Here is a 115041-nt window from a genome sequence, read left to right on the forward strand (position 1 = left end):
TCGTTCATGATCGTCGCCCTTCGCTTACTGTCCGAGGACCGGCGCGGCTGCGGTCTGTCGCGCTTGCTGGGGCTGTTGGGGTGGATCGAACGGCCGAACCTGTTCCCGGTTCTGCTCTCCGTTCTGTTCCCGGGCGGGGCTGTCGCGCTCGACGGTCTGCGCCTGGTGGCGGGGTGTGCGGTCGACGTCGTAGCGGGTGCGGGCGGTGTCGTGGCCGATCTTCTTGGCGACGAATTCCTCGCCTTCGATCTGCTGGCCCTCGCGTTCGTAGGAGTAGTCGTGGGTGTAGCCCTCGGCGACGAACTGGTCGCCCTTGGTGAACCGCTCGTAGGCGCGTTCCGCGGTCGCCCGATACAGGACGAGGTTCCCGAAGGAGGGCTCGAGCTTGGTGAACTCGCCGTTCTCCTCGCGCCGGTAGTTCTCCTGTCCGAAGCGGGCGTAGAACCGGGCCTCGCCACGCTCGGTGTAGGTCAGCTGCGGGTCGGTGGCGATGAATCCCGACAAGGACTGCTGGGTGCGAATTGTATCGCCCCGGGTCTGTTAGAGGCTCGCAAGTGCCGCGTCGGCGGTCGCCGGCACGGTCTGGTGGCGATGGTAGTTCTCCTCGAGCTCGACGGGCGGGATCATGCCGATCTCGCCGTGCAGGCGGCGGTGATTGAACCAGTCGATGTACTCCGCGGTCGCGATCTCGAGCTCGTCGATGTTCTTCCAGGGCCCGTGGTTGCGGACCAGCTCCGCCTTGAAGAGCGAGTTGAAGGCCTCGGCCAGGGCGTTGTCATAGGAGTCGCCGGTCGAACCGACCGAGGCCACTGCCCCAGCCTCGGCGAGGCGCTGGGTGTAGCGGACGGCGACGTACTGGACCCCCTTGTCGCTGTGGTGCGTGAGCCCGGAGACGTCCTGGCCTGCGTACTCACGGGTCCAGATCCCCATCTCCAGCGCGTCCAGGGCGAGGTCGGTCCGCAGGGACTGCGACAGCTGCCAGCCGACCACACGGCGGGAGAACACATCGATGACGAACGCGGCATACACCCAGCCCGCGAACGTGCGGCAATACGTGATGTCCGCGACCCACAGCTGATTCGGCCTCGTCGCAGTGAAGTCGCGTTCGACCAGGTCAGCGCGAGTGTCTGGGCCGTCGCCGGGGCGTGTGGTGCGTGGGCCTTTCTCTCGGCTGATGCCGCGCAGCCCGTCGGCTCTCATCAGTCGTTCCACGGTGCAGCGCGCGACCGCGATGCCTTCCCGGCGCAGCTGAGCGTGGAGCTTCTTCGCGCCGTAGACCCCGAAGTTCTTCGCGTGCACGCGCCGGATATAGACCAGCAGTTCCTTGTCCCGGATCGCTCGCTTCGAGGGCGGGCGGGTCTTGAACGCGTAGTAGGTGCTCGGCGCGATCTGGGTGCCCGCTGCGGTGAGCGTGCGGCAGATCGGCCAGGCGCCGAACTCGTGCTTGTGCTGGTCGATGAACGTCACGATCATCGCGGTGGGCGGTCGAGCTCCGCTGCGAAAAAAGCCGAGGCCGACTTCAGAATCGCGTTCGCCCGGCGCAGCTCGCGCACTTCCTTCTCCAGCTCAGCGAGCCGCTCGGCGTCGCTGGTCGTGGTCCCGAGTCGGTGGCCCTCGTCGATCTCGGCCTGCACGACCCAGTTCCTCAACGTTTCGGGCTTGATCCCGAGCTGCTCGCCCACACGGCGGAACGTTCCCGACCTCGTCGCTGGATCCCGTCGCGCGTCCACGGCCATCCTCGTGGCCCTCTCCCGAAGTTCATCGGGGTACTTCCTCGGTGCTGCCATGCTCCTCATCCTCCCGTGGGATCAGAGCCTCCACCAGACCCGGGGCGATTCAAGAGCTCCCACATGTGACCGAAGTACCCGATGTTCGCTAGCCGTGGCCGCAGTTGCCGGAACATCTCCACGACATACTGAGGCCGCGGTCGCGCGGTGGCCGCGAGATGCGGACCGGGCCGGACGATCAGCCCAGCCACGGCCGCGCCGGCGATGCCGAGCGCTGCCGCGATCGACAACACCTGTTGCCAGGCCGGGTGCCCCAGGGCTCCGATGAAGTGTGGAAGTGCCGACCCAACGGTGAGTGCTCCGATGAGGGTGCGGACAGCCAGCCCTCTCGACGCCGCCGGAAACCACGACGCCATCAGCTTGATCCCCACTGGATACACGCCGGCCAGGAAGCACCCGGTCGCAATGCGGAGTGACGCGGTGGCGATGAAGCCGTCGGCGAGCACAGGGATCGCGATGGTGCTGGCGGCTGCCCCGACAGCAGAACCCGCCATGAGCCGGTGTGGGGGTACGCGGTCGGCGAGGTTCACGAACGCAGATGCGACGGCGCCTGCGACGAATCCGACTTGCACGGTCGAGGTCAGCCAGCTCGCCTCCCAGCTCCCGAGGTCCCACGTGCGCCTCAGGTCGGGCAGGACGGCCGACGCGGAGAACCACAAAGACATCGTCAGGACGAGTGTCAGGGCGATCGCACCGAGCTGAACCGTTCGCGCGCGCGACATTCCGACCCGTTCTGTCAGACCAAGCCGTCGGCCGTGCCGCTCGCAGGCGTCTCCGGGGTGGCGGGGGGAGGAGTCGGCATTATCGGGGCGTTGAGGTCTCGAGCGGAGCGGCGGCGGGCCAGTCGAGATCCACGTCGAGCGCTTCGTTGATGTAGTTGGTGAAGGTGCTCAGTACGACGTTGGCGATGATCTCGACGATTTCTTCGTCGCTCACTCCTGCCGTGCGTGCGTTCAGCAGTGCTGCCTCGTCGACATGGCCGCGCTGCCGCGCGACATCCACGGCCAGGCCGAGGATCGCTGCTTCCCGGGGATCCTGGCTCGTTCCGCGACGAGCCGCATCGATCTCCGTGGGGGAGAGCTTGGTGACGCGTCCCGCGATCGACACGTGTGCCGATCGACAGTACTGGCAGTCGTTGAACTCGGCGATCGCCAAGCTGATGCGCTCGCGCGTCGCCGCCTTCAGCGCACCCTTCGCGAGGGCCGTCGACATGGCCAGATAGGCCTTCAGAGTGCTCGGGCTGTTCGCCATCGCCTTTGCCGTGTTCGGGACGCCGCCCATCACCGACTTCGTCGCCGTGAGTTGCTCGGCTGCCGGGCCGGCCGCGGTTGCCTGGTCCACCAGGGCGATACGTGACATGTGCATGTCTCCTTTGATCAAACAGACAGGTCTGTCCGATCACGCTAGCCGTTCGTCCGCCGTTTGTCGAACAGATCTGTCTGTCCGATACTGGGAAGATGAAGACTCGCAACACGTCTGCGCCGGTGGATCGTCTGCTCGCCACCGCCGATGAGCTCTTCTATGCCGAGGGGATCCGATCCGTGGGGATCGACCGGATCCTCGCCGAGAGCAAGGTGGCTAAGTCCACGCTGTACGCACACTTCCGTACCAAGGAAGATCTCGTCGCCGCCTACCTGCGCCGCCGCGGCAGCACCGCGCAGGCCCGCGTTATTCAGGCGGTCGACCGTCACTCGAAGCAACCGCCCTCAACGCGCGTTCTGGCGGCGTTCGATGTCTTCGCCGAGTTGTTCGCCGAACCCGGATATCGCGGTTGCCCCTTCGCCAACGCGTCCGCGGAGTACCCCCACGATGCCCTCGTCCAGGGAGCCATCGCGGACGACCGGCGATGGCTCCCGGCACTGTTCGCCGACATTCTGCAGGAGGCAACCTCAGAGGAAACGTCCCACGCGCTCGCGCGAGCCTTGGTCCAACTCTACGACGGTGCTGTCGCCGCAGCGCACCTTGACCGCCGGACCGACAGCGCGGCAACCGCACGAGCGACCGCACGGACGCTGCTCGCTGCCCACGCCATTCCCTAGTGCGCGGCGGTATGCGCCGGGTCCTCGTCCTCGTCGAGGCCAAAGACGCTCGCCGGCAGGCTCAGGGCCCAAGTGTTCATGGCCTCGAGGACGGGACGGAGATCCTGTCCAACTGGGGTGAGTTCGTAGACGACCCGGGGTGGGATCTCGGGGTAGGCGGTCCGGGTGACCAAGCCGTGCTTCTCGAACGTCCGCAGTCGGCTGGTCAGGGTGTGGGCGCTGATGCGGGGGAGTGCCTCCGCCAGCTCGTTGAACCGATGGGGGCCCTTGAGGAGCTCTCGCACGATCAGCGTCGCCCACGGGCCGTCGAGCAGGGACAGAAAGCGCGCTACGCCGCACTCCTGTAGGTCACAGTGGTCGAATCTCACAGCTTCAGACTACTCCATTACTGCACTTGATGTAACCAGTGCATGGTGTGCAGTAATGGAGACATGGCATACATCATCCATGGCGCCACTGGTGCTCAAGGCTCTCCCGTTCTGTCCGCTCTCACCGCCGCCGGGCACGCAGCGGTCGCCGCCGTCCGCGATGTGTCGAAGGTCGATGGTGAGGCGATCGCCATCGACAACTCGTCGGCGGACTCCCTCGCTGCCGCGTACGAGGGGGCAGAGGGCATGTTCGTGCATCTCCCGCTCGGCCGGCCCCAAGACCAGGTCGCCTACGCGCAGGCGATCGGCCAGGCTATTCGCCGCACCAAGCCGCCTCGCGTGGTGTTCTCCACGAGCGGCTACACGGCCGACATGTCCGGCCACGGCCAGAACGCGCCGGACGTGCTCATCCGCGAGCTGGCCGAGTCCGGCGTCTCCTACGCGGTGGTCGAACCGCGCCTGTACCTCGAGAACCTTCTTCTCCCTGTCACGCTCGAGCCCGTACGAAGCGAGGGAGCCCTGCGGTACCCGATCCGTGCCGACTATGTGACCTCTTGGAGCTCTCATCTCGACGTCGCCGACGTGGTCGTCCGGCTGCTGACCGATCACACGGTCACGGGAGTTGTCTCGATCGGCGCGCTTCCCGGCCTGGTCGGGGAGGATCTTGCTGCCGGATTCTCCCGCTACCTCGGCGAGACCGTCCGCTTTGAATCGATCACCCCGGCACAGTACGGCGAGCTCATCACCCCGCTGTTCGGTGAAGGGGCCGCAGCTCCCGTGGTGGCCTCCTATGAGCACCGCCGTAAGCAGCCGGGTGAGGTCATTCCCGAGGAACGCTCCGCGCAGACACTGCTCGGCCTCGCGCCCCGCAGTGTCGAGCAGTGGCTGCGAGATCTCGGAATCTGACGTCTCGTTGACAAGACGGCTCCACGGCGGCGGGCCTGCCGTGGAGCCGTTGCGGCGAAGAGCGACCATTACTGCAGTTGACGTAATCGCTGTGTCGTATGCACTAATGGTGTAGTGACCCCTGACACACCTGACTTCGCCAACCGCACAACCGCTCCGCTGCCCACCTACGCGCCGATCCCGCAGGACGCATTCGGGCCGGCCCTGAACGCCCAGGGCTACCACGTCGCCCACATCGACGGCGCCCTCCACTGGGTCACCGACGGCGGCTACCAGGCCATGTTCCTGGCCACCCGCGACGGGGTCGTGCTGGTGGATGCGCCGCCGAGCATCGGGCACAACCTGCACCGTGCGATCGCAGACGTCACCGCGCGCACCGGCACCCCAGGCACCGTGACACACCTGGTGTACTCACATGCTCACGCAGATCACATCGCTGCTGCCGGACTGTTCGGGGAGGATGTGGTCCGCATCGGACACGTCGAGACAGCTCGCCTGTTGCGCGAATACGTCGACGCCGACCGGCCGATCCCGACGGTCACCTTCTCGGACCGGTACACCCTCGAGGTCGGCGGTGAACGCCTCGAACTCGCCTACCACGGGCCGAATCACACGCCCGACAACATCTTCATTCACGTCCCTGACTACGACACGCTCTACGTGGTCGACGTGCTCTACCCGGGCTGGGCTCCGTTCCAGAACCTCGCGCTGTCGCAGGACATCCCGAGCTGGATCGATACAGGACGCCGCATCCTCGACTATGAGTGGACGCGATTCCTCGGCGGTCACGTGGGTCGCATCGGGACCCGCGACGACGCGCAACTGCATGTGGCCTATCTTGAGGACCTTGTCGCCGAAGCGACCACGGTTCTCCACGAGATGGACGCCACGCCGTACTTCCAGGCCTATGGCGCAGCAGGCAACGCCGGGGCCATCATGAAGCACTACTGGGCCGACGCCGCACGAGCAGCTGCAGCACCCGTCGTCGAGCGCTACCGCGACCGGCTGGCCGCCGTCGACGTATGCACGGAGGACAACGCGTTCACCGTCATCTCCTCCCTCATCCACGACCACAACATCACGGGACCCGCCTTCGGTATCCACACCTAGCCCGACGAGGCAACGCCACCGGACTGGCCGAACTAGCCCCGCACGCGCCGCAGCCGAAGCGCATCACACCCGGCCAAGCCGGCATCGAGTGCCGGCATCAGTGCTTCCCGCAGCGGCCGGATGGCGCGGGACACCGTCAGCTTCGGAGGCCATCCGCCGGAGCGGACCGACGCCCGTTCGCGGCGAGGAGCGAAACCAGGTAGCGTCCGGTGACGCTCTCGTCGGATGCCGCGGCGTCCTCCGGTGTTCCGGTGGCGACGATGCGTCCTCCTCGTGTTCCTCCGCCGGGGCCGAGATCGATAACGTGGTCGGCGTTGGCGATCATGTCGAGGTCGTGCTCGATGACGATGATCGTCGCCCCGCGGGCGCGGAGCCGCTCCAGCACCTGGAGAAGCACCCGGGTGTCGAGGGGGTGGAGGCCGACGCTGGGTTCGTCGAGGACGAACAGGGTCTGTGACTGGTCCCGGCCGAGCTCGGTGGCGAGCTTGAGGCGCTGCGCTTCCCCTCCGGACAGGGCGGGAGTGTCCTCGCCGAGGGTCAGGTACCCGAGCCCCAGGTCGATGAGGGTCTGTAGCTTGCGTCGCACCTTCCCCAGGTCCCCGACCTCGGCGATCGCCTGGCGGACTGTCAGCCCGAGGAGATCGGGGAGGGAGATCCGATCGTCGTCGGGGGTGGGACGGGTGATGGCGTGGCCTGCGGGGGAGTACCGGGTGCCGTGGCAGTCGGGGCAGGGGATGTCCACATCGGGCAGGAATTGCACGTCGAGGACGACCTGACCCGTGCCCTCGCAGCGGACACACCGCAGGGAGCCGGTGTTGTAGGAGAAGTCCGCGGCGGTCAGGCCGCGTGAGCGTGCGTCGTCGGTGGCCGCCCAGGCGCGGCGCAGGTCATCGAGCACACCGCTGTACGTCGCGACCGTGGACCGCACATTGGTGCCGATCGGTGTCGCGTCGACGACATCCACCCGGGTGATCCCTGCCGTCTCGAGCGCTGTGACGTGGCTTGGGTGGTGGCCCGTGCCTGCGGTCGCGCGCAGGGCGGGGACGAGGCTGTCGAGGACGAGGGTGGTCTTCCCCGATCCGGACATGCCGGTGACGGCGGTGAGGCATCCGACGGGGATGCGCGCGTGGAGGGCGTGGACGGTGTGGATCGGTGCGGTCGTGATCTCGATCGCGCCCCGCGCGAACGCCTCGGATTCCGCGATGCGCTCGCGCACGATCGCTGGCTCGCGTCCGTCGAGGAACCCGCCGATCAGCGACTCGGGGTGCTGGGCGATGTCGGCCACGGTGCCGGTGGCGAGGACGGTGCCGCCCTCGGCGCCGGAGCCGGGCCCGATCTCGATCATCCAGTCCGCTTCCCGCAGCACCTGCACGTCGTGGTCGACCAGGACGACGGAGTTCCCGTCGGTGAGCAGATCGCGCATGACGCCGATGAGTCCGTCGACGTTCGCGGGGTGCAGCCCGATCGACGGCTCGTCGAGAACGTACAGCACCCCGGTGGTCTGGTTGCGCACGGCGCGGGCGAGCTGTACGCGCTGGCGTTCCCCGGTGGACAGGGTGGAGCTGGCGCGGTCGAGGGCGAGATAGCCCAGCCCGAGCTGGACGAGGCGCTGGGCCATCTCGGTGAACTGCCCGGTGATCATGCGCGCCATCGGGTGCATCTCGACCGGGAGGGTGTCGGGAACGGTGGCGACCCAGTCGATGGCCTCATCCAGGGTCTTCGCGGTGGCTGCGGCGAGGTCGATGCCGGCGACCCGGGTGCCCCGAGCCTTCTCCGACAGGCGCGTGCCGCGGCAGGCGGGGCAGGTCTGGGCGGTGATGAACCGGTTGACCCGCGCGAGCCCTTTCTCGGTGGTGGCCTTGTCCATCGCCTCCTGGACGGCGAGGCGCGCGTTGCGGAAGGTGAAGTTGAGCTCGAAGATCTTGCCGTTCTTCGTCGGGACCGTGATGTGGCCCTTCTCTTCCGGCCCGTGCAGCACGATGTCGCGTTCGGCGTCGGTGAGCTCGGCGAAGGCCACGTCGGTGCGCACGCCGAACTCGGCGACGACCTGGGGCATCACCGTCAGGCCGAACATCTTCCACGGCGCGACCGCGCCCTGCTCGATCGTCAAGGTCGGGTCGGGGATGAGCGTGCCGTCATCGATCTCACGCACGGTCCCGGTGCCGGAACAGGTCTCGCAGGCGCCGTCGGAGTTGAACGCGAGCACCTCGGCGCCCGGCGGGTAGAACACCGCCCCGCATGCCGGGCACGCCAGGTCGAGGTTCGCCGCGACGTCGATCGTCGGATCCAGGCGGTGACCGTTCGGACACAGGTGGGAGCCGAGCCGGGAGAACATCACCCGCAGCACGTTGAGCAGCTCGGTGGACGTCCCGAACGTCGACCGCACCCCGGGCACTGCGGGGCGCTGCCGCAGCGCGAGCGCCGCCGGAACATGCCGGACCGAGTCGACAGCCGCCCGGGTCGCGTGCGACATGCGGCGGCGCGTGTAGGTCGACAGGGCCTCGATGTAGCGCCGCGACCCCTCCGCATACAGCACGCCCATCGCCAGGGACGACTTCCCCGAACCGGACACGCCGGCGATCGCGACGAGCCGCTGCAAGGGCACCTCGACATCGACGTTCTTCAGGTTGTGCACCCGCGCACCCTGCACATGGATCGCGCCCGGGGCGACCGGCGATCCCGGGATGATCGGGGACTCGAGTGTGCTGTGGTCGATGCTCATGTACTCCTCCACGCCGCAGGACGCCACTTTCCGTTCCCCGGCAGTCGCTTCCCCGGCAATGATGTCAGGCGGTCAGCTGCTCGGTGCCGAACGCCCCGGCGCGCAGCAGCTTCAATCCTGTGGCCATGCGGTCCAGCTCGGCGCCGCCGAGAACCGCGCCGAAACGCCGCTCGAGCTCGTCCTCGAACACCGGTGCCGCGAGGCCCAGCTTCTCCTTCCCTGTGCTGGTGAGGACGAGGAGCGCGGAGCGGCGATCGTGCGGGTTGGGCTTGCGGCGGCAGTAGCCCGCCTTCTCGATCCGGTCGACCACCTTGCTGGTGCCGCCCACGGTGATCACGAACTCCGTCGCGATGTCCTGCACGCGCAGGCCGGGCCGGTGGTCGAGCAGCTGCATGATCTCGAACCACGTCAGCTGCAGGTCGCAGTCCCGGCGCAGGCGCGCATCCACCGCGGCCCACAGCTCGGTCTCGAACCGCACCAGATCGTGATACAGCCGCTTCAGGTCCGTCATCGGTCACCTCATCCGGGAGCTCCAGCCCCGACGGCCGCGCCACCCATTCGTATTCCATGGAAGAATCTGTAGTCGATGCATCCTATCCGATCAGGAGGAGACCACTCATGAACACCACCCCGACGATCGACGTCCCCGTCCAGGTCCTCAGCGGACCGACCGTGCTCATCGAGTACGCCGGCCTGCGGATCCTGACCGACCCGACCTTCGACGAGCCGGGCGAGTACCCGGTGATGCCGGGCTACGCGATGACCAAGACCAGCGGCTCCCCGCTCGGCACGGACGAGGTCGGCCGGATCGACGCCGTCCTGCTCTCCCACGACGAGCACGACGACAACCTCGACCGCTCCGGGCGCGCGTTCCTGCCCCGCGTGCCGGTCGTGTTCACCACCATCAGCGGCGCCGGCCGCCTCGGGGGCAACGCGAAGGGCCTGGCGTTCTGGGACGAGGCCACCCTCACCGCGCCCGACGGCACCGTCGTGACCGTCACCGGTCTCCCGGCGCGCCACGGCCCGGAAGGCAGTGAACCGGTCTCCGGCGACGTGGTCGGCTTCCTGCTGACCGCGCCGGGACACCCCAGCGTGTACGTCAGCGGGGACAACGCGTCGCTGGACTACGTCCAGCAGATCGCGGACCGGTGCGCCCCGATCGACACGGCGATCCTGTTCATCGGCGGGGTACGTCACAAGCCGATGCTCGACGCCCAGCTCGTGACGATCGACAACACCCAGGCCACCTGGATCGCCCGCGCCCTCCAGGCCCGCCGGGTCATCCCGGCGCACTTCGAAGGCTGGGCCCACTTCCAGGGCACCCGCGAGGACCTCACCCGCACCTTCGAAGAAGCAGGCCTCGCCGACCGCCTCACCTACGCCTGACCAGCTGGAGGCCCGAAAGGACCGCGCGACGGCCGGAGGCGGAACCGACCGCTTCCGATCGCCGCTGGCGGTGAATGTGTCCGCCACCTCGGGCCTCTCCTCTGCTTCGTCGAAAAGGGACCTCACATGCTCGCCTACGCCATCACCGGAGCCAGCGGACAGTTCGCGCCGCTGGTCATCGACCACCTCCTCGCCCGCGGTGTCCCACCCGAACGCGTCGTCGCGCTCGCCCGCACCTCCGAGCGGGCGACCGTCCCCGACGGCATCGCAGTGCGGCAGGCCGACTACGACCGGCCGGAGACCCTCGCCGCCGCACTGCAGGACGTGGACCGGCTGCTCCTGGTCTCGGGCAGCGAGATCGGCAGGCGCATCCCGCAGCACACCGCCGTCGTCGACGCAGCGCGCGAACAGGGGATCGCGCATCTGTTCTACCTCTCGCTGCTGCGGGCAGACACCACGCCGCTGGTGATCGCACCCGAGCACAAGGCCACCGAGTCCGTGATCACCGAGTCCGGCCTGCCAGCGACGTTCCTGCGCAACGGCTGGTACACCGAGAACCTGACGTCCGCGGCACCCGGCTACCTTGCCGCTGGCATCATCCACCACGCCGCGGGGGAGGGGCGCATCGCTGCCGCGACCCGGAACGACCTGGCCGAGGCGGCAGCCGCCGCAATGCTCACAGACCAGCCGGAGAGCGTCTACGAGCTCGCCGGCTCCGCGTTCACCTACGCGGGTCTCGCCGCCGCGATCACGGACGTCACCGGCACCCGGGTCACCGCATAGGCACACGCGTCCGACGACCTGGTCGCGGTGCTGACGGCGGCAGGGATGCCGGAGGAGATTGCCGGGTTCCTCGCCGCGGTCGATGCCGGGATCGCAGCCGGAGCGCTGGACGGCGAGCCGGGCGTGCTCGAGAGCCTGATCGGCCGGCCCGCGACACCGCTCGTCGACGTGCTCCGCGCCGATCCTCAGGTCACCGCCGGGCACTGAGGGTGGACATGTATCGGATGTTCGTCCGCCCGGAGGGTCCGGCCGGGCACGCCGGAGCGGAGTTGATGGCCCGAACCGGCGTGGCCATGGCCGACGAGGCCGTCGCGACGCTGGATCCCGCCTCCGACGGGCAGGTCCTGGAGATCGGCTTCGGACCAGGCCTCGCACTGCAGCGTCTGGCCGCCGTGGTCAGTGCCGGACACGTCACCGGCGTGGACCCCTCCACGGTGATGCACCGGCACGCCCGGGAGCGGAACCGGGCCGCGATCGAGGCAGGCCGGATGACGCTCGTGCACGGGACGGCAGCGCAGCTTCCGGTCCGCGCGGAATCGGTGGACGCAGTCCTGGCGATCGACAACCTGCACTTCTGGCCCGATATCTCTCACGGGCTGGGAGAGGTTGTCCGTGTGCTGCGCCCAGGCGGCCGGTTCGTGTGCGCGTTCACGCCGCCCTCGGGCGGCCCACCGCACCGGCTGGGACGCATGGCAGGAGAAGCGGGTCTCATCGTCGTGTCGGAGAAACACGCCTACAGCGGATACCTCCTCACGGCTACCGCGCCCTCGCCACGGCTTGCCGGGTGATGTCCGGATCCGAGGGGATCACGTCATTGCCGACATGACGTCGCGCGGCGAGGCTGGAGATATGCAGCGGGAGCGTCTGGTCGTCATCGTCGTCTATGACGGTGTGCAGATGCTCGATGTCGTCGGTCCGGCGGAGGTCTTTGCGACCGCAGCCCGGCACCTCGTGGACGGTGGTGGCTACCGCGTAAGGATCGTCTCCGGCGACGGGCAGTCGGTGCGGTCGGACTCCGGTCTGCGACTCGACGTCGATGGGCCCCTTGCCGAGCAGGTCGATCCCGTGGACACCGTGCTGGTCGCAGGAGGTCGGGGGTGTCACGTCGCAGCGGAATCCGCCGAGCTGCTCGCCGCGCTCGACGATGTCGGGCGGTGTGCGCGGCGTCGCGGGTCGGTGTGCACTGGTGCCTTCGTCATCGCCGCCGCCGGGTGGCTCACCGGACGGGCCGCGACGACGCATTGGATGGCCGGCGGGCGACTCGCCCGGGAACACCCCGACGTCCGCGTCAGCCCGGACCGGATCTTCATCCAGGATGGGGACGTGTTCACCTCGGGCGGGGCGAGCGCCGGTATGGACCTCGCCCTCGCCCTCGTCGAAGCCGACCACGACGCGGCCCTCGCCCGCGGGGTCGCCCGCGAGCTGGTGCTCTTCCTGCAGCGTCCCGGCAGCCAGTCGCAGTTCTCCGCACGCATGGAGCACGCAATCCCCGCCAAGTCGCCGCTGCGCACCGTCATCGATGAGGTCGTCGCGGACCCTGCCGCCGATCATCGACTTTCGGTCATGGCTGAGCGGGCACGGATCTCCGAGCGGCACCTCGGACGTCTCTTCGCCGAGCAAATGCACACCACTCCGGGCAGGTTTGTCGAGCGCGTCCGTGTCGATTTCGCCTGTGGACACTTGGAGCAGACCGACCTGGGCCACGCGGCGATCGCCGCGCGCAGCGGCTTCGGCAACGAGGAGACCATGCGCCGGGCCTTCGCCCGCGTCCTCGATCTCTCCCCAGCGGAGTACCGCCGCCGCTTCCAGACCACCCGCCGGATCCCGGCACAACATCAGGAGAAGAGATAGATGCAGATCGCACTCGTGCTCTACCCGGGCTTCACCGCCCTGGACGTCATCGGCCCCTACGAGGTATTCAACCTCATGCCCGACACGGAGATGGTGTTCGTCAGCAACACCGCCGGACCCGTGGTCGCCGACAGCGGCGTCCTCTCGGTGATCGCCACGCACTCCTTCGCCGACGTGCCTGACCCGGACCTCGTGCTCGTCCCGGGCGGCTCGACCGGCACCGGTCCCGCGATGGAGGACCCGGAACTCACCGGCTGGCTCCGGCAGGTCAACGAGACGACCAGCTGGACCACCTCCGTGTGCGGGGGAGCGATGGTCCTCGGCGCCGCAGGCATCCTCGACGGACGACCCGCGACCACCCACTGGACCGCGCAGGACATGCTGAAGAACTTCGGCGCCCAGTCCCGCCCGCACGACCGGATCGTGCGTGACGGGAAGATCGCGACCGCAGCCGGGGTCTCCTCCGGAATCGACTTCGCGCTCTGGCTCGCCGGAGAGCTCCATGGTCGGGAGACCGCGGAGATGATCCAGCTCGCCATCGAATACGACCCCCAGCCGCCGTTCGACGCCGGCCACCCCAGCAAGGTCTCCGAGGACCTGCGCCAGCGCACCCTGACCGCTATGGTCCCCGACTCGGCACCCCGACTCGAGGGCACCGGCACCGCAGCGGGGTGAGGCGACGGCGGGCCGATCCTGATCACCTCACCAGGACCGGCCCGCCGAGCCCCCGATGCCGGGTTCGCCGACGCAGATGTCGAAGCGCCGCCCGTGCGACGAGAGTCAGGCGTGCGTGGGGGCGTCGCCGTAGGTCTCGCGACCCTGCACGGCGGAAGAGCCGAGGTCGCTCTTGGGCAGGGCGGCTGACGTGCCCAGCGCTTTCGTCCAGGCTTCGGTGGTGGCGACGGCGGCGAAGTTGGAGTGCAGCAGCGCCATCAGCGTCTCGTGGACCTGCTGCCCCGAGGCGCTGCCGGCCTCGTTCGCGAGGTGGATCGCACCGGTCGCGTCGGAGAGCACCTCGACCGCGATGCCGAGCGGTTCGGCGGCGGCCGCGGAGCCGATGACGCAGTTATTGGTCATGTAACCCACCAGCGTGACGGTGTCGACCTCCTTCTCACGCAGCCACTCCACGAGGGAGTCGTCGGCGAAGACGCTGGCGACGTTCTTCACCGAGCGCTTCCACTCCGGGCGGACCCGCTCGGCGATCTGCGGGTGCAGCTGCCAGCCCTCGGACCCCTGAGCGAAGACGGGGGCACCCTCGGGGAACTTGTGCTGGACCACGGCGACGGGTAGGCCCTGCGAGGCGGCGGTGTCGATCACCTCGGTGATGCGGGCGAGGGAGTCCTCGCGCGGGGGGAACTGCACGGGCAGCAACCCGGTGAAGTACTCGTTCTGGACGTCGATCACGATCACGGCGCGACGCGGTGCGGACATGGTGTACTCCTCAGTCGGTGAGCGGGGCGACGGCGCGAATCGGCCGTCTCTACCATCGTCGCCACGACGCGTCCGACACGGTGAGTGGCGGAAGCGACCATCTTCGATGAGAATCAGACACGTGAAGATCGCGGTCCACGCCTTCGCCGGCATCTCCCTGTTCCACCTCGCCGCCCCGCTGCTGGTGTTCGGCGAGGTCGCACGCCAGGGCTTGGGGGAGGGGTGGGAACCGGTCGTGTGGAGCGAAAGCGGGGCGGCGATACGGACCGCTGAGGGGCAACGGATCGAGGTGCCCGCCGGGCCAGAAGCGGTCCGAGATGTGGAGATCGCGGTGTTCCCCTCCTGGCACGCCGACCTCTCGGCACCGGGCGACGAGCTGCTGGAGGTGGTGCGGGATGCGCACGAGCGCGGTGCGATGGTCGTGGGCCTGTGCCTGGGGGCGTTCCCCGTCGTCGCGAGCGGCGTGCTCGGCGAGCGCGCTGCCGTGACACACTGGGCCGCCGCCGACGCCTTGGCGGCGCGCCATCCGGGCGTGCCCGTGGATGCCTCGGCGCTGTACATCGACCACGGTGACGTCCTCACCTCGGCCGGCACCGCCTCGGGGCTGGACGCCTGTCTGCACATCGTCCGCGATCGGCTCGGAGCCGCTGCCGCTACGCAGATCGCCCGGCACATCGTCATCGCGCCCCACCGGGAGGGCGGGCAGGCGCAATACATCCGCCAGCCGCTCCCTCCCGTCCCGGAGGAGGATGCCCTGTCGGCGACGAGCCGGTGGGCCCTCGAGCACCTCGACCGCCCGCTGGGGGTCGACGACCTCGCCGCCCACGCACGCATGAGCCCGCGCCATTTCGCGCGCCGCTTCCACGCGGCCACCGGCGCCACGCCGGCCGCGTGGCTGCGGGCGCGCAGGCTCGATGCCGCCAGGACGCTGCTCGAGCAGAGCGAGCTGAGCATCGCCGAGGTCGCCCGAGCGGTCGGCTTCGCCAGCCCCGTCACCTTCCGGCAGCGCTTCACCGCCGCCTACGCCACCACACCGACCTCTTACAGGAAGCGCTTCGCGCAGGGCGCCGGCGGGACCCAGGCGGGCGTGATCTGAGGCGTACAGTCGCTCACGCCCGCCCGTGCTGCCCGCCCTTGCTACGTGCATACGACCGGGCGGCGCGCACCCGGTCGCCGCACCGTGTGCTGCACCACTGTCGCCGTCCGTGCGTGCGCAAGTAGAAGCGGTCGCAGGGGGCGGCGCCACACAGAGCGAGCCGGCCGGCCTCTGGGCCCGTGAGCAGGTCCGCCGCGTCCTCGGCGATCTGCGCCATGGCATGCTCGACCAGTTGCGTGAGCGGGTGGATCGGCACACGGTGAAGGCCGCGATCCACCGTGTGATGCAGCATGCGGGCGCTGGGGGCCGCGACCAGGGCGCTGTTGATGTTCTCGAGGGCTTCTCGCGGGGGAACCTCCCCGGCGACCTGTGCGTGCATGACGGCGCGAAGATCCTCGCGCAGCCCGGCAAGCCGACTCTGGCAGTACGCCAGCAATGCCGTCGTCTCCGGGGCCAGATCCTGGTCGATGAGCCATTGCGTGGCCGCTTCGGGGCTGTCGAGCTCGTCCACCCGTTCGCCGGAGCCGAGCGTGACGACCGTGTCCGCGAGGGCCAGGCTCATGTGATCGGAGGTCCCCGGCGCGGGGGGAAGAGGCGCGGCAGTCATGGCCTCATGTTATCAATCGGGAGTTTCCGTGAGGATCTGCTACCGTCGATCTCACGCATAATCGTTCAAGTACACGTGAGATACGAGGTTGGCCTCCATGACTGCCCATACCGCTTTCGGATCCGCTCCTTTCGCCCTGTCTGTCCTCGACAACGCGTTCACGGGCGTCGGTCAGACCGCCCATGACGCGCTGCAGGAGGTCGTCACGCTCGCGCAGCGGGCCGAACGCCGCGGCTACCGGCGATTCTGGATGTCCGAGCACCACGCCATGCCGGCTGCATCGACGTCTGCCCCGCAGATGATGCTCGCCGCCCTCACCCGCGAAACCGAGCGGATCCGCCTCGGTGCCGGGGGAGTGATGCTCCCCAACCACGCGCCGCTGCTCATCGCCGAGCAGTTCGGCATGCTCGAGGCTCTGGCACCGGGTCGGATCGATCTCGGCCTCGGCCGGGCACCCGGCACGGACGCCGCGACCGCCGCGGCGCTGCGCCGGCATCACGCGGCCAACGATGAGTTCCCGCAGCAGGTCGACGAGCTCATCGGGTTCCTCTCCGACGACTTCCCGGACGGGCACCCCTACCGACATGTTCACGCGGTCCCCGGTCCATGGCAGGCTGCGCAGAACCGTGTTCCATTCCCGTCTGTCGGGCCCGACCTGTGGATCCTCGGCTCATCCCCGCACTCCGCGCAGCTCGCGGCGCGGCTCGGGCGCCCGTACGCCTTCGCCCTCCAGTTCGGTGATGCGGACATCACCACAGCCCTCCGCCTGTATCGGGAGAACTTCCGGCCCTCGGTGGCACTCGCGGAGCCCTATGTGCTGGTCAGCGTGAGTGCCGCGGCGCATGACGACGCCGAGGAGGCGCGTCGACAGGCGACCTCGTCTGCCATGGCGATGTTGCGCATGTTCACCCGGCAGCCTTTCGCGCTTCTGCCTCCCGAGGAGGTCGCGCAGTACTCGCCGACACCGCAGGAACGGCAGGTGCTCGAGGCGTACACCAACAACGTTCTTCACGGCACAGGAGTGGAGGTGGGAGCGGCGCTGGAACGTCTGCACGCCGCGACGGCCGCCGATGAACTGATGCTCGTGGTCACAGGCCACTCCCGCGAGATCCAGGCTCGCACCGTCGACCTCGTCGCCGACCATTTCGCTGCCGGCTCGGAATGACCGGCGCCGTCGTCCTGTGCTGCCCTTCGCGCGCGCGGGCAACTGCTGCCTCTGTCGCCGAGTCGGGCGCCACAGCCCACAGATACCCCCGGGGGTATATGATAAAGGCATGACGACACGACAGATCACGAAGGACACCCTGGAGGAGACGATCGCGGGGGAGGGGGTCGTGCTGCTGGACTTCTGGGCGGCATGGTGCGGCCCGTGCCGCATGTTCGCCCCCGTGTTCGAGAAGGCCTCCGAGCAGCATCCCGACATCGTGTTCGGGAAAATCGACACCGAGGCGGAGCAGGAGCTCGCCGCGATGTTCCAGATCACCTCGATCCCCACCCTCGCGGCGTTCCGGGACGGCATCATGGTGTTCTCGCAGCCCGGCGCCCTGCCCGCCAGCGGCCTGGACCAGCTGATCGATGCAGTCCGGGGCCTGGACATGGACGAGGTGCGTACCAAGCTCGCCGAGCAGACTCCGAGCGAGACCGCGCGATGAGGCTCGTGATCGTCGGCGGGGTCGCCGGAGGCATGAGTGCCGCCGCCCGAGCCCGCCGCCTCGACGAGACCGCAGAGATCATCGTCCTGGACCGCGGGGAGCACGTCTCCTTCGCCAACTGCGGCCTGCCGTACTACGTGGGCGGAGAGATCACCGACCCGGGGGCGCTGCTGGTGCAGACGCCCGAGCGACTGCGCTCCTCGTTGAACCTCGACGTGCGCACCCGGCACGTCATGATCGGCATCGACACCGATGTTCGCGAGCTGACCGTGCGCACCCCGGTCGGAGTGGAGCAGATCGGGTACGACGCGCTCGTGCTCTCACCCGGTGCAGCCGCGGTCCGCCCCGACGTGCCCGGCATCGACTCGCCACGAGTGCGCACCCTGCGCACCGTGGACGACGCCCTGGCGCTGCGCGGCCGCGTCACCGGCGGGGCGGCGCGCGCGATCGTGATCGGTGCCGGGTTCATCGGCGTCGAGGCCGCCGAGGCCCTCGCCCAGCAGGGCATCGCGACCACGCTCGTGCAGCGCTCCGCCCAGGTGCTTCCCCCGCTGGAGGCCGAGCACGCCTGGCCGGTCACGCGGGAGCTCCAGCGTCTCGGCATCGACGTGCGCACGGGCACCACCGTCCAGCGGATCGAACCCGGTATGGATGAGGACACGCTCACCCTGTCGGACGGCACGACGATCACGGCGGGACTGATCGTGCTCGCCGCCGGCGTCCGGCCGGACACCGAGGTGTTCGAGCAGGCGGGCATCACCTGCGAGAACGGCGCGATCGTCACCGACGAGCACGGCCGCACCAGCGCCCCGCGCGTGTGGGCGGTCGGCGACGCGACCGTGAGCACCGACCCGATCACCGGCGCCCGCCGCCCGGTGACGCTCGCCGGACCCGCCAACCGGGCCGGGCGCCTGATCGCCGACGACATCCTGCGCCCCGAGACCGCCCGCCCGCTGCCGCGGCCGCTGGGCACCGCGATCATCCGCGTCGGCGATCTCACTGCCGCGCTGACCGGCGCGAACCGCGGCGAGCTCGATCATGCCGGGATCCCCGCGCACACACTGCACCTGCACCCCAATCAGCACGCCGGCTACTTCCCGGGCGCCGCGCAGGTGCACCTCACCGTGCACGTGCACGCCGGTGACGGGCGCATCCTCGGCGCCCAGGCGCATGGCACGGACGGGGTCGACAAGCGCATCGACGTGCTCGCCACCGCGATCCGCGCCGGCATGCGCGTGGACGACCTCATCGACCTCGACCTCGCCTATGCGCCCCCGTACGGGCAGGCCAAGGATCCGATCAACCTCGCCGGGATGCTCGGCGAGAACGTCCTGACCGGCACCCTTGCCCTGTGGGATGCCCGCGATCTCGAGGGGGTGCGGGAGCGGTCGCTGATCCTCGACGTCCGCACCGACGCCGAGGTCGCCACGGGCGTGCTCCCCGGAGCCCTTCACATGCCACATATCGAGCTGCGGGACCGCCTCGACGAGGTCCGTGACGCCGCCGCTGGCCGTCCGGTGCGGGTGATGTGTGCGTCGGGGGTGCGTTCCGCGATCGCTCACCGGGTCCTGGCGCAGTCCGGGTTCGACTCCGCATCGCTGTCCGGTGGGGTGCTCACCCTCCGCGCCGCCCTCGGGCCGGACGCGGACACGGTCCTCGTCGCGCCGGGAGTGATGCAGCATGCGTGAGCGCACACCCCGCCGGATCGTCTGCGCGACCGGGCCCGGCGAACGCCTCGCCCGCGGCGTCGTCGCTCTGCTGACCGGGGCGTTCGCCGTCTCGATGTTCCCGCCCGGCCCGATCCCCGCGATCGCCGCGGCTGCGGTCGCGGCAGGCGTCGCGTTCATGGCGGTCACCGGCTGGTGTCCCAGCACGCCGACCGCGTTCCGGGCAGGTCACGCGGAGACGCCCGACCTGCCCGTCCCCGACGCCCGCGACATTGCGGGCGCCACCGCCCCGATCACCCAGGAGACACCGCAATGACGACACCCGAGCCGGAAGCCCAGCGCAAGGTCCTCAACCGGCTGCGCCGCGCCCGCGGACAACTCGACGGCGTCATCGCCGCCGTCGAGAACGGCGCCTCCTGCCGCGACGTCGTCACCCAGCTCGCCGCCGTCACCCACGCCCTCAACCGGGCCGGCTTCCTCGTCGTCTCCACCGCGATGGAGGACTGCCTGGCAGGCCCCGACACGGGCGAATCCCGCGACGGCCTCACCGCCGACGACCTCGAGAAGCTCTTCCTCACCCTCGCCTGAACACCACCAGACCTCTCACCCACGCCGAAGGAGAGACACTCATGTGCCGAGCCGTCACCTGCCGCACCTGAGGAAAGACCACCTGGGCCGGATGCGGTCAACACGTCGACCAGGTCATGGCCGGGGTGCGACCCGCCGACCGCTGCCCAGGCCACGAGAAGGAGCCGTCATCCGGGTTCTTCTCACGTCTTTTCGGACGCTGAGGCCAAGCGGGGGCCTGGAGGAAGATTCCTCCAGGCCCCCGACGGCTGCGCCGTGGGGCCCGGTCGAGGCGTCCGGCCTATACCAGGGTCCCGGCCTGGTCTTCGCCGCACCCCCGGAGAGATACATGGGCGAGGCCGGACCACGGGCCGCGCTCGACCCGGGCGGGCACCGCCGCCATAGCGTCCTCCGAAGCAGACGCTCAAGGAGTTCCTATCATCGGCGAGTACCACGGCACCGTCCTACCGGCCCAACAGGGCGCTCTCATCGCCCGCGACACCACTACGGCACAAGAGTTGTGGCGTATCGAACTGGCCAAGCACGGCTGGACCGCATCGACAGTCAGCGCTGCCCTGCACGCGACGCCGGCCGACGGGCTCGCCCTCCTCTCCACCTCAGATACCACCGGTGTGCTCATCGATCTCGGAGCGGGCATTGTGGTCAGCGAGACCGCGCAGGATGAGGCGGTGGACTCCAGCGCCGGGATACTGGTGATCTTCGACGAGGCCGGGCTGTATGCCTACGACCCCGACGACCAGCCGTTGTGGTCGCTGTCGGTCGAAGATCAGATCAGTATCGAGGCGCTCGGCGGTGTCGTCCTCCACCTCAGAGAGGACGGGTCGATCCGGGTCCACAACGTCCTCACCGGTGAATCGCCCCGGGTCTGGTGGAGGCTCTGATCCCACGGGAGGATGAGGAGCATGGCAGCACCGAGGAAGTACCCCGATGAACTTCGGGAGAGGGCCACGAGGATGGCCGTGGACGCGCGACGGGATCCAGCGACGAGGTCGGGAACGTTCCGCCGTGTGGGCGAGCAGCTCGGGATCAAGCCCGAAACGTTGAGGAACTGGGTCGTGCAGGCCGAGATCGACGAGGGCCACCGACTCGGGACCACGACCAGCGACGCCGAGCGGCTCGCTGAGCTGGAGAAGGAAGTGCGCGAGCTGCGCCGGGCGAACGCGATTCTGAAGTCGGCCTCGGCTTTTTTCGCAGCGGAGCTCGACCGCCCACCGCGATGATCGTGACGTTCATCGACCAGCACAAGCACGAGTTCGGCGCCTGGCCGATCTGCCGCACGCTCACCGCAGCGGGCACCCAGATCGCGCCGAGCACCTACTACGCGTTCAAGACCCGCCCGCCCTCGAAGCGAGCGATCCGGGACAAGGAACTGCTGGTCTATATCCGGCGCGTGCACGCGAAGAACTTCGGGGTCTACGGCGCGAAGAAGCTCCACGCTCAGCTGCGCCGGGAAGGCATCGCGGTCGCGCGCTGCACCGTGGAACGACTGATGAGAGCCGACGGGCTGCGCGGCATCAGCCGAGAGAAAGGCCCACGCACCACGACTCCGGGCGACGGCCCAGACACTCGCGCTGACCTGGTCAAACGCGACTTCACCGCGACGGCCCCGAACCAGTTATGGGTCGCGGACATCACGTATTGCCGCACGTTCGCGGGCTGGGTGTATGCCGCGTTCGTCATCGATGTGTTCTCCCGCCGTGTGGTCGGCTGGCAGCTGTCGCAGTCCCTGCGGACCGACCTCGCCCTGGACGCGCTGGAGATGGGGATCTGGACCCGTGAGTACGCAGGCCAGGACGTCTCCGGGCTCACGCACCACAGCGACAAGGGGGTCCAGTACGTCGCCGTCCGCTACACCCAGCGCCTCGCCGAGGCTGGGGCAGTGGCCTCGGTCGGTTCGACCGGCGATTCGTATGACAACGCCCTGGCCGAGGCCTTCAACTCGCTCTTCAAGGCGGAGCTGGTCCGCAACCACGGGCCCTGGAAGAACATCGACGAGCTCGAGATCGCGACCGCGGAGTACATCGACTGGTTCAATCACCGCCGCCTGCACGGCGAGATCGGCATGATCCCGCCCGTCGAGCTCGAGGAGAACTACCATCGCCACCAGACCGTGCCGGCGACCGCCGACGCGGCACTTGCGAGCCTCTAACAGACCCGGGGCGATGCAATCTTGGACTCGATCACCACCATTGGGGCTGGGCCGTCGCTGTTGTAGTGCGCCTCGCCGAGCACGACGCCGACGTCGCACTGGAGGTAGCGGTTGCCAACCGAGGCGGAATGATCGAGGGCTTGAGTAACAACACGTCTAGCCCTTTCGGCAACCTCGGCGCATGGGTCGAGGTCTGTGATCGTCTTGACCCCGCCCTGATCGACTCGCTCATCGCAGAACTCCCCAAAGGCGCCGTGTCGAAGTGGGACCGAGCCATCAGACGTCCACAGCGCTACGGGCACTGGCGCCGCGACCAGATCGCCCCCCTGGTATTTCGTGCCACCCGAGCCCGTGGACACGTCCAATCCGAGGCCGAAGCCCTGCTACGCCGCTTCCCGGCGCTCGCACGACTTCGGCCTCAGGACACGACTGTTGACTAGCGCCCATGCGTATCGCGCAGCACCGCCCCGGCACGCAGAAGGTGATTCCGCACAGTCCCAGCCGAGAACCCGAGACATGACCCCACGCGATCGAGTGATTCACCCGACTCGTACCTGCGGACCATCTCCCGGACCTCCATGTCCGACGGCGTTGCACGCCGCAAGCGCACCCCCGCGTTCGCAGCAGCGATGCCAGTCGCTCCCGTCCAAGTCCGAGTTCCTTCGCAATCTCTCGTAACGTGGCACCCGCCGCATAGCGTGCCTCTGCTCGAACCAGCATCTCCTCACTCACGCGAGGGAGCTTCCGGGCGCGCGGCTCGAGGGGACGAGGCTGGGGCCGACGGCCGCGGATCGACCAATGCATCGAGCCCATGCGAACCAGCGACGGGGTAAGTTTCGACAAGCTTCCCGCTAGGTCCACCGAGTATCCCCCCTGGTCACATGGCCAGGGGGGATTTCTGTACCCCCGCGGAGGAGGTCGCCGCGGTGCGGGAGGGCCCGCCGCCGCACGGACCTGGCCGCCGACTCGCTACGATCGCTCCATGACCGCTGCCCGCGAGCCGGCCCGATGACCCGCAGCATCGTCCTCGTTCACGCCGTCCGCTCCTCCCGCACCATGTGGAAGGGGCAGCGCCGCCGACTCCGCGAGCAGGGCTTCGAGGTGATCGCCCCGGACCTGCCCGGGCACGGCCGCCGTCGCGGGGAGCCGTTCACCCTCGAGAAGGCGCTCGCCACGATCGACGAGGCCGTCGACGCCTGCGCGGAGCCGCCGCTGCTGGTGGGGCTCTCGCTGGGCGGCTACCTCACCCTGCACTGGGCCGGCACCCGGCCCGGTCGCCTGGCGGCCGTGGTCGCGGCGGACTGCACGCTGGTGCCGGGACCGGCCTCCGCCCGCCTGTACGGGCTGTGGCTGACGATGAAGGACTGGCTGCCGGGGGACTCCGACGCCCGGGTGGCGCGCTCCTTCGCCCGGCGCCACACCCGCAAGGCCGCGAAGCGCTACTACGGCGGCGGGCGGGCCCACGGCGTGGTGCGTTCCGTGGTGCGTCTCATCGGCGGGCTGGACCTGCTCGCGGACGTCGCCGCGATCGACGTGCCGCTCACCTTCGTCAACGGCGAGCACGACCCGTTCCGCCGCCACGAGCAGCAGTTCCTGGACGCGGCGCGCGACGGCGAGCTGGTGATCCTCCACGACGCCGGGCACATCGCGAACCTGTCGCGCCCCAAGAGGTTCGCGAAGATCCTGCGGCGCTGCGCGCGGGACTCGGCGAGGGTCTGAGAGCGCCCGTCGTCGGCCCGCATACCGGCCGACGGCACGACGGGTCGTAGGCTGGGACCATGCACTCCACCACCCTGCGCGTGGGCTTCGTGCCCGGCGTCGAGCCCGACCGCTTCCTGCGCCGCTGGAAGTCCGGCCGGCGCGATGCCTGGCTGGAGCTCGTCCCCACCCCGCTCTCGCGCCAGCACGAGGCGCTGAGCTCCGGCGAGGTCGACATGTGCTTCGTGCGCCTGCCGCTCGAGGACCCGGCGCTGCACCTGGTGCCGCTGTGGGAGGAGCGCGCCGCGATCGTGGTGAGCACCGACAACGTGCTCAGCCTGCTCGACGAGGTGGGCCCCGAGGACCTCGCCGAGGAGCCGGAGATCCCCGCCGCTCACGCCGACGACGCCGCCGAGCGGATCGGCGTGGTCGCCACCGGCATCGGCTACACCCGGGTGCCGCTGTCGCTGGCCCGGCTCCACCATCGCAAGGACGCCGTGGCCCGGCCGCTGCGCGAGGGCGAGCCCACCCGCATCGCCCTGGCCTGGCCGCGCGCCGCCGACGACCCGTTGCGCCAGGAGTTCGTGGGAGTGGTGCGCGGCCGCACCGCCCGCTCCAGCCGTTGAGCCGGGCGGCCCGCCGCGCACGCGGCACCCAGAACACACCACCTGCGACCGCACCACCTGAGAAGACATCACCCGAAGGAGCCCGAGCATGACCGAGCAGCCCCGCATGAACGTGGAGAGCTTCAACCTCGACCACCGCACCGTCGCCGCGCCCTACCTGCGCATCGCAGATCGCAAGGAGCTGCCCGGCGGCGACGTGCTCACCAAGTTCGACGTGCGCTTCACCCAGCCCAACATCGCCCACCTCGACTCGGAGACGGTGCACTCCCTCGAGCACCTGATGGCCGAGCACATGCGCAACCACTCGGGCGACGTCCTGGACGTCTCCCCGATGGGCTGCCGCACCGGCTTCTACGTGCTGCTGGTGGGCGACCACACCGCCCAGGCCTTCGCCCCGATCCTCGAGGCGACGCTGCGGGACCTGCTCGCCGCCACCGAGGTGCCGGCCGCGAACGAGATCCAGTGCGGCTGGGGCGCGCACCACACGCTCGAGGGCGCCCAGGCCGCGGCCCGCACCTTCCTCGAGCGGCGCGCGGAGTGGGAGACCGTCAGCGCCGCCTGAGCTCCTCGTGCACCGCCGCCATCAGGCGGGCGGTGCGCGGGTCGGTCGCGATGTCGTCGAGCGCCACCGGCACCTCCGCGGGGTCCGCGAGCGGGATCCGCCAGTTGGGGTACTCCTCGTCGGTGCCCGGCTGGTTCTGGATCCGCCGCTCGCCCACACAGTCCACCAGCGAGACGCCCAGCAGCAGCGACGGGGTGCGCGCCAAATGCCGGTGCAGCGCGATCACCGTCTCCTCGAGGCCGGCGCCCTCGGCGAGCAGCCCCTCGGCCCGCAGCAGGTCCAGCACCTGCTCGCGCCCGGCGGCGTCGGCCGAGAGCTCCTCCTCCAGCGGCCGCTCCAGCAGCCCCAGGCGGTGCCGCAGGGCGACGTGGTCCCCGGCGAGGTATCCGGTGGTGGGCGGCAGATCGTGCGTGTTCACCGAGGACATGCACAGGGTGCGGTAGTCCTCGGCGGGCAGCGGGCGCCCCGCCCCGTCGGCCTCGAACCACAGGATCGAGGTGCCCAGGATCCCGCGCTCCACCAGGTGATCCCGCACCCACGGCTCGAAGGTGCCGAGGTCCTCGCCCACCACCAGGGTGCCGGAGCGCTGCGCCTCCAGGGCCAGGATCCCGATCATCGCCTCGTGGTCGTAGGCGACGTAGGCGCCGTCGGCGGCCTCGTGCCCCTCGGGCACCCACCACAGCCGGAACAGCCCCAGCACGTGGTCGATCCGCAGGGCGCCGGCGTGCCGCATGAGCGTGCGCAGCATGTCGCGCCACGGCCGGTAGGACGCCTCCCGCAGGCGCTCGGGATGCCACGGCGGCTGGTGCCAGTTCTGTCCCTGCTGGTTGTACTGGTCCGCGGGCGCGCCCACGGCCGCCCCGGAGGCCAGCACCTCCTGCAGCCGCCAGGAGTCCGCCCCCACCTGCTCCACCCCCACGGCGAGGTCGTGCATGACCCCGATCCGCATGCCCGCCTCGCGCGCCGCGGACTGCGCGGCGCGCAGCTGCTCGTCCAGCAGCCACTGCACCCACACGTGGACGTCGATCCGCGCGGTCAGCTCCCGACGGGCCCGGTCCAGCACCTCCTCGTCGAGATGCTGCAGGAGCGGCTCGTCCTCGGTGCCGCGCACCTGCTCCGCGATCGCGCACCACAGGGCGAAGTCCTCCAGCCCCTGCCCCTCCCGGGCGCGGTAGGCGTCCAGCAGCGCGCGGCGGCCGGCCGTGAGCGGCACCGCGGCGAGCTCCTCGAGCGCCGCGAGCTTCGCCGCCAGCACCTCGTCCCGCTCCAGCCGGTCCGCGCGGCCGTTCCACCCCGCGACGCTCTCGCGCAGCAGCGCGATCCGCTGCCGGGCGTGCTCCGGGAGGGCGCCGAACTCGGGCACGTCCTCGACCCTCAGGTACAGCGCGCTGGTGAAGCGGCGGGTCACGGGGAGGTACGGCGAGGGCTCGACCGGGGGCGTCGGGTACGAGGCGTGCAGCGGGTTGATCAGCAGGAAGTCCGCGCCGTGGCGGGCCCCGGCGATCGCGGCGAGATCGCGCAGATCGGCGAGGTCGCCCACGCCCCAGGAACGCTCCGAGCGCACCGAGTACAGCTGCGCCTGCAGGCCGACGGCGCGCCGGGCGGCGAACTCCTCGTGGACGGTGAGCCGGGCCGGCGTCACCACCAGGTCGGCCTCGACGGCGCCCTCCGACGTCTCCGCCACCAGGCGGTGCCATCCCAGCGGCAGGCCGGCCGGGAGGTGGAAGCGGGCCCGGCCGCGCAGGCGGCCGTCGAGGTCGAACGGGGGAGTGTGGTCCTCGCCCTGGTCGAGGTCGCGGCGGCCGCCGTCCTCGAGCCGTAGGTGCAGGCGCACCGCGGTGCCGTGCTCCACGTGCACCGGCACGCTGGTCGCGAGATCCTCGCGCATCACCGTCACCGGCGGCAGCGTGCGGCGCCACGGGGCGCGCTCCCGCTCGTGCCGCACCGCGGCGATGTCGGCGTCGGAGTCCACCGGCGCGCCGAGCGCGGCGAGGACCGCGTGGAGGGTGCCGTCGGCGACGTCCTTCTGCTGCCCGTCCCATCCCCAGTACCGGGTGCTGACCCCGAGATCGCGGGCGAGAGCGCGGAGCGCGGAGGAGGCGTCTGCCGAGTCTGGGGACATGCGGCAATCGTAGCCGGGCGGCCCCCGTGCGAGAACGTCCGCTCAGGTCCAGGACGGCAGCCACATCCGGTAGCGCCACTGCTCCAGATCGATCACCTGCCCCGTCCAGATCGGCCAGAAGAACGCCGAGACCAGCACGATCAGCACCAGCAGCGAGCCGACGAACAGCCCGCCGGCCAGGCGGCGCTCCCGATCGCTGCGCTTCCCGCCGATCACCAGGGCCATCACATAGGCGAGGCACAGCATCAGCCAGGGCGCGAAGGCCACCGTGTAGAAGGTGAAGATGGTCCGCTCCGTGTACATCAGCCAGGGCACGTACCCGGCGAGGATCCCCGACAGCGCCGCCCAGGCGCGGCCGTCGCGCCGCAGCACCGCCACCGCCAGAGTCACCAGCAGGGCGAGGGTGCCCAGCCACCAGATCAGCGGATTGCCGACGGAGAGGATGTGCGAGGCGCACTTGGCGACCTCGCACCCCTGCTCCCCGTACTCGTAGGAGCGGTAGTAGAAGTTGGTGGGCCGCAGCTGCAGCAGCCAGCCCCAGGGGTTCGCGGCATAGGGATGCTCCGCATCGAGGCCCACGTGGAACTCGTAGGCCTGCACGTGGTACAGCCACAGCGAGATCAGGGAGTCGATCGCCCCGTGGCCGGTGGCGACGCCCTTCTCCACCGCCAGATGCCGGTTGTACCCCACCTGGGAGGAGAACCAGCCCGCCCAGGACGCGAGATAGGTGAGCAGCGCCGTGCCCACCATCGCGAAGAAGGCCGGGATCGCATCCCGCACCAGACCGCCCAGCAGCCAGCCCCGCTCCCCGGCGGTGCGCCGCGCCCACCAGTCCCACAGCACCGTCATGATCCCGAAGACGGCCAGGAAGTACAGCCCCGACCACTTCACCGCGCACGCCATGCCCAGCAGCACACCCGCCAGCAGCCGCCACGGGCGCAGGCCGCCCGAGACCCCCAGGGGCGCGGGGGCGAGGGAGGCGGTGTGGAGCTGAGCGCTCGCCACCGCGAGCCGCTCCCGGAAGCGGTCGCGGTCGATCAGCAGCGCCCCGAACGCTGCGAGCGCGAAGAGCATCAGGAACGGATCCAGCAGGCTGGTGCGGGAGTGCACCAGGGTCACCCCGTCGATCGCGAGCAGCAGCCCCGCGATGAGGCCGGCGGTGGTGGAGCGGAACAGGCGCCTGCCGATCCGCGCCAGCAGCAGCGCGGCGACCGCTCCCAGCACCGCGGAGGAGATCCGCCACCCCCAGGCGGTGTCCGCCCCCAGCAGCGTCATCCCCGTCCCGATCACCCACTTCCCCAGCGGCGGATGGACCACGTAGGCGCCCTCGGGGTCGTAGGAGTCCACGTCCCCGGCCTCGAAGGCGGCGTCCGGCTCCTCCGGCCAGGACATCTCCACGCCCTCCTGGGTGAGGGTGTAGCCGTCCTTGACGTAGTAGGTCTCGTCGAAGATCAGCTCGTCGATCGTGCCCAGGCCCCACAGCCGCAGCACCAGCGCGAGGCCGAACAGGGACATCGCGCCCGCCCAGGCGAGACGGGAGAGAGGCAGATCGGGGACGTGCAGCCGTCGGCGGTACGCGGCGAGCACCGCACGGGGTTCGTCGTCGACGTCGACGACGGCGCGATGGGCGCGGTCGCTCGCTTCCTCCTCCGTGGGCACGCGCACATGCTAGGTCATCGGCGGAGGCGGGACCGGAGCCGGCGGGTGCGGGACCGGGACGGGGCGGGTGCCGCGCCGACGGTGACGGAGCATGCGCGCGGCTAGCATGGCGGGATGCTCGAGCCCGGAGTCCTCACTCTCGCCGCCACCCCGATCGGGAACCCGCTGGACGCCTCCGTGCGCCTGATGCGCGCCCTCGGCGAGGCGGACCTCCTCGCCGCCGAGGACACCCGGCGTCTCGCCCGCCTGGTCCGCGAGCTCGAGGTGACCACCACCGGGCGGATCCTCTCGTACCACGAGCACAACGAGGCCGAGCGCACCGAGACCCTGCTCGAGGCGCTCGCCGCCGGGCAGCGCGTCCTGATCGTCACCGACGCCGGTATGCCGGTGGTCTCTGATCCCGGGTTCCGCGCGGTGCGGGCGGCCACGGAGGCCGGGCACCCGGTCACCGTGCTGCCGGGACCCTCCGCCGTGCTGACGGCGCTGGCCGCCTCCGGCATCGCGCCGGACCGCTTCACCTTCGAGGGGTTCCCGCCGCGCCGGGAGGGCCGCCGCGCGAGCGCCCTGGCGCCGCTGGCCGAGGAGCAGCGCACGATGGTGTTCTTCGAGTCGCCGCGCCGCACCGCCGCGACGCTGGCCGCGATGGCGGAGGCCTTCGGGGTCGCCCGGCGTGCCGCCGTGGCGCGGGAGCTGACCAAGACCCACGAGGAGGTGCGCCGCGGCACCCTCGCCGAGCTCACCGCCTGGGCCGAGGCGGAGGAGGTGCTGGGCGAGGTGGTGATCGTGGTGGCCGGAGCGGAGCCCGTCGCGGCCCGCGCCGAGGACCTCGTGGGGGAGGTGCTGGAGCGCGTCGAGGCGGGGGAGAGGCTCAAGGCCGCGGCGAAGGACGTCGCCCGCGCGCACGAGGGCGTGGGAGCGAGCGAGCTCTACGATCTCGCGCTGCAGCAGCGCTGAGCGGGCCTCGCGCCGGTGCGGCGCGGAGCGGGGCGCCGTCCCCGCGCACGACGACGCCCCCGGCACCAGGTGCCGGGGGCGTCGGAGCGCTGTGCGAGCGGGCGCGGCCCGCGTCGCTCAGTCCTCGATCTGCAGGAGACCGCGCTGGTAGGCCTTGGCCAGACGACGCGGCACGGAGGCGGTGCGGCCGCGGACCGTCACCTGCACGAGGTCGGCGTTGTTGGCCTTCCACTGCGAGCGGCGGGAGTGCGTGCGCGCACGGGACATCTTGAACTTGGGCACTGCCATGGGACGCTCCTTGACGGTCCGGAGGATGAACGAGCGTTGGCATCCGCCCGAGCAGCGACCCGGACCCGGTCCTGCGGGATCGGGGCGCTCGGGTGCACGAATGGACGCGCAACGACGCCCTATCCTGCCACATCTCGCCGTCTCCCGCCTCCCTGCAGGTGGTGAGCTAGCACACCGCGCGGCGTCGGGCGGTGGGCGCGGAGGCTGCGTGGCGGAGGTGGGAGGCGGTGCCGCCGCGGTCACGGCACGGTCCCGGTCCGCCCGGACGGTCCGGCGCGCCCGTCGGCCCTCCTACGATGGTCGCATGCCGTCACCGCACGAGACCCCCACCGGCCCTGCCGCGCCCGCGCCGGTGCGCGACCGCGAGGCCATCGACCCGCGCGGCGCGAAGCGCGACCGCTCCTGGCCGCCCGCGCCCGCGCCCCTGCCCGCCCCGGTGATCGACAACCACTGCCACCTCGACTTCGCCGACGGCGACGAGCAGCTCACCGTGCACGACCACGTGCAGCGAGCGGCCGCCGCGGGCATCGACGGCCAGATCACCATCGGCTCGGACCTCGAGGCGGTGCGATGGACCGCCGCCCTGCTGGCCTCCGAGGACTGCCCGCCCTCGCTGCGCGGCGGCGTCGCCGTGCACCCCAACGAGGCGGCGCTGCACGCCCGCGGGAAGGACCACGAGGGGCGGGAGCTGGTGAGCCTGGAAGACGCGATCGCCGAGGTCTCCGCGCTGCTGCGCGGCCCCCGCATGGCGGTGGTGGGGGAGACTGGCCTGGACTGGTTCCGCACCTCGCGCAAGGACGAGCAGGCCCGCACCGCGCAGATCGAGTCGTTCCGGGCGCACATCGCGCTGGCGAAGGAGCTCGGCCTGCCGCTGCAGATCCACGACCGCGACGCGCACCGCGACGTGCTCGAGGTGCTCGAGGCGGACGGCGCCCCGGAGCGCACCGTCTTCCACTGCTTCTCCGGGGACGCGGAGTTCGCCCGCGCCTGTGCGGACCGCGGCTGGTACCTCTCCTTCGCCGGCACCGTCACCTTCAAGAACGCCGTCGCTCTGCGGGAGGCGCTCGCCGAAGTGGGACTCAAGCGGGTGATGGTGGAGACCGACGCGCCGTTCCTCACCCCGGTGCCGTACAGGGGCAGGCCCAACTCCTCCTACCTGATCCCGCTCACGATGGCGACGATCGCGGAGGTGACCGGCACCTCCCTGGAGCAGGCCTGCCGCACGATCCGCCGCACCACGGTGGACGTGTACGACTGGCCCGAGGGCGCGGCCGCATGACCGCCTACGGCGCCGGGATGCTGCTCACCGCACGGGACATCCGCGAGCTCTCCGAGGCCGCGGGCATCCGGCCCTCCAAGCAGCGCGGGCAGAACTTCGTGGTGGATCCCAACACGGTGCGCACGATCGTGGCCCGGGCCGGCGTGGAGGCCGGGCAGCCGGTGCTGGAGGTCGGCCCCGGCCTCGGCTCGCTCACCCTGGGCCTGCTCGAGGCAGGGGCGGACGTGGCCGCAGTGGAGCTGGACCGGGGCCTCGCCGAGCTGCTGCCGCTCACCCTCCGCGCCCGCGGCGTGGAGGAAGACCGCTTCCGCCTCGTGCACGCCGATGCGCTCCACGTCGCCGAGCTGCCCGCGCTGCCGCGCTCCGGGACGCCGACGATGCTGGTCGCGAACCTTCCCTACAACGTGGCCACCCCGATCCTGCTCACGATCCTGGAGCGCTTCGAGGAGATCCGCTCCGCCGTGGTGATGGTGCAGTCCGAGGTGGTGGACCGCCTCACGGCCGGCCCCGGCTCGCGCACCTACGGCGGGCCCAGCGTGAAAGCGGCCTGGTACGGGCGGGCCGTGCACGCCGGCAAGATCTCCCGTCACATCTTCTGGCCGGTCCCGAACGTCGACTCCGCGCTGGTCGAGCTGGTGCGCCACGAGGAGCCGCTGGGCACCGCGGCGGAGCGCGAGGAAGTCTTCGCGGTGATCGACGCCGCCTTCGCCCAGCGGCGCAAGACCCTGCGCGCCGCGCTCGCCGGCTGGGCCGGGAGCGCCGCCCGCGCCGAGCAGGTGCTGCGTGCCGCGGGGGTGGAGCCCGGAGCCCGCGGGGAGACCCTCGAGATCGAGTCCTTCCGGGCGATCGCCCGGGCGCGGGGAGAGGTCGGCTGATGGCGGCCGGTCTGCAGCGGGTGGTGGTGCGCGCCCCGGGGAAGGTCAACCTGTCCCTGCGCGTCGGCGCCGTGGACCACCGCGGCTACCACGCACTCGCCACCGTCTTCCAGGCCGTGGATCTGTACGAGACGCTCACCGCGGTGCGGGCCGATGAGCTGAGCCTGGCGATGGACTCCGAGGTGCCCGGCGCGGTGCCTCTGGATGCCACCAACCTCGCGCTGCGCGCCGCGGAGCTCCTGCGCGCGGAGGCGGGCGTGGGAGACGGCGCCGCCCTGCACATCCACAAGCAGGTGCCGGTGGCTGGGGGGATGGCGGGCGGCTCGGCCGACGCCGCCGCCGCGCTCGTCGCGCTGGATCGGCTGTGGGGCCTGGACCTGGGATCCGAGCGCCTGCGACAGCTCGGGGCACGGCTGGGGGCCGACGTCCCCTTCGCCATGCTCGGGCACACGGCGCTGGGTCTGGGCAACGGCGCCGAGCTCACCACCGTGCTGACCCACGGAGACTGGACGTGGCTGCTCGCCGTCCCCGGCGGGCATCTGTCCACGCCGGAGGTGTTCCGGCGCTTCGACGAGATCGCCGAGGCGACCGGACGGACGCCGGCCCGGCAGCCCTCGGTCGATGAGCGGCAGCTCCAGGCGCTCAGCAGCGGGAACCTCGACCTGCTGGCCGACACGATGCAGAACGACCTCCAGGCGGCTGCGTTCGCCCTGCACCCCGGGCTGGAGCCCGTGGTGGAGGCGGCGGAGCGACTCGGCGCGCCGGCCGCCGTGGTGAGCGGCTCCGGGCCGACGATCGCGGTGCTCGTGGAGGACGAGGCGCAGGCACGGTCGATCGCGGCCGGTCTGATGGGGGCGTCGCTGGTAGAATCCTGCCTGGTGGCGCGCGGCTCCGCACCCGGAGCGAGCGTGCTCGAGGCGGAGTAGCCGACGCCACGGACCGGCGGTGGGCCGGTGAGATGGGTCCGCCGCGGTGCGGGACGGGCGGTCCGCTCGGTTCATCCACAATGCGTGGAACGAGTGGAACCGGGCGGTGATCCTGGTTACGTTGGTCGCTCACTGGCCCTTCCCAGGAGATTCACACGATGGTGTCACCTCGAGCCGGTGCTCTGACGCTCGCCGCCCTTCTCGCTCTCGGTCTCACCTCGTGCGGTGATGGCTCTCAGCCGGTGACCACGCCGCCTCCCACGATCGACATCGAACAGCCCAGCGACGGCGGGGGCGCGAGTGATGGTGGCGACGGGAGCGACGGCTCCGATGCGAGTGACGGCGGGGGAGAGGGCGGCTCGAACGCCGCAGCACAGATCCCGGCCCCGGACCCGGCGGACTACGCCGGGATGGACGAGGAGACGCCCGAGGGGGGGCGGAGCAGGCGTTTAGGTACTACTGGGCGGTTCTGGTGTGGGCGCATCAGACTGGTGAGATGTCTGCGCTTCGCGAACTGTATTCCGCTCAATGCATCCACTGTGCTGAGTTTGTTGAGGAGATCGAGGAGCTCTCTCGCTCGGACGACCTCTGGGGGCCGTCGAGATTGAAAGCCACTCATTAGACACTCACAAAGACAGCATGTCGTTTGATGAGATGGTCCGGTTCGAATTTACGTTGTGGGATGGTGTCGAGACTTCAGGTGGCAGTGGTGAGGATCCTGTGACGTATCGATCGACGGGCGGAATGATCTGGTCGGATGGTGCATGACAGGTGGACGAGCTGTCGATTCTGGATGTCGAGGATATCTAGTGAGCAGGGCATTGAGACTCGGGGCAATCGCAGCAATTACATGCGGCGGTCTTGCCCTCTCTGGCACTGCATTGGCGGCGCCACAGATAGGTGGCAAATGCGATGGGGAAAACGAGACCTGTAGAACCACCTCCTCGGATGACCGGACTCTCGTTGATTATTGGGAGCCCACAAGGAGTCGCCCAAGTGGAACCGTCGTCAACTATCCGCCACCCCCTCGCTACATTACTAGCCTGGTGAGAACGAGGGAGGATCTTGCCGGGTGTGATGAGAGTGCGTCAGGACTAGTCTGCGGCGCGGATCGCGATACCTGTGAGTCCAATGGGTATCAGGTCCTTGTCCACGATGTTGACGTGGCGCGGCAGGTGGCGCTGGGCGGCGATGCCGGTGCGCCAGAAGGCGGGGTCAACTTCCGTGTCGATCAGCTGGACACGAAGACCAGCGAGACGAAAGAGCTTGGGTATACATGCGGAGTGCCCGGGGAGGAGGCTCTTTCGCCTGTCGCGGCGCCCGAAGTGATCACTGTGATGCAGTCTGACTTCGCCGAACTTCCGGTGGCTCCGTTACAGGCCAATGCCGGTCCCGCAAGGGGGTGGGTCCCGGTGAACATGGAGGTCGTGCTTTACGTCAGCGCTGACGAGCAGATCGTCGAGGCGACGCTGCTGGACACTCCCGTGAGCATTCGTGCGATCCCTGTCGAGTATCACTGGGATCTGGGTGATGGCAACACGATCAGCACGGACAAATCCGGAGATTCGTACCCCAGCTTGGAGGTCGCGGGAATGTACCGGTATGAGGGCTGGTATGACGTGATGCTCACGACCACCTTCATCGGGCAGTTCTCGGTCGATGGAGGTGCGTGGCAGGACATCGACGGTTCTATCGAGGTGGTATCCGATCCGGTGGAGATCTTCTCCAAGTCGCTCGAGTCCAGACTTGTCGATGCTGATACGCCCGTCGACGAGGAAGAAGATCCGTGGGTGCCTCAGTGCACGGGGGAGACCGAAGATCCGCTCGATCCCGAGGCGAGCCACCGCGAGATCTGATCATCGCCGGCGCCATGTGATGCAACACTTTGTCGTGTCGCCCGGCTGTGGCGTTCTAGGGGCGGCTGCGTCAGACCGACCCGAGCCGAGGGGTATGGCACAAGGCCCATCTTCTACGCGCAACGCCGACTTCTCCTCCACACCACGACGTTATCCACAATTCGAACCTACTTGCGAGTACTGGCGACCAAAGCCTTCAGTTCGTCGAACTACTGTGCGAAAATGGTGCGCATGGACGACGAACTGCACGGCACGGATGGCGAAGGGACCGGAGGCGGGAACGCCTCCGGTCAGCGTCCGTCCGCGCGTGCAGGATCCTCGAGGTCCGCCTCCACCCCTGATGCCGAGGCGAATACTCGTGTGGGTCGGGGTCTTGCACCGGAGCAGTCCCTCATAGCCGGCGAGGAAGTGCTCCGGATCGGCGACGTCGATGTGACCGCCGCTCGCGCCGCTCTCGCGCAGCTCGGTGCCGCCGGATCGCCGGAGCTGGAGAACTTCACCCCGTCGGAGACGATCGCACTCCTCTCCCGCCTGCAGGAGCTCACCGGTGCAGTCGCTGCCGTGCAGGCGCGAGCGCTCGTCCACCTGGAAGCTGCGGTCAAGGAGGACAGCATCCGCCAGGGGGAGGCACCTCGGCGGGCGCACAAGATCGCCCGCTCCGAGGCGTCCATGGCGATGAAGCAGTCGAAGTCCTGCACCGGACAGTCGATGGCCTCCTGCCGTCGGCTCGTGCACTCCATGCCCGGGCTGCTCGGCGCCCTCGCCCACGGGCGCACCGTCGCGGCGTCGATGCACCAGGTGGGCCGCACGATGAGTCCGGCGACGCCCGAGCAGCGCGCGCTGGTCGACGAGATCCTCACCGCCCATCTGTCCCACCTCGAAGGATGCGGCCCCCAGGAGTGGGGGAGCGAGGCGGAACGCGTGCTGCACGCTCTCGATCCGGAGGGCGCTGCCGAGCGCCACCGGCTCGCGAAGAAGGAGCGCAGCGTCACCGTGCGCCGCGGCGAGCACGGGATGTGCACGCTCACCGCACGCCTCACCGGCCTGGACGGTGCTCGTATCCGCAAAGGGCTCTCGATCGCCGCGGAGAAGGCACGGGCACACGGCGATCGGCGCGGCCACCAGCAGATCATGGCTGATCTGTTCGCCGACGCACTCATCGGGCGGGGCGAGGGCATCGACCCCTCCACGCTCGAGGTCGGGGTGATCATCACCGATCGCTCGCTGCTCGTCCCGGGCCACGCCGATGCCGCCACCGTCGAGGGGTACGGCGCCGTGCCCTACGAGCACATCCGTGAGGTGATGGAAGAGTCTCTTCGCTCCGCGGAGGAGGACCCCGAGCTCGCCATCACCCTACGACGCCTCTTCACCGACGAGCAGGACGGCCAGCTCATCGCCGCCGAGTCCCGTGCCCGGGCATTCCCGCCGGCCCTCGCCCGCTTCCTCCGCATCGCCCACCAGACCTGCCGCGCACCGTACTGCGACGCCGCCATCCGTCAGAACGACCACATCACCCCCTGGGCGGACGGCGGTGCCACCTCCCTGTACAACGGGAACGGCCTCTGCGCCGCGGACAACCAGAAAGAGGAGTCTGGCGAGAGCACCAGAATCGTGCGGGACGAGGACGGGAATCGTCGCACCGTCGAGTGGACCAGCCGCTACGGGCAGAAGGCGCGACGGCGGGGCATCAACCTCGACCCCCTCGGCACTGGGGCACGACTGCTCGACCAGGAACGCCGACGTCAACGGGGCGCAGCCCACGAGGCCGACCGAGGCATCGAGAACGGCACGGACGAGAACGCACCCGCCCCGCCAGGATCAGACGACAGGCCGTCTACTCCGGCACCGCCGCGACCTGCCGCGCCCGCGCCGGAGGGACCGATAGCACCGGAGCCACCAGAGGCGCATGCCTCCGACACGATCGAGGAGCGCCCGTCGGCTCACGACGCATCGGCCGAGCGGGGAGGTGCGACCGCTCATCCCGAGACCGCGAGCATGGAACGTGCCGTCGCGGCGACCATCCCCGGGATCCTCGCGCCCCCGGCCCGGCACGAGACCGGCGGTAGGTCAAGCCGCGAGCGGTGCCGGCCATGGTGGATGCGCGCCGACATGGTGGTGGTCCGGCCGATGGCACCGGCTCGCGGGTGAGGACACAGTCGCTGTCGCCGCCTGACGCCACCGCACTACGGCCCGGGCCGCGCCGGACTCAGCCCGGCCCTGCTCACCCCAGCAGTTCGGACAGCTCCAGCCAGCGCTCCTCGAGACTCTCGATCTCGCCCTCGACCTCCCGCAGCTCTGCCGTGATCTCGGCCAGCCCCACGTAGTCCGACTGATCGTGCTCGGCGAGCTTCGTGTGCAGCGCTCCCGTCTGCCGCTCGAGCTTCTGCATGCGCCGCTCCACCGCGCCGAGCTCCTTCTGCGCCGCATGGGACTCCGCCCCGGTCAGCGCGGGGCCGCCGTCGGCCGACGACTCCGCGCCGCCCGCGCCGGTCGCCGACGCAGCCCCCGCACCCGCGGAGGTCGCGCCCGCGGCCCCGGACGGAGACCCCGCACCCGCGGAGCGGGACCCGGAGCCCGCGCCCCCGCGGCCACCACCGGTGCCGCCGACGTCTCCACCGCCGGAGCCGCGCCCGGCACCGTCGGCGCGCAGCGCCAGGTACTGCTCCACACCGCCGGGCACGTGCCGCACAGTCCCGTCGAGCACCGCGTACTGGATGTCGGTGACCCGTTCCAGCAGGTAGCGGTCGTGGGAGACCACCAGCAGCGGGCCGGGCCAGGTGTCCAGCAGATCCTCCATCGCCGCGAGCATGTCCGTGTCCATGTCGTTCGTCGGCTCGTCCAGCACCAGCACGTTCGGCTCGTCCAGCAGCGTCAGCAGCAGGTCCAGCCGACGCTGCTGACCGCCGGAGAGCGCGCCCACCCGCACCTTCTGATGCGCCGTGGTGAACCCGAGCCGCTCCAGCAGCTGCCCCGGCGTGACTTCGTCCTTCCCGGCGCGGAACGTGGTGCGGTAGCGACCCACCACGTCGCTCACCCGCGACTCCAGGTGCTCCTGCAGACCCTCGAGACGCTGCGTCACCTGCCGCACCGTCACCGTCTTGCCCTTCTTCACGCGGCCCGCCTGCGGCTCCAGATCTCCGGTGATCAGGCCCAGCAGCGTCGACTTCCCCGCCCCGTTCGGGCCCAGGATCCCGATCCTGTCCGCCGGGCCGATGTGCACGGTGACGTCCCGCAGCACGGTGGTGTCGCCGTAGCCGGCCTCCACGTCGAGCACGTCGATCACGTCCCGGCCCAGGCGGGAGGTGGCCAGCTGCGTCAGCGCCACCGAGTCGCGCACCGGCGGCTCGCCCGCGATCAGCTCGTTCGCGGCATCGATCCGGAACTTCGGCTTCGAGGTGCGGGCCGGGGCGCCGCGTCGCAGCCACGCCAGCTCCTTGCGCATCAAGTTCTGCCGCTTCGCCTCGACCGCCGCCGCCTGCCGGTCGCGCTCCACCCGCTGCAGCACGTACGCGGCGTAGCCGCCCTCGAACGGCTCCACGAGCCCGTCGTGCACCTCCCACATGCGGGTGCACACCGCGTCGAGGAACCAGCGGTCGTGGGTGATGACCACCAGGCCGCCGTCCTTCGCGCCCCAGCGCCGGCGCAGGTGCTCGGCGAGCCAAGCGATGCCCTCGACGTCGAGATGGTTCGTCGGCTCGTCCAGCAGCAGCACGTCCCAGTCGCCCACCAGCAGCTCCGCCAGGTGCACGCGCCGCAGCTGGCCGCCGGAGAGATCCGTGAGCGGCGACTCCAGGTCGATGCCGTCCAGCAGGCCCGAGAGCACGTCCCGGATCCGCGGGTCGGAGGCCCACTCGAACTCGGGCCGGTCGCCCACCACGCGCAGGCGCACCGTGGTCTCCGCCGTCGCCTCGTCCTGCTGCTTCAGCACGCCCACCCGCACGCCGCCGCGCACCGTGACACGGCCGTCGTCCGGCTCCTGCAGGCGGGCCAGCAGCCGCAGCAGCGTCGACTTGCCGTCGCCGTTGCGCCCCACCACGCCGATGCGGTCGCCCTCATCGATGCCGACGGTGACGCTGTCGAGCAGCACGCGATCGGGGAGCGCGACGTGGAGGGACTGGGTGCCGAGCAGATGTGCCATGCGAAGTGGACCTCAGAAGACGGGAACAGGGGGGGAGGACGAGAAGGGGACGGTGGGGGCGGGAGCGGCAGGGGCGGGAGTGGTGGGAACGAGGGACGGGGCGGGAGCGGAGGGCGACGTGCCACCGCGGACGGGCCGAACCGCGGGTCGAGCCGCGGGCGGAGCGCCGACGCGGGGACGGCCGCACGAGGAGCGAACGTCGGCGCCGCCCGGCCGCGCCGTGCGCCGACGGGTCACCGTTGGGGCGGTTCCTCCGCCTCGAAGGTGAGCAGCAGGGTGCGCAGCGCGTCGGCGAGGGCATTGCGGTCCATCGGGGGCAGGGGCTCCAGCAGCTCCCGTTCGGCCTCCAGCAGGGTCTCCATCGCGGCGTCCACCCGGGCCACCCCGTCGGGGCGCAGCCGCACCTCGACCGCGCGGCCGTCGCGCGGGCTGCGGTTCTTGCTCACCAGTCCGCGCGCCACCAGCTTGTCGATCCTCGTGGTCATCGTGCCGCTGGTCACGAGCGTCTCCCGCATCAGCGCCCCGGGGGAGAGGGCGTCGTCCCCGCTGCGGCGCAGCGCCGAGAGCATGTCGAACTCCCAGCCCTCGAGCCCGGCGTCGGCGAAGGCCTCGCGCCGGGCGCTCTCGAGGAACCGGGCCATCCGCGAGATGCGCGAGAACACCGACAGCGGCGCGACGTCCAGGTCGGCGCGGGCGCGGCGCCAGCCGTGGACGATGCGATCGACCTCGTCGAGGCGCGGGGCGGCGTCGTCCGGTGTGGTGGGCATGGGTCGAGTCTAGGTGCAGGCCCCTGCTCATCGTGCGCGCGCGCTGTTGCCCGACGTGCGCGGGTTCCCGCTCGGCGTGCGCCGGCTCCCGCTCGCCGTGCGCAACCCCGCGCCCGTCGCCTGCGGCCCGTTCTCAGCCGCCGGTGCTCTCGCGCAGGGCAGGCTTCTTCTCCAGCGCGCCGAGGCCGAACCAGGAGAGGTTCACCATCCGTGCGGCCACGACCTCCTTCGCGGGCTTGCGCGTCTCGAGCCACCACTGACCGGTGTACGCCACCATCCCCACCAGCATCTGGGCGTACAGCGCCGCATCCTTCGGCGGGTAGCGGTGCAGCCGCAGCTGGGTGGCGAGGATCTCCTCGACCCGCCGTGCCACGTCGGTGAGCAGGGAGGAGAAGGTGCCGATCGAGTGGCTGACGGGGGAGTCCCGCACCAGGATCCGGAAGCCGTCCTCGTTCTCGTCGATGTAGGAGAGGAACGCCAGCGCCGCCCGCTCCATGAGCACCCGGGGATGGGCACGCTGCTCCTCGAGGGACGTCTCGAGCGCGGCCAGCAGGGTGGAGACCTCGCGGTCCACCACCACCGCGTACAGGCCCTCCTTGCCGCCGAAGTGCTCGTAGACGACGGGCTTGGAGACCTTCGCGCGTGCCGCGATCTCCTCGACCGTGGTCATGTCGAAGCCCTTCTCCGCGAACAGGCGCCGGCCCACGGTCAGCAGCTGCTCGCGCCGCTCCTTCCCGGACATGCGCGTGGATCGACCGCGAGGGGCTTCCGTCTCCGCCATGTCGGGAGTCTCCCACACCGGCGCTCCCGGGTGACCGGCGGGTCACCGTCCCGCGGCGCGGGGCACCGGGCCGCGGGGGAGCCGAGGGTGCGGGGCCGACCGCGGGGGAGCGTCCCGCGGCCGACGGGACGGTCCGCAGGGCACTGTCCAGTGACGATAGGATCGGCGCGCGCCCGCGGCGCCGCCGACCCTGCCGTCGCCTCCGAGCGCACGGCCGTCGACCGGCCGGGCGGGCGCGGTCCGCCATGGTGTAATCGGCAACACCTCAGATTTTGGTTCTGAAGTTTCAGGTTCGAGTCCTGATGGCGGAACGCCCGTGGGACGCTCGGTCGTGCACGGGCCAGTCCCCCGGACGGACGCGGCCGCGCCGCACGCCCAACCGTCGACGATCCCGAGGAGCCCCAGACGTGGGAATCGATGAGACCACCGCCCCCGCCGCCGTGATCGTCCTGGCCGCCGGTGCCGGGACGCGCATGAAGTCCCGCAGACCGAAGGTCCTCCACGAGATCGGCGGGCGCTCCCTGCTCGTGCACGCGGTGACGGCCGCGGAGGGCACCGGCCCCTCCGAGCTGGTGGTGGTGCTGCGTCACGAGCGCGAGAGGGTCGCCGAGCACCTTGCCGAGCACGCCGCCGAGGTCACCGTCGCCGATCAGGACGAGATCCCCGGCACCGGGCGCGCCGTGCAGTGCGGCCTCGAGAAGGTCGCCGCGAACGAGGGCACGGTGCTGGTCACCTACGGCGACGTGCCGCTGCTGGACCCCGCGACGCTGCGCGAGCTGGTCTCCTCCCACGAGGGCGCCGGCGCCGCTGTCACCGTGCTCAGCGCCCGCGTGCCCGACCCCACCGGCTACGGCCGCATCCTGCGCAGCGAGGACGGCAGCGAGGTGCTCGGCATCGTCGAGCACAAGGACGCCGACGAGACACAGCGCGGCATCGACGAGATCAACTCCGGCATCTACGCCTTCGACCTCGCGGTGCTCCGCGACGCCCTCGGGCGCCTCACCACCGACAACGCGCAGGGCGAGATGTACCTCACCGACGTGCTCGGCATCGCGCGGGCGGACGGCCGCTCCGTCCGTGCCGTGGTCACCGAGGACGTGATGATGGTCGAGGGCGTCAACGACCGCGTGCAGCTCGCCCAGCTCGGCGCCGAGATGAACCGCCGCATCCTCGAGCGGCACATGCGCGCCGGCGTCACCGTCGTGGACCCCTCGACCACGTGGATCGACGCGGACGTCACCATCGCGCAGGACGCCGTGATCCTCCCCGGCGTGCAGCTCCACGGCGCGACCGACATCGGCGCGGAGGCCGTGATCGGCCCGGACACCACCCTGCGGGACACCGAGGTGGGCGCCGGGGCCGAGGTGGTCCGCTCCCACGCCCTGCTGGCCGTGGTGGGCGCCGGGGCGACCGTGGGCCCGTTCTCCTACCTCCGAGCCGGCACGGACCTCGGGGCGCGCGGCAAGATCGGCGGCTTCGTGGAGACCAAGAACGCACGCCTCGGCGAGGGTGCGAAGGTGCCCCACCTCAGCTACGTGGGCGATGCCGAGATCGGCGAGGGCACCAACATCGGCGCCGGCACCATCGTCGCGAACTACGACGGGGTCGAGAAGCACCGCACCACCGTGGGGCGGCACGTGCGCGTCGGCTCCGACAACGTGCTGGTGGCGCCGGTCACCATCGGGGACGGCGCCGCCACCGGCGCCGGCACCACGGTGCGCCGGGACGTGCCCGCCGGAGCGCTCGGGGTCAACGCCGTCTCGCAGCGGAACATGGAAGGATGGACCCTGCGACGCCGTGCGGGGACGCCGGCCGAGGCCGCCGCGCGCGCGGCCCTTGGCGCCGACGAGGACCCCGCGACCAGCACGCCTGCAGGAACTGCCGCCGACGAGCACAAGGAGCACGAGCAGCGATGAGCGGAATCGTCACCACCGGGGAGAAGCGCCTGGTCCTCGCATCGGGGAGGTCGCACCCGGTCCTCGCCCAGGAGGTCGCGGCCGAGCTCGGCGTCGAGGTCCTGCCGATGGACGCCTGGGACTTCGCCAACGGCGAGATCTACGTGCGCTACGGCGAGTCCGTGCGCGGCACGGACGTGTTCGTGCTCCAGTCGCACCCGGCGCCCATCAACACCTGGGTGATGGAGCACCTCATCATGATCGACGCGCTCAAGCGCGCCTCCGCCAAGCGCATCACCGCGATCGCTCCGAGCTTCCCCTACGCGCGGCAGGACAAGAAGCACCGCGGCCGCGAGCCGATCTCGGCCCGCCTGATGGCGGACCTGTACGAGACCGCCGGCGCGGACCGCATGATCTCCGTGGACCTGCACGCCCCCCAGGTGCAGGGCTATTTCGACCGGCCCGTCGACCACCTGATGGCGCTGCCCATCCTGGCGGACTACATCCAGAACCAGTACGGCCATGAGGACATCGCCGTGGTCTCCCCGGACGCCGGCCGGATCCGCGTGGCCGAGCAGTGGGCGAAGAAGCTCGGCGGCGTGAACCTCGCCTTCATCCACAAGTCCCGCGATCCCAAGCGGCCCAACCAGGCCGTCGCCAAGCGTGTGATCGGCGACGTCGCGGGGAAGACCTGCATCCTGGTGGACGACATGATCGACACCGCCGGCACCATCGTGCAGGCGGCGGATGCCCTCGTCGCCAACGGCGCGGACTCGGTGGTCATCGCGACCACCCACCCGATCCTCTCGGACCCGGCCACGGAGCGGCTCAAGGCCAGCGCCGTGCGCGAGGTGGTGTGCACCAACACCCTCCCGGTCCCGCCGGAGAAGCAGTTCGACCGCCTCACCCAGCTCTCCATCGCGCCGCTGCTGGCCCGTGCGATCCGGGCCGTCTTCGACGACGGGTCCGTGACCAGCATCTTCGACGGCGAGGTCTGAGCCGGCCCCGCACCGTCGCAGGCCTGCGTCCTCACCGGGCGGCCGACGCGGAGCGACCCCGCACCCTCTCGGGTGCGGGGTCGCTCTCTCGTGCGGGGAGGACCGGTCAGATCAGGAAGCGGTTGCCCTTGACCAGCCGGCTCCACGGCCGGCCGAGGCCCACGTGGTTGCCGGCGGCGAGGCCCGCCATCGCGATCACCACCACGGCCATCAGCAGGTGGGTGTCGTAGAGCGGGTTGGTGGACATCGGGAACGCGGCCAGGTACATGAGCACGTACATCGCCGCCGCGGAGACGGCCGCTGCGCGGGTGCCGATCCCGAGCATGAACGCCACGCCCACGCCGAGCAGGCCCAGCATGAACAGCACGTCCGTGAGCGGGTTGATGGAGAGGAAGAACTCCCAGGCCGGGGCGAAGGGGTTCCCGCCCTCGATGGAGCCGCCGAGGAAGCCGGTGGTGGGGGAGCCGCCGTTCAGCCATGCGCGCTCCGTCGGGGTGGCGAAGCCGAGGCCGAAGGTCTTGTCGAGGAACGCCCACAGGAAGGTGAAGCCCACCATCACCCGGACGATCCCGAGAACGGTGAACCCCCAGCCCTGCGCGGCGGTGCCGGCGGCGGAGCTTTCCGCCGCGGCGGCGGTGGTGGTGACGGGGGTGGAGGAGGCGGCAGCAGTCACGGCGAGTGCCTTTCAGAGGGTCCGAGGGGACTCTCGGACGGGTTGTTGTGACATGAACAGAATAGGGGTCCCGAGGGCCTGTCCAGCGGGGACCAAGGTCACTGAATCTGCGCTCTGACCTGCAGGGACGTAGGTCCCGACGGGAGTGAGCTCCGGTCTTTCGCGGGCCGGTCGTCGGAAGGGCGGCGGGCGGACCATGGGCGGACCGCGTGCGGGGCAGCGCGCGTGCGGGGCCGGATCCGCGCGCCCCGGGACGGGGACCCGTGCCGGGCCGGCGGATGCCGCCGTGCGGCGCCCCTCACCTGTAGGGCGCCCCGTCGGCGGGTGCGTGCTAGTCTCACCGGGTCACTTCGGCGAGGGAGCGGGCCCAGGCCCCTCCGTGATCGACGCGGTGCGGAAGCTCGGGAGCGTGCGCTCCCCGTGCCCCGTGGCGTCGCTCATCGTCGAGCACACCGCATCCACGAGGAGCACACCATGGCTGACAAGCTGAACGTCGAGCTGCGCGAGGACTTCGGCAAGGGCGCGTCCCGCCGTCTCCGCGCCGAGAACCGCATCCCCGCCGTCCTGTACGGACACGGCGAGGCCCCCCTCCACCTCTCCCTGCCCGGGCACGAGACCGCGCTGGCGGCCCGTAACCCCAACGCCCTGCTCGAGCTGCAGCTCGCCGACGGCAGCTCGCACCTGGCCCTGATCAAGGAGATCCAGCGCCACCCGCTCAAGCGCTCCCTGAACCACCTCGACCTGATCATCGTCCGCAAGGGCGAGAAGGTCGAGGTCGACATCCCCGTCGTCATCGACGGCGAGCCCGTCTCCCCGGCGATCGCCATGGTCGATCTCCAGGCCCTCACCCTCTCGGTGGACGCGCTGCACGTCCCGGAGCAGATCGAGATCTCCGTCGAGGGCGCCGAGGACGGCTACCAGCTGTTCGCCGGCGACGTGACCCTCCCGAAGGACGCCGAGCTCGTCACCGACGCCGAGATCCTGGTGGTCTCCGTGAGCATCCCGCGCGTCGAGGAGGAGCCGGAGGACGAGGCCGCCGAGGGCGAGGAGTCCGAGAGCGAGTCCGCCGAGGAGTCCGCCGAGCAGGAGTGATCCCCGGGGGCGGAGCGGTCGGCGCCACGGCGCCCCCGCTCCCGCTCCGTTGCTCACATCCCACGGTCCGGGGCGTCGCGCGGTGCGCGGCGCCCCGGTACTGTGTCCGAGGTCGTGCGGTCCGGCCACGCCCTCCCGGGAGGGTTGCGCACCGTTCGGCACACCGCCGCGCCGCCGCCCGGCACCGGCGCGGCGCCCGGCAGCAGCGAGGAGCAGCACCCATGACCGCGAGCGGACCCCGCCTCGGCCCCCATCTGGTGGTGGGGCTCGGCAATCCCGGCCCGAAGTACGCCGCCACCCGCCACAACGTGGGCCACATGGTGCTCGACCACATCGCCGACGCCGCCGGGGCCCGCTTCGCCGCCGCGCGTCGCGCCCAGGCCGTGGTGGTCGAGGGGCGGCTGGGCCTGCCCGGCGCCGATCAGCGCGTGATCCTGGCCAAGACCACCACCTACATGAACGTCTCGGGCGGCCCGGTGAAGGCGCTCGCGGCCTACTACGACATCCCGCCCGAGCGGATCGTGGCGGTGCACGACGAGGTGGACATCCCCTTCGACACGGTGCGCCTCAAGCTCGGTGGCGGCGAGGGCGGGCACAACGGCCTGCGCGACATCACCAAGGCGCTCGGCACCAAGGACTACCTGCGGGTGCGGGTGGGCGTGGGCCGGCCCCCCGGCGGCCGTGACACCGCCGATCACGTGCTCGCCCCGTTCAGCACCGCCGAGCGGCGCGCGCTCGACCTCCTCGTCGCCGATGCCGCCGACGCCGTGGAGTCCCTCGTCCTCGAGGGCCTCACGGCCGCCCAGCAGCGTTTCCACTCCCGAGAGACCCGATGACCGCACAGAGCGCAGCCCCTCGCCCCACCACCGCCACGGCGCCGCTGGCGCCGCTGCTGGACCAGCTCGCCGCCGGGCGCGACCTCACCGCGGCCCGTGCCCTGGTCGACGAGGGGGCGCAGAGCGGGGAGGGCGGCAGCATCGTCGCGGCGACGGGGCTGTTCCCCTTCCTCGTCGCGGACCTCGCCCGTCGCGCCACCCCCGAGCAGCCCCTCGTGGTGGTCACCGCCACCACCCGCGCCGCGGAGGATCTCCGTGCGGCGCTGTCCGCGCTCGTGGGCACCGCGCACGTGGCCGAGCTGCCCGCCTGGGAGACGCTCCCGCACGAGCGGCTCTCGCCCCGCGCGGACACCGTCGCCAAGCGCCTGTCCACCCTGCGCCGCATCGCGCATCCGGAGACCGAGGATCCGGTGCACGTGGTGCTGATGCCCGTGCGGTCCCTGCTGCAGCCGATCGCGACAGGCCTGGGCGACCTGCGCCCCGTGCGCGCCGCGGTGGGGGAGACCTACCCGCTCGAGGATCTCGAGCGCGACCTCGTCGATGCGGCCTACGTGCGCGTGGACATGGTGGAGAAGCGCGGCGAGTTCGCGGTGCGCGGCGGCATCCTCGACGTCTTCCCGCCCACGGAGCCGCACCCCGTGCGCGTGGACCTGTTCGGCGACGAGGTGGACGACGTCCGCTACTTCTCCGTCGCCGATCAGCGCTCCCTCGACCCCGCCCCGCGGGGCCTGGACGCCCCGCCGTGCCGCGAGATCCTGCTCACGCCCGAGGTGCGCGAGCGGGCCCGCGCCCGCGCCGAGGAGCTGCCCGGCGTGCGCGACCTGCTGCTGCGGATCGCCGATGGGATCGCCGCCGACGGCATGGAGTCCCTCAGCCCGGTGCTGGTGGACGGTATGGAGCAGGTGGCCGACGTGCTGCCCGCCGGCGCCCGCTTCCTGGTGCTGGACCCCGAGAAGGCCCGCGCCCGGGCCGACGAGCTGGTCGCCACCACGGACGAGTTCCTCGCCGCCGCGTGGTCCAGCGCCGCCGCCGGCGGCGGTCTCCCGATCGACGTCGGCGCCGCCAGCTTCGTGCCGCTGTCCGAGGCCAAGGGGCACGCCCGCGAGGGCGGCCGCGCCTGGTTCACCCTGGCCGCCTTCGGCCTGGACACCGACGTGGACCTCACCACCTCCTCCACCACCCACCCCGGCTACTCCGGCAAGCCCGGGGACGCCGCCAGGGACCTCGAGCGCCGCCGCACCGAGGGATGGTCCGTGCTCGCCACCATGGTGGGCCCCGGCGGCGCCCGCCACGTCGCCGAGACCCTCCGCGAGGAGGGCCTGCCCGCCGTGTACGGCCCCGACCTCGCGGAGCCGATCGGCCCCGGCGAGGCCGTGGTCACCGTCGGCCCCTTCGCCGAGGGCCTGATCGTCGAGGACCTGAGGCTGGTCCTCGCCGCGGAGCGCGACCTCACCGGCAAGTCCGGGGCCCGTCGCGGCGAGGAGCGGAAGATGCCCTCCCGCCGCCGCAACGTGGTGGACCCGCTGCAGCTGCGCCCGGGCGACCACGTCGTCCACTCCCACCACGGCGTGGGCCGCTTCGTGGAGATGACCAGCCGCGCCGTGGGCACCGGCGCCAAGCGCACCACCCGCGAGTACCTCGTCATCGAGTACGCCCCCTCGAAGAAGGGACAGCCGGGGGACCGCCTCTACGTGCCCAGCGATCAGCTGGACCAGGTCACCAAGTACGTCGGCGGCGAGGAGCCCAGCGTCAACCGCATGGGCGGCGCCGACTGGGCGAAGACCAAGTCCCGGGCCCGCAAGGCGATCCGGGAGATCGCCGACGAGCTGGTGCGCCTGTACTCGGCGCGGCAGTCCGCGCCGGGGCGCGCCTTCGGCCCGGACACCCCTTGGCAGCGGGAGCTCGAGGACGCCTTCGAGTTCGTCGAGACCCCGGACCAGCTCTCCACCATCGACGATGTCAAGGCGGACATGGAGAAGTCCGTCCCGATGGACCGTCTGATCCTCGGCGACGTGGGCTACGGCAAGACCGAGATCGCGGTGCGCGCCGCGTTCAAGGCCGTGCAGGACGGCACCCAGGTGGCCGTGCTCGCCCCCACCACGCTGCTCGCCCAGCAGCACCTCGACACCTTCTCCGAGCGCTTCACCGGCTTCCCGGTCACGGTGAAGGGGCTGTCCCGCTTCCAGAGCCCGGCGGAGTCCACCGCCACGATCAAGGGCCTCGCGGACGGCTCCGTGGACGTGGTGATCGGCACCCACCGCCTGCTCACCGGCAACGTGCGCTTCAAGGAGCTCGGGCTGCTGATCGTCGACGAGGAGCAGCGCTTCGGCGTCGAGCACAAGGAGACCCTCAAGGCCCTGCGCACGAACGTGGACGTGCTGTCGATGTCCGCCACCCCGATCCCGCGCACCCTCGAGATGGCGGTGACCGGCATCCGGGAGATGTCGATCCTCGCCACCCCGCCGGAGGAGCGCCACCCGGTGCTCACCTACGTCGGGGCCCAGGAGGACAAGCAGGTCACCGCCGCGATCCGGCGCGAGCTGCTGCGCGAGGGGCAGGTGTTCTACATCCACAACCGGGTGGAGGACATCGACCGGGTCGCCGCGCACCTGCGCGAGCTGGTGCCCGATGCGCGCGTGGCCGTCGCCCACGGCAAGATGAACGAGCACCAGCTCGAGCGGGTGATCGTGGACTTCTGGGAGCGGGACTTCGACGTGCTGGTGTGCACCACCATCGTCGAGACCGGCCTGGACATCGCCAACGCCAACACCCTGATCGTCGAGAACGCGGACAGGTTCGGCCTCTCCCAGCTGCACCAGCTGCGCGGCCGCGTGGGCCGCTCCAGCGAGCGCGCCTACGCCTACTTCCTCTACAACGCGTCCAAGCCGCTCACCGAGCTCGCGCACGACCGGCTCACCACCCTCGCCACCAACACGGACCTCGGCGCCGGCATGCAAGTGGCCATGAAGGACCTCGAGATCCGCGGCGCCGGCAACCTGCTGGGCGGGGAGCAGTCCGGGCACATCGCCGGGGTGGGCTTCGACCTCTACGTGCGGATGGTGGGGGAGGCCGTGGCGGCCTTCCGCGGCGAGTCCACCGCGCCGGAGAAGGAGATCCGGGTGGAGCTGCCGCTGGACGCCCACGTCCCGCACGACTACATCGGCTCCGAACGGCTGCGCCTGGAGGCGTACTCGAAGCTCTCCGCGGTGCGCGAGGCCTCCGAGATCGCGCAGATCCGGGCCGAGCTCGCGGACCGCTACGGCGCCCCGCCGGCGCCGGTGGAGGTGCTGCTGGACGTGGCCCGCTTCCGCTTGGACGCCCGCGCGGCCGGGGTCGACGAGGTGCAGGCCCAGGGCAAGATGATCCGCTTCGCGCACGTGGAGGTGCCGGACTCCGCCGCGATGCGGATGAAGCGACTGTACCCGGGCACGGTGCTCAAGCCCGCCACCCGCCAGGTGCTGGTGCCCCGGCCGATGACCTCCCGCTTCGGCGGCACCGAGCTGCGCGACCACGACCTGCTGGAGTGGGCGCGCGAGGTGCTGCGCGTGCTGGTCCCCGCCGCGGCGGAGCAGATCTCCGCGCCCACGGTGGAGGGCTCGGCGCAGTAGGGTCGGCGCGTGAGCGACTCCACCGACGCGCCGAAGCCCGCGCGAGAGCCTGCGCCGAAGCCCGAGCCCGCCGGTGCCCCGCGCGGCGCCGCCCTGGTGCGCGCCGTCGAGGTGATGGAGGCGCTGCGGGGCCCCGACGGGGACGCCTGGACCCACCAGCAGACCCACGCCTCGCTCGCCCGTTACCTCCTCGAGGAGACCCACGAGGTGCTCGAGGTGATCGACGACCCCGCCGGGCACGGTCCCGGAGCCCTCGCCGACGAGCTCGGCGACCTGCTCTTCCAGATCCTGTTCCACGCCCGGGTGGGCCAGGAGCAGGAGCCCGCGTGGGACGTCGACGACGTGGCCCTCGCTTTCGTCGCCAAGATGGAGCGCCGCAACCCGCACGTCTTCGCCGAGCGTGCCGAGGAGGCGCTCGAGGACCCGTCGGACGTCGAGCAGATCATCGCCCAGTGGCACGCCGTCAAGGCCGCCGAGCGCGCCGCGGCCGGCGCCCGCGAGAAGGGTTGGCTGGAGGGGATCCCCGCCGCGCTGCCCGCGCTGCAGAGGGCCGCCAAGGCCGTGCACCGCGCCCGCTCCGCGGGCCGGCTCGCCGAGCTGCTGGAGGCGGCCGACGGGGCCTGCGGCGACGAGGACGCCGAGGACTGGGGCGGTGATGTGGGCCGCGCGCTGCTGGACCTCGTGGTCGCCGCGGAGTCCCGCGACGTGGACCCCGAGTCCGCGCTGCGCGCCCTGCTGGCGAGGACCGGGAGCCGACTGGGGCCCGCGGCACGGGGCGGGGAGGATCCCGAGGCGGGGACCGGGGACCGCACCGCAGGGGCCACCGCCTAGACTGGCCCGCGGACGGTCAGCGCCGACCGGACGATTCGAACTTCATCACCGAAGGAAGGAACAGCCCATGGCAGCTCTGATCGATGCCGTTCACGCCCGCGAGATCCTCGATTCCCGCGGCAACCCCACCGTCGAGGTGGAGATCCTGCTCAGCGACGACACGGTCGCCCGCGCCGCCGTGCCCTCCGGCGCCTCCACCGGCCAGTTCGAGGCCGTCGAGCGCCGCGACGGCGACAAGGGCCGCTACCTCGGCAAGGGCGTGCTCGACGCGGTCAACGCCGTGGTCGCGGACATCCAGCCGGCGATCCTGGGCATGGACGTCCAGGAGCAGCGCGCGATCGACGCCGCGATGATCGCGCTCGACGGCACCGCCAACAAGGGGACCGTGGGCGCCAACGCGATCCTCGGCGTCTCCCTGGCCGTGGCCCGCGCCGCCGCGGACTCCGCGGGCGTGCCGCTCTACCAGTACGTCGGCGGCCCGAACGCCCACGTCCTGCCCGTGCCGATGATGAACATCCTCAACGGCGGCTCGCACGCGGACTCCAACGTCGACATCCAGGAGTTCATGATCGCCCCGATCGGCGCGGAGACCTTCTCCGAGGCGATGCGCGTGGGCGCCGAGGTGTACCACGCGCTGAAGGCCGTGCTCAAGGAGCGGGGTCTGGCCACCGGACTCGGCGACGAGGGCGGCTTCGCCCCGAACCTCGAGTCCAACCGCGCCGCGCTGGACCTGATCGTCGAGGCCATCGGCCGCGCCGGCTTCGAGGCCGGGAAGGACGTCGCGCTCGCCCTCGACGTCGCCGCCTCCGAGTTCTTCGAGAACGGCGCCTACACCTTCGAGGGGGCGCAGAAGACCGCCGCCGAGATGGTCGACTACTACGCCGAGCTGGTCGACGCCTACCCGCTGGTCTCCATCGAGGACCCGCTGGATGAGGAGGACTGGGACGGCTGGAAGGCCATCACCGAGCGTCTCGGCGCGAAGACCCAGCTGGTGGGCGACGACCTGTTCGTCACCAACCCCGAGCGCCTGGGCCGCGGCATCGCCGAGGGCGCGGGCAACGCGCTGCTGGTGAAGGTCAACCAGATCGGCTCGCTCTCCGAGACCCTCGACGCCGTGGATCTCGCGCACCGCGCGGGCTTCAAGGCCATGATGTCCCACCGCTCCGGCGAGACCGAGGACACCACCATCGCGGATCTGTCCGTGGCCACCAACTGCGGCCAGATCAAGTCCGGCGCCCCGGCCCGCGGCGAGCGCGTGGCGAAGTACAACCAGCTGCTGCGCATCGAGGAGGAGCTGGGGGAGGCCGCCCGCTACGCGGGCGCGTCGGCGTTCCCCCGCTACGCCTCCTGACTCCGCCCAGCGGGAGGCGGTAACCTCCTGGCATGAGCAGCAGACGACCGGGCGCCCCGCGATCGACGAGGCGCCCGGTCCCTGCGTCCGGGGGGCGGCGCACCGGGGGCCGCGGCAGCTCCGGGCCCGGCGCCACGACGCGATCGGGCCCCGCCTCCGGCTCCCGCACGCGCCGCCCGGCGCCCGCGTCCCGCCCTGCCGCGCCGGCCCCGGCCGAGGCCGAGGAGGACGGTCCCGGCATCACCATCACCCGGCGCACCCTCGCACTGGTCGCCCTGGTGGTCGTGGCCCTCGCCGCGCTGGTGCCGACGGTGAACACCTACGTGGCCCAGCGGCAGCAGCTCTCCGAGCTGCGCACCCAGGTGGCCCAGCAGGAGGCGGAGGTCGAGGACCTCCGCGCCCAGGTGGCCCGCTGGGAGGATCCGAGCTACGTGGCCGCCCGGGCCCGCGAGCGCCTGCTGTTCGCGATGCCCGGCGAGACCCAGTACCGGCTCACCGACACCTCCGGGCGGGACGTCCCCCTCACCGAGGCCCAGCAGGCCGCGGAGGAGGCGAAGGAGGGGGAGTGGTTCTCCGTGCTCTGGGAGAGCGTGGAGGGCTCCAGCCGGCTCACCCCCGAGGACATCCCCGACGAGGTCGGCTCCACCGACGAGGACGTCCCCGAGCAGGACCCCGCCGACGACACCGATGACGAGGACACCGATCAGTGACCACACCTGCCCCGCCGTCCCGCGCCGAGACGCCCCTCGCGCCGCTGCCCCACGAGAGCTCCGCCACCGCGGAGGACCTCGAGGTGATGCGCGCGCAGCTGGGCCGTGACATGCGCGGGGTGGTCTCCATCGCCCGGCGCTGCGGCTGCGGCCGACCGGCCGTGGTGCGCACCGCCCCGCGTCTCGAGGACGGCACCCCGTTTCCCACCTCGCTCTACCTCACCCTGCCCTGGCTCACCCTGGAGCTCTCCCGCGTGGAGGGCACCGGGCGGATGGCCGAGCTCACCGAGCGCATCGCGCAGGAGCCGGAGCTCGCCGCCGCGTACCGACGCGCGCACGAGCGCTACCTGGCCCGTCGGGCGGAGATCGGCGAGGCCGAGGAGGTCGCGCACGTCAGCGCCGGCGGCATGCCCACCCGCGTCAAGTGCCTCCACGCCCTGGCCGGCCAGGCCCTCGCCGAGGGGCCGGGCGTCAACCCGATCGCCGACGAGGTGCTGGCGGGCATCGAGGGGGCGGCGCCGGAGCTGGTGTGCCGCTGCGAGGAGACGGAGGAGGAGCGATGAGCGCGCCCGTCGCCGCGATCGACTGCGGCACCAACTCGATCCGCCTGCTCATCGCCCGCCGCGACGAGGCCACCGGAGCGCTGGTGGATCTCGAGCGCCGGCTGGAGATGGTGCGCCTGGGCCTGGGGGTGGATCGCACCGGCCGCTTCGATCCCGTCGCCGTCGAGCGCACCCTGGAGGCCGCCCGCCGCTACCGCGAGCTGATCGTGCACCACGGCGTGCGCACCCAGGACATCCGGTTCGTGGCCACCTCCGCGACCCGCGACGCCTCCAACCGCGACGAGTTCATCGAGGGGATCGAGCAGATCCTCGGCGTGCGGCCCGAGGTGATCACCGGGCAGGAGGAGGCGGCGCTCTCCTTCCGCGGCGCGGTGAGCACGATCGGGGACCTCCCGGAGGGGCCGAGCCTGGTGGTGGACATCGGCGGCGGCTCCACCGAGCTGGTGCTCGGCGTGGGCTCCCCGAGCCACCGCATCAGCCTGGACATGGGCTCGGTGCGGATGACCGAGCGGCACCTGCACACCGATCCGCCTCGTGTGGACGAGATCGCGGCGGCCGTGGCGGACATCGACCACCACCTCGACCGCGCCGAGCAGGAAGTGCCGCTGGGCCGTGCCGCCTCGCTCGTCGGCGTCGCCGGGACGGTGACCACGGTCACCGCCGTGGCGGCCGGGATCGAGGATTATCGTCCCGACGTCACCCACGGGGCCCGGCTGAGCGTGCCCGAGGTGCAGGAGGTCTGCGCCGCGCTGCTGCGCGAGTCCCACGCGCAGCGCTCCCGCCATGCCGTCATCCATCCAGGTCGGATCGACGTGATCGGCGCCGGCGCGCTGATCTGGTCGCGCATCGTCGAGCGCGTCTCCCGCCTGTCCGGGATCGACGCCACCCGCACCAGCGAGCACGACATCCTCGACGGCCTCGCCCTGGACCTGCTCGACCGGGTGCCCTGACCACAGCATTCCCAGTCACTGGGCACTTTTGTGTCCTCGGCGCGACGGACCTATTCTGTGGGCATGACCAATACTTTCGGCGGCAAGCCCCACGTCCTCATCCTGGGAGGCGGATCCGTCGGTCTGACGACCGCCTCCGAGCTGCGCAAGACTCTCGGTGCGGAGGTCTCGATCACCGTCGTCGACCCGCGGCCGTACATGACCTACGCCCCGTTCCTGCCCGAGGTCGGGGCGGGCAGCATCGATCCGCGCAACGTGCTCGCGCCGCTGCGGAAGATCCTGCCGGGGGCGAAGGTCGTCACCGGTTCCGTCTCCGCGATCCGCAGCGCGGAGAACACCGTGGTGGTGGACCTCGAGGACGACGAGAAGCTCGAGATCGCCTACGACTACCTCGTGGTCGGCCTGGGCGCCGTGCCGCGACTGCTGCCGATCCCCGGCCTGGCGGAGAACGCGATCGGCTTCAAGCAGGTCGAGGAGGCCACGGCCGTGCGCGACCGCATCCTCGCGAACCTCGGCGAGGCCGCGACCACCAAGGATCCGGCCGCCCGCAAGCGGCTGCTCACCTTCACCTTCATCGGCGGCGGCTTCGCCGGCGGCGAGGCGGTCTCCGAGGCCGAGGACATGGTGCGCGACGCGCTGCGCTACTACCCCGACCTGCACTCCTCGGACATCCGCTTCGTGCTGGTGGACGGCGCGCCGTTCATCTTCCCCGAGCTCACCGAGGACCAGCGCGCCTACGTGCTGAACCAGCTGCGGGAGCGCGGCATCGAGGTCAAGCTCGAGACCTTCCTCAACTCCGCCGAGAACGGCGTCATCAAGACCAGCGACGGCGACGAGTTCGAGACCGACCTGCTGGTGTGGAACGCCGGCGTCAAGCCCGCTCCGGTGCTCGCCGACGAGGAGTCCTCCGACCTCCCCGTGGTCACCGAGCGCGGCCCGCTGATGGGCAAGCTCGAGGCGCTGCCGGACCTGCGCGTCAACGGCGTCGACGGCCCGTTCGACAACGTCTTCGCGGCCGGCGACTGCGCCGCCGTGCCGGATCTCGCCTCCGGCGAGGGCAAGTTCTGCCCGCCCAACGCCCAGCACGCGGTGCGTCAGGCGAAGCGTCTGGCCGACAACATCGCGCGGTCCGTCCAGGGCCGTCCGCTGGTGGACTACTACCACAAGAACCTCGGCGTGATGGCGACCCTGGGCATGTACAAGGGTGTGGGCCGTCTGCAGCTGGGCGAGAAGGAGATCGACGTGCGCGGCCTCCCGGCCTGGGCCATGGCCCGTGCGTACCACGTCTACGCGATGCCCACCCTGGGTCGGAAGGCCTCCGTCCTCGCCGGCTGGGCGACCACCCTGCTCTCCCGCCGCGACATCATCGGCATCCCGCAGACGGAGACCCCGCGCGCGGCGTTCGAGTACGCCGCGAACGCCGGCAAGAAGAAGTGAGTCGGCGGGGACGTCGCTCGCGCTGACGTCCCCTCCTGCTCCGCGCACGAACGCCGCCGCACTCCGGTGCGGCGGCGTTCGTGCGTCCGGGGTCACGTGGACAGCCTGTGCCCCCGCGCCCGATGAGCGGGTATGCTCGTTCCAGCGCCATATCGCGCAGTTTCCAGCATCAGCAGCATTCACGCGCAGCACCCCGCAGCATCCCGCCGCAGCGGCCGACAGCATCGGCCGCGTGGGCGGCGCTCACCGGGGACCGCCGCCGACGGGCACCTCGGTGGCGGTGGGCGCGTCTCGGGACGGAAGGACGGGACGGGATGGAGATCCACATCGTGGAGGACGGCGCGACGGGCGCGGAGGTCGTCGCGGACCAGTTCGCGCGGACCCTGCGCGAGGCGGGTCCTCGCGGGGCGGTGCTCGGCCTGGCCACCGGCTCCTCGCCGGTCCCGGCCTACACCGAGCTGATCCGTCGCCACCGGGAGGAGGGGCTCTCCTTCGCCGGCAGCAGGGCGTTCCTGCTCGACGAGTACGTGGGCCTGCCGGCCGGGCACCCGCAGAGCTACCACCACTTCATCCGCGAGAACTTCACCTCCCACGTGGACATCGACGACGCCGCCGTGGTCTCCCCGGACGGCACCGCCGCGGATCCCGTCGCAGAGGCCGCCTCCTACGATCGCCGGCTCGTGGAGGCCGGGGGAGTGGATCTGCAGATCCTCGGGATCGGCTCCAACGGGCACATCGCCTTCAACGAGCCCGGCAGCTCGCTCGCCTCCCGCACCCGGGTGGTGGGGCTCACCCGCTCCACCATCGAGGACAACTCCCGCTACTTCGCCAGCGCGGCGGACGTCCCGGTGCGGGCGCTGAGCCAGGGACTGGGCACCATCCTCGAGGCACGCAGGATCGTGCTCACCGCCACCGGCGCGCAGAAGGCGGAGGCGGTGGCGCAGCTCGCGGAGGGCGCGATCAGCGCGCGGTGGCCTGCGACCGTCCTGCAGCTCCACCCCGACGTAGTGGTGGTGGTCGACGAGGCGGCCGCCTCCCGGCTCGAGCTCGCCGAGTACTACCGCTACTCCCGGCGCCTCGAGACCGAGAACCCGCTCACGCCCGTGGCCTGAACCCCCGGCGCGCGACCGGCCCTGCGGCGCGCGCCGGATACGATCTGTCCATGCAGCAGGCAGATCCCTCGACCCCGGCCGCTCCCGCGGCATCCGCCGCGCCCCGCAGCCGGCTCGACCGCTGGTTCGGCATCACCGAGCGCGGCTCCACGGTGGGCCGCGAACTCCGCGGCGGCATGGTCACGTTCTTCTCGATGTGCTACATCGTGGTGCTGAACCCGTTGATCATCGGGACCGTCCCGGACTCCACCGGCATGTACCTGGGCGGCGGCACCGAGCCGAACCTGCCCGCGGTCGCGGCGGGCACCGCGCTCGTCGCGGGCCTGCTGAGCATCCTCATGGGGACCTGGGCGAAGTTCCCGCTCGCGCTGGCGGCGGGCCTGGGCCTGAACGCGTACCTCGCTTACTCGGTGGTCCCGCTGCCCGGCATGACCTGGGGCGGCGCGATGGGCATGGTGCTGCTGGAGGGCGTGGTGATCCTCGTGCTCGTGCTCACCGGCTTCCGCAAGGCGGTGTTCGACGCCGTCCCGGCCTTCCTCAAGACCGCCATCGCCGTGGGCATCGGCCTGTTCATCGCCTTCCTCGGGCTGTTCAACGCGAAGTTCGTGACCACCGCGGCGGGCACCCCGGTGCAACTGGGCAACGACGGCTCCCTCACCGGATGGCCCACGTTCGTCTTCGTCGCCGGCCTGCTCACCATGTTCGTGCTCTGGATCCGGAAGGTCCCCGGCGCGATCCTCCTCGCGATCCTGGGCGCGACCGGGCTCGCACTGCTGATCGAGCGCGTGCTGCACCTGGGCGCGTTCGAGGCCCCGAGCGGGGACGCTCCGGGCAACCCCGACGGCTGGGCGATGAACGTCCCGGCGATCACCGAGTTCCCGGTGCAGATGCCGGACTTCGCCACGCTGTTCACCGTCGACCCCCTCGGCGGGATCACCGCCGCCGGAGTGGTGGGGGCGACCGTGATCGTCTTCTCCCTGCTGCTGGCGGACTTCTTCGACACCATGGGCACGATGGTGGGCGTGGCCAGCGGCGCCGGACTGGTCGAGGAGGACGGCGACATCCCGCACTCCCAGCGCATCCTGGTGGTCGACTCGGTCGCAGCGATCGCCGGCGGCGTGGGCGGCGTCTCCTCGAACACCAGTTTCGTGGAGTCCACCTCCGGCGTCGCCGAGGGCGCGCGCACGGGCCTCGCCTCCGTGGTGGTGGGCATGCTGTTCCTCGCCTCGACGTTCCTCTCCCCGCTGGTGGCGATGGTGCCCTACGAGGCCGCCACCCCGGCGCTGGTGATGGTGGGCTTCCTGATGATGACCCAGGTGAGGGATATCGACTTCACCGATGTCGAGATCGCGGTGCCCTCCTTCCTCACCATCATCCTGATGCCCTTCGCGTACTCGATCACGGTGGGCATGGGCGCGGGCTTCGTGATGTACGTGCTGATCCGGATGGTGCGCGGCAAGGCGCGTGAGGTGCACTGGCTGATGTATCTCATCGCCCTGCTGTTCGTCGTCTACTTCCTGCGCGGCGCGATCGAGGGCCTGCTGCTGTGAGCGACGCGGGGGCCGGATCGTCCGGAGCCGAGGAGAGGACCGGCGGAGCCGAGGTGGGGACGGGCGGGGACGCGGGTCAGGACTCCGCGGAGCTCGCGGCGGATCTGCAGCGCGTGCTGCTCGTCTCCACGCGCATCCTGCGCTCCCAGGTCGAGTCCGGGGAGATCTCCGTCTCCCAGTTCTCGGTGCTCGCGTACCTCGAGCGCAACGGGGAGTCCACCCCCGGCGCCCTCGCCGAGTTCGACCACGTGAGCCCCCCGGTGATGACGCGCCTGCTGGGCCGGTTGGAGCAGGCCGGCCTGGTGCGGCGAGGTGCGCATCCGGCCGACGGCCGCCAGGTGCTGGTGAGCCTCACCGAGGAGGGACGACGTCAGGTCGTCGCCGGGCGCGAGCGGCGCCATGCCTGGCTGCGCGAGCGGATCGAGAGCGCCTCCGAGGCGCAGCAGGCGGCGCTGCGGGAGGGCACCCGCGCGCTGCGCGAGATCCTCCTGCCTCCCCGGGACTGAGCGTCCCGGGCCGGCCGCCCACACGGCGCGACTCGACGCACAGGGGCACCCTCGCAGCATGACGGCCGGATCCCGCAGGATCCGGCCGTCGCGCCGCGCCGGGGGAGCGCGGATCAGGCCCCGGCAGTGCTGTCCAGCACGTGGTCGAGCACCGCGATCAACGCGGCGACGTCCTCCTCGCCGACGGCGGGGAAGGTCGCGATGCGCAGCTGATTGCGGCCCAGCTTGCGGTACGGCTCGATGTCCACCACACCGTGCGCGCGCAGCACGGAGGTGATCGCGGCGGCGTCGATCGACTCGTCGACGTCCAGAGTGGTCACCACCTGCGAGCGGGCGGACGGCTCCGCGACGAACGGCGTGATCTCCTCGCGGCGCGCCGCCCAGTCCTGGAGCATGCCGCTGGTGGTGCGGGTGCGCTGGTCCGCCCAGGCCAGCCCCCCGTGGCCCAGGATCCACTCGATCTGCTCGGCGAGCAGCACCAGCGTGGCGACGGCCGGGGTGTTGAGGGTCTGGTCCTTGCGCGAGTTGTCGATGGCGCTGGTGAGCGAGAGGAACGAGGGGATCCAGCGGGAGCCGTCCTGCGCCAGGCGCTCGGCCCGCTCGATCGCCGCGGGGGAGAGCACGCTCAGCCACAGGCCGCCGTCCGAGGCGAACGCCTTCTGCGGTGCGAAGTAGTACGCGTCCGCCTGGGTGATGTCCACCGCCGCGGCCCCGGCCACGGAGGTCGCATCGACCAGCACCAGCTGCTCGGAGCCGGCGCCCTCGGGCCGGCGCACCGGCACCATCACCCCGGTGGAGGTCTCGTTGTGGGGCCAGGCGTAGACGTCCACGTCGGCGGAGGCGACGGGCTGCGGCAGGGCTCCGGGCTCCGCGCGCAGCACCTCGGGATCGGCGAGGTGCGGCGCCCCGGCGGACTCCGCGGCGAACTTCTGGGAGAACTCGCCCAGCACCAGGTGCTGCGCGCGCTGCTCGATCAGGGAGAAGACCGCCACGTCCCAGAACGCGGTGGAGCCGCCGTTGCCGAGCACCACCTCATACCCCTCGGGCAGGGCGAACAGCTCGCCGAGCCCGGCCCGCACCCGGCCGACGAGGTCCTTCACCGGGGCCTGCCGGTGCGAGGTGCCCATCACCGAGCGATGGACGGACTGCAGCGTGGACATCTGCTCGTCACGGATCCGCGAGGGACCCGATCCGAAGCGGCCGTCCCGCGGCAGCAGGGACGCGGGGATCGACACGGAGCGCACGGCATCGGAGCGGGCGGAGCGGTCAGCGGTCATTCGGGAACTCCTTCGGGGAGGGCGGGCCGACGGACGGGACGGCCGGGAAGGCCACGGACGGGCACCGGCGCGGGCGCCCGGCCCCATTGTTCCAGCGGAGGCCCACCCGGCCGCGAGCGGTCCGCGGAGAGACGACGGCATGGCAGGATCAGGGCATGAGCCGTGCCGATCTCGAGAAGCAGCCCCAGGACGTCGCGACCATGTTCGACGGCATCGCCGGGCGCTACGACCTCATGAACGACATCGCCGCGCTGGGACAGGTGGGCATGTGGCGGAACCTGATGGTCGATGCCCTCGATCTCGCCGCGGGGGAGGCCGTGCTGGACCTCGCCGCCGGGACCGGCACCTCGAGCGCGGCGATCGCGCGTGCCGGCGGGAAGGTGGTGGCCGCGGACTTCTCGCTGGGCATGATGAGCGAGGGCAGGCGCCGCGGTGCCCCCGTGCCGTTCGTGGGAGCGGACGGACAGCACCTTCCCTTCGCCGACGGCGTGTTCGACGCCGCGGTGATCTCCTTCGGACTGCGCAACGTCCACCAGCCCCGGCAGGCGCTCGCGGAGATGGTCCGGGTGGTGCGGCCGGGCGGCCGCGTGGTCGTGTGCGAGTTCTCCACGCCGAGCTGGGCGCCGCTGCGCACCGTGTACGAGAAGTACCTGCTGCGGGCGATGCCTGCGGTGGCCGGTCGCTTCGCCACGACGGTCGACGCCTACGAGTACCTCGCCGAGTCGATCCTGGAGTGGCCGGACCAGGAGTCGCTGCGGGGGTGGTTCGAGGCCGCGGGCCTCGAGCGCACCCAGTTCCGCAACCTCAGCGGCGGGATCGTGGCGCTCCACCGGGGAGTGGTGCCCGCGGCCGCTGCGGGACACCTCGCACAGCCGGCCTGACAGGTCACCGGCGGTCTCGGGCGCTGCGGCCAGGCCATCGCCCGCGGTGACGGGCTGGCTCCCCCGCCGCAGAGCGCTGACCTGCAGGAACAGCGGCACCCGCCCCCCGGCTGGGCACGATGTGGCCGAGGACACCTCGAAAAGGGCCGTTCTGGCTTGACGGGGTCTGTGGAGGTGCGTAATGTTCTTCCTCGTGCCCCGGACAACGGGAACGAGGAGCGGACAGCGATCCGGACCGAGATTCCCGCACTGACCTGGCACGACAGGTCTTCCGGGAGAGGATCGCGGCGCGGATCACACCGCACCGATTTGACTCGGAGAACTGATCCGGCTAAGTTAGCGGAGTTGCCTCGGAGCGAAGGCCCGGAAGGGTTCAGAGCACTGAGTGCGCGTGTTGCTTGATATCTCAATAGCGTGTCTGTTTATCGATGCCATTATTTTGAATGGCAATTTTGAAACGGATGATACAGCAGAAATGCTGGTTGTTTGTTTCTGTTGTCAGGATACTGTTTTTCATGTTTTTCATGGAGAGTTTGATCCTGGCTCAGGACGAACGCTGGCGGCGTGCTTAACACATGCAAGTCGAACGATGACGGTGGTGCTTGCACCGCCTGATTAGTGGCGAACGGGTGAGTAACACGTGAGTAACCTGCCCCCCACTTCGGGATAACCTCGGGAAATCGTGGCTAATACCGGATACGAACACTCATCGCATGGTGGGTGTTGGAAAGATTTATTGGTGGGGGATGGACTCGCGGCCTATCAGTTTGTTGGTGAGGTAATGGCTCACCAAGGCGATGACGGGTAGCCGGCCTGAGAGGGCGACCGGCCACACTGGGACTGAGACACGGCCCAGACTCCTACGGGAGGCAGCAGTGGGGAATATTGCACAATGGGCGAAAGCCTGATGCAGCGACGCCGCGTGAGGGATGACGGCCTTCGGGTTGTAAACCTCTTTCAGTAGGGAAGAAGCGAGAGTGACGGTACCTGCAGAAGAAGCGCCGGCTAACTACGTGCCAGCAGCCGCGGTAATACGTAGGGCGCAAGCGTTGTCCGGAATTATTGGGCGTAAAGAGCTTGTAGGTGGCTTGTCGCGTCTGCCGTGAAAACCCGAGGCTCAACCTCGGGCGTGCGGTGGGTACGGGCAGGCTAGAGTGTGGTAGGGGAGACTGGAACTCCTGGTGTAGCGGTGAAATGCGCAGATATCAGGAAGAACACCGATGGCGAAGGCAGGTCTCTGGGCCATTACTGACACTGAGAAGCGAAAGCATGGGTAGCGAACAGGATTAGATACCCTGGTAGTCCATGCCGTAAACGTTGGGCACTAGGTGTGGGGGACATTCCACGTTTTCCGCGCCGTAGCTAACGCATTAAGTGCCCCGCCTGGGGAGTACGGCCGCAAGGCTAAAACTCAAAGGAATTGACGGGGGCCCGCACAAGCGGCGGAGCATGCTGATTAATTCGATGCAACGCGAAGAACCTTACCAAGGCTTGACATGCACTGGACGGCTGCAGAGATGTGGCTTTCTTCGGACTGGTGCACAGGTGGTGCATGGTTGTCGTCAGCTCGTGTCGTGAGATGTTGGGTTAAGTCCCGCAACGAGCGCAACCCTTGTTCTATGTTGCCAGCACGTGATGGTGGGGACTCATAGGAGACTGCCGGGGTCAACTCGGAGGAAGGTGGGGACGACGTCAAATCATCATGCCCCTTATGTCTTGGGCTTCAAGCATGCTACAATGGTCGGTACAATGGGTTGCGAAACTGTGAGGTGGAGCGAATCCCAAAAAGCCGGCCTCAGTTCGGATTGGGGTCTGCAACTCGACCCCATGAAGTCGGAGTCGCTAGTAATCGCAGATCAGCAACGCTGCGGTGAATACGTTCCCGGGCCTTGTACACACCGCCCGTCAAGTCACGAAAGTCGGTAACACCCGAAGCCAGTGGCCCATCCTCGTGAGGGAGCTGTCGAAGGTGGGATCGGTGATTGGGACTAAGTCGTAACAAGGTAGCCGTACCGGAAGGTGCGGCTGGATCACCTCCTTTCTAAGGAGCATCACCAATATTGGTGGCCGTCTGCCTGCCCGAGTGTGGTGGGGGCGGTTGCTCAAGGGTGGAACATCGATGGATGGGCACTTCGCCGGCACTGCCGGGTTCTAGTACGGCCCCTCTTGTGGGGTGGGGAACGGACCTGTGGTGGTGTGGGTTCGAGGTGGAGACACGCTATTGGGTTGTGAGGCTGCACGCGGCCCCTTTTCTGGTTTCTTCGGGAACGGGTGGGGGTGTGTGGCTGGTCTCCCCTGTCATGGGCGCCTTGTGGGTGTGTGTGGTGGGTGTGGGGTTGTTTTTTGAGAACTGTATAGTGGACGCGAGCATCTTGTAAGCAATTTTTATAGCGCAAAGTGTCTTTGTGTTGCCGTAAGTTTTAAAGGGCGCACGGTGGATGCCTTGGCACAAGGAGCCGACGAAGGACGTGTGAGTCTGCGTTAAGCCTCGGGGAGTTGACAACAGAGCTGTGATCCGAGGATGTCCGAATGGGGAAACCCACCACGAGTCATGTCGTGGTACCTGCCGCTGAATGTATAGGCGGTGTGGAGGGAACGCGGGGAAGTGAAACATCTCAGTACCCGCAGGAAGAGAAAACAATAGTGATTCCGTGAGTAGTGGCGAGCGAAAGCGGAGGAGGCTAAACCTGGTCTGTGTGATACCCGGCAGGGGTTGCAGGTCAGGGGTTGTGGGACGTGTTGGATGGGTCTGCCGGCTCATCGGCGTGTACGTGTAGTGGTAGTCGAAGTCGTGGTGAGTGCGACGGCGTAGAGGGTGTGACCCCCGTAGACGAAACTGCTGCATGGCGTGACGCTGTTCCCGAGTAGCACCGGGCCCGTGAAATCCGGTGTGAATCTGCCAGGACCACCTGGTAAGCCTGAATACTACCTTGTGACCGATAGCGGACAAGTACCGTGAGGGAAAGGTGAAAAGCACCCCGGGAGGGGAGTGAAATAGTACCTGAAACCGTGCGCTTACAATCCGTCGGAGCCTTGAGGGGTGACGGCGTGCCTTTTGAAGAATGAGCCTGCGAGTTAGTGGTCGGTGGCGAGGTTAACCCGTGTGGGGTAGCCGTAGCGAAAGCGAGTCTGAACGGGGCGTTCAGTCGCCGGCTCTAGACCCGAAGCGAAGTGATCTATCCATGGGCAGTGTGAAGCGCGGGTAAGACCGCGTGGAGGCGCGAACCCACTTCAGTTGAAAATGGAGGGGATGACCTGTGGATAGGGGTGAAAGGCCAATCAAACTTCGTGATAGCTGGTTCTCCCCGAAATGCATTTAGGTGCAGCGTTGCGTGTTTCGTGCCGGAGGTAGAGCACTGGATAGGCGATGGGCCCCACCGGGTTACTGACCTTAGCCAAACTCCGAATGCCGGTACGTGAGAGCGCAGCAGTGAGACTGTGGGGGATAAGCTTCATGGTCGAGAGGGAAACAGCCCAGAACATCAGCTAAGGCCCCTAAGCGTGTGCTAAGTGGAAAAGGATGTGGAGTTGCTGAGACAACCAGGAGGTTGGCTTAGAAGCAGCCACCCTTGAAAGAGTGCGTAATAGCTCACTGGTCAAGTGATTCTGCGCCGACAATTTAGCGGGGCTCAAGCACACCGCCGAAGCTGTGTCACTCAGTCCTTGGGGCTGGGTGGGTAGGGGAGCGTCGTGCAGCCGGCGAAGCCGCGGGGGAACCCAGTGGTGGAGGCTGCACGAGTGAGAATGCAGGCATGAGTAGCGAAAGACGGGTGAGAAACCCGTCCGCCGATTGATCAAGGGTTCCAGGGCCAGGTTAATCCGCCCTGGGTTAGTCGGGACCTAAGGCGAGGCCGACAGGCGTAGTCGATGGACAACGGGTTGATATTCCCGTACCGATCGTAGGAGGACCCATACCGAGGCAGTCGATGCTAACCACCCGAGCTGTCTCCCTGCCCTTCGGGGCAGGGGTGATGGTGAGGCTGGGAACCAAGGTTGTAGTAGGTCAGCGTGTGGGATGACGCAGTGAGGCAGCTTCCGCGGAGTTAATGGAATACTCCGTCCAAGCGTGCAGCCCGATCCCGGGTAATGCTGGGGTCGTGTGGGTGAGACGTGATGGGGAGAACCCTTCGGGGAACAAGGAGAGTGATCCTGTACTGCCTAGAAAAGTCCCGGCGTGACGAATACGGTCGCCCGTACCCTAAACCGACTCAGGTGATCAGGTAGAGAATACCGAGGCGTTCGAGAGAATCGTGGTTAAGGAACTCGGCAAAATGCCCCCGTAACTTCGGGAGAAGGGGGGCCCGATCCGTGAGAGCGGGGAGGGCCGCAGAGACCAGGGAGAAGCGACTGTTTACTAAAAACACAGGTCCGTGCGAAGTCGTAAGACGCTGTATACGGACTGACGCCTGCCCGGTGCTGGAAGGTTAAGAGGACCGGTTAGACGCTTTCGGGTGTCGACGCTGAGAATTTAAGCCCCAGTAAACGGCGGTGGTAACTATAACCATCCTAAGGTAGCGAAATTCCTTGTCGGGTAAGTTCCGACCTGCACGAATGGCGTAACGACTTCTCCACTGTCTCAACCGCGAACTCGGCGAAATTGCATTACGAGTAAAGATGCTCGTTACGCGCAGCAGGACGGAAAGACCCCGGGACCTTTACTATAGTTTGATATTGGTGTTCGGGACGGCTTGTGTAGGATAGGTGGGAGACTGGGAAGCATTCACGCCAGTGAGTGTGGAGTCATTGTTGAAATACCACTCTGGTCGTTCTGGATTCCTAACCTCGGTCCGTGATCCGGATCAGGGACAGTGTCTGATGGGTAGTTTAACTGGGGCGGTTGCCTCCTAAAGAGTAACGGAGGCGCTCAAAGGTTCCCTCAGCCTGGTTGGCAATCAGGTGTTGAGTGTAAGTGCACAAGGGAGCTTGACTGCGAGACAGACATGTCGGGCAGGTGCGAAAGCAGGAACTAGTGATCCGGCACCTCATTGTGGAATGGGTGTCGCTCAACGGATAAAAGGTACCCCGGGGATAACAGGCTGATCTTGCCCAAGAGCTCATATCGACGGCATGGTTTGGCACCTCGATGTCGGCTCGTCGCATCCTGGGGCTGGAGTTGGTCCCAAGGGTTAGGCTGTTCGCCTATTAAAGCGGTACGCGAGCTGGGTTTAGAACGTCGTGAGACAGTTCGGTCCCTATCCGCTGCGCGCGTTGGATATTTGAGAAGTCCTGTCCCTAGTACGAGAGGACCGGGATGGACTGACCTCTGGTGTGCCAGTTGTTCTGCCAAGGGCATGGCTGGTTGGCTACGTCGGGAAGGGATAACCGCTGAAAGCATCTAAGCGGGAAGCCTGCTTCGAGATGAGATATCCTTGCACCCTTGAGGTGTGTGAGGCCCCCAGTAGATGACTGGGTTGATAGGCCAGATGTGGAAGCACAGTAATGTGTGGAGCTGACTGGTACTAATGGCTGATGACTTACAACAACATGGTGTTTTGTGTTGATTGTTTGCTGTGTGTGTTCGCGTCCACTGTGCGGTTCTCGAGGAGCAACCCCGCTGCGTACTGGCGTGTGCTGGTGTGTGGGGGCTGGTTGAGTCTCGTCGTGTTACGGCGGTCATAGCGTCGAGGAAACGCCCGGTTCCATTCCGAACCCGGAAGCTAAGCTCGATAGCGCCGATGGTACTGCACTCGGGAGGGTGTGGGAGAGTAGGTCGCCGCCGGACATCCTTCACTGGGAGTGGAGGAGTTGCTGAACCCCGATATGTGTCGGGTGTTCGCCTCCTCCACTCCCTTTCTTCATGCCCGAAAGAGTGTCATCGCAGAACGCTCGTCACGCCCGCGCACATGTGTCGTCCCGGTAGGGGCTGGCCGGCGGGACGACCTTCTCGAGCAGCGCACCTGCGAGAGCGCAACGGCGAACCGGCTCGGCATCGCGGCACCGGCGACGGCGCCGACAGCTCGAGGTGCGTCCGCGGAATGTTGCACGATGCCGGGGCGCCTGTGCGGTGTGTCCGCGCGGTGTGGCGGGTCCCGACTGAGGGCACGGGCCACGATGCTGGGCTCGAGAGACGCCGGCTCGGGAGACGTGCGTGCCGCTCCGCCCGGAGACCGCCCGGGACGCTCCGGAGCAGTTTCCACACGACGCGCACCCTGGATCGCGGCTGTCGAGAGCACCATGGGGGTGGGCGAGCACCGGCTCGGCGAGCGTCGCGGAGCTCCTCCGAACGCGGGTGAATGCTGTCACGGACCAGGGCGTTACCTGAGGGTCAACGGGCCTGGTTCCCTTAGGCTCCTCGGAGACAAACACATAGGGCGAGACGAAGAGACGGACGGTCCACGGGTGGCTGATCACAGCAACGACAACAGTGGCCGCCGCGACGGCGACGAGAGCCGGGGCGGCCAGCGACAGGACAAGCAGTTCACGAGTTCTGCCTCGCACTCGTCCTCCGCCCGCCGGCAGGGGGCGGCGCGCAGCGGGGGCGACGCGTCGCGAGGGGGATCCTGGCGCGAGCGGGACGACCGCAGCGGAAGCGGCAGGGACCGCCCCGCACGTCCGTACACTCGCTCCGGACACTCCGATGAGCGCGGACGAGGCCGGGACGAGCGCGCCGAGGGCTCGGACCGGCGTCGAGACGGTCGGGGAGGCCAGGGTCCCCGTTCGGGTGGCTCCTCATGGTCTCGCCGTGAGTACGCCGGCGAGCGGGACGACCGCCGCTCCGGTGAGCACCGTCCGCACCGCGACGGCGGGCGCGCGCGCGACGGACGTCAGGGCCGCGATGACCGTCCGCGCCGCGAGGAGCGCTCGTGGCGGGATGACCGTCCGCGCCGCGACGACCGTCCCGGCCGTGATGACCGTCCCCGCCGTGACGATCGACCGCGCCGTGACGACCGATCCCGTGGCGACGGTCGCCCCGACCGTGCGGATCGTTCCGGAGGCGGGGAGCGCACGGGTCAGCAGCGGCCGCGCCGCGACGACCGCCTGTGGCGGGAGGACCGGCCCCGTCGTGACGACCGGGGGCGTCGCGATGATCGGCCCCGTCGTGACGACCGAGGCCCCCGCTCCGGGTACGGCGAAGGGCGTCCCGGCCAGGAGGCGCGCGCCGACCGCCCGCTCGAGCCGCGCACTCTGGACGGGGTGACCGGGAACGAGCTCGACAAGGACGTGCGCGCCGAGCTGCAGGGGCTCAGCCGGGAGACGGCCGAGCGAGTGGCGCGGCACATGGTCTCCGCCCATCTGCTCGAGGAGAGCGACATCGACACCGCCCTGGCGCACGCCCGCTTCGCGGCGCGATTGGGTGGTCGTGTGGGTGCGGTCCGGGAGACCTACGGCGTCATCGCCTACCACGCCGGCGACTTCCGCACCGCCTCCCGCGAACTGCGCACCGCTCTGCGCATCACGGGTCGCACCGATGTGCTTCCGATGATCGCGGACTCCGAGCGCGGACTGGGCCGCCCCGAGCGGGCGCTGGACATCGCGGCCTCCGAGGACGCCTCGTCCCTCGGCGTCGAGCCGGCGATCGAGCTGATGATCGTGGTCGCCGGCGCCTACGCGGACACCGGTGACATCGGCACGGCCCTGCGCACCCTCGAGATCCCCGCTCTGCGCCACAAGGTGGACGGACGCTGGCAGGTGCGTCTCTGGGTGGCCTACGCGGACCTGCTGGCGCGGGCGGACCGACAGGAGGAGTCGCGACGCTGGATCACGCTGGCCGCCGATGCGGACACCGAAGGGCTCACCGATGCCGCCGAGCGGCTCGGCCGTCCCGCCCCTGCCCCCGCGGAGGAGCCGACCTGGGCCGACGACGAGCAGGTCTCCGTCCTCGATGCCTACGATCCCGACGCGGAGGACGAACAGTCGGCCGAGGCCGCACAGCAGGCGGAGGACCCGTCGACGATGGGGGAGCGCGCATGATCCGTCGCCCCGATCCGTCCCTGCTCGACCTCTACGATGCGCTGCTGTTCGACCTCGACGGCACGCTGATGCACGGCGCGCGACCGATCCCGCACGCCGCGGAGTCGGTCGAGACCGCGCGGGCCGCGGGACGCACGGTCGTGTTCGCCACCAACAACGCGTCCCGCACTCCGCAGCAGGCCGCCGAGCATCTGGGCCACGTGGGCATCCCGGCCCGGCCCGAGGAGTTCGTGACCTCGCCCCAGGTCGCCTCGCGCCTCCTCGCCGATCGTCTCGCTCCCGGGGAGAAGGTGCTCGTCGTCGGCGGCGAGAGCCTCGCCGCTCAGATCCGCGAGGCGGGCCTCACCCCGGTGGGGACCGATGCCGAGGACGTCGCCGCCGTGGTCCAGGGCTGGTCCCCGGATCTCGACTGGGGCCGACTCGCCGAGGGCGCCTACGCGATCCGTCGCGGTGCCCTCTGGATGGCCACCAACGTCGATGCGACGCTGCCCACCGAGCGCGGGCTCGCCCCGGGCAACGGGTCGATGGTCGCGGCGCTCCGCCACGCCACCGGCGCCGTGCCGGACGTGGCCGGCAAGCCCGAACCGGGGATGTTCCAGATCGCGGCGCGCGAGCACGGTGCGCGGCGGCCGCTGATCATCGGCGACCGCCTCGACACGGACATCGAGGGCGCCGTGCGCGCCGGGATGGACTCCCTGCTCGTGCTGACGGGCGTCGACGGCGTCGAGGCGGCGCTGCGCGCGGAGCCGGTGCGTCGGCCCACGTTCGTGCTGCCCGATCTCTCCTCCCTCGCCGCTCCCTTCCCGCTCCCCGTGGTGTCGCAGGACGGTTCCCGCTGCGGTGCGGTGAGCGCCGCCTGGGACGACGGCGACATCGTGCTCCACGGTGCGGCCGAGGACCCGCGCGTGCTGCGGGCGGTGCTGGCCCTGCTGCGCACCCACAGCGCGGAGAAGCCCTGGACCGGCCGTCTGCGGGACCGCGACCGCGCCGAGCTGCAGCTCGCGGGCCGGTGAGCGACGAGCGACTCGACGTCGCCCTGCTCGGGGCCGGGCTCGCCCGGTCCCGCAGCCACGCGAGGCGCATCATCGAGGAGGGAAGGGCCCGTCTCGACGGCCGCCCGGCGGTCAAACCCTCCACCCCGGTCGCTGCAGGCGTGGTGCTGGAGGTGGTCGACGTGCCCGACGGGGTCGAGTACGCCTCCCGCGCCGCGCACAAGCTCGCCGGCGCCCTCGACGCCCTCGCCCTGGACCCCTCCGCGCTGCGGTGCCTCGACGCCGGCGCGTCCACCGGCGGGTTCACGGACGTGCTGCTGCGCCGCGGCGCCGCGGCGGTGATCGCCGTGGACATCGGTCACGACCAGCTCGCCGCGCACGTCCGCGACGATCCGCGCGTGGAGGTCCGCGACGGCACCAGCGTGCGGGATCTCACCCCTGACCTGCTCGGGGCCCCGGTGGATCTCGTGGTCGCGGATCTCTCCTTCATCTCCCTGCGCACGGTGATCGCACCGCTGGCAGGGGTGGTGCGACCGGGCGGCGGGCTGCTGGTGATGGTGAAGCCGCAGTTCGAGGTGGGGCGGTCGGCGCTGCCGAAGTCCGGGGTGGTCACCGATCAGCGCGCTCGCGCCGCGGCCGTGCGCGGCGTCGCGGAGGAGGCGGCGGCGGCGCACCTGCGCCTGTCGGCCGTCGGACCGAGCACCCTGCCCGGCCAGGACGGCAACCGCGAGTACTTCCTGCATCTGCGCCCGCACGGCGCCACCTGCACGCTGGACGCCGAGGCCTGTGACATGATCGAGTCGGCCGTGCGCGGGGACGGTCCGCGCCGACGCCGTGACCAGCACACCACCGAGGAGGACTGACCAGCATGCGACGGTTCCTCCTGTACGTGCACACCGGGCGCCGGGCCGCGCTGAGCGCGATGCTCAACGTGCTCGAGGAGCTGCGCGTGCGCGGTGTCCGCGCCGTGGTGGTCGACGACCAGGTGGAGGAGATCCTCGCCCTGCCCGAGGACGCCGCCCCGCCGAAGCTGCTCACCTTCCTCACCAACGGCGCGGTGGACGTGCGCGCGGCGGTCTCCGCCGCCGACGACGTCGAGCTGGGCATCGTGCTCGGCGGCGACGGCACCATCCTGCGCGCCCTGGAAGCGGTGCGGGACGCGGACGTCCCCGTCCACGGCGTGAACCTGGGGCACGTGGGCTTCCTGGCCGAGAGCGAGGTCGAGGACCTCTCCATCACCGTCTCCCGGCTGCTGGACGCCGATTACGAGGTCGAGGAGCGCTCCACCCTCGACATCGCTGTGCTCGATGCCGAGGACCGGCCCGTGGCCCGGCACTGGGCGCTGAACGAGGCGTCCCTGGAGAAGGCCGACCGCCAGAAGATGATCAACGTGGCGATCGAGATCGACGGCCGTCCCGTCTCCTCCTTCGGCTGCGACGGAGTGCTGCTGTCCACCTCCACCGGCTCCACCGCGTACGCGTTCAGCGCCGGCGGGCCGGTGATCTGGCCCGAGGTGGATGCGATGATGCTGATCCCGCTCGCCGCGCACGCCCTGTTCGCGCGCCCGCTCGTGCTGGGCCGCTCCTCCGAGGCGGCCGTGGAGATGACCCTCGACAACCGGGAGGACGCCATCCTCACGCTCGACGGCCGCCGCGGTGCGGAGATCACCGCCGGGATGCGCATCGAGGCACGCCTCGCGGACCGGTCCGTGCGACTGGCCCGCCTGGCGCCCACCCCGTTCGCGGATCGCCTGGTCGAGAAGTTCCAGCTGCCGGTCGTGGGCTGGCGGGGGCGCGGCCCCCGCACCCGCTGACGCCGGAGGGACCCCGATGCTGTCCACCCTGCGCATCCGCCACATCGGCGTGATCGATGACGCCACCCTCGACTTCGGCCCCGGCTTCACCGCCCTCACCGGCGAGACCGGCGCCGGCAAGACCATGATCGTCACCGGTCTGAGCATGCTGCTCGGAGGCCGGCTGGACCGCGGCCGCACGCGGGAGTCGAGCACCGTCGACGGCACCCTCGCCCTCACCGGCCACACCGAGCTGACCGAGGCCCTGGACGAGCTCGGCGCCGACGAGGACGAGGGCGAGGTGCTGGTGGTGCGGCGCGTGACCCGCGACGGCCGCTCCCGCGCACAGATCGGCGGGGTGCCCGTCCCCATCGGCACCCTCGCCCGGCTCGTCGGCACCGCCGTGACCGTGCACGGCCAGGCCGACCAGCAGCGGCTGCGGGACCCGGACGCCCAACGGGACGCCCTGGACCGCTTCGCGGCCGACGAGGTCGCGCCCCTGCTGGCACGGCACCACGAGCTGTGGCGCGAACGCTCCGCCCTCGCCCAGCGGGTGGTGGAGCTCGATGCGCTGCTGTCCGAGCGCGACCGGCACGGCGCCGCGCTGCAGGAGGCCCTCGAACGGCTCGAGGCGGCCGATCCCCAGGAGGGCGAGGACGAGGCGCTGCGCGCCGAGATCGAGCGTCTGGGCAACGCGGAGGAGCTGCGGGGCGCGGCCGGGCAGGCCGCCCTCGCGCTGGTCGGCGACGACGACGGACCCGCCGCCGGGCCGCTGCTCGCCGTCGCCGCGGAATCGCTCGGCCGCGCCGCGCGCACCGACCCGACCCTCGCGCCGCTGCTGGAGCGGGTCGACGCCGCGCGCATCGAGCTCTCCGACGTCGCCGCGGAGCTCTCCGGCTACGCGGAGGACATCGACGCCTCCCCGGGACGGATCCAGGAGGCCAACGAGCGGCTCCACGACCTCACCGTGCTGGTGCGGGACCTGGGCGGGATGCTGCCGGGACCGGAGGGCCCCTCCGAGGACGTCACCGCCCTGCTCGCCGCCTCGCGCAGCGCGGCCGTCGACCTCGACCGCTACGAGGGCGCGGAGCAGGAGCGCGCCGAGGCCGCCACCCGGCTCACGGCCCTCGAGACCGCGCTGGACGAGGCCGCCGACGGCCTCACCGCGGCGCGCACCGCGGCCGCGAGCGCGCTCTCGACCGCCGTGCAGGAGGAGCTGCGTCACCTCGAGATGCCCGATGCGGACATCGCCGTGGAGGTCTCCGCCCAGAGCCATCGCGCCCACGGCCGGGACGCGGTCGCGATCCGTCTGGCCCCGCACCCGGGCGCGGAGCACCTCCCGGTCGCGCAGGCGGCCTCCGGCGGCGAGCTCTCCCGCGTGATGCTGGCGCTCGAGGTTGCGCTGTCCTCCTCCCGCAGCGATCGCAGCGCCGCGCCCGTGTTCGTGTTCGACGAGATCGACGCCGGCATCGGCGGGCGCGCCGCGCTCGCCGTCGGGCAGCGCCTCGCCCGCCTCGCCCGCCACGCGCAGGTCATCGTGGTCACGCACCTGCCGCAGGTCGCCGCGCACGCCGGCACCCACCTGCAGATCGTCAAGAGCTCCCACGACGGGGCCACCAGCTCCACCGTCGAGACGCTCGAGCGTCCCGCCCGGATCCGCGAGCTCGCTCGCATGCTCGCCGGGGACGACGCCTCCGACGTCGCCCTCGCCCACGCCGAGGAGCTGCTCGACGAGGCCCGCGAGGTGACCGCCGGCGGCGGTGCGGGCGCGGGAGCGGCGCGGTGAGGCCCGCCGCCCCGATCTCCGGTGTGGCGAGACTCGGCAAGCGCACCAAGGACCTCACCAAGCGGCTCCAGCCCGGGGACATCGCGATCATCGACCACGAGGACATCGACCGGGTCGCGGCCGAGGCGCTGGTGGAGCGGGAGCCCGCCGCGGTGCTGAACGTCTCCGCCTCCACCTCCGGCCGGTACCCGAACGCCGGCCCGCGGATCCTGCTGGACGCCGGCATCGCCCTGGTGGACTCGCTCGGCGAGGCCGTCTTCGAGGACGTCCGCGACGGGGAGACGGTCACGGTGGCGGGCGGCACGGTGAGCAGGGGCGAGGAGCTCCTCGCCTCCGGCACCCGGCAGGACGACGAGACCGTCGCCGCCTCCCTCGAGGCCGCCCGCGAGGGACTTTCCGAACAGCTCGAGCTGTTCGCGGAGAACACTCTGGAGTACATGCTCCGCGAGCGGGACCTGCTGCTGGACGGCATCGGCGCGCCGGAGGTGCGCACCCGCCTGGACGGCCGCGCCGCGCTGATCGTGGTGCGCGGCTATCACTACAAGGAGGACCTCGCCACCCTGAAGCCGTTCCTGCGCGAGAACCGCCCGGTGATCATCGGGGTGGACGGCGGCGCCGACGCCGTGATCGAGGCGGGCTTCCATCCCGACATGATCATCGGCGACATGGACTCCGTCTCCGATCGGGCGCTGCGCGGCGGCTCCGAGCTGGTGGTGCACGCCTACCGCGACGGCCGGGCACCGGGCATGGAGCGGCTCGAGGCGCTGGGGGTGGACGACGGGGCGATCGCCTTCCCCGCCTCCGGCACCAGCGAGGACATCGCCATGCTGCTGGCGGACGAGAAGGGGGCCTCCGTGATCGTGGCGGTGGGCACCCACGGCACCCTCGAGGAGTTCCTCGACAAGGGCCGGGCGGGCATGAGCTCCACCTTCCTCACCCGTCTGCGGATCGGCTCCAAGCTGGTCGACGCCAAGGGCGTCTCGCGCCTGTACCGTCAGAGGATCTCCACCTTCCAGCTGGTGCTGCTGGCGCTCGCGGGCCTCGCCGCCCTCGCGGTCGCGCTCTGGGCCACCCCCGGCGGTCAGGCGCTGGTCCAGATCCTCGGCGCCCGACTGGACGGGGTCCTGTCCTGGTTCACCATGCTGTTCTCACCCCGGGTCACCGGGGCGTAGGAGGGTCACCGCTCCGTGATCGATTTCCGCTACCACCTCGTCTCCCTGATCTCGGTGTTCCTCGCGCTCGCCGTGGGCATCGTGCTGGGCGCCGGTCCGCTGCGCGAGAACCTCGGCGACCAGCTCGCCGGGCAGGTCGAGCAGCTGCGCACCGAGCAGGAGCAGCTGCGCACCGAGGCGGAGGAGCTCTCCACCCGCCACGACCAGCTCGCCACCTTCATCGCCGAGCTGGGGCCGGATCTCGTGGACGGCACGCTGCAGGGGCGGCAGGTCGCGGTGCTCACCGACGACTCCTCCACCCGGCCGGGGATCGAGCGGATGATGTCCCTGCTCGCCGCCGCCGGCGTGGACAGTCCGCTGCGGGTCACGCTGCAGCCGGCGCTGTGGTCCCCGGACGGGGCCGCGCAGCGCAGCGACGCGCTCGCCGAGATCCACCGCATCGCTCCCGCCGCGCTCACCGACGATCCGGACGGCGAGCTGACCGATGCCGCGCAGCTGTCCGGGCTGATCCCCACCCTGCTGCACGGCGGGGACGAGCTCACGCCGGAGCTGCGCTCCCAGCTGTGGGACGTGCTGGTGGAGCAGCAGCTGGTCACCCTCGACGGCACCGTCCCCCCGCAGATCGACGCCGTGGTCTACGCCGCCGCCGCGCCGGAGGAGCTGGCCGTCGACTCGGAGGACGAGGCCGCCGCGACCGAGCGGGGGCAGAGCCTGCTCGCCTCGCAGACCCATCTGCTCAGCGTGCTCGCCGAGACCGGGATGCCGGCGGTCGTCTCCGCCGCCACCCCGGACAACGACGCCTCCGCCAGCGTGCTGCGCACCGTCCGCGGCGACCGCGAGTTCGACGGCCTGTCCACCACGGACCGGCTGCAGGAGGCCGACGGCCCGCTGCTGTCGGTGCTGGCCCTCGTCGAACAGGTGCGAGGCGGCTCGGGCTCCTACGGCACCACCGCGGATGCCGAGCACCGACTGCCCGCGCTGCCCGAGACCGAGGGGCTGGAGGAGCAGGCCGGCCAGCAGGATCAGGGCGGCACGCAGGAGCAGGACAGCACGGAGGAACAGGGCGGCACGCAGGAGCAGGGCGGCGCGGCGCCGTCCGACGGCGGGGGAGAGGGATGAGCCGCGCGCTGCGCGCGGAGCTGCGCCGCACCAACTTCTCCGGCCGCGAGGTCACCCTCGCCGAAGGCGGTCTGGTGGTCCTCGGGGCCACCGCGCTCGCCGCCCGCACCCGTCGGGCGTCGGATGTCGCGCTGCTCGCCGGGATCGGTGCGCTCGGACTCGTCGACGATCTCTGGGAGCCGCATCAGCGTCGCGCTGGGACCCCCGTGAGCAAGGGGCTGCGCGGCCATCTCGGCGCGCTGCGCCGCGGGAGGCTCACCACCGGGGCGGCCAAGGCGCTCGGCATCCCGCTGCTGGCGCTGGCCGCCGCGGCCGCGGCCCCGCGACCGCGCGGCGGGGCGATGGTCGTGGCCGATGCGGCGCTCATCGCCGGGTGCGCGAACCTCGCCAACCTGCTCGACCTGCGTCCCGGCCGCGCCCTGAAGGCGGTGCTGCCCGCCGCGCTGCTGCTCGCCTCCGCGCCGGCCGCCTCGGCGTCCGGTCTCTCTCCGTCCGGTTCCTCTCCCGCCGGCCTCTCGGCCTCCGAGGCCGCCGCGCGCGAGGACAGCGGGCGCCGTCTCGCGCTCGCTGCCGCGGTGCCGGCGGCCCTCGCGCTGCCCGCCGACCTGCGCGAGCGCGGCATGCTCGGCGACGCGGGCGCGAACGTGCTGGGGGCGGCGGTCGGCACGGCCGTGAGCCGGCGCCTGCCCGCCGGGGCCCGGCTGAGCGTGCTCGCCGTCGTCGTCGCCCTCACCCTCGCCAGCGAGCGGGTCTCGTTCAGCGCCGTCATCGACGACACCCCGGCGCTGCGCGCGCTGGACCGTCTGGGCCGACGGCGCGACCCCGCGGCGAAGGAGCGTTGATGGACCGCACCGTCCCCGCGACCGCCGCCTCGCGGCGCGCGGCGATCGCCCGCTCCGTGCTGCGAGGGGCCGGCGTGATCCTCGTCGTCACCGTGTTCGCGCGGATCGCCGGCTTCGTGCGCTACCTGGTGTTCGGCGCGAGCGTCGGCGCCGGCGACGTCGGCACCGCGTACACCACGGCGAACATGCTCCCGAACGTCCTGTTCGAGGTGACCGCCGGCGGCGTGCTCGCCGCCGCCGTGGTGCCGCTGATCGCGGGCCTGGTCCCGGAGGGGCGGGGCGGGGGCGACGCCCCGGTCCGCGGACCGGTGGCGCACCCCGTCGCGACGGCGGACGACGCCGCGTCGACGCCCGCGGACACCCCCACGCCCCGCGCGGTCCCCGGCGCTCCCTCGACGCCGGCCGGCGCGGCGGGACCCTCGACGGCCGGGGCCGAGGGTCCCTCGGCGGCGGGGGCCGTGCTCGCCGACAGGATCGTCTCCGCGCTGCTCACCTGGACGCTGCTGGGCACCGGGCTGCTCGCGGTCGGGATGATCGCCCTGTCCGGCCCGCTGGCGCACCTGCTGCTGGCCGCGGAGTCCCCGGACGCCGCGGGCATCCCGCTGGGTGCGGCACTGCTGAGGATCTTCGCGCCGCAGCTGCCGCTGTACGGGATCTCGGTGGTGATGGCCGCGTACCTCCAGGCGCGCAAGCGGTTCCTGTGGCCGGCGATGATGCCGCTGCTGTCCTCGGTGGTGGTGATGATCTCCTACCGGGTCTACGCCCACCTCGTGCCCTCGGTCGCCACCGCCACCACCATCGATCCCGCGGCCGTGCGTTGGCTCGGGTGGGGCACCACCGCCGGGGTGCTCATGATGGCGCTGCCCGTCACCGTCAGCGCGCTGCGCGCCGGGCTGCGGCTGCGGCCCACCCTCACCATGCCCGAGGGGATCGGGCGGCGCGCCCTCGCCCTCGGCGGGGCCGGGCTCGGGGCCGTGGGCGCCCAGCAGGTGGTCCTGGCCCTGGTGATGGTGCTGGCGATGCGGGCCGGCGGCGTGGGCACCCTGCCGGTGTTCCAGTACGCCCAGGCCCTGTACCTGCTGCCCTACGCGGTGCTGGTGGTGCCGCTGGTCACCTCCGTGTTCCCGCACCTGTCCGAGCTGCGCCTGGTGGGCGACCGCGCCGGGTTCGCCCAGGTCGCCGCCGCCTCCGTGCGCACGGTGATGGCGGTCTCCGTGATCGGTGCCGCGATGCTGCTGGCCGTGGGGCCGGCGCTCGAGCAGTTCTTCCGGCTCATCGACCGGGCCGGCGCCACCGGTGTGGGCGCCACCACCGCGGGGCTCGCGCTGGGCCTGGTGGGCTTCGCGGTGGCCACCCAGTGCACCCGGATCCTCTCCGCCGCACTGCGGGCCCGCGACGCGCTGCTGGTGGGCTCGATCGGCTGGGTGGTCGCCGCGGTGATGATCCTCCTGCTCGTGCTGCCCAGCCCCGAGCGCTCGGCCGCGGAGGCCTCCACCGCCTTCGGCCTCGCCATCGCGCTGGGCATGGGGATCGGCGGCCTGGTGGGCCTGTTCCGGATCGCCGACGTGCTCGAGCACGGCTGGCACCTGCCGCAGGTGCGACGCACCGCGCTGCTCGTCCCGGTGGCGCTGCTGGGCGGGGGAGTGCCCGGCATGCTGCTGGGCAGGCAGCTGGTCACCGCGGATGCCGGCGAGGTGCGCACGGTGCTGATCGGCGTCCTCTGCGGCGTGGTCGCCGCACTGCTGTCCGCCGCGATCATGGCGGCGGCGGATCCGGACATCACCCGCCGGCTGCTGCGCCGGGTCCGGGCCGGCCGGCACGGCGTGGGCGGCGACGCGCCGTGACCGTGCTGCTGGTGCGTCCCGCGGCGAGCGGCGGCCTGGCCGCGCACGTCGACCACGAGCTGCGCCTCCTGCGCGAGGCGGGCGCGGCGGTGCGCGAGGCGCCGGTGCGAATCCGGGAGCGGCCCCACCCGCTCGAGGACCTGCGCACGGTGCGCGCGCTGCGTCGCACGGTGGCCGACACGCCCGGCGCCACCACGGTCCACGCCCACGGCCTGCGGGCCGGCGCGCTCGCGGCGCTCGCGGTCACCGGCCGGCGGAGGGACCGTCTCGTCGTCACCCTGCACAACCGCACCGTGGGCTCTCGGCCGGTCCGCACCGTCGGCGCCCTGCTGCTGCGCGTGCTGGCCCGGCGCGCCGACGTGGTGCTCGCCGTCTCCCCGGACCTCGCCTCGGACGCTCGCCGGGCCGGCGCGAGGGACGTGCGCCATGCAGTGATCCCGGCCCCGCGCACCGCCCCCGGGCCGGACCCGAGCCGCCCGGACCGCCCCGGCGAACGGGCTCCCTCCACCGACGACGCCCCCGCAGAGGACCTGCAGGACCGCACGGGTGCCGCGCACGACGAGGCCGGCGCCGCACCCGACGAGGCCGGCGCCGCGACCCTCGAGGTGCTCGTGATCGCGCGCCTCGCCCCGCAGAAGGGACTGCACGACCTGCTCGAGGCGGCCCGCCTGCTGCGGCAGAGCGGACCGGTGCGGGTGCGGATCGCCGGCGAGGGACCGCTGCGCGAGGAGCTCGCCGTCCGGATCGAGGCGGACCGTCTCCCGGTGGAGCTGCTGGGCCGCCGCGAGGACGTCCCCGCCCTGCTCGCCGCGTGCGACGCGGTGGCCTCCGCCGCGCACTGGGAGGGGCAGCCGGTCGCCCTGCAGGAGGCGCTGCGGGCCGGGGCGGCGATCGTCGCCACGGACGCCGGCGGGACCCGCTGGGTCACCGGCGACGCCGCGTCCCTGGTGCCCGTGGGGGACGCGGCCGGGCTGGCCCGCGCGCTCGCGGCGCTGCGCGACCCGTCGGCGCGCGACGCGGCGCGGGCCGCGTCCCGACGGCGTGCCCACGAGCTGCCCGACGACGAGGCGCTGCGCACCCAGCTCGCCGAGGTGCTCGCCCCGGGCGCACGCACCTGGTAGGTTGGCAGTCCGTGGCAGACAGCAGCGCAAGCACCCCCCAGTCAGGCACCGGACCTCTCGGTCGGATCGGCGCGGCCGCGGCCGCCAAGCCCTTCCGGAACCCGGGCATCACCAAGCACATCTTCGTGACGGGCGGCGTCGTCTCGAGCCTCGGCAAGGGGCTGACCGCCTCCTCGCTGGGCATGCTCCTGCGCAGCCGCGGGCTGCGCGTGACGATGCAGAAGCTCGACCCGTACCTCAACGTGGATCCGGGCACCATGAACCCGTTCCAGCACGGCGAGGTGTTCGTCACCGACGACGGCGCCGAGACCGATCTCGACATCGGCCACTACGAGCGCTTCCTCGACGAGGACCTCACCGCCAACGCCAACGTCACCACCGGGCAGGTGTACTCCCGCGTGATCGCCAAGGAGCGCCGCGGCGAGTACCTGGGCGACACCGTGCAGGTGATCCCGCACATCACCGACGCCATCAAGGAGTCGATGCGCTCCCAGGCCGGTGAGGACGTGGACGTCATCATCACCGAGATCGGCGGCACCGTGGGCGACATCGAGTCGCAGCCCTTCCTAGAGGCGGCGCGGCAGGTGCGCCAGGACGTGGGCCGCGACAGCGTGTTCTTCGTGCACGTCTCCCTGGTGCCCTTCATCGGCCCTTCCCAGGAGCTGAAGACCAAGCCCACCCAGCACTCCGTCGCGGCGCTGCGCTCGATCGGCATCCAGCCCGACGCGATCGTGCTGCGCAGCGACCGGGAGCTGCCCTCCTCGGTGAAGTCGAAGATCTCCTCGATGTGCGACGTGGACCTCGATGCGGTGGTGACCTGCGCGGACGCCCCCTCGATCTACGAGATCCCGCTGGTGCTGCACGGCGAGGGCCTGGACGCCTACGCGATCCGTCGCCTCGACCTCCTCAGCCACGACGTGGACTGGAGCCAGTGGGAGGAGCTGCTGCGGCGCGTGCACGAACCGGCCTACGAGGTCACCGTGGCCCTGGTGGGGAAGTACGTGGACCTGCCGGATGCGTACCTGTCGGTGACCGAGGCGCTGCGCGCCGGCGGCTTCCACCACAGCGCGACAGTGCGCCTGCGCTGGGTCGAGTCGGACCGGTGCGCGAGCGAGGACGGCGCCGCGGAGCAGCTGCGGGACGCCGACGCGATCGTGGTGCCCGGCGGGTTCGGCGTGCGCGGCGTGGACGGCAAGGTGGGCGCCCTGCGCCACGCCCGCACCCACGGCCTCCCCGCCCTGGGCCTGTGCCTGGGCATGCAGTCGATGGTGATCGAGTTCGCCCGCACCGAGCTCGGGCTCGCCGGCGCCCACTCCACCGAGTTCGACCCCGCCACCTCCCATCCCGTGGTCGCGACCATGGCCGAGCAGGAGGACATCGTCTCCGGCTCCGGCGACCTGGGCGGCACCATGCGGCTCGGCGCCTACGACCACACCCTGGCGGAGGGCTCCCTCGCCGCCCGCACCTACGGCACCACCGAGGTGGCCGAGCGCCACCGTCACCGCTACGAGGTCAACAACGCCTACCGCGCCCAGCTGGAGGAGGCCGGCCTGCACGTCTCGGGCACCTCCGCGCTCGAGGACGGCCGGGAGCTGGTGGAGTTCGTGGAGCTGGATCCGCAGGTCCACCCCTACTACATCGGCACCCAGGCGCACCCCGAGCTGAAGTCCCGTCCCACCCGGGCGCACCCGCTGTTCGCGGGCCTGATCGGTGCGGCCGTGGAGCGGCAGCGGCAGACGCGTCTGCTCGAGGTCACCCCGCCGCGCCGCGAGGACTCGCCGGTGGAGACCGCCCTCCAGGACGCGCCCGACGGCGCCGAGGAGGAGTGACCCGGTGACCGCTGACCGCCCCGAGGGCCCGCTGCACGACGCGGCGGGACGCCGCCCCGTGGCCGCCCAGCACCTGGTCCACGAGGGCATGGTGTTCGACCTCGTGCGCGACACCGTGGACTTCGCCGACGGGGTGCGCTTCGACCGCGAGTACGTGCGCCACACCGGTGCGGTGGCGGTGCTCGCGGTCGACGCCGAGGACCGGGTGCTGCTGATCCGTCAGTACCGCCACCCGGTGGGGCACGAGCTGTGGGAGATCCCCGCCGGTCTGCTGGACCTGGACGGCGAGGCGCCGCAGGTCGCCGCGGCCCGGGAGCTGGTGGAGGAGACGGGCTGGGAGCCCGCCTCCCTGCGCACCCTGGTGGACCTGCGGCCCAGCCCGGGCGGGAACGACGAGGTGATCCGCGTGTACCTCGCCGAGGGCGTGCGGGCGAGCGACGAGGAGTTCGAGCGCACCGACGAGGAGGCCGAGCTCCTCCACCGCTGGGTGCCCCTCGGCGAGGCCGTCGACGCCGTGCTGGAGGGCCGGCTCACCAACGGCACCGCGGTCGCCGCGCTGCTCGCGCTGCAGACCCTCCGGGCCAGGGGCCGGGAGACGGCGAGCCTGCGCCCGGCCGACGCCCCGTTCATGGCCCGTCCCGGCAGGGACTGAGCCCGGCGCGCACCGCGCAGGGCGGGGCGGGCGCGGCGGGTCAGCGCTCCGCCGGACGCTCCGTGAGGGCACGGTGGATCACGGGACCGGACTGCTCCGCCTGCCAGGGGCGGGCGCCGAGCGCGAGCAGTCCCGCCTCGACCTCCGCCTCCGCGGGCACCTGCTCGTGCTCCCACACCCACTGACGCAGCAGCGCGGGCTGCAGCAGGTTCTCCGGCGGCATCTCCAGGTCCTCGGCGCGCTGGGCGACGGCGGCGCGCACCACCTGGTAGCGCTCGGCCACCTCGGGATGCTTCTTCGCCCACAGCTTGTGGGGCGGCGGGTAGGAGCGCTCGGCCCGCTCGGGCAAGTGCGCGGGCGGCAGCTCGATCCCGGTGCGGGCCGCCTGCCACCACATGTCCTTGCGCCGCAGCTTCACCGGCAGCGCCCTGTCGAACGCCTCCCGTCCCCGCGGCGCCTCCTTCGCCGCGGCCACCAGGTCGCGGTCCCGGATCACCCGGTGCGGGGAGAGGTCCTCGCCGGAGGCGATCTCGTCGCGCCGGGTCCACATCTCCCGCGCGGCGGCGAGCTGCCGGGCGGTGCGCAGAGAGCCCAGACCGTGCAGGCCGCGCCAGCTCGAGGAGCGCGTGGGCCCGTGCTCGCGGAGGCGTTCGTGCGCGAACTCCTGCTCGGCCCACTCGGCCTTGCCCGCCTCCCGCAGCCGCGCCGCCAGCACGTCCCGCACCTCGACGAGCACCTCGACGTCCAGTGCGGCGTAGGTGAGCCAGCCCTCCGGCAGCGGACGCTTCGACCAGTCCGCGGCGGAGTGCTCCTTCGCCAGGCGCAGGCCGAGGGTGTCCTCGACCACCGCCCCCAGGCCCACCCGCTCCATCCCCAGCAGGCGGGCGGCGAGCTCGGTGTCGAACAGGGCCCCCGGGCGCAGGCCGATCCCGGCGAGGCTGGGCAGGTCCTGGCCGGCGGCGTGCAGCACCCACTGCCGCTCCTCGAGCAGCTGCACGAGGGTGCTGGGGAGGGTGAAAGCCAGCGGATCGATCAGGGCGGTGCCCGCGGTCTCGGTGCGCAGCTGCACCAGGTAGGCGCGGGAGCTGTAGCGGTAGCTCGAGGCACGCTCGGCGTCGACCGCGACCGCCTCCTCGGGGGCGGCCGTCGCGGCCTCGCACCAGGCCAGCAGGGGCTGGATGCGGTCGATCACGGGCACCAGCCCGTCGCGCGGAGCGGTGAGGTGGGAGAGGTGGGGGGCGTCCGTCACCGGGCCTCACCGGCGTCCTCCGGGCGCGGGGCCCGTGCGTGGTGGGTGGGGGCGATCGGCGCGATGCGCGGCGGGGCCGGGGGCAGGCCGCCGGCCGCGGCGAGCATCGCCGTCCAGGCCGCGAAGTGCGGGGCCAGGTCCATCTCGAGCTCCTCGACGGCGCCGGCGTCGCCGGGGCCGCGGGTATCGGGGGCGGTGAGGGGGGTGGGGGGCTCCGGGGTCCAGGACACCCGCATCTCGACGTCCACCGTGGAGGGGCGCGAGGCGAGCGCCCCGTACGACTGCGACACCACCCGGGTCGCGGTGCAGCCCAGCTCCCGCGCCTCGGCGTCGTGCAGCTCGAGCGACTCGGTCACCCAGGACCAGGCCACGTCGCCGAGCATCGACTCGACCGCGAACTCCGGCTCGAGCTGCGCCTGCACCAGGGCGACCATCCGGTACGTGCCGTCCCAGGAGTCCTGACCGGCCGGGTCGTGCAGGATCACCAGCCGGCCGGAGGCCAGCTCCTCCTCGTGCACGATGATCTCGCCGGTGCACGCCCAGGTGGACGGTGCCATCCGGGAGGGCGCCGGGATGGTGCGCCACTCGAACTCCGCGCGCTGCGGCGCGGAGGTCATGGCATCGACGGCGGCGCGGAACGCGTCGTCACCGGAACGGAGTCGGAAGACGGGCACGCAGGGAGGCTATCCCCGCGGCCCGCAGGAGCGCGTCAGGCGCGCCGCCGTGCGCCGCGCCGTCGCCGTGCTCACACGTGGTCGCCGTGCGCCGCCGTCCTCGTGCGACGCGGCCGGGAGGCGGTGCGGTCGCCGTGCTCAGGCGTCGTCGCTGTGCACCAGGCTGATCGAGTTGATGCAGTACCGCTGGTCCGTGGGGGTGGGGAAGCCCTCGCCCTCGAACACGTGGCCCAGGTGCGAACCGCAGGCGGCGCAGCGCACCTCGACGCGCCGCATCCCCAGTGAGGTGTCCTCGAGCAGCTCCACCGCGTCGGACTCCGCCGGCGCGTAGAACGCCGGCCAGCCGCAGTGGGCGTCGAACTGGGTCTCGGCGGTGAACAGCTCGGCGCCGCACCCCTTGCACACATAGGTGCCGGCGGGCCGCACCTCCTCGTACTTCCCGGTGCCCGGCCGCTCGGTGCCGCCCTGGCGCAGCACCTGGTACTCGGCGGGGGAGAGGCGCTCGCGCCAGTCGAGGTCGTCGAGGCTGAGCGGGTACGGGCGGGCGCCGATCGGATCGGTGGACATCGTGGGTCTCCCCTCTGCGGCGCCGGCCGCGCCGCTCGCGCGGGCGGACCGCGTGCCCGCCCCGGATGGTGAACGACGAGTTCACAGGCTCGATCCTAGCCTCGGATTAGGATGCGCGGTATGACGCACGCCCCTTCCAGGACCCGCCCGGGACGCGCCGTGACGCGACGCACGATCCCTCTCCCGCATCGCCCCGACCTGGCACGATGGCCCGAAGTGCTGGTGCACGGCGCGGTGGGCGCGGCGTCGATGTTCGCTCTCAGCGCCGGGGCGCTCACCGTGGGCGCCCGGGTGATGGCCCGCCTGCCGCTGGTGCCGCGGGAGAGCCTGCGGGGCCGGCCGGACGTCAGCGTGCGGGCCGTGCACCCCGACCGGGTGCACCTGGACGAATCGGCCACCACCGGCCGCGACGGGCTGCTCGCCCTGCGCCAGAGCGGCGGCACCGTGCACGTGCGCCTGGGCCCGGTGGACGGCAGGCCCACGCCCACCACCGTCTCCCGGCCGCTGCTCGCGGTGGACACCGAGGTGCCGCTCGAGGTGGCCCGCGCCGCGAGCAACGGCTTCTACTGGGCCGGCACCCCGCAGACGGCCCACGGCCTGCCCACCGAGGAGGTCGCGGTGGAGTCCCCGGTGGGGTCGATGCCCGCCTGGCTGGTGCCCCCGGACCCGGCGCACGGGGCGGAGCCCGGCCAGGAGGACACCTGGGCGATCCTCATCCACGGCCACGGCTCCGCGCGCGGTGAGGCGCTGCGGGTCATCCCGCTGCTGCACCGTCTGGGGCTCACCAGTCTCGCGATCACCTATCGCAACGACGTGGGGGCCCCGGCCTCCGCGGACCGCATGCACCACCTCGGCTCCGCGGAGTGGGAGGACACCGAGGCCGCCATCGAGTTCGCCCTCGCCCACGGCGCCCGGCGGATCCTGCTGGTGGGCTGGTCGATGGGCGGGGGGATCGCGCTGCGCACCTCGCTCCGCTCCGCGCACCGCGACCGGATCGCGGCCCTGGTGCTCGACTCGCCGGCCGTGGACTGGCAGGACATCCTCATCCACCACGCCACCTCGCTCAAGGCACCCGGGCCGATGAAGGAGCTGGCGCTGTGGATGATGACCTCCCGGATGGGGGCGCGGATGGTGCGCCTGCGGGAGCCGCTGGCGCTGCACGAGATGACCCCGTCCCACTACGCCGAGCACCTCCGGCATCCCACCCTGCTGTTCCACGCCCTGGACGACGCGACCGTGCCGCCCGGTCCCAGCCGCGAGCTCGCAGGGATGCGGCCGGACCTGATCGAGTTCGCCCCCGTCGAGGGCGCGTCCCACACGCGCGAGTGGAACCGCGACCCCGCCCGCTACGAGCGCCGCCTGGCCGAGTACCTGGTGCGGGTTCTGGACCTGCCCGTGGACGCCGACGCGCTCGAGGTGCCGGTGCGCGATCCTGCCGTCCCGGCTCTCGAGGGGTCGATCGGCCTGCGCCTCTGAGCGTCTGCGCACGGCCCCTACACTGGCCTGCGTGACCGAAGCACTCAGCGACCGCCGGCCCGACCCGTCCCTGGAGCGCCTGCTGGCGGACCTGGTGCCCCCGCCCCGCTTCGCGCAGGCGCGCCTGGACAACTACGTGCCCGATCCCGCGCACCCCTCGCAGCAGGAGGCCAAGGAGCACGTCACGGCCTTCGCCGCCTCCCTGGGGACGCCCCGCGGCGGATTCCTGTCCCGGCTGCGGCGGCGCACGCCGCAGGCGGCCCGCGGGATCTACCTCGACGGAGGGTTCGGCGTGGGCAAGACCCACCTGCTGACCTCGCTGTTCCATGCCGTGGAAGGGCACCGCGTGTACGGCACCTTCGTGGAGTACACCGATCTGGTGGGCGCGCTCGGCTTCCAGAAGGCGGTGGACCTGCTGGGCGAGTCGGTGCTGGTGTGCATCGACGAGTTCGAGCTCGACGACCCCGGGGACACGCTGCTGATGACCCGGCTGATCCGCGAGCTCTCGGACCGGGGCGTCGCGATCGTGGCCACCTCCAACACCCTCCCGGACGCCCTGGGGGAGGGGCGGTTCGCCGCGCAGGACTTCCTGCGCGAGATCCAGGCGATGGCCGAGCGCTTCGAGGTGCTGCGGATCGACGGCGAGGACTACCGTCGACGCGACGGCGTGAGCGAGATCATGGCGCTGCCCGAGGAGGCGGTCCGCGCCCACGCCGAGGGGCAGCAGGACGCCACGCTCGACGACTTCGACACCCTCCTCGCCCACCTCACGAAGGTGCACCCCTCGCGCTACGGCGCCCTGATCGACGACGTCCCCGCCGCGCACCTCACGGGCCTGCACGGGCTCACCCACCACCACGACGCACTGCGCTTCGTGGTGCTGGTGGACAGGCTCTACGACCGCGAGGTGCCCGTGCTGCTCTCCGCCGCGCCCGCGGGCGGGCCCGGGAGCGGCGACGCGCAGGAGGCGGAGCACGCAGCCGTGCCGCCCGAGGAGGGCGCCGCCGCCGCGCACGCCGTGCGCGACCTCTTCTCCGAGGAGCTGCTGCGCAGCGGATACCGCAAGAAGTACCTGCGCGCCTTGTCGCGTCTCGCCTCCCTGGCCGACGACGGCCGCCGTCTGCTGCCCGGGCGGGCCCCGGCCGAGGCCGCCGACCCGTCCCGCTGAGGGGCGCGCGCGAGGGCTGCACCTGAACGGTCGGGCGTGCGCGCCGCACCTGCGCTGCCGGGCGTGCGCGTCGCGGCCGGAGCGGCCGGGCATGCGTGCGTGCCGCGGCCGGCGGCGTCCGTCAGCCCCGGGGCGTGCGCATGACGGCCGCGCCGGCCCCGTCCACCCGCACGCCCTCGCCGGCGAGCGCGACCTCGCCGAAGGAGGCGAGCAGCGCCGTGGCCGGCACGGGCTCGCCCAGCGGGTCCGGGCCCCGGTGGGCGAGCACCGCCAGCTCGTCCCGGCGCATCAGCACCGTCCCCTCGCCGAGCACCTCGACCTCCACCCGGCGCAGGTCCGGATCGCGCAGCGCGGGATGCTCCCGTCGCAGGGCGATCAGGGTGCGGTACCAGGCGAGCATCTCCGCGTGGCCGGGGCGCTCCCGCTCCTGCCACGACAGGATCGAGGACTCGAAGGTGGCACGGGCCTGCGGATCGGGGACCTCCTCACCCCAGCCCATCGCCGCGAACTCCTCCACGCGCCCGGCGCTCACCAGCGGCCCCAGCTCCTCGTCGTGGTCGGTGAAGAAGGTGAACGGCGTCGAGGCGGCCCACTCCTCGCCCTGGAACAGCATCGGCGTGCCCGGGCCCAGCAGGATCAGCGCGCTCGCGGCGGCGTGCTGCGCCGGGGTGAGGCCGTGGTGGATCCTGTCCCCGGCGGCACGGTTGCCCACCTGGTCGTGATCCTGCAGGAAGGTCACGAAGGAGTGGGCGTCGTAGTCCGCGGAGCCGGGGTCCACCGGGGTGCCCCACACCTCCTCGCGGAAGGTGGACCAGGTGCCTGCGTGGAGGAACACCCGCGACAGCACGGTCGCGAGCACCTCCGCGGAGCCGAAGTCGCCGTAGTAGCCCTCGCGCTCGCCGGTGATCCAGGCGTGCACGCCGTGGTGGACGTCGTCCGCCCACTGCATGTCCATGCCGAGCCCGCCGCGGGCGGTGGGGGTGACGGTGGCGGGCTGGTTGCGGTCGGACTCCGCGATGAGGGTGAGGGGCCGGCCGGTCTCCACCTCCCAGCCCGCGGCCGCCTCGGCGAGCTCCGCCAGCAGGTGGCGCGGGGAGTCGTCGCGCAGCTCATGGACCGCGTCCAGCCGCAGCCCGTCCACGCCGACGTCCACCAGCCACTGCCGGGCGCTGCCCAGCAGCAGCGCGCGCACCTCGGCCGCGCGGGGCTGGTCGAGGTTCACCGCGGCGCCCCACGGGGTCTGATGCTCGTCGGTGAAGTAGGGGCCGAACATGCCCAGGTAGTTGCCCGAGGGCCCCAGGTGGTTGTGGACCACGTCGAGCACCACGGCGAGGCCGCGCCGGTGCGCCGCCGCGACGAAGCGCGCCAGCGCGGTCGGTCCGCCGTAGGCGGCATGGACGCCGTACAGCCCCACCCCGTCGTAGCCCCAGCCGCGGTCCCCGGGGAAGGGGGCCAGCGGCATCAGCTCCACGGCGTCCGCACCGAGCTCCACCAGCGCGTCGAGGCGCTCGATCGCGCTGTCGAGCGTGCCCCCGCACCCCTCGGGCCCCGGCGTGAACGTCCCCACGTGCAGTTCGTACAGCACGCGGCCCCGCAGGTCCCGGCCCTGCCAGCCGTCCTCTTCCCGCAGCGCGCGGGGATCGACCACCTCGCTGTCGGCGTGGACCCCGTCGGGCTGGGAGAGGGAGCGTGGGTCCGGCAGCCAGAGCTCGCCGTCGTCCAGGCGGAAGGCGTAGCGGGACCCCGGCACCGCCGGGAGGTCGGGCAGCGTGAACCAGCCGTCGTCGGCCGGTCGCATCGCGTGCACCGCGCCGTCCACCCGCACCGCGACCTCCTGCGCGCGCGGCGCCCACACCGCGTAGCAGGTGTAGTCCCGCGGCGGGACCGCGGGGTGGGGCGGACGCGGCGGGAGTGGCGGGTGCGGTGGGATCGCCGGGTGCGAGGAGCCGGTGGAGGCGCTCATCGGGCGTCCTCCTCCGCGCCGACGCGGACCAGCAGCGCCACCGGCCAGTCCTCGAGCAGTGCGGCGAGGGGGACCTGGCCGCCTTCGCGCTCGGCGCCGCTGAGCGCGTCCCGCCACCGCCCCGGCGGCAGTGCGATCCAGGACTCGCCCCAGCCGCCGCGCTGCGCGAGTCCGTGCGCGAGCCGGGTCACGACGGTGACTGCCTCGATCGGCCCCTCGCCGTGCGCGCGCCCGAAGGCCAGGGCGTGGCCGGTGGTGGTCGCCAGCGGGTGGTAGGCCGCCTCGCGGCCCTGGAACAGCTCCGGCCGCTCCCGGCGCAGGCCCAGCGCCCGGTGGGTGAGCCACAGCTTCTCGTCGCCGATCCCGTCGGGTCCGGCGCCGTCGATCATCCGCGCGAGCCGCGCCGCGTGCGCGGCATGGTCCACCGCGCGGCGGTTGTCCGGGTCCACCAGGGACAGGTCCACGGACTCGTTGCCCTGGTACACGTCCGGCACGCCCGGCATCGTCAGCTGCACCAGCTTCTGGCCCAGGATCGCGCTGCGCTGCGCGGCGGCGGTGCGACGCGTCCAGTCGGCGAGGATCTCCGCGACCTCCTCGGACTCGAGCGCGGCACGCCCCAGCGCCAGCACCTGCTGCTCGTACTCCGGGTCCTGGGCGGTCCATGCGGTGCGGGTCTTGGCCTCCCGCATGGCCTTGAGCAGATAGTCCTCCAGACGCTGAGGGGACAGCGGTGCGGCGCCGCCGCCGGGCAGCTCGCCGCAGGCGGCGAGGGTCTGCCACAGCAGCAGCTCGATCGCGCCGTCGACCCGGTCGCCCCGGTGGGCGGCGGTGGCGTGCGCCAGCGCCTGCACCACCATCGTCCACTCCGCCGGCTGCTCGGTGAGGACGGCGAGGCGGGCGCGCACGTCCTCGCTGCGCTTGGTGTCGTGGGTGGACAGCGTGGTCATCGCATCCGGACGGGTGCGCACCATCGACAGGGCGTGGTCGTGCAGCTCGTCCGGCGCCACCCCGATCCGCTCAGGATCCGCGCCCACCTCGTTCACCGGCAGGAAGCGGGTGTACCGGTAGAAGGCGGTGTCCTCCAGGCCCTTGGCGTGCACCGGGCCGCAGGTCTGGGCGAAGCGCACCACCACCTCGTCGCGCTCCGCGCTGCGGGTGCGGCCCGCGCTGCCCACCTCGTCGCCGCACACCAGCGCCACCACCGTCTCCAGCGTCGCCACGACGTCCTCGTCCTCGCCCAGCCGGTCCCGGGCCCGCGCCGCGGCCTGCTCGATCACGCCGCGCTCCGCGCCGGAGGCGGGCTCGCCGGGCACGATGTAGGCGCGGTAGCGGTCCATCGAGCCCAGCAGCGCCACCACCACCGACTGGATGTTCCGCCGCGTGGTGTCGCGCAGGCGGATGTCCTCCTGGCAGATGCGGTGGATCAGCGCCGTGAGCCGCTCGATCTCCGCCCACAGGCTGTGGGAGATGATCCTGTCCGTGGACTCCGCGGCGACCTCCTCGAAGGGGCGCAGGTCCCCGGTGCGGGACTGCCACAGATGGGTGAGTCCCAGCGCGCCGTGCGGGTCGTGGAACAGCCCGCCCACCCGCCACAGCGCGTCGTAGCCGGTGGTGCCCGCGCAGGGGAGGTCCCCGGGCAGCTGCTCCTCGCCGTGCAGGATCTTCTCCACCACGGTCCAGGCCCCGCCGGTCGCGTCCTCGAGGTCGCGCAGGTACCCGCGCGGATCCGCCAGCCCGTCGGGGTGATCGATCCGGTAGCCGTCGATCACGCCCTCGCCCTGCAGGCGCAGCAGCGTCGCATGGGTCGCCTCGAACACCTCCGGCAGCTCCACCCGCACCGCTGCCAGGGTGTCCACGTCGAAGAAGCGCCGGTAGTCCAGCTCGTCGTCCGCCACCTTCCAGTACGCCAGGCGGTACCACTGCCGGTCCAGCAGGTCCGCCAGGCCCAGGTGCTCGGTCCCCGCGGCCACGGGGAGCACGTGGTCGAAGTACCGCACCACGGGCTCGGTGCGCACCGTCCCGTCGGCCTGCGGGACCTCCTCGCTCCCCAGCGAGATCTCGCCGTCGGCGAGGACCGTGCCGATTGGGCGGCCCAGCACCGGCACCAGCAGCGAGCGCTCGCCGTCGAGATCCACGTCGAACCAGTCCGCGAAGGGGGAGGCGGGGCCGTCCCGCAGCACCGACCACAGGGCCCGGTTGTGCCAGATCGGGGTGGGGATCGCCATGTGGTTCGGCACCACGTCCACGATCAGGCCCATGCCGTGGGCGTGGGCGGCGTTCGCCAGGCGACGCAGCGCGTCCTCGCCGCCGATCTCCTCGCCGATGCGGGAGTGGTCGACCACGTCGTAGCCGTGCGTGGACCCGGGGGCGGCCTGCAGCACGGGGGAGCAGAACAGGTGGCCCACGCCCAGGCGGGACAGGTAGGGGACGATCTCCGCGGCGTCGAGGGCGGTGAACCCCGCATGCAGCTGCAGGCGGTACGTGGAGGTGGGGACGGGACGCACGGCGCGCAGCGCACCGGTGGCGGAGGCGCGGCTCCGCTCCTCGGCGCGCCCGGGGTCCGGGGTGTCGGGGGAGGGACGGGGGCCGGGGTCGGGGCTCACGGTGCGATGCTCTCCTTGGGACGGGTCGTGCCTTCGTGCCGGATCCTGCCGCGGTCGGGGAGGGGCGTTCGCGCCGGGAGGCCCCGCGGCGTCGGCGCGGCAGGACCGGCGCCGGCGGGCCCGCCCTCAGGCGCGGGTGCTGCGGGACTCCTCCCCGACGGTGGCGTCCTCGTCCGTGGAGGTCTCCGCCGGTCGCATCAGCAGCAGCAGCGAATGGGCGGGGCGGGTGAGGCGCTGCCCGGCGGCGACGGTCTCGCCCACCTCGATCGCATCGCCGGTGCCCAGCTCCACCCGCCACTGCGCGCCGTGATCGGCCGGCGGCAGCACGAAGTCGACGGGGTTGCCGGAGGCGTTGAACATCACCAGCGCCGAGTCGTCCACGATCCGCTCGCCGCGCGAGTTCGGCTCCGGGATCGCGGAGCCGTTGAGGAACATGGTCAGGCACTTGTTCTGGGCGTCGTTCCAGTCCTGCTCGGTCATCTCGCCGCCATCGGTGCCCAGCCACTCCACGTCCGGCAGCACCGAGTCCGCGCCGTCGCGGGTCGCCCCCTGCAGGAAGCGACGCCGGCGGAAGATCGGATGCCTCCTGCGCAGCGCGATCATCTCCTGGGTGAACCAGAGCATCTCCATCTGGTACGGGTCCAGCTCCCAGTCCATCCAGGAGAGCTCGCTGTCCTGGCAGTAGGTGTTGTTGTTGCCCTGCTGGGTGCGGCCCATCTCGTCGCCGTGCAGGAGCATCGGCACGCCCTGGCTCACCAGCAGCACGGCCATCATGTTCTTGGCCCGGCGCAGGCGCAGGGAGAGGATCTGCGGATCCTCCGTCGGCCCCTCGGCGCCCGAGTTCCACGAGCGGTTGTGGCTCTCTCCGTCCTGCCCGCCCTCGCCGTTGGCCTCGTTGTGGCGCTCGTTGTACGAGACCAGGTCCCGCAGCGTGAAGCCGTCGTGCGCGGTGATGAAGTTGATCGAGGCGATCGGCGTGCGGCCGGTGTGCTGGTACAGGTCCGAGCTGCCGGCCAGGCGCGAGGTGAAGTCCCCGATCTTGCCGGGCTCGGAGCGGGCGAAGTCCCGGATCGTGTCGCGGTACTTGCCGTTCCACTCCGACCACAGCGGCGGGAACCCGCCCACCTGGTAGCCGCCCTCGCCCAGGTCCCAGGGCTCCGCGATCAGCTTCACCTGGGAGATCACCGGGTCCTGCTGGATGATGTCGAAGAACGCGGAGAGGCGGTCCACCTCGTGCAGCTCGCGGGCCAGGGTGGAGGCGAGGTCGAAGCGGAAGCCGTCCACGTGCATCTCGGTCACCCAGTACCGCAGCGAGTCCATGATCAGCTGGAGCACGTGCGGGGTGCGCATCAGCAGCGAGTTCCCGGTGCCGGTGGTGTCGTAGTAGTGGGCGCGGTCGTCCTCCACCAGGCGGTAGTAGGCGGCGTTGTCGATCCCGCGGAAGCACAGGGTGGGCCCCAGATGGTTGCCCTCGGCGGTGTGGTTGTAGACCACGTCGAGGATCACTTCGATGTTCGCCTCGTGGAGGTTCTTCACCATCTGCTTGAACTCCTGGACCTGCTGGCCCAGCTCCCCGGCGTACGAGTACTCGTTGTGCGGCGCGAAGAAGCCGATCGTGTTGTAGCCCCAGTAGTTGCGCAGCCCCTTCTCCACCAGGTGCCCGTCCTGCACGAACTGGTGCACCGGCATCAGCTCCACCGCGGTGACCCCCAGCTCCGTGAGGTGCTCGATGATCGCGGGGTGCCCCATCGCCACGTAGGTGCCGCGGATCGACTCGTCGATGTCGGGGTGGAGCATGGTCAGGCCCTTCACGTGGGCCTCGTAGATCACGGTGTCGTGGTACTCGTGCGCCGGCGGGTGGTCGTTGCCCCAGTCGAAGAAGGGGGAGACCACCACCGAGTGCATGGTGTGCGCGGCGGAGTCCTCGGTGTTGCGCTCCTGGGGGTTCTCGAAGTCGTAGCTGTACAGCGAGGGATGGTTGCTGGCCATGCCCGCGATCGCCTTCGCGTACGGATCCAGCAGCAGCTTCGAGGGGTCGCAGCGGTGCCCGTCGGCCGGGGCGTACGGGCCGTGCACCCGGTAGCCGTAGCGCTGCCCGGGCTGGACCGCGGGCAGGTACACGTGCCACACGTAGGCGTCCACCTCGGTGACCTCGATGCGGCGCTCGGCGCCGTCCTCGTCGATCAGGCACAGCTCGACGCGCTCGGCCGCCTCCGAGAACAGGGCGAAGTTCGTGCCGGAGCCGTCGAAGGTGGCACCCAGGGGGTAGGACTGTCCGGTCCAGATCTGCATGGGGCCAGAGTAGACGCAGTCCCGCGGGCCGGCCCGGCCGCCGCCGACCGCGCGGACGACGAAGGTCCCCCCGCCGCGGCGAGGGGACCTTCAGGTGGTGGGCGATACTGGGTTCGAACCAGTGACCTCTTCCGTGTCAGGGAAGCGCGCTACCGCTGCGCCAATCGCCCGGTGCGTCCGGCGGACGCGGGGGAGAAATGGAGCGGACGACCGGATTCGAACCGGCGACCCTCACCTTGGCAAGGTGATGCTCTACCAACTGAGCTACGTCCGCACATCGGCGTGGCCGACGAGGGAAGACAGTATGCCGCCGCGGCCCGACGCGCAAATGCTGAGGGCCCGCAGTGGTCGAGGTCACCGTGGGGGTCGGGGTGGTGCGCGGGGTGGTGCGCGGGGTGGTGTGCGGAGGGGCGGTGGACGGGCGGCGCGGCCGGCGACGGGGCGGACGCGCGACGAGCGGGCCGGGGTGGTGCGGCACGGCGTGCGACGGCCGGCGCGGGCGCTCGTATTAGCAGACGGTGCGAGCTCGCGGGCGGTGCGACGCGGCACGGCGAAGAACGATGTAGCTCACACCCTCAGTGGTCCTCATCGGCCCCGGACCTCGTGTAGGCTTCTTCGAGTCCGCTCCGGAGAGTGGATGCTGATGGTGCGACATCATCGGGCGATTGGCGCAGGGGTAGCGCGCTTCCTTCACACGGAAGAGGTCACTGGTTCGATCCCAGTATCGCCCACGACGGGATCCCCGGATCCCCGTCACGCGGACGTAGCTCAGTTGGTAGAGCATCACCTTGCCAAGGTGAGGGTCGCCGGTTCGAATCCGGTCGTCCGCTCCGAGGAGCGGCGCGCTCGACGACTCGTCGGGAGCGCCGTTTCGCGTAGATGCGACGGCATCTGCGGTGGGTTGGCCGAGAGGCGAGGCAACGGCCTGCAAAGCCGTGTACACGGGTTCGAATCCCGTACCCACCTCCGACGGCCCCTCACGGGGCCGCCCGGGCGATTGGCGCAGCGGTAGCGCGCTTCCCTGACACGGAAGAGGTCACTGGTTCGAACCCAGTATCGCCCACCAGTGCAGCAGAGCCCCGGTCCCCGCGGACCGGGGCTCTCGTGCGTCCGCGGAGGGGTGTCCCGCGGTCGGGCTCCACGGCCGAGCTCCACCAGGCCCTCGGTCCCGGTGCGCGGCCCCTGCGGCCTCTAGGCTCGACGGTGACGAGACCGCCGTCACGTCGCCCGCCATGCCGACCAGGAGGAGACCTCAGCATGCGTGCCCTCATCATCCGCGCCCATCCGCTGGACCCCAGCAAGTCCCGTTCCATGACGATGGCCGATGCCTTCGTCGAGGAGCTCGCTGCGCATCGCCCCGACACGGTGGTCGACGACGTGCGGCTGTACGAGACCGCCGTGCCCGAGATCGACCTGGACATGATGACCGGCTGGGAGCGGCTGCGAGCGGGCGAGCATTTCTCCCACCTCACCGGTGCCCAGCAGAACAAGCTGGCACTGTTCGACCAGTACACCAAGCAGTTCCAGAGCGCGGACCTGGTGGTGATCGCGAACCCGCTGTGGAACCTCTCGGTGCCCACGCGGCTGAAGGCCTGGATCGACACCATCTGCCGTGCCGGCGTGACCTTCCGGTACACGGCCGAGGGTGAGGCGGAGGGCCTGGTCACGGACAAGACCGTGGTGCATCTGCAGGCCAGCGGCGGGCACTTCGGCCAGCAGGATCCCGCGAGCCTGTACATCGCCGGGATGTTCCAGTTCCTGGGCTGCACCACCCACACCCTCGCCGCCGAGGGCATGGACCACGAGCCCGATCGTGCCGGGGAGATCATGGAGGAGGCGCTCCGTCGGGTCCGCGAGCTCGCGCGCTCCCTCTGAGCCGCCGCCGTCGAGGGGCCGGTCCGGCGCGGGCGCGCCGGCCGGTACGATCGACGACGGATCCGGCATCGTCGGCCGAACTCTGTGACGACATCGCCCACCAGGACAGCGGGGCCCCAGCCTTCGGACCGCGGCCCAGTTGCTCGTCCCCGCTCCTCGAGCGCGGCTCATAGCCCGACGCCGATCGGGCCCCCACTGGTCAGAATCCGGCGATTCCTCGGCCGATGAGGGTCACCCCGATGGTCAGCAGGAGGACGGTCATGACAGCGGCATTGTGCGCCGTGAGCCAGGACTGCAGCGCTTCCAGGGGAGCCCGCATCCGCTTCGGGGCCAGCAGGTTCCCGAGGACGGGAGTGCCGACGGCACAGGAGGCGATCGCGACGAAGCAGGCGATCGCCAGCGCCTGCCCGGCGGGAGGCAGCCCGCCGGCGCCGATCGTCACCCCGGCGGCAAGGGAGAGGGTCAGATTCTTGGGGTTGACCCCCGCGAGCAGAGCGCCGAGGCCGCAGGCCTTCCGCGCAGTCATCGAGTCGACTGCTGACATCCATCTCGGGAGGACGGGATCCTCGCCCGCGCGGGGTCGTCCTCTCCACTGCTTCACCCCGAGGGTGACGGCGGCTGCGCCCAGGATCAATTTCAGGGTCGACGCGATCGGGGACGACTCGGAGGTGTCCGAGTCCGTGACCGGGGATATCAGGATTGCGACGACAAGGACCACGACCGTCAGCGCAGCGATCCATCCGGCCAAGAAGGCGAGGGAGGAGCCGCGGGCGTCCGGTGTCAGCAGCATCAGGATCACGGCGATCAACGGCACCGGTGAGATTGCTATTCCCAGCGCGATCGGCAGGAGTGCTCCCAGCACCTCGTTCATGTCGACTCTCCTTTCCCGCGGATGAGGATCGGTAGCGATCTCTCCTCGGCCAGACTCTAGGCGCCGCGTGCGGGGATCGGGCCACCCGTTCCGGGCGGTGCGCCCCGGTGACGCGACGCGAGCGCGCGATGACGATGGAGAGTCACGATTCACCAGGATCGGGCGAAGCCCCGTGGAGGGGTGACGGCCCAGCCTGATGGTGAGTCCTGCAGGGCTCGTCCGATATCGACCGAGGAGCATCCATGGCACAGGCCACATTGACCGTCTGGAAGTTCGGCACCCCGGGCGGCGCCGAAGACGCATCGTCCACCTTGAAGGAACTGGCCAAGCAGAACCTGATCACCATTCATGATGCCGCGTACGTGACATGGGCGCCCGACAAGAAGAAGCCCAAGACCCATCAGCTCAACTCGGTGGTGGGGCGCGGAGCGTTGGGCGGAACCTTCTGGGGCCTGCTGTTCGGCCTGATCTTCTTCGTGCCGCTGCTCGGCGCCGCCGTCGGTGCGGCGACCGGAGCTCTGGCCGGCACGCTGACCGACGCCGGAATCGATGATTCGTTCATCAACCAGGTGCGAGACCAGGTCACCCCCGGAACGTCCGCACTCTTCCTGATGTCCTCGGACGCCGTGATCGACAAGGTGAAGGACGAGCTGGCGGGACACGATCCCGATGAGCTGATCTTCACCAACCTGAGCGGTGAGCAGGAAGCGGCGCTGCGCCAGGTGTTCGCTCAGGACTGACCGACGCGCAGAGGTGAAGGGGTGCTCCGGTGCGCCCCTTCACCTGCATCTCACCTGCCGCGGGTGATGGCGGCCGTCGCGAGCCTTCCTAGCATGTGTGACGAATTGCACATCCGAGGGGGTGCGAATGGGCCGCGGACCGTCCGGGCATCTTCAGGCCGACTCGCCGTACGTCGCTGTCCGGGGCGTTGCGCCGCCGGGCGAGGCCGCACCTCGCTCTCCAGGCACGCCGGGTGACGCTCACGGTGTCCCAGCTATTGGGCGGGATGATGTCGCCTCCGCGACGCCTCATCTTCCTCGTACGCTTGTCCCTCGGCGCCGCTACTGGGCCCGATTGGATCGAGCTGCGACACAGTCCGTGACGGTCGTCATCGCTCCCGCAGGCGCTGGCAAGAGCATCGGCACGATCGGGTGGTTGCGCCGCGATGGACGCGAACCTGACGAGCTGTGGATCCATGCTGATTCGACGTGGGACTGCGAACGGTTCCGGGCCCTCCTGGATTTCGCCGCGCGCGCGGACGGACCACGGCGCATCGTCGTCGACGATGCTCATCGCCTTCCCTCGGAGAGCTTCCGTCTGCTCGGCGAGCGGCTCACTCATCACCCCGACACTCTCCGGATGCTGCTGCTGAGCCGCTGGGACCTTCCTCTGGCCACGCTCGTGCCCGAGCTTCTCGGCCACTACTCGGCCCTCCGGGGGGACGTGTTGCGGACCGATGATGAGGAGACCGCTTCTCTGGTGCGCGCCCACGCACCGACCGCGGAGTCTTCGGCCGTGGAGGTGATCAGCACCTTTGCGCAGGGCTGGTGCGCGCCGATAGTGCTCACCGCTCGTGTCCTGGGGGCGGCACAGGTCTCGACCGATGCCGTGCATCGCTACGCGAATGCGAACGCCGGAGGCGTCGATCAGGTGGTCAACGAGGTGTTCGCGACGTTGAGACCGGACGAGCGGCACCTGTTGCTCTGCACAGCATCGGAGGAGATCCTCACTCCTCGGGCCGCGATCCATCTCACACGAGACCCTCGAGCCGGCGACGCGTTGGACAGACTGGCTGCGACCGGGCTGCTCGTCCTACGGATCGGTGACGCGGCGGACTCGAGCTCTGGGAACGTCGGTGACGAGAGTCGATACATGGTCCACCCGCTCCTGCGGGAAGTGGTGCGACGCAGGCTCCTGCACGGCGGCGTCGACGTAGTCCGCGCCCAGGCGACCGTGTCCCGCGCCGTGGCACTGGACGTCTCCCATGGTGACGGGGGACGGGCGTTCGAACGGCTCGTGGCCGTGAACGAGATCGGGCGGGCCACGGAGCTGCTCGGCAACGAGGGACTCAGGATGGTGATGCGGGGCGAGGGCCACGCGGTCGCAGACTTCGTCCGCTGCCATCCCGAGGAGGTCCACGTCGATCCGCGGACCTGGTTCGCCATCGCCCTGGACAGGTGGATGGAGGATGACCTCGAGGCAGCGCTGGGGTGGATGGAGCTCATCGTGCAGGACGGCGCATCGAATGATCCGGGCAGCGACGATCTGGCATCGGTGTGCATCGGCCTGATGCGTGCCCGGCTCGGGATCGGCTCTCCGATGGAGGCGCTCGATGCTGCACAGAAGGTCCTCACCAGGGTCGACCCTGGACGCCAGCAGCTCTGGCCACAGCTCCTCACAGAAATGGGCAGTCTGCAGAACTGGGTCGGTGACCTCGATGGCGCAGAAGCGCACCTGACCCGAGCTGTGGAATGCGGCCAGCAGCGGGGACTGTCTCAGCTCGCCGCGGAGGCCACCTCTCAGCTCGCCATCACGCAGATGATGGCCGGACGGGAGGCCGCTGCGCACCAGCTGGCAGTGGAGACTCTGTGCATTCTGGACACCACTCACGGAGGCGGTTCGCGTTTCACGAGGGCCAGGGCGGTCATGGTCCGCACACTGGTCCAGCTGTGGGCGGCCCCGGGACAGGTCGAATCGTCTGAGCCGGGCGGCGCCGCTGAGGAGGTGCCGGCATCGGACCCTTGCTCCAGGTTCTGGCTCCGGCTCTGCGAGGCACGGCGGTCTCTGGTCGACGGGACCCCGGCGGACGCGGAGCGCATACTGTCTACTCCACTGTCAGCTCCGGTGGCGCAGGCCCAGCTGCCTGAGCATCTTCAGATCGTGATTCTGGTCGAGCACGCGCTTCTCGCGACTCTTGCTGCGGATCGCGATCAACTCGCGAGCCTCGAAGCCCGCCTGGCGGAGCTCGGAAGCTCCGGGGAAGCACTGTTCGTGCGCGGCCTGAGGCATGATCTCGCCGGAGACCGGCACGCCGCAGCGGCAGACTTCGAGACTGCGTCCGAAGAGCAGTTCCGCGCGCAGCCCCCCGGCCGTGCCCTCTGCCTCGCGAGCAGAGCCCAGCTCCTGAACGCCGCGGGCCAGGAGGAGCAATCACTCAGGATGCTCTCCGAAGCGCTGCGCATCACCGAGGCGCGACAGATCGCGGTGCCTTTCCACGGCTGGATCCGGCAGGGCACTCCGATGGGCCATCTGCTGCTCAGGTTGCGCACACTGGACGGTGCAGCGGCGAGAAACTGGCTGGATGCCCTGGCGTCGTCGGCTGCGGGGACGTCCGATGCGGTAGCGCGTTTCGCACCGAGAACGGCCACACCCCGGGAACGGGCCGTCGCCACGACGACGGTCGTGCGCCCTGCACTGAGTCCGCGAGAGCGCGACGTGCTCAATGAGCTCGCCCGGGGTGCGACCTACGCCGATATCGCCGCGGCGCTCTTCGTGTCCGAGAACACCGTGAAGACACATGTCTCGAGCCTCTACGGGAAGCTCGCGGTGTCCCGCCGCAGCGACGCGCTCGCTGCGGCGCGGAGCATGAATCTCCTGTGAGGCGTTGCAGGGGGCGTCGTCAGGTCGGGCGTTCTCCGTGACAGGGGTCGGCCCTTGCCACCTGAATCGGGCGAAGCGGCCCTCGGATCCACGTGCCCACGATGTGTGCATCACTCGCCGCGGGAGGAGCATGGTCACCATGTCGGATGACGTCATCGGCTTCGCGCAGAAGGTGAACAACCAGCCCCGAATCCCCGGAGCCGTCAGCCTGTGGACGCTCTCCCTGGCCTATGGCGTGGTGACGCTCGGGCTCGGAGTGACCCTTGTGGCGTGGCCCCGCAGCTCCCTGGTCGTCATCGCCGTTCTGGTCGCCCTCCAACTGCTGGTCGCCGGTGTGCTGCGCGTTGTCGCGGCCGTACTCCCGATCGAGCTCCACCTCGTTGACCGGCTGTTGCTCGCGGTCACCGGAGCGCTCGCCGTGATCGTGGGTCTGCTGTGCTTGAGGGAGCCGTTGCAGACGGTGCTCACACTGAGCATCGTCCTCGGTGCGTGGTGGGTGCTCTGCGGCGTCGTGGACGTGGTGAGGGCCGTCCTCACCGAACGCGGTGTCGAGCGGGCGCTGAGCATCATCCGGGCGTTGCTCACCGTCGGCGTGGGCTGCCTGCTCGTGGTGATCCCGAAACTGTCCCTCGGTCTGATGGTCCTCATCGTGAGTCTCGGAATGATCGTCATCGGTCTGCTGTCCATCCTCGGGGCGGTGCAGCTGAGGTCCGCCCGGAACTCGTCCGAGACCCCCGGCTTGAGGCCGCCGTCACCTGCTCGAGCGTCCTGACCGCGGCGCCGATCACTGAGCCTGGCCCGGACCACCGGAGCAGTCGCGGCGGAATGCCGTCACGGCGGCGTCGAGCGAGGCGTGGGTGCGGCCCGCATCCTGCCAGGTGGCCCAGGCAGTTCCGCGCCTCACCCGGGCCAGGGCCTGGGTGGGGAGCTCGGCGACCCACAGCTCGATACCCCTCACGGAGAGCCGTCGATCGGTCTCGGCGAAGGAGTCCATCACGGTGACCGAGACGTCCGAAACTCCCCTCGCATCGAGCAGGACGACCCGTGGCGGCGTGTCGAGGGCATCGATCCGCTCGATGAGCTCCCGCTGGACCCTGCGGATGTTCATCGTGTAAAGGACTCCTTCGAGCCGGAGGACGAGAAGGCCCGGTATCGGCTCATCGGCGGCCCGTGCGGGCTCCAGCCGGTTCGTTCCCGGGTCTGGGCGCAGCTCGATCAGGGAAGGGCGGTCGAGCCGCCGGAGCAGGAGATAGAAGGTGAGCAGGATGCCCGTGAGCACACCGACGAGGAGGTCGGTCAGGAGTGCGATGGCAGCCGTGATGAGGGCGACGGCGAGCTCCCCGCGGTCGATGCGGGCGATCCGCCGCAGCTCACGGATGTCGATGAGGCCGATGACCGCGCCGATGACGATGCTCGCCAATGTCGCCTGGGGCAGGAGGCTGAGGAGCGGCGCGAGGACGAGCGCGACACCTATCGCCAGGAAGGCCGTGACCGCGCTGCTGAGCTGCGTCCTTGCCCCGGCGCCGGCGTTCACCATGGTCTGGGAGAAGCCACCCGCCGGGGGAGCAGTGGAGAAGAAAGAGCCGGCGACGGCGGCCAGCCCGTTGACGGCGAGTTCACGGTTGTTCGACAGCGGTGGGTCCGAGACTCCGCGAGTGCCCCGTCCGACGGCGATGGTCTCGGTGTAGGCCATCAGCGCGATGGCCAGGGCGAAGGGGAGGAGCGCCCCGGCGTGGTCGAGATCCGGCAGACCCGGTACCGGCAGTCCGCGCGCGACCGGCGGGATGAGCTCCACGCCGTGCTCGTCCGCGCGCAGCAGTCCGATCGTGACGATTCCCGCGACCAGCACCAGCAACGGTCCGGGGACTCTCGGCAGCCACCGTGCGGTGCCAAGGAGCACCACGAGGGAGCCGACACCGATGGCAGCGGTCGCCGGGTCGGCGTGGCTGAGACCGGTCACGACATGCCCGAGGACCCGGAAGAAGCCCTCGGGTCCGGGATCGATCCCCAGCAGAGCGGGGATCTGCTCGACGATGATCGTCAGCCCCACGCCGAGCTTCAACCCGGTGATGACGACGTTCGAGACGGCGTCGACCACCCAGCCGATGCGGATCACGGCGAACACCAGCATCGACACCCCGACCATGAGAGTGAGCGTCGCGACGGTGGCCATTGCGCGGTCAGGGTCGTCCCGGATCCCGGCCGAGGAGAGAGCGAGGCCGGCCAGCGCCACGATCGTGGACGTCGTGCTCATACTCAGCCTTCTCGCGCCGCCCAGCAGGGAGTACATCAGCATGGGCACGATGCAGGTGTACAGACCGACCTGGGCGGGGAGCCCCGCGACCGTGGCGTAGCCCATCGCCTGGGGCACCACGACAGCACCGGCCACCAACCCCGCCAGGACATCCGCTCGGAGCCACGAACGCCGGTACCCGCGAACCCATCCGGGGAGCGGCAGCCACCGCTCCCGGACGTCTCCGTGAGACGACGCCGAATCGTCGGACGGCTGATCGCTGCGCCTCACCGTCATCCACCTGTCTTCCCGCCCTCCCGGGCCATCACACCGCTGCCGAACGAAGGACGGCTGAACACCCCGAGGCGTGCCGACCGTCCCGGCGCAGATCGACGAGACAGTTGCCATGGACGACCACATCACGAGCCATCGCATCGGGACAGCACCCCCAGTCTTTGCGACCGAGATCAGCACAGGCTCACCCCAACTGGGTGACGGGTTCGACCGGGAGACGACCGAGAGTGGACGCATGCAGGAGGAGCGGACGAACGTATCCCGGGCATATCTCGCTGGCAGAAGATGGCTGCGCGGCATCCGCCCGGAGCGGAGACACCTGCGCGCGGACACTGTCGCCGCGATGCCGAGCGCCGTCTCCAGCGTCCCCGACGGCATGGCCTCGGCGGCGCTGATCGGCGTGAGCCCGGTCGTCGGGCTGTACTCGAGCATCGTGGGACCTGTGTTCGGAGGCCTGACCACGAGCACCCGCATGATGATCGTCTCGACGACGACCGCAGCCGCTCTGGCCGCCGCCTCCGCGCTGGAAGGGGTGCCGCCGTCCGATCGGCCCGCCGCGCTGTTCCTGCTCACGATCATCGCCGGCGCGCTGATGATCGGAGCGGGCCTGGCACGCCTGGGTCGCTACACCCGTTTCGTCTCGCATTCTGTGATGACCGGGTTCCTGACGGGCGTCGCGGCAAGCATCATCTTCGGGCAGCTCTCTGACCTGGCGGGGGCGGAGACATCCGGTGACTCGAACATCGCCGAGGCGCTGGACCTGCTCCTGCATCTGGGACGGGTGGACCCGGCTTCGGCTATCGTCGGACTGGCCACTCTGGCTATCCTCTTCGGGCTCAAACGCACCCGGGCGTCGTCCTTCAGCGCGTTGCTGGCTCTGCTCCTGCCCACGCTCGCCATGGTGCTGTTCGGGCTGGACAGCGTCGCCCAGGTGCGGGACGGCGGAGCGATCCCCCGCGGGATTCCGCTGCCGGCCCTTCCGGAGCTTCGGATGCTGTCCTTCGAACTGGTCGCCGGGGCCGCGGCGGTGACCGTCATCGTGCTGGTGCAGGGTGCGGGGGTGAGCGAGTCCGCGCCCAATCAGGATGGCTCCCCCTCCAGCATGAACAAGGACTTCATCGGGCAGGGGATCGCAAACGTGGCGGTCGGCATCTTCCGTGGTCAGCCCGTCGGAGGATCGGTCAGCGGCACGGCACTGAGCCTCGCGATGGGGGCCAGGACGCGGTGGGCGGCCATCATGTCCGGGCTGCTGCTGCTGCCGATCGTGGTTCTCCTCTCGGGGCTGGTGGGCCTGGTGCCGGTGCCGGTGCTCGCGGGTGTGCTGATCTTCGCTGCGATCGGCGCGATCCGGCCGGGCACCGCAGCCATGATCTGGCGCACCGGCAAGGCCTCCACGATCGCGATGGTCGCGACTTTCGTCGCCACTCTCTTCCTCCCGGTCGCAGCCGCTGTCGGCATCGGTGTCGCACTGTCGCTGATCCTGCAGCTGAACCAGGAGTCGATGGATCTGAGGATCGTCCAGCTGACGGCGCAGCCGGACGGGCACTTCCGCGAAGGCCCGGGGCCCACGCGGCTCACCAGCCATGAGGCGACCGTGCTCGACGTCTACGGGAGCCTCCTGTACGCGGGATCGAAGACGATGCAGAAGCGTCTGCCGGATCCCGCCGGGACCGAAGGGGCCGCCGTCATCATCCGATTGCGCGGCCGTACAGCGCTGGGTGCGACGTTCTACCGGATGATGGCCGACTACTCCCGGAAGCTCGCCGACACCGGTGGCCGGCTCTACCTGTCAGGTCTGGAGCCTGAACTGCTCGAACAGGCCCGCCGCGCCGGCGGGATGGACATGAGCGGTCCAGTCCGTGCGCTGCCCGCGACGGAGATCCTCGGCGAGTCCACGTGGAAGGCGCTGCATGAGGCCGGCGCCTGGCTGGTCCGGCATCGAACAGATCTTCGCTCACCCGGGACGGGGGAGGACCCCACCGCGGGAGCGGCCGACGATGAGGATCCTCGAACCCGCCCCGAGGATCGGTAGGAGGAGCGATGCTGACCACTCTCCGGGATTCTCTGCGCGGATACAGGCGCGCATCGCTCCGGAGCGACATCGTCGCAGGCCTCACCGTGTGGGCGGTGCTGATCCCGGAGTCTCTCGCCTACGCCTCCATCGCCGGCGTCTCCCCGGTGGTCGGTCTGTACGCCGCTATTCCAGCCCTGCTGCTCTACCCGCTCTTCGGGAGCTCCCGACATCTCGTGGTCGGTCCCATGTCGGCCACCGCCGCGATGTCGGCGGGAGTCGTCGGCGGCATCGTGAGTGCGAATGACGAGGTGTTCGTCGTCTACACGGCAGGCGTCGCCGTCGCCGTGGGCGTGATGGCGACGGTCGCGAGCCTGTTCCGACTGGGGTTCATCGCGAACTTCATCTCCGAGCCCGTCCTCAAGGGCTTCATCGTCGGCATGGCCCTGGTCATCGTCGTCGGACAGCTCCCGAAGTTCTTCGGCGTCGAAGGCGGGGAGGGGAACTTCTTCGCCAGGTCATGGGCGGTGATCACCTCGTGGGATGACATCGACGGGTGGACCACTGCCGTCGCCACCGGTGGGCTCCTCCTGCTGATCGGGCTGAGGAGGTTCGCACCCAGACTGCCGGGATCGTTGATCGTGGTGGTGCTCAGCACCCTCGCTGTCCTGGTTCTGGATCTCCAGTCCAGAGGAGTCGCGACCGTGGGGACGATCGAACCGGGCCTTCCCCGTCTCGGGGTGCCCGCGGTGGAGGTCGCGGATGTGTCCGCCCTGATCTCCGGAGCAGCCGGCGTCATGCTGGTCGGCTTCGCGGAGGGGCTCGGGGCTGCGAAGACCTATGCGCAGAAGAACGGGTACCGCATTGATGCCAATCGCGAGCTGCTCGGGCTGGGCGGATCGAATCTCGGGTCCGGATTCCTCTCGGGCATGGTCGTCAACGGAAGCCTGTCGAAGACCGCCGTGAACGGAGCGGCCGGCGCGAGGACACAGCTCTCCGGCTATGTCGTCGCGATGCTGACCGTGCTGACCCTGCTGTTCCTCACACCGCTCTTCGCCGGCCTGCCCGAACCGACCCTCGCCGCGGTCGTGATCGCCGCAGTGGTCGAACTGATCGACATCGGCTCGCTCCGCCAGCTGTACAGGGTCAGCACGTCCCGCCTGGTCGCGATCTACGGGCGCACCGCTCGGGCCGACTTCCTCGCTGCTAGCGCCACATTGCTGGGCGTGCTGGTCTTCGACACTCTCCCGGGGCTCGTGATCGGGGTCATGCTCTCGGTGCTGCTTCTGCTGTTCAGGGTGTCGACCCCGCACATGCCCGTGCTCGGAGCCGTGCAGGGAGCCGGCGGGCAGTGGGCCGATCGGGATGGGCGCACGGACACCACCACCGTCCCGGGTGTGGTCGTGGTCCGGGTGGAGGGACCGCTCGTCTTCGCCAACGCCGACGCGGTGCAGGAAAGGTTGACCTCCCTGGCTGTGCCGGATGAGGTGTGCACCGTCGTCCTGGATGCCGCGGCGGTGCCGATGATCGACGTCAGCGCAGCCCGGATGCTGCACAACGTGGCGAGCTCCCTGCAGGACCACGGCACCGATCTGGTCACCGTGGGTGACGTCGGGCAGGTCCGGGACGTGCTGCGGACGTCCGGCGAAGCAGGCTCGCTGCTCACGATCCATGCGACGATCGAGGACGCCGTGGACGCTGCGACGTCGGCGTGGGGGACGACCCCGGGGGCGCCGGGTGGTGGTGCGGAAGAGTAGGGACCCCAGACATCTCATGGCCCGGGGGCACCCTCGACTCCTCGAGGCGATTCCGCTCGAGACGCTCCCATGAGAGCCCGGGCCCGTGAAGCATCCCCGCACATGCCCGAAGGAGTGACGAGGAGGGGAGTGATCACTCCCTCTCTACGGTCGGGAAGACGTGCGTCCAGTCCTCGGCGATGCTCACCGTCACCCAGCCGAGCCGCTCGGCGACGGTCGTGATCGGCTCGGCGTCCTGGAAGGTCGCCGCTGAGCCCCGGTAGTCGTACTCGTGGTCGGCGTCGTCGTGATCGATGAGGATCGCTAGACCTCCGCGTGGGGAGGACTTCGCCCATTCGAGCATCTCGCGGTCGCCGCCCGAGTTGCCCACGGCGATGAGCGGGCGCCGACCCGTCTGGGCCTGGATATTGGCGATCTTCGCCGGGCCCTCGTTGGCGGTGCCCATCCGCTGCACCGTCCGGCGCAGGCGCGGGCGGTCAACGTGGGTCCGCGAGAACTCGTAGCCGATGATGGTGCCGACGACCAGCTCCGGCGGGATCCCGTACAGGCGCTGGCTGATGCGGCGCACGAACTCGGTCCCTCCGGCGGTGACGAGGCCGACGGTCACGTCCCGGGCGCGCAGCTCCTCGATCAGCTCGAGCATCGGCTGGTAGACCACGGAGGTGATGGGCACGTCCTGCGTCGGGTGCCGGTACCGCTCGACGAAGTCATCGACCGCCGCCCCGAACTCCTCCGGGGTGGCGCCGTCGAACAGTGCAGCCAGGGCCACAGCGACCTCCGCAAGACCCATCTCGCCGATCGCCTGCATATCGGCGCTGAGTACGGCGGCGAACTCGGGCCGCGTCGCGAGCGAGGGGTCCTGCACAGCCCGCTGCTCCAGCGCGTCGAGGAAGAAGTCGTACTGGACACATGTCGGCTTCTCGCACCACATCGTGCCGTCGTTGTCGAGGTAGGCGACGCGCTCCTTGACCGGCACGTCCGCGATCCCGTCGAGGAAGCTCAAGATCGCGTTCCTCGTCGGCCCGGGGCGCCAGGAAGGAAGTCTCTGCGTGGTCATCGGTGCTCCTCGTCGGTGGATCGGGACCACGCACAGCGGAATCCGACGTGGCTCATCCCGGTGTCGATCATCTGTGGTCTTCGAGCCGCAGGCCGGTACCGAAGGCAGTACGTGTCCGCGCACAGATCCGAGCCGCCCTTGATCACCTTGCGGGGCACGCGGAACTGGGGCTGCGCCGGGTCGTAGCTGTCCTCGACCGCGCCGCCGCGCGGATCCCCCGAGGCGCAGCAGCTCGAGGCGGCCGCGTCCGGGTGCTGCGCGCTCCACCAGTCCTCGGTCCACTCCCAGACGTTGCCGGCCATGTCGTGGAGGCCGTAGCCGTTGGCGGGGAAGGAGCCGACGGGCGCGGTGCGCTTGAAGCCCGACTCACCGGTCGAGCGCCAGGGGAAGTCGAGACCGTCCCAGGTGTTGGCCATGATCCGGCCGTCCGGACGACTTCGTCACCCCAGGTGAACTGCGCCTTGTCGAGACCGCCACGGGCAGCGAACTCCCATTCGGCCTCAGTGGGCAGGCGCGCGCCGACCCACTGGGCGTAGGCGTGTGCGTCCTCCTAGGCGATATGGACTACAGGATGATCGCCGCGGTCAGCGACCGTCGAGGGGAATCCTTCGGGGCGGGCCCAGCTGGCACCCGGCTTCCAGTGCCACCACTGGCTCAGGTGTCGCAGATCCACAGGGCCGGACGTCGGGGTGAACACCATCGAGCCGGGCAGGAGCCTCTCCCGCGGCACTCCGGGGAAGTCATCCGGATCCAGCGGACGTTGCGCGACAGTGCGATAGCCGGAGTCCTCGACGAAGGCCGCGAACTGGCTGTTGGTCACCTGGTGGCGGTCGATGCCGAAAGCGTCGACCCTCACGGGGTGCGCCGGGGCCTCTTCCGGGTAGTGGCGGTCGGAGCCCATGGTGAAGGTGCCGCCGTTCAGGACGACCACGTCATGGGTGCTCCGCAGAGTCTCGGTCATGAGGTCGTCCCCTCACAGGAGGAGGCGTCGAGGACGACCAGATCGTGGCGCACCAGGCGGCGGACGAACTCCGCGGCTCCGAGCCCCAGCTCGGCGATCGCGGTGTTCCCGTCGATCCGGTGGAACATCGCCAACTCCTCGGGGTCGGCGAACAGCACCAGGTCCGTGTCCGTGTGGGCACGATTCAGCAGGGCCGCCGCGACGCCCGGGGGCAGGCATTCCTGCACCGCGAGCACCGTCGGCACCGGGATCGGTCGCCACGTCCTCGCATCGGGGCGCGCGGGGTCAGGCTTCTCCGCGGTGGGATCGGGCTGGTGCGCGTCGCGGTCGTCGTCGGCGACCGCGATCGCGGTGTGCCGCAGCATGGTGCCGCGGAACAGCTCGAGAGCCGCGTGCTGCTCCGCGGCGGGGAGGGCAGTGACGGCTGCTGTGCGGGGTCTCGCTGATCGATCCGCAGTCCGGGAGGTACGGGGCCTGGCGGACCCAGCGAGCCAGGCGCAGCCCCGCGCTCTCCAGCAGCTCATAGAGCTGCGGCACCGAGTAGGCGCGGTCGCGAGGGTTCAGCAGGGCGTCGGCCAGCGCGCCGTCGTCGGCGAAGTCGCGGGTCTCGCGCAGCAGGCGGCTGATCGGATGGCCGGAAGGGATCTCCCGCAATGTGGCGACGAGATCGGTGATGTCCTCCGGTGCGCTGCTCAGGCCCAGACGGCGGCAGTAGTCCTGGATGAGGTAGACGCCGGCACGGCCGTACGGGGCGAACACCATCAGCGTCATCGCACCGCCGCGCGAGAGGACGTTCCGCAGCGCGCGCAGCCCCACCTCGGGATCTGAGAGGTGATGAAGCACGCCGGTGCTGATGACGTGGTCGAACTCGGCGCCGAGCTCGGTGGCGTCCTCGATCGGCAACTGGTGCAGCCGCAGGTTGGGCACCTGATGGCGCCGGGCGAGTCGGCGCGACCGCTCGATCGCGGTGCGGCTGACGTCGATGCCGACGACCCCGGCAGAGGGGTCCTGCAGGGCATGCCGGACCGCCTGGCTGGCGCCGCATCCGGCGACCAGCACCCGGTGCGAGGCCGGGACCGGTCGCCACGGCCACAGCAGGTGATGCGCCGCCCGCTGCTGCAGGGGCGAACGCGGCGCGGCGGTGTCGAGGCGGGTCGGCGGCGGGTACGGATGGTGATCGTAGAACTGCTCGATCACATCCGCCCGCTGACAGACGGGGGCCCGACGCCCCAGCGAGCTCGTCATGCGCTGCCCGCACCTACCCGGAGCTTCGCCATCACCTTGTCGACGCTGAAGGACGCGGGCTGCTGGCGCGGCGGGAAATCCTGGAGCGTCTGCAGCAGCTGCGCGACGTACATCTGGGCGGGGACCAGGAGGAAAGCGTGGCTGATCATCCAGTCGTAGTACGTGTTCGAGGTGATGTCCGCCCGCTCGTAGGGATCAGTCCGCGGGTTGAAGATCTTGGGGACCCTCAGCTCCGTGTACGGATCGATCCACACCTGCATGGTGCCCGGAGCACGCTGCTCGAGAAGACGATCTTCCAGTTGTCATAGCGCAGCGCCGTGAGATCCCCGTCGTCGGAGACGTAGAAGAAGTGGTTGCGTGAGCTCTTCTCCGCAGCACCGGTGAGGTAGTCGAGCTGGTTGTACCCGTCCAGGTGGACCTTGTACTCGGTCCCGTTCAGGTCGTGTCCCTGTCGAAGCTGGTCGGCGACGTCGGGATTGCCGGCCGCGGCGAGCAGCGTCACGAACCAGTCGTTGTGACTCACGATGTCGTTGAGCACGCTTCCGGGCCGGATCTTCCCGGGCCACCGGACCACGCAGGGCACCCGGTAGGCACCCTCCCAGTTGGAGTCCTTCTCGTTGCGGAACGGCGTCATCCCCGCATCCGGCCACGAGTTCATGTGCGGACCGTTGTCGGTCGAGTACAGGACGATGGTGTTGTCCGCGATGCCCAGGCGGTCGAGCTCGTCGAGCACCTGACCCACGATCTCGTCGTGGTACAGCATCGTGTCGTGGTACGGCGACTGCCAGCGCCCCGCCCGCCCCAGGTCCTCCTCGCGGGTATGGGTCCGGAAGTGCATGTGGGTGGTGTTGAACCACGTGAAGAACGGGGTGTCGGACTCCACCTGACGGCGCATGAAGTCGATGGTGGCGTCCCGGAACTCCTCGTCACAGGTCTCCATCCGCTTCATGGCCAGCGGCCCGGTGTTCTCGATCCGCTGGGTGCCGTCCCCGTTGGCCCAGGACTTGATGACCCCACGCGGGCCGAAACGCTCCGCGAAGTTCGGGAACTCCTCCTCGGTCGGATAGTCGGGATCCTCGGGCTCCTCCTCGGCGTTGAGGTGGTAGAGATTGCCGAAGAACTCGTCGAACCCATGGGCGGTGGGGAGGAACTCGTCGCGGTCACCGAAGTGGTTCTTCCCGAACTGCCGGGTCGCGTAGCCCTCTGCCTTGAGCGCCGTCGCGATCGTCGGATCGTCCGCCCGGTATCCGATCGGGGCACCGGGAATGCCCACCTTGGTGAGGCCGGTGCGGTAGGGATTCTGGCCGCTGATGAACGCGGCGCGGCCGGCAGTGCAGCTCTGCTCGCCGTAGTAATCGGTGAATCGAGCGCCCTCCTCGGCGATCCGGTCGATGTTCGGGGTGCGGTAGCCCATCAGGCCATCGCTGTAGCAGCTGAGGTTGCTGATCCCGATGTCGTCGCCCCAGATGACCACGATGTTCGGCTTGTCAGCCATGTCTTCTCTCCTCGAGCTGGTCTCACGGTCTGCTCCGCCGCGCCGGTCCTGGCACTCGCCGACCTCCTCAGTATCGGGAGCGGGCCTGGGAAGGTATCCCCCGATGAAGGTGATGGGCCCGACCTGCCGGGCCGCAGGATGGGAGGATCGGGTGTCGCGGGATCCGTAGGTTCGGCCATCAGGGTGAGGACCGACCACGTCGGCATCGTCGTCGAGGATCCGGTCCACTGCGAGGACGCGCACCGGCAGTGCTCCGCGCGGGGTCGGAGGAACTCCTCGTCCGCCACGCTCAAGAACTCGGAGGACGATGCTCCGCGCCGTCCGACCGTCACCGCCCCGCAGACACCCAGGATCGACACCAGACGAGGCAGTGAGCTCGGTGGGAACCCTCACCGGGACATCACCGGGGTACTCGTGCTCGGGGTCGCCGAGGACTTTCCGTGCATCCACTCCGGCCCGGACGCACTCCCCGACGCGTTCGCGCACATGCTCCTGCTCGAACGCTTCCAGGGGCCAGTGGTCGCGGAGATACCGAAGCGATCGCCACTGTCACGGTCGGTGACCAGATGTGTGTCGCTCCGCGGCGGCGCGAGCACGAGCGCGCCTGCTGCGCTGGCACGGGACGAGCACCAGCTCGTCATCTGCTGCCAGTGCCACGGGGCCGACGAAGGTTCCTGGCCGGGCTCTGCGGAGATCGGCTTCGTGGCCACGGCGAGCCGCAGCGTCAGGGCCGGGGTGCCCTCAGCCGCGAGATCCTCGTCAAGCGGTGCCCCGACTCAAGACATAGCTCTCGGGGGGGGGTGACTCGCCGGTCGCGGGCTCGAAGCGCGAATTCTCCCGCGGTGCTCTCACCTCAGCGCCTGTATCTGGAGGGAGCGGTCCGGAACGGGGACGAGCCCACTCCGCGACGCCGAGGACGAAGGAAAGGCGAGTGCGACGTGCAGATGGCGCCCTCCCTGCCGGGAGAGCGCCCACTGCGTTGAATGAAGCAGGTCAGTCGATGAATGCCAGACGCAACGCGAACTCTTGCTCGTTCGAGAGGTTCGAATGGATCAGGTGCGGGTGCAGCTGCAGCTCGGAGAGTGCATCCCTGACCTTGTCCTGGACGGCGTCCTCCGTCAAGAGGAAGACGGCCGAGGTGCCCTCGGTGACTTCGTTGCGGACCTCCTTGATGAAGTCGTCGTCGATCCCGACGTCGGAGAGCTTTCCCGCCAGAGCGCCGGCTGCAGCGCCCACGGCTGCACCGAGCAGGGGAACGAAGAACAGCAGTCCGAAGAGCAGCCCCCACAGTCCGCCGCCGGCGGCACCGGCTCCCTCCAGGTTCACCTGCCTCGTCTTCGGCTTCTTCTTGCCTTCTTTCCACGACACGGTCGCGGAGTCGAGAACCCGAATGAGCTCTTCCTTCTGCAAGCCATTGAGTGCTTCGACTGCGACGTCCGCGGAGGACGGATCGTCAAACTTCCACACTGTGAACGTAGCCATGGTCCACTCCTTCTCTTTCTCTTGGTGTTCTTTCCGTTTTCCATCCTCTCGGAGCGGCGAGAGGACGCCTTCACCCCTACTGGGTGAACGTGAGACGGCGCGCTGCACATCAGCGGCCGGACCATCGAGGAAGCCGGTACGGGCGAGTTCGAGCCGGTCTGGCGTGGTCGCTCTGTCCGTGGCCTCCGGCGATCTCGGGGTCGATTCAGTCGGCGCACCATTCTCGGCGGGATCGGAGGAGGCGGTGGGTTTCGGCGGCTACGTAGGGGACTGCCGCACGGAGAGGTGATATCTTCACCTGCTCGTGCGGCAGTCCCGACCGGAAAGGGAGCCAGTGGCATGTGTGCCGACGATGACACTACGTGCAGTCAGTCCATCGCGGTGGCCAGCCTGAGCCGGTCCATTCCAGTCGGCTCCTCGAAGTCCCCGAACTCGAAGGTGATCGAATCGATGGTGCCGGTGAACTCGAAGAGTCCGCGATCCTTGTAGTCGTCGCAGACGGGCGACCGACTGTCTTGTCCGACGTCGAAGCACTCGGCTCCCGAGCGCATCGGAATCTGTCGTGCCACGCGCGTTGCGGCGACTTGCTCCCCGTCGACGAAGAGAGCCGCCGTGGCCGGGCTGCCTGGTGCGGCAGCATCGGGCAGGACGTCCACCACTATGGTGTGGTGGCCTTGGGGAAGCGGCTCCTCGGCGATAGCGTCGTAGCGCTCGAGGCCGAAGAAATTGTAGTGATAGCGGAGCTTGCCTTCCCACAGGAATACCGAGAACCCGGCGGCGTCGCCACCAAGTGCGAACAGCACGCCCTCGGCGCCGCCTTCCGGGACTTCGATAGGAATCGTCGCTTTCCAGGGGACGCTAATGAACTTCGGGCCCGATCCCTCCGGCTGTCTGATCATCCCCGGATAGAAGGTGACCTTCTTGCGTCCGTGGTAGAAGCTGGGCCTCAGTGTGACATCAAGACGCTCAGCGAAGCGGTCGTCAAGCGGCATGACCTGGTACTTCGCGGCCTCCGTGAGGAATAGGTCTTGCAGCTCCTTGAGCTTGTCGGGTTTCTCGGCCGCGAGGTCGACGGACTGGCTGAAGTCTCTTGAGATGTCGTAGAGCTCCCAGGAATCCTCCTCGAAGGAGAAGGTCCCGGACGTCTCCCAGGGCAGGCGTCCGTGTCGACAGGACGCCATCCAGCCTTCGTGATAAATGCCGCGATTGCCCATCATTTCAAAGTACTGCGTCTCGTGGCGGCCCGGAGCCTCTGCGTCGGCGAAAGAGTAGGCGAAGCTTGTGCCCTCGATCGGCCGCTGGGCTACACCATTGACTTCGACCGGCTCGCGGATGCCGACTACCTCCATGATCGTGGGCATAACATCGACGACATGATGGAATTGGGAGCGCACCTCACCCCGGCCGGTGATGCGATTTGGCCAGGAGACGATCATGGAGTTGCGGGTCCCACCGAAGTGGGAGGCGATCTGTTTGGTCCACTGGAACGGGGTGTCTCCGGCGTGCGCCCATCCGGCGGCGTAGTGCGGGGAGGTTCCGGGCAGGCCCCAGGTATCGAGGAAGCCCATGGCCTCGTCAATCGTGGGCTGTATGCCGTTGAGGCTCATGATCTCATTCGGCGTGCCAAGCAGAGAGCCTTCGCCGGAAGAGCCGTTGTCACCGATGATGTAGATGACGAGAGTGTTGTCCAGTTCGCCCAGCTCATCATAAGCATCGATGACGCGACCGACCTCGTGGTCAGTATGTTCGAGAAAGTCCGCGAAGTTCTCGGCCTGGCGGGCAAAAAGCTGCTTGTGATCGGCAGGCTGGGAGTCCCATGACGGGATCTGTTCCGGCCGTTCGGTGAGGTTCGTGCCGTCGGGAATGATGCCCATCCTCAGCTGGTTCTCGTGCACCTGGCGACGGTACTCGTCCCATCCCATGTCGAACCGCCCGGCGTTGCGGCCGCGCCAATCTAGCGGCGGCTGGTGCGGGGCGTGGGCGGCACCGGTGGAGAAGTACGTGAACACGGGGCGGCCCGGAGCGATCGTCTTCTGCTCCCGCAGCCAGGTGATGCAGTCGTCGGCGAGATCGCGCTGCAGCTGGTAGCCATCCTCGGGCCGCGAGGGCGCCTCCACCGGCGTGGTGTTGCGGATCAGCGACGGGTAGAACTGGTCGGTCTCCCC

At 70.6% G+C, this 115041-nt stretch carries 94 protein-coding genes, 7 tRNA genes, 3 rRNA genes, 4 pseudogenes and 2 other annotated features (2 of these 110 only partly in view); of the genes and pseudogenes, 71 read left to right on the forward strand and 37 right to left on the reverse strand.

What is annotated here, in order from left to right:
* From DWV08_RS03845 to DWV08_RS03865, 5 genes and pseudogenes are all read right to left on the reverse strand, one after another.
* Positions 1-8, reverse strand: partial view of a hypothetical protein gene (locus DWV08_RS03845; protein WP_115412597.1) — the start only. Its footprint begins 628 nt before the window's first position; 8 of the gene's 636 nt are visible here — the first part of the coding sequence; it begins with the start codon at positions 6-8; its stop codon lies beyond the left edge, outside the window.
* A 16-nt stretch (positions 9-24) separates the two neighbouring features.
* A complete protein-coding gene (locus DWV08_RS03850) occupies positions 25-504 on the reverse strand; it encodes a single-stranded DNA-binding protein (protein WP_115412598.1) in 480 nt (159 codons plus the stop codon).
* A 36-nt stretch (positions 505-540) separates the two neighbouring features.
* Positions 541-1787 (reverse strand): annotated as a pseudogene (locus DWV08_RS03855) (IS3 family transposase).
* Positions 1381-1509 (reverse strand) — a sequence feature (AL1L pseudoknot). It overlaps the preceding pseudogene by 129 nt.
* Before the next feature lie 5 nt (positions 1788-1792).
* The gene (locus tag DWV08_RS03860; RefSeq protein WP_115412599.1) at positions 1793-2509 is read right to left on the reverse strand and encodes an MFS transporter; all 717 of its coding nucleotides are present in this window, start codon (positions 2507-2509) and stop codon (positions 1793-1795) included.
* Between the two features lie 79 nt (positions 2510-2588).
* Positions 2589-3146, reverse strand: a complete 558-nt coding sequence (locus DWV08_RS03865) for a carboxymuconolactone decarboxylase family protein (RefSeq protein WP_115414897.1) — start codon at positions 3144-3146, stop codon at positions 2589-2591.
* A gap of 98 nt (positions 3147-3244) precedes the next feature.
* On the opposite strand from DWV08_RS03865, the gene DWV08_RS03870 reads away from it, so the two are divergent.
* Positions 3245-3826: a TetR/AcrR family transcriptional regulator gene (locus DWV08_RS03870; protein WP_115412600.1), complete on the forward strand. Its 582-nt coding sequence runs from the start codon at positions 3245-3247 to the stop codon at positions 3824-3826.
* Here DWV08_RS03870 and DWV08_RS03875 read toward each other — a convergent pair.
* A complete protein-coding gene (locus DWV08_RS03875) occupies positions 3823-4194 on the reverse strand; it encodes a winged helix-turn-helix transcriptional regulator (RefSeq protein ID WP_115412601.1) in 372 nt (123 codons plus the stop codon). The genes DWV08_RS03870 and DWV08_RS03875 overlap by 4 nt on opposite strands.
* Before the next feature lie 63 nt (positions 4195-4257).
* Here DWV08_RS03875 and DWV08_RS03880 point away from each other — a divergent pair, with 63 nt between their 5' ends.
* Positions 4258-5100 (forward strand): NmrA family NAD(P)-binding protein, encoded by an 843-nt coding sequence (locus tag DWV08_RS03880; RefSeq protein WP_115412602.1) that lies wholly within the window; start codon positions 4258-4260, stop codon positions 5098-5100.
* A gap of 114 nt (positions 5101-5214) precedes the next feature.
* Positions 5215-6210, forward strand: a complete 996-nt coding sequence (locus DWV08_RS03885; RefSeq protein ID WP_115412603.1) for an MBL fold metallo-hydrolase — start codon at positions 5215-5217, stop codon at positions 6208-6210.
* A 136-nt stretch (positions 6211-6346) separates the two neighbouring features.
* Here DWV08_RS03885 and DWV08_RS03890 read toward each other — a convergent pair whose 3' ends face one another.
* On the reverse strand, positions 6347-8932 hold the full coding sequence (locus DWV08_RS03890; RefSeq protein ID WP_115412604.1) for an excinuclease ABC subunit UvrA: 2586 nt from the start codon (positions 8930-8932) through the stop codon (positions 6347-6349).
* Between the two features lie 64 nt (positions 8933-8996).
* Positions 8997-9443 carry a MarR family winged helix-turn-helix transcriptional regulator gene (locus DWV08_RS03895; protein WP_115412605.1) on the reverse strand — a complete coding sequence of 149 codons (447 nt, stop codon included), beginning with the start codon at positions 9441-9443 and terminating at the stop codon, positions 8997-8999.
* Positions 9444-9550: 107 nt separating this feature from the next.
* On the opposite strand from DWV08_RS03895, the gene DWV08_RS03900 reads away from it, so the two are divergent.
* From DWV08_RS03900 to DWV08_RS03920, 6 genes are all read left to right on the forward strand, one after another.
* On the forward strand, positions 9551-10318 hold the full coding sequence (locus DWV08_RS03900; protein WP_115412606.1) for an MBL fold metallo-hydrolase: 768 nt from the start codon (positions 9551-9553) through the stop codon (positions 10316-10318).
* 126 nt (positions 10319-10444) lie between these two features.
* Positions 10445-11101: an NAD(P)H-binding protein gene (locus DWV08_RS03905; RefSeq protein WP_241237456.1), complete on the forward strand. Its 657-nt coding sequence runs from the start codon at positions 10445-10447 to the stop codon at positions 11099-11101.
* Between the two features lie 45 nt (positions 11102-11146).
* Positions 11147-11308: a hypothetical protein gene (locus DWV08_RS17025; protein ID WP_241237455.1), complete on the forward strand. Its 162-nt coding sequence runs from the start codon at positions 11147-11149 to the stop codon at positions 11306-11308.
* Between the two features lie 8 nt (positions 11309-11316).
* Positions 11317-11889, forward strand: coding sequence for a class I SAM-dependent methyltransferase (locus DWV08_RS03910; RefSeq protein ID WP_115412607.1), 573 nt, complete (start codon positions 11317-11319; stop codon positions 11887-11889).
* Between the two features lie 34 nt (positions 11890-11923).
* Entirely contained in the window at positions 11924-12952 is a 1029-nt protein-coding gene (locus DWV08_RS03915; RefSeq protein ID WP_241237454.1) for a GlxA family transcriptional regulator, read from the forward strand.
* The gene (locus DWV08_RS03920; protein WP_115412609.1) at positions 12953-13627 is read left to right on the forward strand and encodes a DJ-1/PfpI family protein; all 675 of its coding nucleotides are present in this window, start codon (positions 12953-12955) and stop codon (positions 13625-13627) included.
* Between the two features lie 105 nt (positions 13628-13732).
* On the opposite strand, the gene DWV08_RS03925 is transcribed toward DWV08_RS03920, so the two are convergent.
* Positions 13733-14383: an isochorismatase family protein gene (locus tag DWV08_RS03925; protein ID WP_115412610.1), complete on the reverse strand. Its 651-nt coding sequence runs from the start codon at positions 14381-14383 to the stop codon at positions 13733-13735.
* 121 nt (positions 14384-14504) lie between these two features.
* On the opposite strand from DWV08_RS03925, the gene DWV08_RS03930 reads away from it, so the two are divergent.
* Positions 14505-15479: a GlxA family transcriptional regulator gene (locus DWV08_RS03930; RefSeq protein ID WP_115412611.1), complete on the forward strand. Its 975-nt coding sequence runs from the start codon at positions 14505-14507 to the stop codon at positions 15477-15479.
* 13 nt (positions 15480-15492) lie between these two features.
* Here DWV08_RS03930 and DWV08_RS03935 read toward each other — a convergent pair whose 3' ends face one another.
* Positions 15493-16041, reverse strand: coding sequence for a CGNR zinc finger domain-containing protein (locus DWV08_RS03935; RefSeq protein ID WP_244923659.1), 549 nt, complete (start codon positions 16039-16041; stop codon positions 15493-15495).
* A gap of 142 nt (positions 16042-16183) precedes the next feature.
* Between DWV08_RS03935 and DWV08_RS03940 the strand changes: the two genes are divergently transcribed.
* The 10 genes and pseudogenes from DWV08_RS03940 to DWV08_RS03985 all read left to right on the forward strand — a co-directional run bounded on the left by DWV08_RS03940 (position 16184) and on the right by DWV08_RS03985 (position 25028).
* Complete coding sequence (locus tag DWV08_RS03940) at positions 16184-17251, forward strand: LLM class flavin-dependent oxidoreductase (protein WP_115412613.1); 1068 nt, start codon at positions 16184-16186, stop codon at positions 17249-17251.
* Positions 17252-17360: 109 nt separating this feature from the next.
* Positions 17361-17738: a thioredoxin gene (gene trxA, locus DWV08_RS03945; RefSeq protein WP_115412614.1), complete on the forward strand. Its 378-nt coding sequence runs from the start codon at positions 17361-17363 to the stop codon at positions 17736-17738.
* Entirely contained in the window at positions 17735-19426 is a 1692-nt protein-coding gene (locus DWV08_RS03950) for an FAD-dependent oxidoreductase (RefSeq protein ID WP_115412615.1), read from the forward strand. Before trxA ends, DWV08_RS03950 begins: the two co-directional genes overlap by 4 nt.
* A complete protein-coding gene (locus DWV08_RS03955; protein WP_115412616.1) occupies positions 19419-19721 on the forward strand; it encodes a YgaP-like transmembrane domain in 303 nt (100 codons plus the stop codon). The genes DWV08_RS03950 and DWV08_RS03955 overlap by 8 nt, the downstream gene beginning before the upstream one ends.
* On the forward strand, positions 19718-19993 hold the full coding sequence (locus DWV08_RS03960; protein WP_115412617.1) for a metal-sensitive transcriptional regulator: 276 nt from the start codon (positions 19718-19720) through the stop codon (positions 19991-19993). The genes DWV08_RS03955 and DWV08_RS03960 overlap by 4 nt, the downstream gene beginning before the upstream one ends.
* Positions 19994-20490: 497 nt before the next feature.
* Positions 20491-20874 (forward strand): hypothetical protein, encoded by a 384-nt coding sequence (locus DWV08_RS03965; RefSeq protein ID WP_115412618.1) that lies wholly within the window; start codon positions 20491-20493, stop codon positions 20872-20874.
* 21 nt (positions 20875-20895) lie between these two features.
* Positions 20896-22142 (forward strand): annotated as a pseudogene (locus tag DWV08_RS03970) (IS3 family transposase).
* Positions 21174-21302 (forward strand) — a sequence feature (AL1L pseudoknot). It overlaps the preceding pseudogene by 129 nt.
* 1008 nt (positions 22143-23150) lie before the next feature.
* Positions 23151-23861: an alpha/beta fold hydrolase gene (locus tag DWV08_RS03975; protein WP_115412619.1), complete on the forward strand. Its 711-nt coding sequence runs from the start codon at positions 23151-23153 to the stop codon at positions 23859-23861.
* Positions 23862-23920: 59 nt separating this feature from the next.
* Positions 23921-24466, forward strand: coding sequence for a LysR substrate-binding domain-containing protein (locus tag DWV08_RS03980; protein ID WP_115412620.1), 546 nt, complete (start codon positions 23921-23923; stop codon positions 24464-24466).
* Positions 24467-24554: 88 nt separating this feature from the next.
* Positions 24555-25028, forward strand: a complete 474-nt coding sequence (locus DWV08_RS03985) for an S-ribosylhomocysteine lyase (RefSeq protein WP_115412621.1) — start codon at positions 24555-24557, stop codon at positions 25026-25028.
* On the opposite strand, the gene malQ is transcribed toward DWV08_RS03985, so the two are convergent.
* Complete coding sequence (gene malQ / locus DWV08_RS03990) at positions 25015-27150, reverse strand: 4-alpha-glucanotransferase (RefSeq protein WP_115412622.1); 2136 nt, start codon at positions 27148-27150, stop codon at positions 25015-25017. The two genes, DWV08_RS03985 and malQ, sit on opposite strands and share 14 nt — an antisense overlap.
* Before the next feature lie 42 nt (positions 27151-27192).
* Complete coding sequence (locus tag DWV08_RS03995; RefSeq protein WP_241237448.1) at positions 27193-28809, reverse strand: dolichyl-phosphate-mannose--protein mannosyltransferase; 1617 nt, start codon at positions 28807-28809, stop codon at positions 27193-27195.
* 114 nt (positions 28810-28923) lie between these two features.
* Here DWV08_RS03995 and rsmI point away from each other — a divergent pair, with 114 nt between their 5' ends.
* A complete protein-coding gene (gene rsmI, locus DWV08_RS04000) occupies positions 28924-29763 on the forward strand; it encodes a 16S rRNA (cytidine(1402)-2'-O)-methyltransferase (protein WP_115412624.1) in 840 nt (279 codons plus the stop codon).
* A 117-nt stretch (positions 29764-29880) separates the two neighbouring features.
* Here rsmI and rpmF read toward each other — a convergent pair whose 3' ends face one another.
* Positions 29881-30051, reverse strand: a complete 171-nt coding sequence (gene rpmF / locus DWV08_RS04005) for a 50S ribosomal protein L32 (RefSeq protein WP_096799564.1) — start codon at positions 30049-30051, stop codon at positions 29881-29883.
* Between the two features lie 304 nt (positions 30052-30355).
* Here rpmF and DWV08_RS04010 point away from each other — a divergent pair, with 304 nt between their 5' ends.
* From DWV08_RS04010 to DWV08_RS04035, 6 genes and pseudogenes are all read left to right on the forward strand, one after another.
* Positions 30356-31330 carry a TatD family hydrolase gene (locus DWV08_RS04010; RefSeq protein WP_162801491.1) on the forward strand — a complete coding sequence of 325 codons (975 nt, stop codon included), beginning with the start codon at positions 30356-30358 and terminating at the stop codon, positions 31328-31330.
* A complete protein-coding gene (rsmA, locus tag DWV08_RS04015; protein ID WP_115412626.1) occupies positions 31327-32205 on the forward strand; it encodes a 16S rRNA (adenine(1518)-N(6)/adenine(1519)-N(6))-dimethyltransferase RsmA in 879 nt (292 codons plus the stop codon). The genes DWV08_RS04010 and rsmA overlap by 4 nt, the downstream gene beginning before the upstream one ends.
* Entirely contained in the window at positions 32205-33131 is a 927-nt protein-coding gene (locus DWV08_RS04020) for a 4-(cytidine 5'-diphospho)-2-C-methyl-D-erythritol kinase (RefSeq protein WP_115412627.1), read from the forward strand. Before rsmA ends, DWV08_RS04020 begins: the two co-directional genes overlap by 1 nt.
* 442 nt (positions 33132-33573) lie before the next feature.
* Positions 33574-33753 (forward strand): annotated as a pseudogene (locus DWV08_RS17405) (DUF6318 family protein); the annotation flags it as partial.
* A 541-nt stretch (positions 33754-34294) separates the two neighbouring features.
* Positions 34295-34987, forward strand: a complete 693-nt coding sequence (locus DWV08_RS17030) for a hypothetical protein (RefSeq protein WP_241237447.1) — start codon at positions 34295-34297, stop codon at positions 34985-34987.
* A 231-nt stretch (positions 34988-35218) separates the two neighbouring features.
* Entirely contained in the window at positions 35219-37135 is a 1917-nt protein-coding gene (locus DWV08_RS04035; RefSeq protein WP_244923661.1) for an HNH endonuclease signature motif containing protein, read from the forward strand.
* A 73-nt stretch (positions 37136-37208) separates the two neighbouring features.
* Here DWV08_RS04035 and DWV08_RS04040 read toward each other — a convergent pair whose 3' ends face one another.
* From DWV08_RS04040 to DWV08_RS04050, 3 genes are all read right to left on the reverse strand, one after another.
* A complete protein-coding gene (locus tag DWV08_RS04040; protein ID WP_115412628.1) occupies positions 37209-39125 on the reverse strand; it encodes an ABC-F family ATP-binding cassette domain-containing protein in 1917 nt (638 codons plus the stop codon).
* Positions 39126-39358: 233 nt separating this feature from the next.
* Complete coding sequence (locus DWV08_RS04045) at positions 39359-39892, reverse strand: MarR family winged helix-turn-helix transcriptional regulator (protein ID WP_115412629.1); 534 nt, start codon at positions 39890-39892, stop codon at positions 39359-39361.
* 133 nt (positions 39893-40025) lie between these two features.
* Complete coding sequence (locus DWV08_RS04050) at positions 40026-40634, reverse strand: TetR/AcrR family transcriptional regulator (RefSeq protein WP_241237445.1); 609 nt, start codon at positions 40632-40634, stop codon at positions 40026-40028.
* Between the two features lie 278 nt (positions 40635-40912).
* On the opposite strand from DWV08_RS04050, the gene DWV08_RS04055 reads away from it, so the two are divergent.
* The 3 genes from DWV08_RS04055 (at position 40913) to DWV08_RS04065 (ending at position 43566) form a co-directional block, all read left to right on the forward strand.
* Positions 40913-40984 (forward strand) — tRNA-Gln (locus DWV08_RS04055).
* Positions 40985-41080: 96 nt separating this feature from the next.
* On the forward strand, positions 41081-42589 hold the full coding sequence (gene glmU / locus DWV08_RS04060) for a bifunctional UDP-N-acetylglucosamine diphosphorylase/glucosamine-1-phosphate N-acetyltransferase GlmU (protein WP_115412631.1): 1509 nt from the start codon (positions 41081-41083) through the stop codon (positions 42587-42589).
* Positions 42586-43566: a ribose-phosphate diphosphokinase gene (locus tag DWV08_RS04065; protein ID WP_115412632.1), complete on the forward strand. Its 981-nt coding sequence runs from the start codon at positions 42586-42588 to the stop codon at positions 43564-43566. The genes glmU and DWV08_RS04065 overlap by 4 nt, the downstream gene beginning before the upstream one ends.
* 106 nt (positions 43567-43672) lie before the next feature.
* Here the strand turns inward: DWV08_RS04065 and DWV08_RS04070 are convergent, their stop codons facing one another.
* Positions 43673-44239 carry a hypothetical protein gene (locus tag DWV08_RS04070; RefSeq protein ID WP_241237444.1) on the reverse strand — a complete coding sequence of 189 codons (567 nt, stop codon included), beginning with the start codon at positions 44237-44239 and terminating at the stop codon, positions 43673-43675.
* Between the two features lie 474 nt (positions 44240-44713).
* On the opposite strand from DWV08_RS04070, the gene DWV08_RS04080 reads away from it, so the two are divergent.
* From DWV08_RS04080 to DWV08_RS04135, 12 genes are all read left to right on the forward strand, one after another.
* Complete coding sequence (locus DWV08_RS04080) at positions 44714-45331, forward strand: 50S ribosomal protein L25/general stress protein Ctc (protein WP_115412633.1); 618 nt, start codon at positions 44714-44716, stop codon at positions 45329-45331.
* A 221-nt stretch (positions 45332-45552) separates the two neighbouring features.
* Positions 45553-46167, forward strand: coding sequence for an aminoacyl-tRNA hydrolase (gene pth, locus DWV08_RS04085; protein ID WP_115412634.1), 615 nt, complete (start codon positions 45553-45555; stop codon positions 46165-46167).
* Entirely contained in the window at positions 46164-49775 is a 3612-nt protein-coding gene (gene mfd, locus DWV08_RS04090) for a transcription-repair coupling factor (RefSeq protein ID WP_115412635.1), read from the forward strand. The genes pth and mfd overlap by 4 nt, the downstream gene beginning before the upstream one ends.
* Positions 49776-49784: 9 nt before the next feature.
* A complete protein-coding gene (locus DWV08_RS04095; RefSeq protein WP_241237443.1) occupies positions 49785-50606 on the forward strand; it encodes a MazG nucleotide pyrophosphohydrolase domain-containing protein in 822 nt (273 codons plus the stop codon).
* A gap of 67 nt (positions 50607-50673) precedes the next feature.
* Positions 50674-51957, forward strand: coding sequence for a phosphopyruvate hydratase (gene eno / locus DWV08_RS04100; protein WP_115412636.1), 1284 nt, complete (start codon positions 50674-50676; stop codon positions 51955-51957).
* Positions 51958-51989: 32 nt separating this feature from the next.
* Positions 51990-52667 carry an FtsB family cell division protein gene (locus DWV08_RS04105; protein WP_162801492.1) on the forward strand — a complete coding sequence of 226 codons (678 nt, stop codon included), beginning with the start codon at positions 51990-51992 and terminating at the stop codon, positions 52665-52667.
* Complete coding sequence (locus DWV08_RS04110) at positions 52664-53230, forward strand: DUF501 domain-containing protein (protein WP_420897521.1); 567 nt, start codon at positions 52664-52666, stop codon at positions 53228-53230. Before DWV08_RS04105 ends, DWV08_RS04110 begins: the two co-directional genes overlap by 4 nt.
* Positions 53227-54180 (forward strand): Ppx/GppA phosphatase family protein, encoded by a 954-nt coding sequence (locus DWV08_RS04115; protein ID WP_115412637.1) that lies wholly within the window; start codon positions 53227-53229, stop codon positions 54178-54180. Before DWV08_RS04110 ends, DWV08_RS04115 begins: the two co-directional genes overlap by 4 nt.
* A gap of 63 nt (positions 54181-54243) precedes the next feature.
* Positions 54244-55617 (forward strand): NAD(P)/FAD-dependent oxidoreductase, encoded by a 1374-nt coding sequence (locus DWV08_RS04120; RefSeq protein WP_115412638.1) that lies wholly within the window; start codon positions 54244-54246, stop codon positions 55615-55617.
* A 314-nt stretch (positions 55618-55931) separates the two neighbouring features.
* Positions 55932-56729: a glucosamine-6-phosphate deaminase gene (nagB, locus tag DWV08_RS04125; RefSeq protein WP_115412639.1), complete on the forward strand. Its 798-nt coding sequence runs from the start codon at positions 55932-55934 to the stop codon at positions 56727-56729.
* A gap of 50 nt (positions 56730-56779) precedes the next feature.
* Entirely contained in the window at positions 56780-58279 is a 1500-nt protein-coding gene (locus DWV08_RS04130; RefSeq protein WP_115412640.1) for an NCS2 family permease, read from the forward strand.
* A 53-nt stretch (positions 58280-58332) separates the two neighbouring features.
* Entirely contained in the window at positions 58333-58785 is a 453-nt protein-coding gene (locus tag DWV08_RS04135; RefSeq protein ID WP_115412641.1) for a MarR family winged helix-turn-helix transcriptional regulator, read from the forward strand.
* A gap of 113 nt (positions 58786-58898) precedes the next feature.
* On the opposite strand, the gene serC is transcribed toward DWV08_RS04135, so the two are convergent.
* Positions 58899-60062, reverse strand: coding sequence for a phosphoserine transaminase (gene serC / locus DWV08_RS04140; RefSeq protein ID WP_115412642.1), 1164 nt, complete (start codon positions 60060-60062; stop codon positions 58899-58901).
* Positions 60063-60217: 155 nt separating this feature from the next.
* Between serC and DWV08_RS04145 the strand changes: the two genes are divergently transcribed.
* The 17 genes from DWV08_RS04145 to DWV08_RS04220 all read left to right on the forward strand — a co-directional run bounded on the left by DWV08_RS04145 (position 60218) and on the right by DWV08_RS04220 (position 82003).
* A complete protein-coding gene (locus tag DWV08_RS04145) occupies positions 60218-60943 on the forward strand; it encodes a demethylmenaquinone methyltransferase (RefSeq protein ID WP_115412643.1) in 726 nt (241 codons plus the stop codon).
* Between the two features lie 521 nt (positions 60944-61464).
* A 16S ribosomal RNA gene (locus DWV08_RS04150) occupies positions 61465-62984 on the forward strand.
* Between the two features lie 370 nt (positions 62985-63354).
* A 23S ribosomal RNA gene (locus tag DWV08_RS04155) occupies positions 63355-66425 on the forward strand.
* A 123-nt stretch (positions 66426-66548) separates the two neighbouring features.
* Positions 66549-66665, forward strand: a 5S ribosomal RNA gene (rrf, locus tag DWV08_RS04160).
* Together the 16S, 23S and 5S rRNA genes form the textbook arrangement of a ribosomal RNA operon.
* Before the next feature lie 855 nt (positions 66666-67520).
* Positions 67521-68081 carry a hypothetical protein gene (locus DWV08_RS16700; RefSeq protein WP_162801455.1) on the forward strand — a complete coding sequence of 187 codons (561 nt, stop codon included), beginning with the start codon at positions 67521-67523 and terminating at the stop codon, positions 68079-68081.
* Entirely contained in the window at positions 68078-68854 is a 777-nt protein-coding gene (locus tag DWV08_RS04165) for a tetratricopeptide repeat protein (RefSeq protein ID WP_241237391.1), read from the forward strand. The genes DWV08_RS16700 and DWV08_RS04165 overlap by 4 nt, the downstream gene beginning before the upstream one ends.
* Positions 68851-69867, forward strand: a complete 1017-nt coding sequence (locus tag DWV08_RS04170; RefSeq protein ID WP_115412644.1) for an HAD-IIA family hydrolase — start codon at positions 68851-68853, stop codon at positions 69865-69867. Before DWV08_RS04165 ends, DWV08_RS04170 begins: the two co-directional genes overlap by 4 nt.
* Complete coding sequence (locus DWV08_RS04175) at positions 69864-70709, forward strand: TlyA family RNA methyltransferase (RefSeq protein WP_115412645.1); 846 nt, start codon at positions 69864-69866, stop codon at positions 70707-70709. The genes DWV08_RS04170 and DWV08_RS04175 overlap by 4 nt, the downstream gene beginning before the upstream one ends.
* A gap of 5 nt (positions 70710-70714) precedes the next feature.
* Positions 70715-71659 carry an NAD kinase gene (locus tag DWV08_RS04180; RefSeq protein ID WP_115412646.1) on the forward strand — a complete coding sequence of 315 codons (945 nt, stop codon included), beginning with the start codon at positions 70715-70717 and terminating at the stop codon, positions 71657-71659.
* Between the two features lie 16 nt (positions 71660-71675).
* The gene (gene recN / locus DWV08_RS04185) at positions 71676-73424 is read left to right on the forward strand and encodes a DNA repair protein RecN (RefSeq protein WP_115412647.1); all 1749 of its coding nucleotides are present in this window, start codon (positions 71676-71678) and stop codon (positions 73422-73424) included.
* Positions 73421-74596, forward strand: a complete 1176-nt coding sequence (gene steA / locus DWV08_RS04190; protein ID WP_162801493.1) for a putative cytokinetic ring protein SteA — start codon at positions 73421-73423, stop codon at positions 74594-74596. The genes recN and steA overlap by 4 nt, the downstream gene beginning before the upstream one ends.
* Before the next feature lie 15 nt (positions 74597-74611).
* Entirely contained in the window at positions 74612-75715 is a 1104-nt protein-coding gene (locus tag DWV08_RS04195) for a copper transporter (protein ID WP_115412648.1), read from the forward strand.
* Entirely contained in the window at positions 75712-76557 is an 846-nt protein-coding gene (locus tag DWV08_RS04200; protein WP_115412649.1) for a hypothetical protein, read from the forward strand. The genes DWV08_RS04195 and DWV08_RS04200 overlap by 4 nt, the downstream gene beginning before the upstream one ends.
* Complete coding sequence (murJ, locus tag DWV08_RS04205) at positions 76557-78401, forward strand: murein biosynthesis integral membrane protein MurJ (RefSeq protein WP_115412650.1); 1845 nt, start codon at positions 76557-76559, stop codon at positions 78399-78401. The genes DWV08_RS04200 and murJ overlap by 1 nt, the downstream gene beginning before the upstream one ends.
* On the forward strand, positions 78398-79522 hold the full coding sequence (locus tag DWV08_RS04210; protein WP_115412651.1) for a glycosyltransferase: 1125 nt from the start codon (positions 78398-78400) through the stop codon (positions 79520-79522). Before murJ ends, DWV08_RS04210 begins: the two co-directional genes overlap by 4 nt.
* Positions 79523-79587: 65 nt before the next feature.
* Positions 79588-81351: a CTP synthase gene (locus DWV08_RS04215; protein WP_277601792.1), complete on the forward strand. Its 1764-nt coding sequence runs from the start codon at positions 79588-79590 to the stop codon at positions 81349-81351.
* Positions 81352-81355: 4 nt separating this feature from the next.
* On the forward strand, positions 81356-82003 hold the full coding sequence (locus DWV08_RS04220; protein ID WP_241237392.1) for an NUDIX domain-containing protein: 648 nt from the start codon (positions 81356-81358) through the stop codon (positions 82001-82003).
* Positions 82004-82043: 40 nt separating this feature from the next.
* Here DWV08_RS04220 and DWV08_RS04225 read toward each other — a convergent pair whose 3' ends face one another.
* From DWV08_RS04225 to msrB, 3 genes are all read right to left on the reverse strand, one after another.
* Positions 82044-83252: a ribonuclease D gene (locus DWV08_RS04225; protein WP_115412653.1), complete on the reverse strand. Its 1209-nt coding sequence runs from the start codon at positions 83250-83252 to the stop codon at positions 82044-82046.
* A complete protein-coding gene (locus DWV08_RS04230; RefSeq protein WP_115412654.1) occupies positions 83249-83926 on the reverse strand; it encodes a DUF3000 domain-containing protein in 678 nt (225 codons plus the stop codon). Before DWV08_RS04230 ends, DWV08_RS04225 begins: the two co-directional genes overlap by 4 nt.
* 138 nt (positions 83927-84064) lie before the next feature.
* A complete protein-coding gene (gene msrB / locus DWV08_RS04235) occupies positions 84065-84493 on the reverse strand; it encodes a peptide-methionine (R)-S-oxide reductase MsrB (protein ID WP_115412655.1) in 429 nt (142 codons plus the stop codon).
* Positions 84494-84613: 120 nt separating this feature from the next.
* On the opposite strand from msrB, the gene DWV08_RS04240 reads away from it, so the two are divergent.
* Positions 84614-85969, forward strand: coding sequence for an alpha/beta hydrolase family protein (locus DWV08_RS04240; RefSeq protein ID WP_115412656.1), 1356 nt, complete (start codon positions 84614-84616; stop codon positions 85967-85969).
* Positions 85970-86000: 31 nt separating this feature from the next.
* Complete coding sequence (gene zapE, locus DWV08_RS04245; protein ID WP_115412657.1) at positions 86001-87137, forward strand: cell division protein ZapE; 1137 nt, start codon at positions 86001-86003, stop codon at positions 87135-87137.
* A gap of 121 nt (positions 87138-87258) precedes the next feature.
* Here the strand turns inward: zapE and treZ are convergent, their stop codons facing one another.
* From treZ to DWV08_RS04270, 5 genes are all read right to left on the reverse strand, one after another.
* Positions 87259-89100 carry a malto-oligosyltrehalose trehalohydrolase gene (gene treZ, locus DWV08_RS04250; RefSeq protein ID WP_115412658.1) on the reverse strand — a complete coding sequence of 614 codons (1842 nt, stop codon included), beginning with the start codon at positions 89098-89100 and terminating at the stop codon, positions 87259-87261.
* Positions 89097-91703 carry a malto-oligosyltrehalose synthase gene (treY, locus tag DWV08_RS04255; RefSeq protein ID WP_115412659.1) on the reverse strand — a complete coding sequence of 869 codons (2607 nt, stop codon included), beginning with the start codon at positions 91701-91703 and terminating at the stop codon, positions 89097-89099. Before treY ends, treZ begins: the two co-directional genes overlap by 4 nt.
* Positions 91704-91829: 126 nt before the next feature.
* Positions 91830-93995 carry a glycogen debranching protein GlgX gene (gene glgX / locus DWV08_RS04260; RefSeq protein ID WP_115412660.1) on the reverse strand — a complete coding sequence of 722 codons (2166 nt, stop codon included), beginning with the start codon at positions 93993-93995 and terminating at the stop codon, positions 91830-91832.
* A gap of 95 nt (positions 93996-94090) precedes the next feature.
* Positions 94091-94165 (reverse strand) — tRNA-Val (locus tag DWV08_RS04265).
* 28 nt (positions 94166-94193) lie between these two features.
* Positions 94194-94269 (reverse strand) — tRNA-Gly (locus DWV08_RS04270).
* A 385-nt stretch (positions 94270-94654) separates the two neighbouring features.
* Between DWV08_RS04270 and DWV08_RS04275 the strand changes: the two genes are divergently transcribed.
* The 5 genes from DWV08_RS04275 (at position 94655) to DWV08_RS04295 (ending at position 95870) form a co-directional block, all read left to right on the forward strand.
* Positions 94655-94726: transfer RNA gene (locus tag DWV08_RS04275), tRNA-Val, on the forward strand.
* A 26-nt stretch (positions 94727-94752) separates the two neighbouring features.
* A tRNA-Gly gene (locus DWV08_RS04280) sits at positions 94753-94825 on the forward strand.
* A gap of 65 nt (positions 94826-94890) precedes the next feature.
* Positions 94891-94961: transfer RNA gene (locus tag DWV08_RS04285), tRNA-Cys, on the forward strand.
* A gap of 25 nt (positions 94962-94986) precedes the next feature.
* A tRNA-Val gene (locus DWV08_RS04290) sits at positions 94987-95061 on the forward strand.
* Positions 95062-95252: 191 nt separating this feature from the next.
* Positions 95253-95870 carry an FMN-dependent NADH-azoreductase gene (locus tag DWV08_RS04295; protein WP_115412661.1) on the forward strand — a complete coding sequence of 206 codons (618 nt, stop codon included), beginning with the start codon at positions 95253-95255 and terminating at the stop codon, positions 95868-95870.
* A gap of 199 nt (positions 95871-96069) precedes the next feature.
* On the opposite strand, the gene DWV08_RS04300 is transcribed toward DWV08_RS04295, so the two are convergent.
* Positions 96070-96741, reverse strand: coding sequence for a GAP family protein (locus tag DWV08_RS04300; RefSeq protein WP_115412662.1), 672 nt, complete (start codon positions 96739-96741; stop codon positions 96070-96072).
* Between the two features lie 242 nt (positions 96742-96983).
* On the opposite strand from DWV08_RS04300, the gene DWV08_RS04305 reads away from it, so the two are divergent.
* From DWV08_RS04305 to DWV08_RS04315, 3 genes are all read left to right on the forward strand, one after another.
* Positions 96984-97481 carry a DUF1269 domain-containing protein gene (locus tag DWV08_RS04305; RefSeq protein WP_115412663.1) on the forward strand — a complete coding sequence of 166 codons (498 nt, stop codon included), beginning with the start codon at positions 96984-96986 and terminating at the stop codon, positions 97479-97481.
* Between the two features lie 358 nt (positions 97482-97839).
* Positions 97840-100341, forward strand: coding sequence for a LuxR C-terminal-related transcriptional regulator (locus DWV08_RS04310; protein ID WP_162801494.1), 2502 nt, complete (start codon positions 97840-97842; stop codon positions 100339-100341).
* A gap of 139 nt (positions 100342-100480) precedes the next feature.
* Positions 100481-101113 carry an HdeD family acid-resistance protein gene (locus DWV08_RS04315; protein ID WP_162801495.1) on the forward strand — a complete coding sequence of 211 codons (633 nt, stop codon included), beginning with the start codon at positions 100481-100483 and terminating at the stop codon, positions 101111-101113.
* A 12-nt stretch (positions 101114-101125) separates the two neighbouring features.
* On the opposite strand, the gene DWV08_RS04325 is transcribed toward DWV08_RS04315, so the two are convergent.
* On the reverse strand, positions 101126-102982 hold the full coding sequence (locus tag DWV08_RS04325; RefSeq protein ID WP_162801496.1) for a SulP family inorganic anion transporter: 1857 nt from the start codon (positions 102980-102982) through the stop codon (positions 101126-101128).
* On the opposite strand from DWV08_RS04325, the gene DWV08_RS04330 reads away from it, so the two are divergent.
* Together DWV08_RS04330 and DWV08_RS04335 are read left to right on the forward strand one after the other, a co-directional pair.
* Complete coding sequence (locus DWV08_RS04330) at positions 102981-104900, forward strand: SulP family inorganic anion transporter (RefSeq protein ID WP_206516759.1); 1920 nt, start codon at positions 102981-102983, stop codon at positions 104898-104900. The genes DWV08_RS04325 and DWV08_RS04330 overlap by 2 nt on opposite strands.
* Before the next feature lie 8 nt (positions 104901-104908).
* Entirely contained in the window at positions 104909-106636 is a 1728-nt protein-coding gene (locus DWV08_RS04335; RefSeq protein WP_115412666.1) for a SulP family inorganic anion transporter, read from the forward strand.
* A gap of 133 nt (positions 106637-106769) precedes the next feature.
* Here DWV08_RS04335 and DWV08_RS04340 read toward each other — a convergent pair whose 3' ends face one another.
* The 9 genes and pseudogenes from DWV08_RS04340 to DWV08_RS04375 all read right to left on the reverse strand — a co-directional run.
* Entirely contained in the window at positions 106770-107693 is a 924-nt protein-coding gene (locus DWV08_RS04340; RefSeq protein ID WP_115412667.1) for an HAD family hydrolase, read from the reverse strand.
* On the reverse strand, positions 107690-108109 hold the full coding sequence (locus tag DWV08_RS17345) for a formylglycine-generating enzyme family protein (RefSeq protein ID WP_338142904.1): 420 nt from the start codon (positions 108107-108109) through the stop codon (positions 107690-107692). The genes DWV08_RS04340 and DWV08_RS17345 overlap by 4 nt, the downstream gene beginning before the upstream one ends.
* Before the next feature lie 41 nt (positions 108110-108150).
* Positions 108151-108654: pseudogene (locus tag DWV08_RS17355) on the reverse strand (SUMF1/EgtB/PvdO family nonheme iron enzyme); the annotation flags it as partial.
* Complete coding sequence (locus tag DWV08_RS04350) at positions 108651-109019, reverse strand: hypothetical protein (protein WP_115412668.1); 369 nt, start codon at positions 109017-109019, stop codon at positions 108651-108653. The gene DWV08_RS04350 and the pseudogene DWV08_RS17355, both read right to left, overlap by 4 nt.
* The gene (locus DWV08_RS04355) at positions 108940-109899 is read right to left on the reverse strand and encodes a class I SAM-dependent methyltransferase (protein ID WP_115412669.1); all 960 of its coding nucleotides are present in this window, start codon (positions 109897-109899) and stop codon (positions 108940-108942) included. Before DWV08_RS04355 ends, DWV08_RS04350 begins: the two co-directional genes overlap by 80 nt.
* Complete coding sequence (locus DWV08_RS17035; protein ID WP_241237393.1) at positions 109896-110159, reverse strand: hypothetical protein; 264 nt, start codon at positions 110157-110159, stop codon at positions 109896-109898. Before DWV08_RS17035 ends, DWV08_RS04355 begins: the two co-directional genes overlap by 4 nt.
* On the reverse strand, positions 110126-111394 hold the full coding sequence (locus DWV08_RS04360; protein ID WP_241237394.1) for an arylsulfatase: 1269 nt from the start codon (positions 111392-111394) through the stop codon (positions 110126-110128). Before DWV08_RS04360 ends, DWV08_RS17035 begins: the two co-directional genes overlap by 34 nt.
* Positions 111395-112387: 993 nt before the next feature.
* On the reverse strand, positions 112388-112876 hold the full coding sequence (locus DWV08_RS04370) for a DUF1269 domain-containing protein (RefSeq protein WP_115412671.1): 489 nt from the start codon (positions 112874-112876) through the stop codon (positions 112388-112390).
* A 368-nt stretch (positions 112877-113244) separates the two neighbouring features.
* Positions 113245-115041: the 3' portion of an arylsulfatase gene (locus DWV08_RS04375; RefSeq protein WP_115412672.1), read on the reverse strand. The gene runs 555 nt beyond the window's last position; the window shows 1797 of its 2352 coding nt (coding positions 556-2352); its start codon lies off the right edge, out of view; its stop codon occupies positions 113245-113247.

This window comes from Brachybacterium saurashtrense (assembly GCF_003355475.1).
In the GTDB taxonomy this organism is placed as follows: Bacteria; Actinomycetota; Actinomycetes; order Actinomycetales; family Dermabacteraceae; genus Brachybacterium; species Brachybacterium saurashtrense.

Excerpts from the sequence above, each read along its gene's own strand:
- pth (WP_115412634.1), top strand. The coding sequence starts at position 45,553 with ATGACCGCGAGCGGACCCCGCCTCGGCCCCCATCTGGTGGTGGGGCTC.
- murJ (WP_115412650.1), top strand. The coding sequence starts at position 76,557 with ATGGACCGCACCGTCCCCGCGACCGCCGCCTCGCGGCGCGCGGCGATC.
- DWV08_RS04010 (WP_162801491.1), top strand. The coding sequence starts at position 30,356 with ATGCCGTCACCGCACGAGACCCCCACCGGCCCTGCCGCGCCCGCGCCG.
- serC (WP_115412642.1), bottom strand. The coding sequence starts at position 60,062 with ATGACCGCTGACCGCTCCGCCCGCTCCGATGCCGTGCGCTCCGTGTCG.
- DWV08_RS17345 (WP_338142904.1), bottom strand. The coding sequence starts at position 108,109 with ATGGCCAACACCTGGGACGGTCTCGACTTCCCCTGGCGCTCGACCGGT.
- malQ (WP_115412622.1), bottom strand. The coding sequence starts at position 27,150 with ATGTCCCCAGACTCGGCAGACGCCTCCTCCGCGCTCCGCGCTCTCGCC.
- DWV08_RS04325 (WP_162801496.1), bottom strand. The coding sequence starts at position 102,982 with ATGGCAACTGTCTCGTCGATCTGCGCCGGGACGGTCGGCACGCCTCGG.
- DWV08_RS03985 (WP_115412621.1), top strand. The coding sequence starts at position 24,555 with ATGACCGAGCAGCCCCGCATGAACGTGGAGAGCTTCAACCTCGACCAC.
- DWV08_RS04130 (WP_115412640.1), top strand. The coding sequence starts at position 56,780 with ATGCAGCAGGCAGATCCCTCGACCCCGGCCGCTCCCGCGGCATCCGCC.
- DWV08_RS04120 (WP_115412638.1), top strand. The coding sequence starts at position 54,244 with ATGACCAATACTTTCGGCGGCAAGCCCCACGTCCTCATCCTGGGAGGC.
- nagB (WP_115412639.1), top strand. The coding sequence starts at position 55,932 with ATGGAGATCCACATCGTGGAGGACGGCGCGACGGGCGCGGAGGTCGTC.
- DWV08_RS03925 (WP_115412610.1), bottom strand. The coding sequence starts at position 14,383 with ATGTCCGCACCGCGTCGCGCCGTGATCGTGATCGACGTCCAGAACGAG.
- DWV08_RS04035 (WP_244923661.1), top strand. The coding sequence starts at position 35,219 with ATGGACGACGAACTGCACGGCACGGATGGCGAAGGGACCGGAGGCGGG.
- DWV08_RS04180 (WP_115412646.1), top strand. The coding sequence starts at position 70,715 with ATGCGACGGTTCCTCCTGTACGTGCACACCGGGCGCCGGGCCGCGCTG.
- DWV08_RS03980 (WP_115412620.1), top strand. The coding sequence starts at position 23,921 with ATGCACTCCACCACCCTGCGCGTGGGCTTCGTGCCCGGCGTCGAGCCC.
- DWV08_RS03870 (WP_115412600.1), top strand. The coding sequence starts at position 3,245 with ATGAAGACTCGCAACACGTCTGCGCCGGTGGATCGTCTGCTCGCCACC.
- msrB (WP_115412655.1), bottom strand. The coding sequence starts at position 84,493 with ATGTCCACCGATCCGATCGGCGCCCGCCCGTACCCGCTCAGCCTCGAC.
- recN (WP_115412647.1), top strand. The coding sequence starts at position 71,676 with ATGCTGTCCACCCTGCGCATCCGCCACATCGGCGTGATCGATGACGCC.
- eno (WP_115412636.1), top strand. The coding sequence starts at position 50,674 with ATGGCAGCTCTGATCGATGCCGTTCACGCCCGCGAGATCCTCGATTCC.
- DWV08_RS03905 (WP_241237456.1), top strand. The coding sequence starts at position 10,445 with ATGCTCGCCTACGCCATCACCGGAGCCAGCGGACAGTTCGCGCCGCTG.
- DWV08_RS03960 (WP_115412617.1), top strand. The coding sequence starts at position 19,718 with ATGACGACACCCGAGCCGGAAGCCCAGCGCAAGGTCCTCAACCGGCTG.
- DWV08_RS04360 (WP_241237394.1), bottom strand. The coding sequence starts at position 111,394 with ATGGCTGACAAGCCGAACATCGTGGTCATCTGGGGCGACGACATCGGG.
- DWV08_RS04330 (WP_206516759.1), top strand. The coding sequence starts at position 102,981 with ATGGACGACCACATCACGAGCCATCGCATCGGGACAGCACCCCCAGTC.
- DWV08_RS03920 (WP_115412609.1), top strand. The coding sequence starts at position 12,953 with ATGCAGATCGCACTCGTGCTCTACCCGGGCTTCACCGCCCTGGACGTC.
- DWV08_RS04370 (WP_115412671.1), bottom strand. The coding sequence starts at position 112,876 with ATGGCTACGTTCACAGTGTGGAAGTTTGACGATCCGTCCTCCGCGGAC.
- DWV08_RS17035 (WP_241237393.1), bottom strand. The coding sequence starts at position 110,159 with ATGCAGGTGTGGATCGATCCGTACACGGAGCTGAGGGTCCCCAAGATC.
- rpmF (WP_096799564.1), bottom strand. The coding sequence starts at position 30,051 with ATGGCAGTGCCCAAGTTCAAGATGTCCCGTGCGCGCACGCACTCCCGC.
- DWV08_RS03860 (WP_115412599.1), bottom strand. The coding sequence starts at position 2,509 with ATGTCGCGCGCGCGAACGGTTCAGCTCGGTGCGATCGCCCTGACACTC.
- DWV08_RS04350 (WP_115412668.1), bottom strand. The coding sequence starts at position 109,019 with ATGCTGCGGCACACCGCGATCGCGGTCGCCGACGACGACCGCGACGCG.
- DWV08_RS04335 (WP_115412666.1), top strand. The coding sequence starts at position 104,909 with ATGCTGACCACTCTCCGGGATTCTCTGCGCGGATACAGGCGCGCATCG.
- treZ (WP_115412658.1), bottom strand. The coding sequence starts at position 89,100 with ATGAGCGCCTCCACCGGCTCCTCGCACCCGGCGATCCCACCGCACCCG.
- trxA (WP_115412614.1), top strand. The coding sequence starts at position 17,361 with ATGACGACACGACAGATCACGAAGGACACCCTGGAGGAGACGATCGCG.
- DWV08_RS04050 (WP_241237445.1), bottom strand. The coding sequence starts at position 40,634 with ATGTCCGGGAAGGAGCGGCGCGAGCAGCTGCTGACCGTGGGCCGGCGC.
- DWV08_RS03950 (WP_115412615.1), top strand. The coding sequence starts at position 17,735 with ATGAGGCTCGTGATCGTCGGCGGGGTCGCCGGAGGCATGAGTGCCGCC.
- DWV08_RS03910 (WP_115412607.1), top strand. The coding sequence starts at position 11,317 with ATGTATCGGATGTTCGTCCGCCCGGAGGGTCCGGCCGGGCACGCCGGA.
- DWV08_RS04020 (WP_115412627.1), top strand. The coding sequence starts at position 32,205 with ATGGCGGCCGGTCTGCAGCGGGTGGTGGTGCGCGCCCCGGGGAAGGTC.
- DWV08_RS03935 (WP_244923659.1), bottom strand. The coding sequence starts at position 16,041 with ATGAGCCTGGCCCTCGCGGACACGGTCGTCACGCTCGGCTCCGGCGAA.
- DWV08_RS04040 (WP_115412628.1), bottom strand. The coding sequence starts at position 39,125 with ATGGCACATCTGCTCGGCACCCAGTCCCTCCACGTCGCGCTCCCCGAT.
- DWV08_RS04200 (WP_115412649.1), top strand. The coding sequence starts at position 75,712 with ATGAGCCGCGCGCTGCGCGCGGAGCTGCGCCGCACCAACTTCTCCGGC.
- DWV08_RS04115 (WP_115412637.1), top strand. The coding sequence starts at position 53,227 with ATGAGCGCGCCCGTCGCCGCGATCGACTGCGGCACCAACTCGATCCGC.
- glgX (WP_115412660.1), bottom strand. The coding sequence starts at position 93,995 with ATGCAGATCTGGACCGGACAGTCCTACCCCCTGGGTGCCACCTTCGAC.
- DWV08_RS04105 (WP_162801492.1), top strand. The coding sequence starts at position 51,990 with ATGAGCAGCAGACGACCGGGCGCCCCGCGATCGACGAGGCGCCCGGTC.
- DWV08_RS04340 (WP_115412667.1), bottom strand. The coding sequence starts at position 107,693 with ATGACCACGCAGAGACTTCCTTCCTGGCGCCCCGGGCCGACGAGGAAC.
- DWV08_RS04315 (WP_162801495.1), top strand. The coding sequence starts at position 100,481 with ATGTCGGATGACGTCATCGGCTTCGCGCAGAAGGTGAACAACCAGCCC.
- DWV08_RS03940 (WP_115412613.1), top strand. The coding sequence starts at position 16,184 with ATGACTGCCCATACCGCTTTCGGATCCGCTCCTTTCGCCCTGTCTGTC.
- DWV08_RS04080 (WP_115412633.1), top strand. The coding sequence starts at position 44,714 with ATGGCTGACAAGCTGAACGTCGAGCTGCGCGAGGACTTCGGCAAGGGC.
- DWV08_RS04145 (WP_115412643.1), top strand. The coding sequence starts at position 60,218 with ATGAGCCGTGCCGATCTCGAGAAGCAGCCCCAGGACGTCGCGACCATG.
- DWV08_RS03895 (WP_115412605.1), bottom strand. The coding sequence starts at position 9,443 with ATGACGGACCTGAAGCGGCTGTATCACGATCTGGTGCGGTTCGAGACC.
- rsmI (WP_115412624.1), top strand. The coding sequence starts at position 28,924 with ATGCTCGAGCCCGGAGTCCTCACTCTCGCCGCCACCCCGATCGGGAAC.
- DWV08_RS03865 (WP_115414897.1), bottom strand. The coding sequence starts at position 3,146 with ATGTCACGTATCGCCCTGGTGGACCAGGCAACCGCGGCCGGCCCGGCA.
- rsmA (WP_115412626.1), top strand. The coding sequence starts at position 31,327 with ATGACCGCCTACGGCGCCGGGATGCTGCTCACCGCACGGGACATCCGC.
- DWV08_RS04295 (WP_115412661.1), top strand. The coding sequence starts at position 95,253 with ATGCGTGCCCTCATCATCCGCGCCCATCCGCTGGACCCCAGCAAGTCC.
- DWV08_RS16700 (WP_162801455.1), top strand. The coding sequence starts at position 67,521 with ATGAGCGCGGACGAGGCCGGGACGAGCGCGCCGAGGGCTCGGACCGGC.
- DWV08_RS04355 (WP_115412669.1), bottom strand. The coding sequence starts at position 109,899 with ATGACGAGCTCGCTGGGGCGTCGGGCCCCCGTCTGTCAGCGGGCGGAT.
- DWV08_RS04065 (WP_115412632.1), top strand. The coding sequence starts at position 42,586 with ATGAGCGGAATCGTCACCACCGGGGAGAAGCGCCTGGTCCTCGCATCG.
- DWV08_RS17025 (WP_241237455.1), top strand. The coding sequence starts at position 11,147 with ATGCCGGAGGAGATTGCCGGGTTCCTCGCCGCGGTCGATGCCGGGATC.
- DWV08_RS03880 (WP_115412602.1), top strand. The coding sequence starts at position 4,258 with ATGGCATACATCATCCATGGCGCCACTGGTGCTCAAGGCTCTCCCGTT.
- mfd (WP_115412635.1), top strand. The coding sequence starts at position 46,164 with ATGACCGCACAGAGCGCAGCCCCTCGCCCCACCACCGCCACGGCGCCG.
- DWV08_RS03900 (WP_115412606.1), top strand. The coding sequence starts at position 9,551 with ATGAACACCACCCCGACGATCGACGTCCCCGTCCAGGTCCTCAGCGGA.
- DWV08_RS04305 (WP_115412663.1), top strand. The coding sequence starts at position 96,984 with ATGGCACAGGCCACATTGACCGTCTGGAAGTTCGGCACCCCGGGCGGC.
- DWV08_RS03975 (WP_115412619.1), top strand. The coding sequence starts at position 23,151 with ATGACCCGCAGCATCGTCCTCGTTCACGCCGTCCGCTCCTCCCGCACC.
- DWV08_RS03890 (WP_115412604.1), bottom strand. The coding sequence starts at position 8,932 with ATGAGCATCGACCACAGCACACTCGAGTCCCCGATCATCCCGGGATCG.
- DWV08_RS03915 (WP_241237454.1), top strand. The coding sequence starts at position 11,924 with ATGACGTCGCGCGGCGAGGCTGGAGATATGCAGCGGGAGCGTCTGGTC.
- DWV08_RS04170 (WP_115412644.1), top strand. The coding sequence starts at position 68,851 with ATGATCCGTCGCCCCGATCCGTCCCTGCTCGACCTCTACGATGCGCTG.
- DWV08_RS03955 (WP_115412616.1), top strand. The coding sequence starts at position 19,419 with ATGCGTGAGCGCACACCCCGCCGGATCGTCTGCGCGACCGGGCCCGGC.
- DWV08_RS04240 (WP_115412656.1), top strand. The coding sequence starts at position 84,614 with ATGACGCACGCCCCTTCCAGGACCCGCCCGGGACGCGCCGTGACGCGA.
- DWV08_RS04045 (WP_115412629.1), bottom strand. The coding sequence starts at position 39,892 with ATGCCCACCACACCGGACGACGCCGCCCCGCGCCTCGACGAGGTCGAT.
- DWV08_RS04300 (WP_115412662.1), bottom strand. The coding sequence starts at position 96,741 with ATGAACGAGGTGCTGGGAGCACTCCTGCCGATCGCGCTGGGAATAGCA.